We start from the raw sequence: 113,139 nt of genomic DNA on the forward strand, positions 1-113,139 counted from the left end.
CGCACCGGTCCGGCCCGACTCGGCTCGCTCGTGCCGCGGACCTTCCGGCTCCAGCGAGCCGTCCTGGAGCGGCCGATCGACACCGAGCGCGCGTTCGTGCAGTTGTACGGCAACTCCCCGACGGCGTTCTGGCTGGACAGCGAGCATGTCGAACCCGGTGCCGACCGGTTCTCCTTCCTGGGCGACGCGAGCGGTCCCCTGGCCGAGGTGCTGCGCTACCGGGTGGGCGACGGCGAGGTGACCGTGGAGACGTCGGACGGGCATCGGCGTACCGCACCCGGCGGCATCCTCGATTTCCTGGCCGCCGAGTTGCGCGCGCGCCGGCTCGAACTGCCCGATCTTCCCTTCGATTTCGCCGGTGGCTACGTCGGGTATCTCGGCTACGAGGTCAAGGCCGACTGCGGCGGTGACGCGGTCCATCGCGCCCCGACTCCCGACGCCCAGTGGATCTTCGCCGACCGGATGGTGGTGGTCGACCATGTCGGCGGGCGCACGCACCTGCTGGCGTTGAGCGACGACGGGGAGACCGCCCGAGCCGCCGCCGACTGGCTGCGCGACACCCGCGAAACCCTGGACGCCCTGCCGACGTGGACGAACCCGCCGCCGCTCGAGCTGCCGCCGGACGGCGACGCCGTCGCGCCGCTGCTCACCCGGGGCCGGGAGCGCTATCTCGCCGACATCGCGGTCTGCCAGGAGCGCCTGCACGCCGGGGAGTCCTACGAGATCAACCTGACCGACAGCGCCACCATCCCCGCCGCCGCTGCCGACGGCCTGGACTTCTATCGCACTCTGCGCCGGTGCAATCCCGCCCCGTACGCCGCCTACCTGCGCTTCGACGACCTGGACATCGCCTGCTCGTCGCCGGAGCGCTTCCTGAAGGTCGATCGCCGCCGCATCGTGGAGAGCAAGCCGATCAAGGGGACCGCGCCGCGCGGCGCGACGCCGGAAGACGACGAGCGCCTGCGCCAGGAGCTGGCCGACAGCCCGAAGACCAGGGCGGAGAACCTGATGATCGTCGATCTGCTGCGCAACGATCTCGGCCGCGTCTGCGAGATCGGCAGTGTGTACGTCCCGAAGCTGATGGTCACCGAGCAGTACGCGACCGTGCATCAACTGGTGTCGACGGTGCGCGGGAGGCTGCGGCCGGAGGTCGGCGTGGTCGATTGCCTGCGCGCCTGTTTTCCCGGCGGCTCGATGACCGGCGCGCCCAAGTTGCGCACGATGGAGATCATCGATGCGCTGGAAACCGAAGCGCGCGGTGTGTACTCGGGCACGATCGGTTTTCTCGGGCTCGGCGGCACCGCGGACTTGAACATCGTGATCCGCACCGCCGTCCGCTACGGCGGACGCTGGCGGATCGGGGCGGGCGGGGCCATCGTGCTCGATTCGGACCCGGCCGACGAGTATCACGAGGTCCTGCTCAAGGCGGCCGCCACGTTGCGCGCGGCCGCCGACCACGCGCACCGCTGAACGCGCACGCCGTCCCGGATTATCTGCGCCGTCTGGTGGGCTTCCGCTTGACCGGCTCCTCGGCGGGTGGTTCCGGTGCGCTCAGCCCCGTCAGCTTGCCCAGCAGGGCGACGCCGGGCACCTTGGCCAGACGACCGAGCACGTCCTCGCCGAGGGAGATCATCCCCTCCAGCCGGGGCAGCAGGCGGTCGTAGGCCGCGAAGGCCGGATCGGCGAGGGCCAGGGTGCGGTCGAGCCGATCGATGGTGGAGTTGAGCCGCTCGATCGCGGCCGTCAGGTTCTCGATCAGTCCGGGCAGTTGCGCGACCAGCTGAGCGGACGCGGGCGGCAGCCGCACCGCCGTGTCGAACGCCGACGTCGCGGTCAGCTGGGCGGCTTCCAGCGCCTGGCCCGCGGCCGTCTGCGCCGCCTCGACCGCCGCCTGGGCGGCGGCCAGGACGTCGGCGGGGCCGGGCACGCGCCCGCCGGGCAGCTTGGGGGTCGGCGGCTTACGACCCGGGCGTTTCGGGTTCGTCATGGGGAACACTGTGCCGCACGCCCCGCCGAAGGAGGTCCCCTCGCGCGTTCGGCGTGTCGGAGGGTCGTGGCATAGTTCGAGCACCATGAAACTCAGCAAGGGCGCGAACGCAGCGGTACCGACATCCCTTCTAGCCGTGGTTGTTTCATGGCGATCGGAGCACGCTGTGGACGCGCACGCCTTGCTGCTGGACGCCTCCGGCACGGTGCGCTCGGACCGGGACCTGGTGTTCTACAACGCGCCGCGGCATGTCTCGCAAGCGGTCACGCTCGATCAGGAGCCCGCGCCGGGCACCGCGCGGTTGAGCGTCTCGCTGCCGCGGACCGAAGCCGACGTCGAGCGCATCGTCGTCGCGGGCTCGGTGGAGGAAGGCACTTTCGGCGCTGTGCAGGGGTTGACCGTCGCCGTGCACTCGGTCGACGGGGTGCTCGTGACGTTCGAGATCGACGACGCGGACGCCGTCGCGGCGCTGATGTTCGGCGAGTTCTACCGCCGCGACGGGCAGTGGCGCTTCCGCGCTGTCGGCCAAGGCTGGGCCGGCGGACTGGCGGGGTTGGTCACCGAGTTCGGCGTCCAGGTAGAAGACCCCTCGGCGCCCGCCCGCACCAGCCATCCCACCAACCCGTTCCGGGTGCGCCGGTCGACCGGAACCGCGACCGCGCAAGAGCGGCTTCCGGCATCTGGGGCCGGGGCGGAACCGGTTTCCGCCGATCGGCCCGGCGCGCGACGCTTCACACACGGATCGTTCGGGCAGGTTTCCCGGAACGGCGACCTCCGGACCGACCAATCGGACGTCACCGAGGACGTGTCCGCCCACCGCAGCGCCGATCCCGGGCGTACCGCCGAGACCGGAGCACTCACGGGGCGGCCGGACGCCCCCACCTCGCCACGCACCGAAGTGCTCGATCGCGCGGACACCGCTCCCCTGCCGCGTCCGCAGGCCGGCCGTCCGGTCGACCTCGAACGGCACAGCCGGGGAGCCGCACCGCTCGCTCCTCCCCCACATCCCGAATACGCGGACTGGCACCCGGATCCGGACAACCCGCAGGTCATGCGCTGGTGGGACGGCACCGAATGGACCGAGGACCGGTATCTGCGCCCGCCACCCGGCGGCCGCCACTGCGCTCGCTGTGGAAACGCGCTGCGCCGCAAGCTCTTCGGCGGGTTCGCGCCCTGCCAGAGGTGTGCGCAGGAGATCGAGGAGTACCTCACCCACTGGCACTCGCGCGCGTGGCGGGTGCTCACCGGCCACGGTCCGCGCGGCCCCGAGTGGGCGGCGCTGTGGGCGTCGTTGCGCTACCAGCGCGTCGACGCCGAAGCCGGACGCGCCGCGTTGCGCGACGCGGCGCTGAGCTATGTGGAGCGGCTGGTCACCTTCGCCTTCGCCGACGGCGAGGTCAGGGACGCGGAACTCGAATTGTTCGATCAGGCGGTCACCGAGCTCGGGCTCGGCGGGCCGCTGATCGAGGACCTGCGCAGACGAATGCATCGCGGCAACACCCTCTACCGGCTGCGCACGGGCGACCTGCCCGTGGTCCGCACGCCCGGCCTGCACCTGGACCCCGAGGAGCAAGTCCACCTCGACCTGCCCGCGACGCACGTGCGTCAACTCGCGCGCGGCCCGAAGCTCACCGAGGGCAGGCTGATCGGCAGCAACAAGAAGCTGCGTTTCGTCGGCGCCGACACCGGCATCGAGATGCCGTGGTCCCGGGTGGTCTCCGTGCACGCCGAACAGGGGACGGTGGTGGTCGCGGCCACCTCCGCGCGCGGCGGCGCGACCTTCGCCGTCGACGACCCGGACTACGTCTGCGCCGCACTCGAAGGAGCGCTGCGGGTGGCGAAACGGCTCGTCCTCACCCCGGGCCAGCGCGACACCCGCAGCATCCCGCAGGAGGTGAAGGCGCAGGTGTGGCAGCGCGACGGCGGCCGGTGCGTCGAATGCGGCGACGGGCACTACCTGGAGTTCGACCACATCATCCCGCTCAGCCGCGGCGGTGCGACCAGCGCGGCGAACCTGCAGATCCTGTGCCGCGCGTGCAACCGGGCCAAAGGCGCCCGCATATAACCGGTCTCATTCGGCGAGCAGGCCCGCGGTGCGGCCCAGGTCGGCCAGCATCGCGTCGAACAGGATCTCCGGGTTGTCCAACGGGATCGGGTAATTCCCGAACACCTCGAGCGTGACGTGGCCGTAGAGCCGTGCCCAGATCTGGATCATCAGGTAGGTCACCCCGAGATCCAGCTTCTCGGCGGGGAATTTCTGGCTCGACTCCGACAGCGCGGCCAGCAGTTCGGTCTGGAAGTGCACCAGATCGTCGCGCAGCTCCGGCGGGATGACGTCGGTGGGCGGCGTGACGATGTCGTAGTTCGCCAGCAACCTGCCCGCCGCGGCCAGGAACACCCGGCCGAACGGCTCGTCGAAGCGGCGCAGCGCGCGGGCCTGCCCGGCGCCGGGCGAGGCGAACACCAGGGTGAATTCCCTGGTGTGCGTCAGCGCCCAGCGCCGGAAGCCACGGCAGATGGCGAAGAACTGCGCAGCGCCGTCGTCGGGCAGCGTGGCGAGCTCGGCGGTCAGGTCCTCGGCCAGGTCGGCGCAGAAGTCCAGCCGCAGCCGCTCCAGCAGGTCTTCCAGCGAGTCGTAGTACCGGTACAGCGCGGGTGCGGTGACACCGAGTTCCCGCGCGATGGCGCGCAGCGTGACCGCGTCGGGCCCACGCTCCACCAGCAGCGCGCTGGCCACCCGCCGGATGTCGCTGTCGGTCACCACCGGCGCACGGCCCCGTGGTCTGGACTGTTGCACCGATCGATTCAAGCGTATTCGACTTCCCAGCGCTTGATCCCGTTCAGCCAGCCCGACCGCAGCCGCACCGGATCGGACACCTGCCGCAGGTTGGGCATCACGTCGGCGATGGCGTTGAACATCAGATCGATCTGCAGCCGCGCGAGGTTCGCGCCGACGCAATAGTGCGTGCCGGTGCCGCCGAAACCCACGTGCGGGTTCGGATCACGCAGCACGTCGAAGGTGAACGGATTCTCGAACGCTTCCTCGTCGAAATTGGCCGAGCTGTAGAACAATCCGAGCCGCTGACCCTTCTTGATCTCCTGGCCGCCGAGCACGGTGTCCTGGGTCGCCGTGCGCTGGAACGCGGTGACCGGAGTGGCCCACCGGACGATCTCGTCGGGCGCGGTGCGCGGGCGCTGCTGCCGGTAGATCTCCCACTGTTCGGGGTGGTCGACGAACGCCTTCATGCCGTGGGTGATCGAATTGCGGGTGGTCTCGTTGCCCGCGACCGACAACAGGATGACGAAGAACGCGAACTCGTCCGAGCCGAGGTGCTCGCCGTCGATGTCGGCGTTGACCAGCTGGGTGACGATGTCCTCGGCCGGGCAGGCGCGCCGCTGCTCGGCCATGTTCCAGGCGTAGCCCATCACCTCGGCGGTGGCGGCGTGATGGTCGCCCTCGAACTCCGGGTCGTCGTAGGAGATCATCTGGTTGGACCAGTCGAAGATCTTCTTCCGGTCCTCCTGCGGGATGCCGAGCAGCTCGGCGATCGCCTGCAACGGCAGTTCGCAGGCGACCTGTTCGACGAAGTCGCCGCTGCCGGACTTCTTGGCCTCGTGCACGATCCGCGCGGCGCGTTCGGTCAGCGCGGCGCGCAGGCTTTCCACCGCGCGCGGGGTGAAGCCCTTGGAGATGATCCGCCGGGTCTTGGTGTGTTTGGGCGGGTCGAGATTGAGCAGCAGCATGTCGCCGAGCATGTCGATCTGCTCGCGCGTGGTCTCCTCGTTGAACCGGATGATCGCGGTGTTCTCGTGCGAGGAGAACACCTCGGGGTTCTTCGAGATCTCCTTGATGTGCGCGAGCTTGGAGACGACCCAATACCCGCCGTCGTCGAAGCCGCTGGCCCGATCGGGCTGGGCGCACCACCACACCGGGGCGGTGCGGCGCAGCTCGGCGAACTCCTCGATGGGCAGGCGGGTGGCGAGCAGGTCGGGGTCGGTGAAGTCGAATCCCGTCGGGATCGACGGCGTGGTCACGGTCACGGCTGAACTCCTCCGGCGGTCTGGGCGCAGACCCGCCGACGATGTGGCGAACACGGTCAAGGGAGATGCAACCACAGAACACGCCTTCGTGAACAGTGTTTAGTAAAACCCGTTTACTTTGTTGCGCTCCTAGCGCAGCGCGATCAGCGGAGGCGGCTGCCAACGCCGCTGCAGGACCGCCGCTTTGGGCGCGAACAACGCCAGGGTCACCGAGAACGGATCGGATTCCGGGATGGGCAACCAGTTGCCTTCGGGAACGCCGGGACCGGGATCATCGTGCTGAAGCGTCAGGTCCAAGAAGCCGTCCGCATTGAGCACGACGGGGACATGGTGACCTATCGAGTAGATCTCGGCCGGATTGGGCACCAGGTAATCCCCGGCGTCATAGACGGCCAGCGACCAGAACGCGTCGACCGGCGGCAGCTCCCCCGATACGAAGTGCAGCCGGAACGGACCGGAACCCGCCTGGACCGCGGTGAAGAGGTGATGCGCGTCCTCGGGCAAGGGAATGCCGAGCGCGCCGAACGCGGTGACGGCGCGCAGCAGATAGTTCGTGCCGTACCGGCCCGCGCCGAGATCGGACACCCAGCCGTTGTCGTTGGTCGTATTCGCCCCCAGTGTCACCGGGAGCTGTTGCTTCACGGTGTCGGCCGCCGCGGTCAGCTCCGCGTCGGAGATGCCTTCGACCGCGCCGCCGGGACGGATGCCGATCGTCGCGAAGCGCCGCATGGCGGGCTCGTCCTCGGGCGCGGGCGGGTCGACCGCCAGCAGCGCGCACATCCGATCGAAGAATTCGTGCGCGTCCATCCCCATGACCTGATCGACCGGCCGCTGCCCGCCGGAGCGCCCCCCGGGCGGCGCGCTCGTGGACGGCTCTACGCCCGCACTCCACGCGCTCAACGGGACCAGCCGCAACCGCTGCTGCAAGGACCGCACGGCGGGGATGTCTTTCGCTCCGTCGACCTGGACGCGGACGATCAGCCACGCCGTCGGCGTCGGCATCGGCATCGGCGTCAGTCCCTCGGGCAACGCCCCCGACCACGCCGGACCGGTCACCACATAGGTGTGCGGCGGCGCGGCCTGCGGCCGGATGCTGCTCGGATTGTGCACATTGTTCGTCCAGGCATCCAGCAGCTGCGCCAGCCAGAACCGGCCCCCGTCCATGACGGGAACGCTCAGCACCATCGGCTCGTCGGCCAGATCGAGCCACGCGGTCGAATGCAACGTGTCGGGGTCCGGCCGGGCTAAGTTCCGTTGCGCGGCGGTCGGCAACGAGGCCGCGTGTTCGAACCGGCCGACCGGAGTGGACGCCTCCGCCGCGATGCGGGCGAGGTCCATCAGCACCAGCGGAAAGCCGAAGACATAGGCGTCTTTGGCGATCGTTCCCGCCTCGCTGCGCACGGAAGGGTGCGCCGGGCCGCTCTCGTCCGATCCACCGCAGGACGCCGCGCCGAGCGCGGCCATCGACGCCATGCCCAGCAGCGTGCGCCGCGACAGCGCGGATTCACGGTAGGCCCGGTCGTCCATGATCCTGTTCCGCCTCCGATCCGATCGGTTGCCGCGCCAGGTCCGGTCCGGAGTATAACCGCCTTCTCGAGCCGAAGTGGCTGGTCAGCGCACCGGACCACGATTCGGCACTGGATGCGGCAGCGTTGCCTAGCACACCGGTGAACAGGCGGGACCGTTCCGTCGCGCCGCGGCGAGGCGGAGCGCGGATCAGAGCACCGGCAGCAGCGGTGGTGGACGCCAACGCCCCTGGATGGCCTCCGGCTTCGGCGCGTACATGCGCAAGGTCAGCGAGAATTGCCCGGATTCCGGGATCGGCAGCCAGTTTCCGGCTGGTACGGCCGGGCCGGGGTCGGCGTACTGCAACGCGATGTCCACGGAGCCGTCGGGGTTGAGCAGCACCGGATCCGGATGGCCGACCGTGTAGATCTCCGCGGGATTGGGCACCAGGTAGCTGTCGGCGTCATAGGCGGTCAGCGACCAGAAGTTGTCGACGGGCGGCAGCCCGCCCGGCGTGAAGTGCAGCCGGAATCGGCCTGCGCCGTCGCCGGTGGCGGTCGAGGCGAACAGCGTCGGATAGAAGGCGTTCTCGGCCAGGCTGGCGCCGAGAGCCACCCGGGCGATGGCGGCGCGTAGCAGGTAATTGACGCCGTACCGGCCGACGTCCGGGTCGACGAGCCAGCCGTTCTCGTTGACCGTCCGCGCGCCCAGATACACCGGGATCTGCTGCTGAGCGGTGCCCACCGCGGCGGCGAGCTCGTCCTCCGAGAGGCCCTCGACCGCGCCGCCCGGCCGGATCCCGATCGTCGCGAAGCGCCGCATGGCGGGCTCATCCTCGCGCGCGGGCGGGTTCACCGCCAGCACCGCGCACATCCGATCGAAGAACACCTTCGCGTCCATCTCCGCCACCCATTCCGGCGGCGGCTGCACAGCCGCCTGCCAGGGCGGAGCGGCGGGCGCAGGCGGCTCGGCGCCCGCCACCCACGCGCTCAACGGGACCAGTCGCAACCGCTGCTGTATGGCGCGCACGGCCGGCAGATCGGTCTCCCCGTCGACCTGGATTCGCACGATCAGCCATACCGTAGGCGTCGGCATCGGCAAGGGCGTCAATCCCTCGGGCAATGCCCCCGACCACCCCGGGCCGGTCACCACGTAGGTGTACGGCGGCGACGCCGATCGCGCCTGCGGACGACGACCACTGGGGTTGTGCACGTTGTTCGTCCAGGCGTCCAGCACCTGCGCCAGCCAGAACCGTCCACGGTCCATGGCGGGGACGCTCAGCACCATCGGCTCGTTCGCCAGGTCGAGCCACGCGGTCGAACGCAACGTGTCCCGGTCCAGCCGCACCGCTTCGCGCTGCGCCGGAGTGGGCAACTCGGCCGCGTGCTCGAACCGGTTGACCGGCGTGGACGCCTCCGCCGCGATGCGGGTGACGTCCATCAGCACCAGCGGGTAGCCGAATACGTAGGCATCCTTGGCGATGGTGGCGGCGTCATCGGGGACGGAGCTGTCGTCGCCGGAGCGGCCGCACGCCGCCCAGCCGAACGCGGCCACCGATGTCGCCGCGATGCCGAGCGCCCTGCGCCGCGACACCGTGAGCTTGCCCTCGGTCCTCTGGTCCATGATCCTGCTCCGCTTCCGATCCTATCGGGCACGGCGCGATCCGCACCGGAGGATAACCGCCCATCGGGGCAAAACAGCAGGTCATCGGGGCGATTTCAGGACGAGTACCGCGGGCGGTCGCCCGCGACGACCCGGTACGACGGCCGGGATGGCCGAGGCTCGGCGAGCGTTTCGCGGCATGCGCACGGTCGCGGCGACGACGCGCCGGAGGATCATGCCGCGGTCAGAACTCCAGAACGGTGTTCATGATGGTGCCCGCGCTGGTGGCGACCACCCCGCCGAGCATCGCGCCCGCGATCATCTTCGGCGACTGCAAGCCGCCGCCGCTCCACTTCTCCCAGGCGAAGCGGCCGCCCGCGTAGATGATGCTGACGATGCCGGACGCGAGCGCGAACCAGGTGAGATACCGCACGAACTGTAAGAGCTTGTCCGCCAGGGGCGGCGCCTCCGGGGTCGGATTGCCGATCTGCGCCAACGTCGTGAACGAATCGCCGACCGACGCCAGAATGATGCTCACCGTCTACTCCCTCTACGCTCGAATACAACCCTGCCGCCGACCAGCCCTTTTGCGAAAGCTGTTCGACCACCGATGAATTCGGCCACGAACCAGGATACGGGCACGGAGCGCGCCATGGTGGGCGCACTGCGCGGAACCTCCGCCGCCCACGGCGGCACGGGCGGGCGGACCCGGCGTCGGGCTACCCCGGCGAGGACACCGGAAACACGAACTTCCCTGCGCTGCACGGAGGTGACTGCATCGCGGCGAGCGAACGGATACGATCTTCTCAGCGAATCACTTGCCCCTGTCCCGAATCCAGAATGAGCGAACGACGATGATCCTGGCCGCCGCTTACGACACCCTGGCGCAGATCGGCAACCCCACTCCAGAAGCACCGCCGATCTCCGACAAGTTCCTCCAACTGGTCCGCTACCTGACGTGGTTCGTACTCCTGTCGGGCATCTGCGGCATCATCTACGCCGGTGGCCGCTTCGCCTGGGAGAAGTGGACCGGCGGTGGGCTCGAGTCGCCGAAGATGGTGGCGGGAGCCATGATCGGCGGGGTGATCGCCACCAGCGCGGGCACCATCATGAACGCCGTCATCGGCTGATCCGCGGCGATCGCCGTTCGCCATAGCATCTCGCTATGACAGGCCGGGGTTTCTCCGTGGGCAAGGCGGCTTCGCGCGAGCGCCGACACGCGGGTCAGCGCAGGATGCCCGCGTTCCGCGCGGCGCGCAGCCAGTCGGGGAACTCGCCGAGCAATCGGGCGTAGAGCTGCGCGTCGTCGACCTGATCGATGTCGTCGAGGGCGAAGAATCCCGCGTTGTCCACCGCCCGATCCGACAGCTCGTCCAGGGTCCGCAGCAGACCGTAGTTGGCCCGGCCGAGGCCGACGAACTGCCAGAAGGCGGGCAGCAGCGCGGCTTCGCGCATGAGTGCCGCGATCTCCCGTTTCTTGGCGAAGCCGCCGTCGGTGAAGAACAGCACGAGGGTGGGGCGGCCACCAGGGCGCAACGAGTCGATGATGGCGCGCATGATCGGCAGTTCGTCGTTGCGGCCACCGAGCCGGTCGTAGTCGATGCCCCCGTGGGTTCCGCCGAGATGCAGATAGGTCCGGGCCCACGCGTCGCCGTGCTCGACGGTGATGTCGGGCAGCTTGGCGAACGAGACGGCGTAGAGATACGCCTCCAGCGTCCCGTCGTCGTCGAGCTGCGTGGCCACCGGGATCATCCGCTGCACGACGCGGTGCACCACCTGGTCGCGATACTGCCGGTTCATGCTGCCCGTCTTGTCCACGACCAGGACGACGCGCGCGCGGATCCCGAAAGCGTCCTTGTCGATGAGGACTTTCGCGACCTCGCGCTTGCGCAGATCCAGCGTCGCGCGCTTCTCGAAGGAGAGCTTCGCCTCGCCGGGGACGGTGAAGACGTCCGGGACGGCCCGCGCCGACGGGTCCGGCGCGGCTGGTTGCGCGGACGCGACCGCCGGGGACGGCTCCTCGTCCACGCTCACGCCGTGATCGGTGACCAGTGCCGCGAACCCGCCCGCATAGCCTTGCCCGACCGCGCGCACCTTCCAGCCGCCCTGGCGGCGGTACAGCTCCAGCGCGATCACCACGGATTCGCTGCCCAAACCCTCGATGCGGTACTCGTACAGCGGGTTTCCCGCCGCGTCGGCCACCGTGGCGACCGGGGGCGCGACCCGGCCGAAGGTCTCGGCCGGATCGTCGAGCGTGAGCACGACCCGTAATTGCGCGATGTCCGCGGGCAGGTCGGCGAGCGAAACCGACAGTGCGCCCGGCGTTCCCCGTTCCAGCGACACACCGGGCGCGCTGGGCTGGTTGAAGAACACGAAGTCCGCGTCCGATCGCACGCGACCGGCCGCGGTCACCAACAGCGCCGACACGTCGACCGCGGCCTCGGTGCGCACCGACACCAGCACGCGCGCCACGTCCAATGCCGCGTTCTGACCTTTGACCAATGCCGCGCCCACCGAGACTCCCAGCCGTCGTCACACCGAAACCCCCACCGGGATCAGCGTAAGTCGAGCGGCGGGCGGATGCGGAACGTTCGCCGCGCGAGACCGGGCCGAGCTCCGGCGGACTCGCGGTCGCCGTGGCGCAGCGCCGGTGTCCGGACGTCGCCCGCGCCTGCGACCGGACGCGCCGCCGACCAGCGGCATCGATGAGCAACCACACCCGTCGTCAGCGCACACTCGTGCCGGTCAGCGTTGTCATCGGCGGCCGATCGGCCGCGGGCGCCGCGCCCGGCACCGCGCGCCAGCCCGAGCCCTGCGGCAGATACTGCGTCAGCGCGGCGCCCGAGTCGGGAATGCCGAGCCGGTCGAGCAGCGTCGCGATCACTTGCCTGCTCATCTCGGCCAATTCGGGCAGCGGCCGATTGCGGTGCACGCGGGCGCCGAGGTCGACCTGCCCGATCGCTCCGGCTCCGTGCCTGCGCCAGGTGTCGATCAGGATGCCGATCTCGACGCCGTAGCCGGGGGCGAACGGCAACGCGCGCAGCAGTTCCCGGGTCGCCGCGTACTCGCCGCCCAGCGGCTGCCGCAACTCGGCGAGCTCCGGCACGAGCGCGGCGAGCAGCGGCCGGGCCACCAGTTGGGTGACGCGTCCGCCCCCGTCCGCGGCGTCGCCGATCGGCCGGCGGTAGAACCCTTTCACCAACCGCAGGTCGTCGTGCGACAGCAGCGGCGCGAGCAGCGAGGGGACGAACCGCGGGTCGGGCGCGACGAGATCGGCGTCGACGAACACGATGAAGTCACCGGAGGCCACCGCCAGCGACCGCCACAGCACCTCGCCCTTGCCCGGGCACGGCGGCACGGCGGGCAGCGCCTGCTCGCGGGAGTAGACGGTCGCGCCCGCCGCGCGCGCCCGGGCGGCGGTCCGATCGGTGGAGCCGGAGTCGAGCACGATCAGTTCATCGACCAGGGTGCCGACCAGGTCGCGGATCGAGCCGACCACGCCCGCGACGGTGTCCTCCTCGTTCAGGGCGGGAACGACCACCGAGACGGTGCGGTGCCGCTTGCGTTCGAGTAGCTCGTCATACGACCACACTCGGTCGTAGTGGACGACGCCGGGTGCTGTTGGCGTCATGGAGAGCGTCCTTTCCAGGCCCTGGTCCGTCGTGTTGTTCGTTGTGGCCGACCAAAGTCGGACGACGCGGTCGCACGACCGAGCGCCGTCACCGTGCCGCCCCCTTCCGTGGGAGCGCGAGACTGAGCGCGACGAGCGCCAGCGCGGTCGCCGCGACCACCCACAGCACCGTGACGCAGGCGGCGAGAAAGGTGTGCGCGGCGGCGATCTGACCGGCCAGGTCGGCCCCCGCGCCGGGGCAGGTGTGCGCGTCGAGGTGCGGGGTCGGCGAACGCAGCGCCGATTCGGCGCACTCGGTGAAAGTGGTGACGTCGCGGTCACGCTGCGCCGCGGGCGAGTTCGACAGCGATGCCGCCAGAACGGATTTCGCGTGCCCGACACCGAGGTCGGTGTCGGCGTCCACCCGGCGGAAGAACAGCGAGCCGAGCATCGCCACCCCCACCGAACTACCGATCTGCTGCACGGTGGGCACCGTTCCGGACGCCGAGCCGGTCGCCCGTTCGGCGACGCCCGCCATCATGGCCGCGGGCAGCGGCGCGGCGAACAGTCCCATCCCGGCGCCTGCGGCGAAGACCGGGACGGCGAGCCGCCCCAGATCGATCCCGGCGTCGGCGGGGTGGACCGTCACCGCGATGACGGCGATCGCGACGGCGAACATCGACACGCCGAGGGTCAGCGCGCGACTGCCCATCCGTCCCACCAGTACCGGCGAGGTGAGGGCGCCGCACGCGCCGCCGACCGCGAACGGCAACACCAGAATCCCGGTCCGCAACGCCGTGAAGCCCAGCCCGGATTGCGCCGTCACCGAGACGGTGAACAAGAAGGCCGCGAAGATGGCGAAGAACAGCAGCGTCAGCACGGAGCCGACCGCGAAACCCCGGTCCGCGAACAGATCGATCCGCAACAGCGGGCTCTCCCCCGATCGCAGCCGTCCGCGCTGGTGCCAGACGAACACCACCAGCAGCGCCAGCCCGGCGCCGGCCAATCCGAAAAGTTGTGGCGGCCAGCCCTGTTCGCGGCCGGCCGCGAGGGGATACAGCAAGGCGACCAGCCCGCAGGTCGCCAGCGCCGCGCCGACGACATCCAGCCGTTCCGTGGTGGCGGGCCTGCCCACGTGCAGGTGCCGGTGCGCGAGCAGCAAGCCGAGCACGCACAGCGGCACGTTCAGCAGGAAGATGGCACGCCAGCCCAGACCGAACGGATCGGAGGCGATGACCGCGCCGCCGAGCAAGGGGCCCGCGATGGCCGCGAGACCGGCGGCCGCGCCGTACAGCCCAAAGGCCAACGGCTGCCGCTGTTTCGGGAACACGGCGCTGATGATGGCGATGACCTGCGCGGACATCGCCGCGGCGGACAGACCCTGCGCGGCGCGCGCCGCGATCAGCTCACCGGGCAGGTGGGCCAGCCCGCACCACACCGAGGCGACTGTGAAGGCCGCCATCGCGCCGATGAAGACCCGCCGCCGCCCGATCGACTCCCCGATCCGGGCGGCGGTCATCAGGGTGCCCGCGAAGGCCAGGCTGTAGCCCACGACGACGAACACCTGCGCCGAACCGGGCGCCGCCAATTCCCGTGCGATGCTCGGCAGGGCGGTGTTGACGATCGTCATGTCCAGCATCTGCATGAACACGGCCAGCAGGCAGGCGCCCAGCGCTGCCCACGCCGCCGAGCCGGCGATCACCGGCTCCGGGCCGGTGACAATGCGCGCCCGGGTGCTCATGGAAGGGCGCCGGCCCGCACCGCGCGGTCGCCTTTCGCGGCGACATCGGCCACGATCGCCCGCACGGCGGTGACGTAGCGCGCGATCACCTCGTGCGCCCGCGGCGTATCGGGGAACAGCAGGCTCAGCGTGGTGACATCGGTGAATCGGTTGATCCAGATGTACACCTCGCGCGAGCTGCCGCGATTGGCGAACATGCCACCGTCGATCTTGTCGAACATCTCGACGCCCGCCATCTTGCGAATGTCCAGATAGGACAGCATCCGTGCGGACCAGCCGGGCCGGGTGCGGATGCCGAGTTCGGGCGGCGCCAGTTGCAGTGCCCGGTGCAGCGACACGTCGGTCAGCTCCTTGCCCCGGTCGTAGGCCGCCTGGGCCGCGGCGACCACACCCGTGAACGACTGATCGGCGCGCACCGGGAAGGCCACCGGAATCAGATTCGTGTACCACCCGACCGACGCGGCCTCCCCCTCGGTGCGGCGTGTGTTCACCGGTGTCAGGCCGAAATACCAATCGCCACCGGCCAGTTCGATCTCGGCGAGCGCGGCCGCGGCGAACAATCCGCCGGTGAACCGGCCGCCGTTGGCCCGGCAGACCTCTTCGAAACGCAGTGCACCCGGTTCATCGATCAGGTCGGTGGTCACCTGCGCGCCCCGAATGTGCTCGTCGCCGGCGGCCCACAGGTCCACCGGGAAGCCGGGTACATCACCGCCGTTGCGCCGTAGCAGATCCAGCCAGACGGAGATCTGCGGCGATTCGGCGGTCAGCTCCGCACTGAGGCGGCGTTCCCGCTCGCAGTAGGCGATGTGACCGGTCACCGGCGCCGGAGTCAGGGTGCGGCCGGACAATTCGCTGCCATAGAGCGTCAACAGGTCCACACAGGACAACGCCTGCGCGACGCCGTCGGTGTGCAGGTGGTCCACCGCCGCGTACACCGTGAACGACTCCGCGTGCTCGATGATCCCGAAGCTGAAGCAGTCCCACTCCAGCGGACCGGGCGTCTCGGCGAGGACGTGCGCCCGGATGGCGTCGCTGTCGGTGTAGACGCCATGCTCGGTGGGCACGACCCGGATGTCCGCCGGGTCGAGCACACGGCGCTCCACCTCATCCGCCGCGGTGCTGACGAACCAGCTCCAGAACGTGTCGTGCCTGCGCAGGAACGCCTCGATCGCACGGGTCAGCGCCGCCCGATCCGGGACGCCGGGAATCGTGAACGCGATCATGCACACCCGCGAAACGCGGAATCCCGCATCCGCGGTGCGGTGCGCGGTGCGCAGATATTCCTCCTGCTGATGCGACGGTGGCGCCGGATGCGCCGGCGCGCGGCGCGCCGCGGCGAGTGATTCCGGCGCGGCCCGCCAACTGGTGAGCCTTCCCGCCGTGGGCTGCCATTCGTCGATGAAACCGAAATTGACCACAGTGTTCTCGATTCGTGCGGGCGAGAGGAAATTCTCGACTGACCCTCAGGAAAGTTAACGACAGGAAACATCGGACGACCATAGGTGAGACAAAATCTTGTGACCGCCACCAGAGGACCGCGCGAGTGGCTCGTCGAGTTTCCCAAGAATGCGCGCTGGCGCTTGCCGGGCCGCGTGATCGCGTCCTACCTTCGCCACCACGACAGTGCACGAACCAGGTTCGGAGGTCTCACGTGCACGCTCGAACGACAGCCACACCGAGCGCGGTCAGCACCTCGATCGCCATCGCGCTCATGCTCGCCGCCACCCTGATGATTCCCCGTTGGCCTGGGGCGATAGCACAATCGGAAACTGAAATCCTCGATTATCCGGTGTCTTCCGAGGGTTCCAGGGTGCTGGACATCGGCCCGGTCATCGGCCGCCTGACCGACGTGCGGATCTACTCCGCCGCGATGGGCGCCACCGTCCCGGTGAAAGTGATCCGCGCGCCGGACAATTCGAGACCGGCGCCCGTGCTGTATCTGCTCAATGGCGCCAGCGGTGGCACCGGAGGAAGCAACTGGCCGAATCAGACGGATATCGAGGAATTCTTTCGCGACCGTCAAGTGAACGTCGTCGTGCCGATGGGCGGCGAGGGAAGTTATTTCGCGGATTGGCGGACGGACGATCCCGTACTCGGCAGGCAACGCTGGACGACATTTCTCACCAGGGAACTGCCGCCGTTGATCGATGCCGCTTTTTCGGGCAACGGCGCCAACGCCGTCGCCGGCATCTCCATGGCGGCCACCTCGGTATTCCAGCTCGTCCTCGCCGCACCCCGGCTCTACCGGGCCCTCGGCTCCTACAGCGGGTGCGTGCGCACCAGCGATCCCGCGGGACAAGCCATGGTCGCCGCGGTGGTCACCCGCTGGCGCGGCAACACCCTGAACATGTGGGGGCCGCCCACCGACCCGCAGTGGGCGGCCAACGATCCCTACCTGCATGCCGAGCAACTGCGCGGCACCGCCATCTACGTCTCCACCGGCACCGGTATACCGGGCCCGCTCGATACACCCGACGGACCGGGCATCGACGGTAACAGCGAGAAACTGGCCAGCCAGCTCGTCACCGGTGGATTCCTGGAGGCGGTCATCAACCAGTGCGCGCACGACCTGAGCAATCGATTGCGCGAGCTCGACATCCCGGCGACCTTCGACTTCCGGCCCGTCGGCACCCACTCCTGGGGTTACTGGCAGCAGGATCTGCACAACTCCTGGCCGCTGATCGCCACGGCACTGGCGATCTCCCCCACCACCGGATAGCCGAAGCGCAGGCGGCCGGCCCGCGTCAGCGCGCGCGGACCGCTTCCGCGGCGCCGGTGATGTTGCGGGCCATCCCGCCGAAGATAGCGGCGTGGAACGGCGCGATCGACTTCCAGTACAGGTGCCCGGCCAGCCCGTGCGGCTCGAACAACGCGCATTGCCGATAGGTGGCGCCGGGACCATCGGGCTCGACCGCGAGCTCCAGCCAGGCCCGGCCCGGCACCCGCATCTCAGCGCGCAACCGCAGCATCCGAGGCCGCTCCAACCGCTCCACCCGCCACCAATCCAGCGCTTCGCCCTCGTGCAGCCGGTGCGGGTCGCGCCGCCCGCGGCCGAGACCGACGCCGCCCGCCAGCCGGTCTATCCAGCCGCGCAGAGACCAGGCCAGCGGGAACGAATACCAGCCGTGCTCGCCACCGATCGCCTCGATCACCCGCCACAGCGTCGCGGGGTCGGCGTCGGTGTGCCGTTCGCGCACATCCCGGTACAGCGAGCCGCCCGACCATTCCGGGTCGGTGGGCAGCGGATCCGACGGCGCACCCGGCGGATGGGCGTCCGACCACCTGGTCGGCACGTCCAGGTCGCGAATCTTCTGCAGTGCCAGCGTCACCGCCCGGCGGTAACCGGTCGGTCCTCCCGGCGGGTCCGCGATGAGGTCGGCGATCGCGTGGTCATGACAGACCACGTCGTTGATCAGCGATTCCATCAGCGGCACGGCGATCGAGCGTGGCACCGGCGTCACCAGATTCACCCATTGCGCCGACAACCACGGCGTCAGCACCGGCACCGGCACGATCAGCCGGCGCGGCAGCCGCGCCACTTCGGCGTAGCCGCGCATCATCTGCGCGTAGGTCAGCACGTCCGGACCGCCGATATCGAAGGCACCGCCCGCGCCGTCGGGCAGCGAGGCCGCCTCGGTCAGGTAATACAGCACGTCACGCACCGCGATCGGCTGGATCCGGTTGTGCACCCAGCGCGGGGTGACCATCATCGGCAGCCGCTCGGTCAGATAGCGCAGCATCTCGAAACTGGCCGAGCCGGAACCGATGATCACCGCGGCCCGCAGCACCAGCGCGGGCACCGCACCCGCGCCGAGGATGTCGCCGACCTCGGCGCGCGAGGCCAGGTGCCGCGACAGCCGCTGCGCGTCCGGGACGATGCCGCCGAGGTAGACGATTCTGATCAGCCCGGCGTCCGCCGCCTCGGCCGCGACCAGGATGGCGGCTTCCCGGTCCACGGTGTCGAAGTCGGCCCGCGTCAAGGAATGGACCAGGTAGTACAGCACGTCCTGTCCGGCCAGTGCGGCGCGCACGTCGGCGGCGGAGGTCACGTCACCGGCCAGCACCTCGGCGCGATCGCGCCACGGCGCCTCGGCGAGCTTGCCCGGGGTGCGAGCCAGCACGCGGACTGTGTGACCGGCGCGCAGCAGTTCGGGCACCAGTCGTCCGCCGATGTAGCCGGTCGCACCGAACACCACACACCGCACGGCAACCATCCTTCCGATGACGTGCTCAGGTGATGACCCGGGGCCGCGGGGTCAAACAGTGCGCGTTCCCGGCGTGTGCGCGTCCGGGCGGGCAGCGGCGAGCTCTGATCGCTCGGGCGTCCTCGTGCCAGACTGGGCCCGTGAGCGAACGTAGCAAAAGCCACGGACCGGACAAGCCAGCACCGCGGGATCGCGGCGACGTCATCGGTGCGGGCCTGGTCTGGCTGGCCAAGTGGGCGGTGTGCATCGTCGCGATCGCGGCGGGCGCGTGGGTGCTCGGATTCCTGGTCGCCCGGCTGTGGGTGGTGATCCTGCCGGTGGCGCTGGCGATCGTCGTCGCCACCGTGCTGTGGCCGCCCGTGCGCTGGCTCACCGCACGCGGCCTGCCGCCCGCCGCCGCCGCCTCGCTCGCGGTGCTCGGATTCATCGGCGTGCTCGCCGGCATCATCGCGCTGATCGTGCCCTCGGTCGTGGACCAGGCCCCGGAACTGGCCGACAAGTCCAGCGCGGGCGTCAACCAGGTGCGCGACTGGTTGCAGGGCCCGCCGCTGAGAATCCGTGACGAGCAATTGGATTCGGCCGTGGACGCGATCGTCTCCAAGTTGCAGTCCAGTTCGGAGCAGATCGCGACCGGAGTGTTCAGCGGCGTCACCACCGCGACGTCGGTGCTGGTCACCCTGTTCCTGGTGCTCGTGCTGACCTTCTTCTTCGTCAAGGACGGCCCGCGTTTCCTGCCGTGGTTGCACAGCGTCTCCGGCAGCCGCGGCGGCAGGCACCTCGAGGAGGTGCTCAGCCGGGTCTGGGTCGTGCTCGGCGGGTTCATCCGCACCCAGGCGCTGGTCAGCCTCGTCGACGCGGTGTGCATCGGCGCGGGCCTGGTCATCCTCGGGGTCCCGCTGGCGCTGGTCCTCGCGGTGATCACCTTCCTCGGCGGGTTCGTCCCGATGGTCGGCGCGTTCGTCGCCGGTGCGCTCGCCGTGCTGGTCGCCCTGGTGGGCAATGGCTTCGTGACCGCGCTGATCGTGCTCGGCATCGTCATCGCCGTGCAGCAGCTGGAGGGCAACGTGCTGCAGCCGGTGTTGCAGAGCCGCAGCATGCAGCTACACGCGGTCATCGTGCTGCTGGCGGTCACCGCGGGCGGCTCGCTGTACGGGATCGTCGGCGCGTTCCTGGCCGTCCCCGTGGTCGCGATGGCCGCGGTCGTCCTGCGATATGTCGGCGAGCAGATCGACGCGGCCACCGTGCCGCCGCCGGAGCCGGACACCGACCCCGAGCCCGCGGACTGACCGCGTCGCACGAAAAGCCGCGCGCCATCGTTGCACTCAGTCCGAATGTAACTATCGCCGTCGCCCGCCCGGGTTCCTAGCGTCAGTGGACATGACAACTGATGTGGGCACCCCGCTCAACGACATCGCCGACACGACGGCCCGCGCCGTCGCGGACGACCCGGCGAACGCGCTGGTGGTGTTCCGTGCCTCCGGGACCCCGGAGGGGACGGTGGGCAGCGCGATCACCCTCGGCAAGCACACCGTGCGCGTGGACGAGCCGCCCGCGCTCGGCGGCGCGGACACCGCGCCCAACCCGGTAGAGGTGTACCTGGCGTCGCTCATCGCCTGTCAGGTGGTGACCTATCGGTTCTGGGCCCAGCGCCTCGGCATCACCGTCGACGAATTGTCGGTGAGCGCCGAAGGCGATCTCGACGTGCGCGGATTCTTCGGCTTGGATGACAGCGTCCGCGCCGGTTTCCAGGCGGTGCGGGTGACCGTTCGCATCGGCGGACCCGACACCGCACAGCGCTATGCCGAATTGCAGCAGGCCGTCGACGCGCACTGCCCCGTGCTCGATCTCACCACCGGGCGCACTCCGGTCGAGACCACCCTGATCACCGATTAGCCGCCGTCGCAACCCGATCGACCAACCACTGAAGGAGACCACCCCGATGACCGAACCCGACCTGTCCCAGGACTGGAGCTTCGAGACGAAGCAGATCCACGTCGGACAGATTCCGGACGGCACCACCAACGCCCGCGCGCTGCCGATCTACCAGACCACCTCCTACACCTTCCGCGACACCGCGCACGCGGCGGCGCTGTTCGGTCTGGCGGAGCCAGGCAACATCTACACCCGGATCATGAACCCGACCCAGGACGCGGTGGAGCAGCGCATCGCCGCCCTGGAAGGCGGCGTCGCCGCCCTGCTGCTCGCCTCCGGGCAGGCCGCGGAGACCTTCGCGATCCTCAACATCGCGGGCGCGGGCGACCACATCGTCTCCAGCCCCCGGCTCTACGGCGGCACCTACAACCTGTTCCACTACTCGCTGCCCAAGCTCGGCATCGAGGTCTCCTTCGTCGAGGACCCCGACGACCTCGAGCAGTGGAAAGCCACGATCCGCCCGAACACCAAGGCGCTCTATGGTGAAACGGTCTCCAACCCGCAGAACCACATCCTCGACATCCCTGGGATCGCGGGCGTCGCGCACGACCACGGTGTGCCGCTGATCGTGGACAACACCGTCGCCACGCCGTACTTGATCCAGCCGCTGGCCCACGGCGCCGACATCGTCGTGCACTCGGCCACCAAGTACCTCGGCGGACACGGCGCGGCCATCGCGGGCGTGATCGTGGACGGCGGCAAGTTCGAGTGGACCGGCGGCCGGTTCCCGGGCTTCACCGAACCCGACCCGAGCTACCACGGTGTCGTGTACGCCGAACTCGGCGCGCCCGCCTACGCGCTCAAGGCGCGCGTGCAACTGCTGCGCGATCTCGGCTCGGCGGTCTCCCCGTTCAACGCGTTCCTGATCAGCCAGGGCCTGGAGACGCTGAGCCTGCGGATCGAGCGGCATGTGCAGAATGCGCAGGCGGTCGCCGAATTCCTCACCACCCGTTCGGAAGTCACGTCGGTGTCCTACGCGGGCCTGCCGTCCTCGCCGTGGTACGAGCGGGGCCGCGCCCTCGCGCCGAAGGGCACCGGCGCGGTGATCGGCTTCGAGCTGGCCGGTGGCGTGGATGCCGGCAAGCGGTTCGTCGAGGCGCTGCGGCTGCACAGTCATGTCGCCAACATCGGCGACGTGCGCTCGCTGGTGATCCACCCGGCCTCGACCACCCACTCGCAGCTGACACCCGAAGAGCAACTGGCCGCGGGCGTCACGCCCGGTCTGGTCCGGCTCGCGGTCGGCATCGAAGGCATCGACGACATCCTCGCCGATCTGCGCGCGGGTTTCGCGGCGGCTTCCTGACGCATCGCGCCCCGGGGTGGTGTGCCCCGGGGCGTTTTGCCTGTCCGCGATCCGGATCGAGCGCGGCCCGGCAGGGCGAGAACCTGTTTCGAAGCGGTTTTCCATGATTTCCGTCGGCAAATAGGGACGCACCGACAGTGGTCATCGGTTACCCTCCGGCGCACGGTTATTCACCCCCGCGGCGCGGATTCGATTGGCACGCGTGCGGTTCCTCACGTTCGGAAAAGAAATCGAAGTTTCGCGCATCCGTATGGCTTTCTGAACCGAACTAGAAAGGTAGGTATATGTCCTCGTCAGAATGAGGTGGGTAAGTCCATGGACATAGCGGTACCCGAAACTCCAGCGCACCCCTTCTTACGCCGCGCCGCCACTCTGGTCGTCGCGAGCGCCATCCCGTTGTCCGTGGTCGGCGCCGCCACCGCCACCGCCGACCCGCTGCTGCCGGAGATCTCCGTGCAGATCCCGTTCGCCCCGGCCCCCGCAGTCGGCGTCCTCGCTCCGGCGGCCGATCCCGTGGACGACGTCGTTCCGCCCGAAGTCGCGCCGCCCCCGGTCTCCGCCGGCCGCAACGACTCGAGCACCACCCGGCCGATGCCGGACGCGAACGTGCTCGCCCCCATCGTCCCGCAGCGGCTGCATCTGCCCAATCCCGCCGCCCCGGCCCCCGGGGTCGCGCCGATCGAGGCGCCGCCCGGCACGCTGCGCGTGGGTTCGGTGGTGATCGGCAGGCCGGACTTCCTGACGCCCGAGCAGGGCAAGATCTTCAACGACGCGATCGCGGGTCCCGAAGCGAGCATCGCGCAGACCTTGGATTCGGCGGGCTTCGAGCCATCGCGCTCCGACCGGATCGCCGCCGACCTCCTCGGATCCACCGCCATCGGCGCCTCGGTGGGCAGCATGGTGGCCTCGCCGGTCGCCTCCATCGGAGCCGTCATCGGCGCGGTCTGCGGCGCCATCGCGGGCCTGCCGATGTTCCCGACCGGGACGGTGGCCGTCATGGCTCTCGGCGCCGCCATCGGTTACGGGTTCGTCGCGTCTCCTGCCATCGCCGTCGGCGCGGCTGTCGGCGCCGGTGTCGGTGTGCTCCAGGGCCTTCTCACACCGCCCACGGTTCCTGCCTCGTAATCCGCTTTCCGGTGCGTTCCGCGGCGGAAGACACCGCGTGAACTCGTCGTTTTCGATACGCACGAATTTCGCGAAGACCCGGTTCCGGCCGGGTCTTCTGCTTTGTTCGGAAATGCCGGACGTTTGGCCTCCCGATAACGGGCTATCGCGTAGAAGACCGGCTGAAGATGGTCGGCCGGTCTCTTCACAAGGAGGTTGTGACATGAGCACAGTCGACAAGGCGAAGAACAAGGCCGAAAAAGTCGCCGGCCAGGCCAAAGAGAAGTTCGGCGAGGCCGCGGGCGACCGGGGGAAGCGCGACGAAGGCCGCACCGACAAGGTCAAGTCCGACCTGAAGGACGCCGGCGAGAAGGTCAAGGACGCCTTCCGGCACTGACCACCGTCCGACGGGCGCGGTCGGACGTGGTCCGCCCGGAGCCCCGCCACGGCCGTGGATCGCATATCGAGCGGACGCTACCCGACGCAAGCGTCCCCCACGGCCGTAGCGACGGCGGAGTTACGCCTAGCCAGGGCGGATGGCCGCACCGAGCGGTCATCCGCCCGCTTCTCGCGAGCAACTGGTCCAACCAGTTGACCTGTTGACCTCGGTGCGCCACACTCGGTCGCATGGAATTCGCCGCGGTCGCCCGCACCGCCGTCTCCGATGTCGTGTTCGGCCAGATCATCGACGCGATCCTGAGCGGACGGATCGCCCCCGAGGCGACGCTCCCCTCGGAACGGGAACTGGCCGAGATGTTCCAGGTCAACCGCCACGCCGTCCGCGAAGCGCTCAAGCGCGTGCAGCAGAGCGGGCTGGTGCGCGTCACGCCGGGCGGCAAGACCCGGGTGCTCGACTGGCGCTCGCACGCGGGCTTGGACATTCTGACCGCGGTCACTCGTTCGGGCGCGGTACCCGCGCAACGGATCCTGCGCGACATCGCGGTGATGCGGCGGTCCGTCGCCGCCGACGCGGCCCGGCTGTGCGCCGAGCACGCCGACGCCGAGCAACTTGCGGCGGTGCAGGGCGCCGCCGCGGCCTATCCGGACGCCACCGCGCCGTTCGGCGCCGTGGTGGAGGCCGACTTGGCCTTCTGGGTGGCCATCCTCGACGGCTCGGGCAACCTCGCCTACCGGCTGGCATTGAACACCCTGGTCGCGGGCTATTTCGGGATCGGTATGGAGATCGTCGCCGAACTGGGCCTGAACAAGGAATACGTCGACCCCGGCGCGCACCGCGCCCTGGCGGCATGCATCGCCCGCCGCGACGCCGCCGCGGCATACGACACCGCTTACGCCCTGCTCACCCGCCTGGTCGACGCCCAAACCGCACCGAGAGATTGACCCTTTGTTCGACCTGATCGCCCATGCCATACCGGTTTTCGTGCTCTGCCTGGCGCTGGAAGCCGCCTCCTTCCACTTGCTGCCCGACGACGACCAGCTCGGCTACCAGTTCCGTGACGCCCGCACCAGCGTGCTCATGGGGCTGGGCAATGTGGTGGTGAACCTCGGCTGGAAACTCGTCGTCGTCGCGGTGTACGCCGCGGCGTATCTGGCCGCGCCGGTCCACCTCCCGGCCGACCAGCCGCTCACCTGGATCGCGCTGTTCTTCGCCGACGAGATCGCCTATTACTGGTATCACCGCACCCACCACACCGTGCGCGTGTTCTGGGCCAGCCACGTGGTGCACCATTCCAGCGAGTTCTACAACCTCTCCACGGCCCTGCGCCAACCGTGGACCCCGTTCAGCTCACTGCCCTACTGGTTGCCGCTGGCACTGGCCGGCTTCCCGCCCTGGATGATCCTGCTGCAGCAGTCCGTCAGCCTGCTCTACCAGTTCTTCATCCACACCGAGCGGGTGGGGACGCTGTGGCGGCCGGTGGAATTCGTCTTCAACACGCCCTCCCATCACCGGGTGCACCACGGCTCCAACGACCGCTACCTGGACAAGAACTACGGCGGCATCCTGATCGTCTGGGATCGGTTGTTCGGCACGTTCGAGCCGGAGACCGAACGCGTCCGCTACGGGCTGACCAAGAACATCGAGACGTTCAACCCGGCCAAGGTCGCCGCCCACGAGTGGATCTCGATCTGGCGCGACCTGCGCGGCGCATCCTCCTGGCGCGCCAGGGGCGGTTACTTGTTCCGCGGGCCCGGCTGGTCGCCGGCCGACTGATCCGCGTCGGAAGCAGCGCCGTCCTCCTCGATCAGCCGCAGTTGGCTCGGCCACCAGATCCCGCGTCCGATCAGGCTGAACAGCGCCGGGATCACCACCGTGCGTACCACGAACGTGTCGAGCAGGATGCCGAGGCCGACCACGATGCCGACCTGGGTGAGGGTGATCAGCGGAAGCACGCCGAGCACGCAGAACACCGCCGCCAGCACGATGCCCGCGCTGGTGATCACCGCACCGGTCACCGACACCGCCCGCACCATGCCGTGCGTGGTGCCGTGCCGCGGCGTTTCCTCGCGGGCCCTGGTGACGAGGAAGATCGTGTAGTCCACGCCGAGCGCGACGAGGAACAGGAACGCGAACAGCGGCACGCTGATGTCCAGCGCCGGGAAGCCGAAGACGTGCTCGCTCATCCAGCTGCCCAGCCCCAGCGCGGCCAGCGCGCTCAACACCGTGACCGCCACCAGCAGCAGCGCGGCGGGCACCGCGCGCAGCAGCGCGAGCAGCACCACCAGCACGACGACGAGAATGAGCGGGATGACCACCCCGCGGTCCCGGCTCGCGGCGGTCTGGACGTCCAGCGCCTGGGCATCGGCGCCGCCGACCATCGCGTCGGCTCCCGGCACCGGCGCGACCGACGCCCGCAGCGCCTCGATCGTGTCGAAGGCGCGCGCGGAGGACGGCGGCGCGTCGATCACCACCGACCACCGGGTCAGTCCGGTCGGCGAGGTGCCCGTCCGCGAGGTCAGCACCACGCCCTCGGTGCGCCGGAACGACTCCTCGACGCCCGCCGCCGCCTCGCCGCGCGCGAGGACGATCGCGGGATCGGAAGCGCCGGACGGGAAATGCCGTGCCAGAGCATCGAATCCCGCCACCGATTCCGCGCGGACCCGGAACTGCTCGGTCTGCGAAAGCCCTACCCGCGTCGTCAGCAAGCCGGTCGCGCAGACCGCCAGCACCACGAGCGCACTTCCGGCCACCAGGGCGGGCCTGCGCACCACCCGGACGGCGAGCGCGTGCCAGATCCCCTCGTCAGCCGTGTCGCGGTGGTCGGCCTGCGGCACGAAGGGCCAGAACACCTTGCGCCCGCACAACGCGAGCGCGGCGGGCAGCGCCAGCAGGACGAACACCACCGCCACCAGCAAGCCCAGCGCGGCCATCACACCGAGGCTGCGCGTGCTCGGCACCGAGGCGAGCACCAGCACGAGCAGCGCGGCCACCACCGTCACGTTGCTGGCCAGGACCGCGGGCCCGGCGCGCCGCACCGCCTGCCGCAACGCCGCGCGATGGTCCGGTTCCCGGTGCAGTTCGTCGCGATAGCGCGAGACCAGCAGCAGCGCGTAGTTGGTGCCCGCGCCGAACACCAGCACGCTCGTGACACCGGAGGTCGAGCCGTCGAGGGTGAGCTCGGTCACGCGCGCCAGCACGGTTCCCGCGCTGGTGGCCACCCGGTCGGCCGCGCCGACCACCGCCAGCGGCACCAGCCACAGCACCGGGGACCGGTACGTCGCGATCAGCAGTACCGCGACGACCACCGCGGTCACCGCGAGCAGCGTGACGTTCGCGCCGGAGAACGAGTCGGCGATGTCGGCGCCGAAGGCCGGACCACCGGTGACCTGCAGGACGAGCACGGCGGGCAAGCCGTCGCGCGCGGCGGCACGGATGTCATCGATGCGGTCGGTGAGCGCGAATCCGTTCAGGTCGGCGTCCACGGGCACCTGCCCGATCGCCGCCTTCCGGTCCGGCGCCGCGATCAGGTCACTCGGCCCCGGCGCCCGTCCCGACGCACGGGCTACGGCTTCGGCGGTGGCGTTCCGGTCGTCGTCGGTCAGGTCGCCGCCATCGGCGCGCGTGACGACGACGATGGCCGCGGCCGTCCCCGCGTCCGGGAATTCTTCCAGCGCCTGTTCGACCCGCGCCGACTCCGCCGAGGACGGCAGCGCGGTCGGGGCCTGCCCGGCGGACTCGTTCTCGCCCACCGCACCGATCAGCCCTATCGAGGCCGCGGCGAGGACCAGAAGCAGCACCCACGAGGTCCGGGCGGTTACCACCGACGCATAGCGATCCCAAGCGCTCACACCGCAACTCTCTCAGAAATTGAAATATTAAGCAATTGAGACACCGGCTGAACTACGCTGATCCCCCGTGTGGAAAAGGATGCGCCGTTGACCGAGGAGCCGAACGCCGACGGGCCGGACCGTGACGGACTGGAAACCGGCATCGCCGCCGACATCCGCGCCCTCACCGCGATCTCCGAGCAGATCGGGCAGGTCTTCGCGCGCAGCAACGACCTGCGCGCCAACGACTTCCGCGCACTGATGCACGTCGCGACGGCCGAGCTCGAGGGTGCGCCGCTGACCGCGGGCGGCCTCGGCAAACTGATGGGGATCTCGTCGTCCGCGGTGACCTATCTGGTCGAGCGCATGATCGAATCAGGGCACCTGCGCCGCGCCGCCGATCCGGCCGATCGCAGGCGGGTCATCCTGCACTACGACGAGCACGGCATGGACGTGGCGCGCGGCTTCTTCACACCGCTCGGGCGACGGACCCGCGCCGCGATGGCCGACCTGGCCGACGCGGACCTGCGCGGCGCGCACCGCGTGCTGGTCGCGGTGATCCAGGCGATGCGTGAGTACCACGACGAGCTGACCGGCGAGTGAACCCCGCCGCCGGTCAGTCCCGCAGGGCCTGCTCGCGCAGCGATTTCAAGGTCTTCGACAGAATCCGCGAGACCTGCATCTGCGAACAGCCGATCCGCTGGGCGATCTGCTCCTGGGACATCGAATCGAAGAAGCGCATCACCAGCACCTGCTTCTCGCGTTCGGGCAACGCGGCCAGCAGCGGCTTCACCGCCAGATAGTTCTCTACCGTGCTGAAATCGGGGTCCTCGGCGCCGAGCGAGTCCAGCAGCGAGGGACCGCCGGATTCCGCGTCGTCGGTGTCGGAGGCGGCGTCGATCGACGAGGTCTGGTATGCGTTGCGGGCGATGAGCGCCTGGGTCACCTCGTTGAGGTCCGCACCCAGTTCCTCGGCGATCTCCCGCGCCCGCGGCATCCGGCCCAGCCGTTGCGACAGGATCTCCACCGTCGGACCGATGGTGGACTGGATCTCCTTGAGCCGCCGCGGCACTCGCACCGACCACGCGTAGTCGCGGAAATGCCTGCGCACTTCGCCCATGATCGTCGGCACGGCGAACGAGAGGAAGGTCGCGCCGTGTCCCGGATCGAAGCGGTCGACGGCGGCGAGCATGCCCACCCGGGCGATCTGCAGCAGGTCCTCGAAACTCTCGCCACGCCCGCTGAACTTGCGGGCGATGTGTTCGGCCAGCGGGAGACAGCGCTCGATCAATTCGGCGCGCACGGCTTCGCGGCGCGGATCGTCCGGGGCCAGCGCGGCCAGTTCGGCAAAGAGCGGCTCGATATTGTCGTAGCTGTCGCCCCGCGATTTGCGCTTGGAATCGACCTGATTCGGCTCGCTACTCATTATTCGAGCCGCCGCGCACCCAACGGAAGTCGACGACAGTCGGGTAACCGCCCGCGGCGGAGTCGTGCGCGCCGCGCGACGCCGAGACCGAATCCGTCAGCGTGGCCACGATGTGCCAGCCGAAGCCGGACTCGTCCGGGCTGGTGTCCGATACCGTGACGGTGCAGACGCGCACGTCCACCGCGTCGTCCTCGAAGCCGAACGCGCACTCCAGTTCCGCCCCGTCCACCGCGTCCAGCACCAGCGCACTGGCCACCTCGTCGAGCGCCAGCCGGATGTCGGTCACCTCATCGATGCCGAAATCGGCCATGAGCATGACCGTCTCGGCCAAGGCACGCAGCATCGCCAGCTGTTCGGATACCGCGGGCACCCGCACACTGATCGTGCCGGTCCGCGTCGTCGCGGGAGGAGTCCCCTCACCCTTGCTCATGCACAGCTCCCAGAAGTCGCGCCGTCCGTCGGAGCGCCAAGCCTACGCCCTCTCGTCCACGGGCTTCGATCGGCCACGGCACAACACGCGCGTCGCCGCCCGACGATCATCATTCCGCCCCCGATGTCCGTTTCGCCGGAAGACGACGACGGCCGTCCTCGACCGCACGCACCAGATCCGTGTACGCGATCTCCAGCTCGGCCAGCCGGGTCCAGGCCGCATGCATGCGCTCGCCGCCCGGGTCGTCGTTCATCAGCAGATAGAACGCTTCTTCCGCGACCGCCGCCATCCCATCGATCACCTCACCCAGGCTGGCGTCGTGCAGCCGGACCCCCGGCGCGGCGCGCGGCAGGTGCAACGTCGCCCACGTGTCGATCCGGTCGACCAACTCGGCTCGGCGCCGCCGGATCACGACCTCGTCGCGCGCGTCGTCGCGGCACTGCCGGTGTAGTTCGGTCAACTCGCGCGCCCACCGGCTGACCGGGCCCTGCACGTGCTGCCCGCCCAGCGCGCACAGCAGAGCGCTCGGGCTGGGCAACGCCGCGTTCTCGGACAGCTTTCGCGGTCGAGCACGCTGGACCAGCATCGGCCTACCTCCCCGGCACGACCGCACCGATCGCGCGGCCGGTCGTCCAAGCCTTCATCAGGACAGCGTTCATTCCGGATCCGGCATGCCCGCTGTGGGCGCGCGCAAACTCACAGGGGCGCAGTCAGTTCGAGATGGATGCCGTCGGGGTCGGAGAACGACAGGATCGCGATCCCGAAATCGGCCATTTCGGTGATCTCGCCGTGTTCGATGCCGGCCTCGGACAGGCGAGCGGCCGCGGCCACCAGATCGTCCCGCGTGGGAACGGTGAAGCTGAGATGGTCAAGGCCCACCCGTTCCGAATCGAATCGGTCGGTCGGGGCGGCCACCGGCCGCAGGCCCAGCAGCATGCCGTTGGCCTGGAACACCACGCCACCGAACAGCCGCATCGGATCGGACCGCACCGCCGGATCGTCCGGGCTGCCAGGCGACTCGGCGGCGATCGGGAAACCGAGCACGTCTCGGTAGAAGGCACGGGACCGAGCGATGTCGGTCACCGTCAACCGGATGTGGTGGGTTCCGGTCGTTTCGATCAAGGTCACATGAACTCCCAGCAGACAAGGTACGGCGGGCTCGATCGGCTCGCCGGGCGGTGCTGCCGGTGGCGAGCCGTCTGGCGATGACGGTAGGACACAATCGCGCCGGAACCGAGTGTCGTGAACGACATCTTCGGTACCGTTTCCGACATGGACGTCGTCGTCTTCGTCGTGGACGGCGTGGCCGACTTCGGTTACGCCGCCCTGCTCGAGACCTTCAACACCGCCAATGCCGTGCGCGCCGAACTCCCCGGCTCACCGGAGCCGTGGCGGGTGCGCAGCGCGTCGTTCGGCGCCACGGTGCGGTCGGGCCACGGCAACACCGTGCCGACCATCCCGCTCGACGAGCTCGGCGACGACTTCGAGCTGATGATCGTGCCCGCGGTGAACGTCCTGGAGGCCGCGGCGCTGGTCGACCTCGTCTCCGCCCCGGCCAGCCGTCCCGTCCTCGACCGGCTGATCGCGGCCCGCGATCGGGGAGCTCATCTCGCCGGCGCGTGCACCGGAACGTTCTTCCTGGCCGAGGCGGGCGTGCTGGACGGTTCCCCCGCGACCACGAGCTGGTGGCTGGGCCCCAGTTTCCGGCGCCGTTATCCCCGTGTCGACCTCGACGAGGGCCGGACACTGTGCCGCGGCCGTGGCGTCAGCACCGCGGGCGCGGCGCTGTCGCACATGGACCTGGCCCTGTCACTGATCGCGGCCAAGAGCCCGGCGCTGGCCGAGCGCGCCATGCGCTACCTCGCGGTCGGCGCGGGACGACCGCAACGCGAGTTCATCGTTCCCGAGATCATCGCCCGCGGCGATTCCGTGACCGCCGCCTTCGAACGCTGGGTCCGCGCGCACCTCGGCGAGAATTTCCGGATCGCCCACGCCGCCCGCGCCATCGGCGTCACCGAACGCAGCCTGCAGCGGGCCACACACGCCGAACTGGGCATGTCCCCCACCGAATTCGTGCACGACATCCGCCTGGAACGCGCCGTGCACCTGCTGCGCACCACGTCGCTCACGGTGGACGCGGTGGCCGCCAAGGTGGGCTATCTCAACGCCGGAACCCTGCGCGGTCTGTTCCGCCGCCGACGCGGCATGTCCATCTCCGAAATCCGCATGACGCGCCTGTCGTACTGAGTCCCCGATCGCCCTCGCGGCACCCGGGGCCGAGGCGCCGTACGCCGTCATGGGCCGTTTCGGGCGCTGGTCGATCACCGCGCCTAGCCGGTCCTGCTCTTCCCGGCGGCGCATCCTGCGGCGACGGCGACAGCTCTCGCCGAACGTCGCTGAGGGCGACAGCGGATCAACGCCATACCTCCTTTTCGAGTAGTTCGCTACTCGTGTGCGGACGACTCCGTGGCCCGACGATGGCGAAAGCAGGTGCGACGACGACGTCCACCCCAGCGAACCTCGAACACGGAGTCACCCATGCCTGCGAAAAAGAACTCACCCGCCCGCCGGACGCACGCCCGGAAAGACGATCTTCGCACCGCACTGCGCAAATTCATCCGCACCAAGGGCGAGAATTTCCTCGAAGATCCCAATATCTCCTCGATCGGCGTCGGCTACAAGCAAGTCGACGGAAAGCCGACCGGTGAGATCGCGGTGCAGTTCACCGTGAACGAGAAGGTGTCCGAACCGGAGGAACTCGAAGCACTTGGCACATCGACGATTCCGGAGACCGTCACCGTCGACGGGATCGAGGTGCCGACCGATGTCCTGCAGCGCAAATTCGAGCCGGCCTTCCGGCTGGTCGCCGAAGCGGTGGCGCCGGAGCGAAAGACGCGCCTGGATCCGATCGTTCCCGGAATCAGCGTCGCCCACCCTGCCAGCACAGCCGGAACGATCGGTTGCGTGGTCTACGACCGGGATGACGGGACGCCGTACGTATTGAGCAATTGGCACGTCCTGCACACCTCGGCGGGCAGGCTCGGCGACGACGTCGTGCAGCCGGGGCCGCGCGACGACAATCGCATCGACCGCAATCGGCTCGGCAAACTCGTCCGGTCCCATCTCGGCACGGCGGGCGACTGCGCCGTCGCCGTCATCGAGAACCGGCAATTCAGCGGCGAAGTCAGCGGGCTCGGCGTCGTCCCGGAACGCCTCGGGGACCCCGAACTGGGTGACACAGTGATCAAGAGCGGCCGGACCACGGCGGTCACCCACGGCATCGTGCGGCGCGTCGACGTGGTCGCCAAGATCGACTACCGCGGGGTGGGCAGCAAGAGCATCGGCGGCTTCGAGATCGGACCGGACCCCGGCCATCCGCCGTCCGACGGCGAGATCAGCAGCGGCGGCGATTCCGGATCGGCGTGGTTGTTCACGCTACCCGACGGCGCCACGAGCACCGTCCTGGCCGGACTGCATTTCGCCGGGGAAACGGGCTCGGACACCGACGAGCACGCGCTGGCCTGCCTGCCGCAATCGGTGTTCGAGAAGCTCGGCATCACGTTGACCCCGCCCGCCCCGGAAGAGGTCGCGGTCGTCGCCGGATACGATCCGCATTTCCTCGCGTCGCCGATTCCGCTGCCCGAGGTGGACGCCGAGGTCCGCCCCGACGTGGCGACCGCGCTCGACGGCGCGGACGTCCTGCACTACACGCACTTCTCCCTCGCGATGCGCCGCTCGCGCCGCTTCGCCATCTGGGTGGCCTGGAACATCGACGGAGCCTCGATGAAGAAGCTCTCGCGGAAGAAGATCGACTTCGTCAAGGATCCGCGGCTCGACGCGGACGTCCAGGTCGGCAACGAGCTGTATCGCGACAACCGGCTCGATCGCGGCCACCTCGCGCGCCGGGCGGATCTGCTCTGGGGCAGCATGCCCGAAGCGGCGAATGCCAACCGGGACTCGTTCTTCTACACCAACATCACCCCGCAGATGGACGACTTCAACCAGAGCATGCGCGACGGGCTCTGGGGACGGCTCGAGGATGCCGTCTTCGCCGACGCCACCGTCGACGACCTCAAGGTCAGCGCGTTCGGCGGCCCGGTCTTCACCGCGGACGACCGGGAATTCCGGCAGGTCCGGATCCCGCGCGAGTTCTGGAAGGTCATCGCGTTCGAGGACAACGGCGAACTGAAAGCCCGCGGCTTCCTGCTGAGCCAGAACCTGGATCAGCTGGAGGCCCTCGATCTCGACGAGTTCCGCGTCTTCCAGGTCCCGTTGACCGAGATCGAGCAGCGCGCCCGCTTCCATTTTCCGCAAGCACTGCGAGACGCGGATCTGCAATTGGCGCCGGAAGAAGTCGCCGCCCCGTTGAACACGGTCGCGGACATCCAGTGGTGAGCCCGGACCGGTTCGATCCGTGACCGCTATACCGCGCGGGATTGCGGTGGCGCGGTGAATCCTTCGGCGAATTCGATGAAGTTCTGCACGACGGTTTCGCTCTCGCGGCGGACACTGCGCTTGAGGAGAAGTCCCGGCAACAGCAGGGAGGAGTGCAGTTCGGTGTGATACCAGACCTGCGATCCCGCGCGATCGGCGGACACTTCGAACCACCCGCCGCCGCCGAGGCCGACACAGCTGTCCATGACCTGCCAGGACACTCGGTCATCGACCCAGTCGTATTCGAGCACTTGCAGGTCCGACCGGCCCAGCAGCGTCTCGGCGGTCACGTAAACCCGTTGCGGACGCCCGGATTCGTCTCGGGTGGCCACGCGCGCATCCGAATACGTCGACCATTCGGGGAGCATTTCGATCGCGGCGACCGCATCGAAGACCTGGGCGGGATCGACGGCGACGGTGAAATGTATATCCGTTTTAACGCGCATAACTCCTCCACCCCCGGTTCCGACCCGGCCGATTCTGCCCGGGACGCTTCGCATCCGTCAACCCACTCTTACGCCGCAATCATCGGCTATGCGCGAATGCCGATGTCAGAAGCTCCCCAGAGTTGAAAATAGGTAGTCAGCTACCCGCAGGCTATTGGTAGGCAGAATAGTTACCGGCGAGTATCAAAGTAGGATCACAGACTTTCGCCGCCGCCATCGCGGCAGCGATATGCCGATCACCGCGACGGCCGTTCGGCGATAGCCGGGAATACGCCGCGGGAGTGCCGAGCGGGCAGGTCCGGCAAGGTCTCCCTGCCGATTCGCCGGCTCACAACCCACTCGGCACCTGCCCGGCGACATCGGGCAAAGCTTTTACCCGCCCGATTCCGTCCAGGTGACCGGCAATTCGTGGACGCCATAGATATTCATGTCGGTCCTGAGCCGCACCTCGCCGGCGGGGATGGCGAGCTCGAGGGACGGGAAGCGGCGCAGCAGTCCGGCGAAACCGGCGCGCATCTCGATGCGGGCCAGTTGCTGGCCGAGGCACTGGTGGACGCCGTGGCCGAAGGACAGGTGACCGCGGGCCTTGCGATGGACGTCCAGGGTGTCGGGGTTGTCGAAGCGCTGGGGGTCGCGGTTGGCGGCCAGCAACGAGACGACGACGGTCGACCCCTTGCCGATCGTTTCACCGCCGAGTTCGATGTCGTCCGTGGCGTAGCGGTAGAAGATGTCGGCCACGGACAGGTAGCGCATGAGTTCCTCGACGGCGTCGGGGATCAGCTCCGGGTCGGCGCGCAGTTCGGCCAGCTGCTCGGGATGCTCCAGGAGCGCGAAGGTGGCCAGCGCGAGCATGTTGGCGGTGGTCTCGTGGCCCGCGAGCAGCAGCAGGAAGGCGATGCCGGTCAGCTCCTCGATGGTGAGGTCGTCGTGCCGAGCCAGGTCGGAGAGGATGTCCTCGCCGGGTTCGGCGCGTTTGGCCGTGACCAGTTGCGCCAAGTACGTGGTCATCGCGCCGTACGCGGCCATCTTCTCGTCGAGCGACTGGTCCTTGACCAAGAACTTGGCGGTGTTGACCTGGAAGGTGGCCCGGTCCGCGTAGGGAACCCCGAGCAGTTCGCAGATCACCAACGAGGGCACCGGCAGCGCGAACGCCTCGACCAGGTCGACCGGCGGGGCCAGGCGCCCCATCTCGTCCAGTTGCCGCTCGGTGATCTCGATGATGTGCTCTTCGAGCTGCTTCATGCGCTTGACGGTGAAGGCGCCGGTGAGCTTGCGCCGCAGCCGGGTGTGGTCGGGCGGGTCCATGGCGATGAACAAGCCGGGCGTCTGCGGGGACGGTTCGGTGGCGACGGGCATGCCGGGGGTCTCGTACGGCACGTGGACGATGCCGATGTCCTGGCGGGAGCTGAACCGGGTGTCGGCCATGAGCCTGCGGACCGCGTCGTAGCCGGTGACCAGCCAGCCCTCGTGACCGTCGGGGAAGAGCATGGGACTGACCGGGCGAACCTCGCGCAGCCGGGTGATCTCGCGGGGCGGGTCGAACGGACCCGCGTCGCGCTCCAGGGGGAGGCCGTGCGGGATCGGAACTGCCTGACTCATCGGTTTTCCTCTCGTGGCGATTGTTCGACGATGGTGATCGCGCCGGACGGGCACACCTCGGCGGCCGCACGGACCGCAGGCTCCCGCTCGGGCGCGGGTGCGGGGTCCAGCGGCACCACCCGGCCGTCCTCGGAGTCCTGGTCGAATACTCCGGGGGCGGTCAGTACGCACATACCGGCGCCGACGCAGCGCTCCCGGTCCACCCTGAGTTCCACCGGTTACCCCTCCGCCCAGATGATCGGGAGGGAACGCGCGTCGCAGCCGAATGTGTCCGTGTGCAGCGCGCTGCCGTCGAGGATCGTCCTGTCCCCGTAGGTCTTTCGCCGCCCAGAAGCGATTGCTGAACTATTCACACGAACACTGTCGCCAGCCGGGCTGATACCGGCCTGACACCGACCTGACACGTGCCCGTCGGAGCGGTCGCCATCCGGGGGACGGGTGGCGCCGCTGACCGCCGATCGTGCACGGCAGAATGGGTCCGGTGCAGATCGGGATGCTTGGACCGCTCGAGATCCGGCTAGATGACGGCGGATCGATCGAGGTGCCAGGCGCTCGGTTGCGGGCGCTGTTGATCGCCCTCGCGCTCGAGCCCGGTCGCGCGGTCCCGAAAACGACGCTGGTCGATTGGATTTGGGGCGAGCAGCCACCCTCCGACACGGCGAACGCCCTGCAGGCACTGGTCTCCCGCCTGCGCAGGGTGCTGCCGGAGGGGTCGCTCGACGGACAGGCGGGCGGATACCGGCTGGCGGTGCAACCCCGCGCCGTCGACGCCGTGCGCTTCCAGCAGCTTCTCGACCAGGCCCGCGGCGGCGGCGACGCGCATCGCGCCCAGCTGCTGCGCGAAGCGCTCGACCTGTGGCGCGGTGCGCCGATGCAGGACGTCGGTATGTCCGACAGCGCAGCGTTCGACGCGGTGGTCACCCGGCTCGACGGGCTGCGCCTGGCCGCCATGGAAGATCTGTACGAGGCGGAGATCCGCCTCGGCCGGGGCACGGAGCTGGTCGCCGAGCTGACCGAACTGGTGGCCCGGCATCCGCTGCGGGAACGGCTCGTCGCCGCGCTGATGCGTGCGCTCGCCGCCGCAGGTCGTGGCGCCGAAGCGCTGGTCGCGTACCAGCGCGCGCGGGAGGCACTCGCCGACACGCTGGGCGTGGATCCCTCCCCGGAACTCTCCGCTCTGCACGTCGCGCTGCTGCGCGGCGAAGTGCGAGCGGAGAACACCGACCCGAAGACGAACCTGCGGGCCGAGTTGACCAGATACGTCGGCAAATACGCCGACATCGCCGCCGTGCGCGAACTCATCGCGAACCATCGGCTCACCACGCTGACCGGGCCCGGTGGCTCGGGGAAGACCAGGCTGGCCCTGGAAACTGCGCGCACCATGCTCGACGACCTCCCGGACGGGGCCTGGCTGGTGGAACTGGCGTCGGTCGGCGCGAGTGGCGACGTGGCGCAATCGGCGCTCGCCGCGCTCGGCCTCCGCGACGCGCTGCTCGGCGGCGCGCCGAACGCCGAACCGATGGACCGGCTCGTCGCGGCGATCCGCGAGCGCGAAACCCTGCTGGTCCTGGACAACTGCGAGCACGTGATCGAGTCCGCCGCGGCGTTCGCCCACCGGGTGCTCGGGGAATGTCGGCGGCTGCGGATCCTCGCGACGAGCAGGGAACCGCTCGGCATCACTGGTGAGGCGTTATGGCAGGTCGAGCCACTGGCGTTGCCCGCCGAGGACGCGGACCCCGGTGCCATCGAGTCCTCTCCGGCGGTGCAGCTGTTGCGGGACCGGGCCGGCGCGGTGCGCAAGGATCTCGCGGCCGATGCCCGCACGCTGTCGACCATGGCGCGCGTCTGCCGGGCGCTCGACGGGATCCCGCTGGCGATCGAGCTGGCCGCGGCCAGGCTGCGCACCATGTCCCTCGATCAGCTCGCCAACCGCCTCGACGATCGATTCCGCTTGCTGACCGGCGGCAGCCGTACCGCGATCCCGCAGCACCGGACGTTGCGGGCGGTCGTCGACTGGAGCTGGGAGCTGCTCACCGATGCCGAACGGATGGTCCTGCGCAGGCTCGCGGTGTTCTCCGGCGGCGCGAGCCTGGACGCGGCCGAGCGGGTCTGCGCGGGGAGCGGACCCGAAGGGGACGGAAAGAACGCGGCGGTAGAGCAGTGGGAGGTGCTCGAGCTGCTGACCGCGCTGACCGAGAAATCGCTGCTGCTCACCGCAGGGGACAGCGGGCCGCGCTTCCGGATGCTCGACACGATCAAGCAGTACGCCCTGGACCGGCTCGTGGAAGCGGGGGAATCCGAGCACGCGCGCCGCGCGCATCTCGCGTACTTCACCGAACTCGCCGACGCCGCGGAACCGCGCCTGCGCCGCGCCGACCAGCTGGAGTGGCTCGCCACGCTCGAGGCCGAGCACGACAACATCGCTGTCGCGATGCGTGGCGCCCTCGCGGCCGGCGACGCGACCGGGGCGACGCGGCTGGCGGCGGCCGCGGGCTGGTACTGGTGGCTCAGCGGGCACAAGGCCGAGGGCATGGAACTGATCACCGCGGCCGCCGACCTGCCCGGCGAGGTGGACGACGAGATCCGGGCCAGGGTGTATGGGCTGGTCGTGCATTTCCTGGTCTCAGGGCCGAACGACGAACAGCAAGTAGCGGAATGGATCCACAAGGCGTACCGCGTGAGCCGGCGCAGTGAAAGCCGGTACCCCCTGCTGGGCTTCGTAGTCGCGATGGAACGCATGCTGGAGGGTCCCGAGGCGTTGCTGCCCGCCTTCGAGCCGCTACTCGGCGACGACGACCCTTGGGTGCGGGCGCTGGCCCGGCTCCAACTGGGCAAGGCGCGGATCGCGCTCGGCCAAGAGGGACGGGAGGCGGACGAGTATCTCGAGACGGCGCTCGCCGAGTTCCGGGCGATCGGCGAGCGCTGGGGGATTTCGTTCGCGCTCACCGAAGTGGCGAATCGAATCGCCATGCGCGGTGCGTTCGCCGGCGCGTGCGAGCATCTCGACCAGGCGATCGGGGTGGTCACGGAGGTCGGCGCGATCGAGGACGTCTTCCTGATCCGGGCGCGGCAGGCCCAGCTGTACTGGCTGCTCGGTGATGCCGAAGCGAGCGCGGCCGCCATGGCCGAGGCGCAGCGGTACGCGGATCGGTCCGCCTGGCCGAACGCACTGGCCACCCTCGCCCTGACCAAAGCGGAGCTGGCCCGGTGGAGCGGCGACACCGAGCAGGCGTACCGGCAGATCGACCTCGCGACAACCCTGCTCGGCGGTGATGCGGAGCAAAGTTACATTCAGGCGGTAACCCACGACCTGCTCGGCTACCTCGCGGACGATCTCGATGATGCCCGCGAACAACGGGCCGCGGCCTTCCGGGCGGCATCCGCCACGGGGTACTCGCCCCTGGTCGCCCAGGTGCTCATCGGGGTCGCGGACCTGGCGCTGCGCGACGACCAGGACGAGCAGGCCGCGCGCCTGCTCGCGGCGAGTGCCCGAGTGCGCGGACTGCCCGATCGATCCCAGCCGGATGTGGGCCGGATCGAGCAGACAGCACGACGTCGCCTCGGTGAAGCGAGATTCACCGAGGCGACGAGGGAAGGTGCGCAGGCGAGCTGGCGTGAACTGGTCGAGACCACACTCCGTTCTTGATCGTGGCGGAAACCGGCCACACTCTGGTATAGGGCGCCGACCTGGTGTCGCGCCGCCGTAGGGCGTGTGGAGCGGCTGGGTGGGCTAGGCGGCGGTGGCGTGCCGAATGATGATGTTGCCGTAGGAGTTTCGCGCGTAGACCCGCACGACGTCCTCGGTGTCCGCCGATCGTCCGACCGGTTGCATCTCGTTCTGCACGGTGCCGTGCTGGGCGTTGGTCTCCAGCCATGCCGCGCTGCCCTGGCTGATTCCGACCCGCAGTTCGCCCATGGATGTCTCCAGCCGGAGCACGCCGCGTGACGCTTCGCCGATGTGGATGTCGCCTTTGGCGGTTTTCGCGGTCACCGAGCCGCGCGGGCGCTCCACGGCGATGTCCCCGGCGGACATCTGCAGATCGCACTCGCCGAGTTCGCCCGCGCCCAGCAACCGGCCCACGGCGGCGGTGCCCTTCAGCCGCGAGCCGGTGGGCACCTCGATGGTCACCTCGATCGACGGGTTGCCGCCGAACGGGGTGTAGGTGCGCCAGTCCTTCGGCGTTTTCACGGTCAGCGCGCCCGCGCCGAAATCGACCTGGGTTTGCTCGGCGGCGCGCACGTCGCCCTTCTTGGACGCATCGGCCGGCCGGACCTCGACGACGGTGTCGCTACGGTCCGAGGCGATCACGGTGACGCTGCCGGAGAGCACGTCGACGGTGACGGCGATCGGGTCCGGTGTCTCGAACGTGGGCATGGCTGTCTCCTTCGGAAATGGTTTCGATACGGGGTGATCGCGTAACTACACGCGCTTGTCGAAGGTGGCTCTCGACCACAGGTATCCGACCAGGGCGAATCCGGCGCACCAGGCGAGCGCGGCGGCCGTGTAGCCGCCGGACGGGTGGCCACCGAGAAACCCACGCAAGGCTTCGATGATCGGCGTGAAGGGCTGATACTGCGCGAATTGCCGGATGCCCGGACCCATCTGGTCGGCGGGCACGATCGCACTGCTCACGAACGGCAGCATGATCAGCGGCACCACGGTCATACCCGCGGATTCCGGGGTCTTCGCGGCCATGCCCAGCGCGACCGTGAGCCAGGCGGCCGCGAACGAGGTCGCCGCTATGACGCCGATCGCGCCGAGCCAGTCGAGCGCGGTCGCGGGCGACCGGAACCCCAGCGCGAAGGCCACACCGAGCACGGCCGCGACGGCCACCACGTTGGTCAGTACGGTGGCCGCGACGTGGCCGGTCAGTACCGCGCCCCGGGAGACGCTCATGACCTTGAACCGGTTGATGACGCCCTTCGCCATGTCGGAGCTCACCGATACCGCGGTGCCCGACAACCCGTAGCTGATGGCCAGCAGGATCATGCCCGGCGTGGCGTAATCGATGTACCGCTCGCCCACATCGAACGCGTTGCCGAAGACGTACACGAAGATCAGCATCATCACGACCGGCATCAGCGCCGCGTTGAAGATCGTGACCGGCGTCCGGGCGATGTGCTTGAAGTTGCGCCGCAGCATGATCGACGAATCGGCCAGCGGTGCGGAAATGGTGCTCATGATGCGACAGCCTCCGTGGTGGCGTGACCGGTCAGGGCGAAGAAGACATCGTCGAGGTCAGGTGTGTGGACGGACACCTCGTCGGCGTCCACCGAGTGCTCGGCGAGCCGATTCAGCAGGTCCCGCAGCGATTTCGTCCCGCCGTCGCCCGGGACCCGCAAGGTCAGGGCCTCGTCGTCGCGGGTGGCGGCGGGCAGAATGCGCGCCGCCGCGTCCAGTTCCGTGACGGTGACGAACCGGAGCCGGATGTGGCTGCCGGGCACTCGGCGCTTGAGGTCGTCGGGAGCGCCTTCGCCCACGATGCGGCCCTGGTCGAGCACCGCGATCCGGTCGGCCAGCTGGTCGGCTTCCTCGAGGTACTGGGTGGTGAGGAAGATCGTCACCCCGCCGGCCGTCAGTTCCCGGACGATTTCCCACATGGTGCGGCGGCTGCGCGGATCCAGTCCGGTGGTCGGCTCGTCCAGGAAAACGATCTCCGGTTTGGTGACCAGTGTCATCGCCAGGTCCAATTTCCGGCGCATGCCCCCGGAATAGGACGACGCCTGCTTCCGCGCCGAGTCGACCAGATCGAACCGTTCCAGCAATTCGGCGATCACCCGCTTGCTCTCGTCGGCCCGCAGATGATGCAGATCCGCCATCAGCCTCAGGTTCTCTTCCCCCGTCAGCAGGTCGTCCACCGCCGCGAACTGACCGGTGACCCCGATCGCCGCGCGTACCGCGTCGGCTTCGGTCGCGATATCGTGCCCCGCGACACGTGCCGTGCCGCCATCCACCTTCAGCAGCGTGGTCAGCACGTTCACCGTCGTCGTCTTACCCGCCCCATTCGGACCGAGCAAAGCGAAAATCGTCCCGGCACCGATATTCAAATCAATGCCATCGAGGATCGTCTTGTCCCCGTATGCCTTCCGCAGCCCGGAAGCTGCAATTGCTGTGTTGTTCACACGAGCACTGTCGCCAACCCGGCTGATACCGGCCTGACACCGGCCTGACACGTCCACTGACACGGTGTCCGCCCGACGAACCGGCTGTCCCGAGTCAGGATCTCGGCAGAATCCGGCTTGGTCACATGGTTGATGCCACGCCTGGCGAGATCACCTGAGAGCGCCCGCATGCCGATCACGTGGCGTTGGGGCAGGTGCGATTGGTCTGCTACGCGTTGCCACCGAAGGCTCGGAGGAATGTCGCGACCGCGTTCCGGGTGACTTCGCGCAGCTCGGATTCGGATATTCTTCGTGTCCCCATGCGTGTGCGGGCTTCGAGCGGCGCGGCGAGCAGAGCGGCGAGGTGTTCGGCAGCGATGGCAGGGTCTCCGACGATGTTCAGCTTGCCGGCGAGGGCGAGTTTGGCCAGTCGCGCGGACAATGCGTCGTCGACTCGATCGGAGGCTGTGTCTTTGACGATATCGAGCAGGTCCGGCATGTTCGGCATGTTCGCGTGCAGCAGTCGTCGCAGCGCCACGGAGCGTTCGTCGCAGTAGCACTCGGCGAGCCTGAGCCCGCTCTCGGTCAGCAGCGTGGCGAGATCGCCGCTTCGGTCCAAGATTTCGACCGCGGCGAGGTTGCGGGTCAGTGCTTGCTCGGACAGGTCGGCGATCACTGCGCGGAACAGGGTCTCCTTGTCTCCGAAGTGGTTGTAGATCGTGTGCTTGGCGACCCGGGCCTGCACGGCGATGGTATCGACGCCTGCCTGGTGGTAGCCGTCTCTGGAGAAGAGGGTGAATGCGGCGTCCAGGATCGCCTGCCGCTTGTCGATCCGCCCGGTCGGGCGCTCCGGCTTCGGTGGGGGCACGAGACAACCCTAGCGATGCACTCATCAGTGCTTTAATATGCACTCACTAGTGCAATATGGAGGGTGCGATGATTATCAATCTGCTGCGGTTCAGCTTCAAGCCCGGCGTCACAGAGCAGGAGCAGGAACAGGTGCTCGCCGCCATGCGACGCACCGCGTCGGTCGAGTCGGCGGTGTTCTCGACCGTCGGGCCGGACCTCGGAGATCGGGCGGAGGGATTCACCCATGCGTATCTGACGGCGATTCCCGATCTGGACGCGCTGGAACGTTATATGCACGATCCGGTGCATATCGGGGGTGACGAGTACATCCTGCCGCGTTTGGCCAAGCAGTACGCGGTGCGATTCTCCGACGACCCGAATCCCGAACTGGCCCAGAAGATCTACGCGATCTACAAGCGCAAGGTCGAGATGTACCCGGAGTGGGGCAGCGAGGTGGAGGCATTGTTCGCCGCCGCGGGGACCACGCCTGCTCCGTCGAGCACGCCTCCAGGCGAGGACGCCTGACAGGGTCCCACGGGCCACGGTCCGCAGGGGTCGCCCCCACGGAGCCGGGCCAGCCATCGCCGGTATAGGTGCGTTCTGGGATGCCGTGGCTCGATGCGCCCGGAGCATAAACCGAGCAACCCTGCCGAGAAGTTCGACTCGCCAGACGACGCCTGCATCGAAAATATGTTCGACTCGAGGTAGGGTGCCGGAGCATGCCGGAACTCGAGCCCACCCAGTTCGCTCAGCTGCAGATCAACGCCGTTCGCAGGCAGCTGCTCGACGCCGCCGCCTTCGGAAAGCACCTGCGCCCCGAGCAACTGGAGAGCATGGCCGGCAGACTGGCCGAAGGGTTGCGTGCCTACACGGAAGCCATCCCACCCACCACCCCACCCACCGACGGCCGCGCCTGCCTCGACTACCGACGCCGCCACCCCTGACCGCCGATCCGGCATCGTGGGCGAGGTGTCATCGCGGCGAGCGGCGCAACGAACGCGACGCCAGCCGATCAGCCCGGCGGAGCCCGAGAGCGTCCGCCAGGCGGAACCGGCCCGATCACTCCGACGTGCCGGGCAGGCACAGCCATCCGGCACGATCGAGATCTCGCCCCGAGCACCGCGCCAGAGTGCGCGTTCCCGGGGTCAGGCGCAGACGCGATTGAGCTCGTCGGTGTAGGGGTTGAGGTCGGCAACGTTGTCATCCACCAGCGCGGCGGCGTAAGCGGTGATGGCATCCCGCTCCGCGCCCTGGGCCAGATCGGCCAGGCCGCTCAGCCTGTCGGACAGCGCTGTCGCCGTCGCCTCGTCCAGGGTGCCGCCGCTCGTGTCGATCGCGACGTTGATCAGCTCGATGGCCCTGGCGCATTGGAGGGACTGGGCGTGCGCGGGCGCGGCCGGCAGGAAGAGCAGAGCGGCAGCGGCCGCGGACAGCACAGCGGCGAAGGACGTCGACTTGATCATCATTTCCTCTCAGAGCGTCGGTGTGATCGTAGCGCCGCGGGTGGGCGAACCCGAAACCCCGAACCCCCGTGGAACGCCAGAAACCCCGTTCAGCGTCGAATCTGAGGGGGTTCCCGGTGTCCGATCCATTCACATGCCCATGCGTTCCAACGCCCAGTCTATTGCGGCGTCCTCATGGTCAGCGGGATGGACCGCGTGAAGCGCGGCGGCGGAGTTACCCACCTGTATCGGCGCCCGCCACGCGAAGGCCGGACAGTCCAGCCGCCATGCTCCCGCCGCACTGGGTAGCCGACCCCGATGTCCCCACGCGGACGAGGAGGCGGCAGCAACCTGAGCAGCAGGCGCCGGCAGCTGGCTGCCAGACAGCTGACACGGCACGCTGGGCGTGGTCAAAGAGCATCGGCAAGTCAGGAGGTGTCCGCAGGACGACACTGGCGGAATCGGTTCTCGCCCTGAACCTCCCGTTCTGCGCGGCCGCCGGAGTCGGAAGCGTCGCGTCTATGTGTTCGTGGTGGTCGTCCCGCAGCCGCCCGCGGCGGTGAACGGGTGGATCAGCTGGCGGGCGTAGTCAACCGGGTAATCGGGTGCGGCCGCCATGCCGAGCTGTTCGGAGGTGAAGCGCCGGGCGGGATCGTAGGAGTAGGTGCGGTAGAGGTGGTCCCAGAGCAGGGTGAAAAGCCCGAAGTTCACGTCGCCGATACCGGCCCACTTGAGGTGATGGAAGCGGTGGCCCGCGTTGAGCGCGAGGACGTATTCGGCGGGACCGACGCGGTAGTCGGCATTGGAGTGCTGTAGCAGCAGCTGGATCGCGACGGCGAGGGCGAGGACGGAGGCCACGCCGACGGGCAGGCCGAGCAGGATCAGCGGCGCGACGCCGGCGGCCATCTCGACGGTCTGGTGGACGGGATGTTTCATCAGGCCGTTGAGTCCGTAGAACCGGGTGACGCTGTGGTGCACGGCGTGGAATCGCCACAGCAGCCCGATCTTGTGACTGGCCAGATGCACCGTGGTGATGCCGAAGTCGGCGATCAGTACGGCAAGGAGGACCTGTCCGGCGAAGGGCAGCTCACCGGGCCAGATCCGCGCGCTCGGGACGATCGCGGCCAGCAGCGGAATGGCGGCCACGCTGATCAGGATCAGGGTTTCGTTGACCATCGCGTGGATGCGGTCGCGGCGACTGTCGCCGAGGTCGTGGTTCCAGCCCTGCTCGTACGGGATGATCCGTTCGGCCAGGAACGAGGCTGCGATCGCCGAGGCCAGGATCGCGAGAAGCCAGTATTTCGGGGCGCCCGCAGCCGAGAGGGCGATACCGAGCCCGTTGAGCCCGAGCAGCATGAACGGTACATAGGCATACCGCGTGATCCGTTGTGCCGCCAACAGTATGGTCGTGTGCATACGTTGAGCGTGCTGGCTCGACACCGCATCCGGCTTGAACGATTCGGCTATCGCGAATCGTTGTGCCAGGACATGTTCCGGCTCAGCGCCGAGGGCGGCAGGCCGAAGGTCTCCCGGCAGGTACGAGTCAGGTGGGCGCTGTCGGCGAACCCGGCGGCGTGCGCGGCGGTGGTGAGGTCCGCGCCGCCGGCCACCGCGTCCCGTGCGATCATCAGCCGCAACCAGAGCACATAGCGGCGCAGCGGCAGCCCGACCTGAGCGGTGAAAAGATGTGTCAGTCTGCTCGCCGAAATGCCGACGCGAGCGGCGAGATCGGCGGTGCGAATGGTCCCGGAGGCGACGACGACCGGCAGGCAGTGCAGCGCGGAGGCCACCGCCGGGTGGCGGACGGCGTGGGAGACGGCCGTGCTGTGCGGTGCCAAGATTGCCATCAGTTCGGTGACGGCCCCGGCCAGCGGCGCATCCTGATCGGGCGGGGACAGCGCCGGCCCGCCGGACCAGCCGGCGGTGTGGGCGCAGTGCGTGGCGGCACGGCCGGCGCCGCTGTCCGGATCGAGGAACACCGCGATACCTGCGGGGGCGCCGCGCAGAACGCGATGCGATGCATCGGCGGGGATGATCATGTGGGTACCGGTGCACTCGGCGTGGTCGCCGGCAACGGTGATCGGGCCGGCCCCGACTATCACCTGGACGGCGTGGTGGGCGTGGGTGTCGGTCGGGCCGATCGATCCGCTGAAGGCGAGCACGCCGGGACGCAGCAGGACCTCGCCGCGCCAGGGCTGCGGGCCGGTGCGCTCGTCAATGGTGGCGTCGGGAGCCTGCGTCCCGCATGCCGCCGAACGGAGTGGTGACACCGTCGTAGCGTACGTGCAGCATCATCCCCTGATGTGCGTGCGGCAGGTTGTGGCAGTGATTCATCCAGATGCCCGGATTCGATGCTCGAAACACGACTTCCCAGACTTCTCCGGGGCGAACATCGAAGGTGTCGACCCACAGCGGGCTGCCCGTCGCGGGCTGTCTGTCTCTCGACAGGATCAGCACCGCATGGCCGTGCAGATGCCAGGGGTGGGTTTCGCGGCTCCGGTTCACCACGGTGAGACCGACGATGTCGCCCTCGGCGACGAGTTGATCCGGAATCGAGGGATGTCCGCGCCCGTTGACGGTGTGCGCATAGGTCGGCACTCCATCGACCATGGCGACCCCACGGTCGAGAACCAGGGTGAAGTGCCGGTCGGTGGCAGCGCCGCGCAACGGAACCGGCACCGGGGTCCCGTAGGTCAGCAGATCGAGTTCGGGCCATTTCTCGATTCCGGCGATGACGGGCACGCGGTCGTGCCGATCGCTGGTGGGCCGCAACCACAGAGGGTGGGCGCGGTCGGCGTCCAGCACCAGTGCCACAGCTGCGTCCGGCATGACGAATACGAGGTCGTAGCGCCCACCCGCGGGTGCGCGCAACCCGATACGGCTGATCTCGCCGGGCTGCGTCAGGTCGCGGCCGTCGACGGCGGCAACACGGAACGAGGTGCCCGCCAACGCGAAGCGATGCGGATCGGAACTGGCGTTGATCAGCCGCAATCGGACCGCGGTGCCCGGCGACGCGAAGTGCTCGTGCCCACCCGCGATCGTGGCGGCTCCATCCACTGTGTGCACGGTCAGCGTGAGATCCAGCTGCCCGGGATCGGATCGCACGCGAGGTTGCACGATCATCGGGCCGAAGAGTCCCCGGCGGACACCGATGTGTGATGCGTAATGGGTGTGATACCAGTATGTTCCGGCCTGATCGGCGCGGAACCGATAGACGAAGTCCGCACCCGGCGCCACCGGGTCCTGGGTGACACCGGCCGCTCCGTCCTCCCCGCAGGCGATGTCGTAGCCGTGCCAGTGCAGAGTGACCCCGCCGGCGATGTCGTGATTGATCAGTTCGACCTCGATCAGATCACCCTCCACGGCCGTGATGGGCGGGCCGGGCACCGTGCCGTTGAAAGTCCACGCGTCGACATCGCGTCCGGCTGCTGAGCGTACAGCGGCTTTACGTGCGACCAGCACGTATTCGCGCCGCACGCCACCGGGCGCGGGTGTGGTCGCGCCCCGCAACTCGGTCACCGACACAGCTGCGCGGGGAACCGGACCGCGACCACCTCCAGTGGTCATCGGCTCGGGGGTCCGCAGCGACAGACCAACCCCGGCACCGGCCGCCACCACGCCGCCGGCGGCGCTTAGGAAGCGGCGGCGCGAGCCACCTCGCCGATCCGGATCGGCCGCCGCTGCCGTGACCGGATCGGCGACGAGCACTCGAGTGGTCAGCAGTGCCGCGGCGAGCACCAAGGCGATCGCGATCAGCACGATGCCGGGGGTGAGTGGGTATCCGATGAGGAAGGTCACCGCGAAACCCGCCGACGCGGCATACGCGGCCGTGAGCAGTGTGACAATACCTGCGGTATCGACGGTTTCGTGCCGCCGGGCGCCGGCGGCCTGTGCCAGCAACCGTGGTCCCGCGACAATCGCGGCGACCAGTCCGGCCAGCAGAAGCAGCGGCAGCCCGAACAGTACCTTCTCCTGGACGAACCACCACCCCCGGCTGGCCAGCACCGCCACGGAGGCAATCTCGAGCACCAACACCAGCAGGGCCGCCGTGAGCATCGCAAGCCCGAGCCCGGCCCGCCGCGCCGCCATGGCGGCGCCGGCCGCGAACCAGGTGATGACACCCAGCAGCGCAGCGGCGTGCTCCACGTTGATCCAGGTGGCCGTGGTCATGACGAGGACCGGGCGGGCGCTGCCGACGTTGCGGGAGTCATCCTCGAAATCCGGTGTGATTCCCGCGCGATCATCGCGATCACGCCCATGATCAGCAGCCCATTGATCGCGTGCAGCCCGAAGACGACCGGGCCGGTACTCGATTCGGTTCCGAACGCCCGGGCGATTTCCCGGATCACCGACTGCCCGATAACCTGCCCGGTGACCAGGCCCGCCAGCCCGATCAGCCGCCCCGGCATCCGGGCCACGGCCATGGCGACGGTGAGAACGAGCGCCAGGAGTAAGATCAGGTTTGCGAGGGTGCGATGCGGCCGGAACGATTCCTCGGCGGACGCGGCGTCGAACGCGCCGACGGCCGCCAGATAGAACTGTCCGATAACGGCGAGCAGCAGCAGTGCCGCCAGACCGGTGCAGACTTTTCTCATGCCGCCCATCGTCGCGCCCGCCGGGCCGGTGCCGCTTCCGGCGACGGGAGGCATCGAATACGTCAGCGTGCGTCCGGAATTCGCGGTCGGGTACGCCGATCGGCGTAGCCGGTCGAGCCGCTGCGCGGGGAGGCACCGGCCCGCGGGTCTCCCAAACCGGGATGACCCAGCCCTAGTAGCTGCGGCAGCCCGCGGCTGCGATCGCATTCGTCCGGCACAGCCGCCACGCGGCTCGGTCCTCGTCGACGTCCGCGCGGCTACGACCTCCCACGCAGACGTTTGCGATCTGCGTACGCGGATCGACGTAGACAGTGCCGACCGCTGACGGACGCGGGACGTGCCCACCGAATCGAGAATCGATGGCGTGAGAGGCAAAGTTCCACTGCGAGTTCGCATTCTGTCCGCGCTGACCACCGAGCCGGACTGGGATCCGATCACCCCCGAACAGATCATCGAGGTACGTGAGGCTCAGGCCCACAAGCGCCGCTCGGCACTGGGCAGACTGGTCACCGGCAAGCCTGATCAGCGCGCACGCATCACCACGCACACACTCGATCTCCCACAACGACGCGTGGACGTGCGGGTCTACCGGCCCGAACGGGAAGACTCGGCGCTGCCTTTGATCATCGCGTTCCACGGCGGCGGATTCCTCGGCGGTGCACCGGAACAGGACGATTGGCTGCTCGGGCACTTGGCGGCAAACCTTCCGGCCGTGGTCACCTCCGTCGACTACCGGCTGGCCCCCGAACATCGGATCGGCGCATTCGTCGAAGACGCCCACGACGCCGCGGCCCAGCTGGCCGAATCAGCCCCGGTGTTCTGCGCGGACCCCGCCCGAATCGCCCTGCTGGGCGCCAGCGCGGGAGCCACGCTCGCGGCGCTTACTGCGATCCACGCCCGCGAGCTCGGGCTGGCGGTGCGGGCGCAGGTGCTGATAAATCCGCAACTCGATTGGACCGACCGTATATTCGGCTATCCCTCGTTCACCGAGAACGCGGACGCACCGAGCCCGACGCCGGCCTTCTGCCGTGCCATGCTGCGTTTCGCGATTCCCGAGCCGTTCGATCGCACGACGATCACCCCCTTGCTGCGTGACGACCTCGCGGGGGCGGCCCCGGCGCTCATCCAAGCCGCCGGGCTGGACCCGCTGGCGGACCAGGCCCCGGCCTACGCCGACCGCTTGCGGCAGGCGGGCGTCGACGCGACGCTAACGCACTATCCGGAGGCGGTGCACGCCTTCCTTTCCATGCCCGGACTGGTTCCCGTGGCCCGGCCGGCCCGCGCCGAGATCCTCGGTTACCTCCATACCCACCTGCTGGCACGGCCCGGCGAGCAGACGTGCCCCCTCAGTCGCCGAACCCGTCGGCGATTTGGCGGGCTAACGGCGGTTCGTGAAACGGCACCGTTCCCGTTCGGGCGAGCGGGCCGACGTGCGTAGTCGCTCATGCCCGCGAGTGCGGTGTGCCGACACCGGCCGCCGGTTGAGGGCCATACGGCCGGTCGGCGACGCGGCCATACCCGGCACCGTCCTTTCGTTCAACCCATTACCTGAGAGGCGTTCTATGCGAAATACGACAACCGGTCCAGGCGTGCGGATCGCCCTGCGACGCGCGATTTCGGCGCTGCTGGTCGCCGGATGCGCGGTACCGGTCGCAGGAGTGGCAGCGGCGGACCCGGTAGCTTCGAGCGGCCCCGGAACCATCGTGTCGTCCCGGTCGCTGGCAGCGACCGAACTCATTCCCGCAGCGGGCGAGGGGTATCGGCTCGTCTATCGAACCACCGGCCGCGACGGCGAGCCGGCAATCAGCGGCGGAAACGTCTACCTGCCCGCCGGGGCCGCACCGCCGGGCGGGTGGCGGGTGGTGTCCTGGGCGCACGGCACGAGCGGGATGGCACAGGGGTGTGCACCCAATCTCCTCGGCGGGATCGCGGATACACACGACGAAACACCGCAGCTGACCGACCTGCTAGCCCAGGGGTACGCCGTAGTGGCCACCGACTACATCGGGCTCGGGGCGCCCGGGCGCTACGAGTATCTTTCCGGGCGCGCGGAAGGACACGCGGTGCTCGATATCGTCCGCGCCGGCCGCCTGATCGAGCCGGACCTATCGGATTCCTATGCGCTGGCCGGACATTCGATCGGCGGGCATGCGGTGTTGCACGCGGCACAGTTGTCTTCGAGCTACGCACCGGAACTCGATCTGCGCGGCACCGCCGCATTCGCTCCGACGAGCAACTACGAGCAGTTGATCTCCGCACTCTCCGGACCGGACCTGGCTGTGCCGTTCCCCGCGGGACTGCAGCTCAGGGTCTTGATGATCCTGGCCGGCCTCGACCACGCGCATCCAGAGCTGGGCGTCGCCGACCACCTGAGCGAACGAGGCAAACATGTGGTGGCCATCGCGGAGTCCGGGGAAGACTGCCTGAGGTCAGCGGAACAAGCCCTCACCGGTCGTCCCTTCAGTCAGCTGTTCGCCAAACCCCTGTCCGATCCGGCCCTGACCGCCGCACTCCGCGAGTACATGGCCGCGCCCACGACCGGCTACGACCGGCCGCTGCTGCTTCTGCAGGGCGGAGCCGACACTGTGCAACCGATCCCGACCACCGCCCTGCTCCAGCAACAACTCGAACGAAGCGGCACCGACAGCCGCCTGCTTGTCTACCCCGCGGCCGACCACTTCACACTCTTGCCGCACGCCCGCCACGATACAGCCGCATTTCTCGCCCACATACTGCCGAGCCGCTGACCCACCGGGAGACCGTCCGTAGGGCCTGCGCGGACTGAACCCTAACACCCCGTGGAACGCCAGAAACCTCCTTCAGCGTCCAATCTGAGGGGGCTTCCGCTGTCCGATCGATTCACATGCCCATGCGTTCCAATGCCCAGTCTATTGCGGCGTCCTCATGGTCAGCGGGATGGACCGCGTGAAGTGTAGCGGCGGAGTTACCCACCTGCATCGGCGCCAGCCGCGAAGGCCGGACAGTCCAGCCGCCAAGCTCCCGCCGCACTGGGTAGCTGACACCGATGTCCCCACGCGGACGAGGAGGCGGCAGCAATCTGAGCAGCAGGCGCCGGAACCGGTGCCAGTCCGATGTCCACACCGTGTCAGCGCTCTTCGAAAATCCGGCCACCGGCGCTCTTTGAAAATCGGCCACCCATCCACGATCGGAAGGGTGATCTCAGTGCAGGAATGGGCGCAGATCAGGTATCTCCATGCGAGTGAGGGCCTGTCGATGCGGGCGATCGCGTCCCGGTTGGGCATCTCGCGGGACACGGTGTCGAGGGCGATTGCCTCGGAGTCGCCGCCGCGATACCAGCGGGTGTCGGGTCCCTCGGCGTTCGACGAGTTCGAGCCGCTGGTGCGGGAGCTGCTGGCGCAGTTCCCGGCGATGCCGGCGTCGGTGATCGCCGAGCGGGTGGGCTGGGCGGGGTCACCGTCGTGGTTCCGTAAGAAAGTCGCGGCCCTGCGGCCGCAGTACGCACCGAAGGATCCGGCGGACCGGCTGGAGTATCGGCCCGGGGATCAGGCGCAGTGCGATCTGTGGTTCCCACCGACACCGATCCCGTTGGGCGCCGGGCAGGTCGGGACACCCCCGGTGCTGGTGATGGTGGCTTCGTTCTCGAGGTTCATCACTGCGATGATGATTCCGACCCGGACCACCGCGGATCTGCTGGCCGGGATGTGGTCGCTGCTGTCGGGGCAGTTGGGGAAAGTCCCGCGCAGGCTGTTGTGGGACAACGAATCAGGGATCGGCAAGGGCGGACACCTGGCCGTTGGGGTGGTGGCGTTCACCGGGATGCTGGCCACCCGCATCGTCCAGTGCAAGCCGTTCGACCCGGAGTCCAAGGGCATCGTCGAACGCGTGAACGGCTATCTCGAGACCTCGTTCCTGCCCGGCCGGTCGTTCAGTTCACCAGGAGATTTCAACACCCAGCTCGCCGAGTGGCTGCCGATCGCCAACGCTCGACACGTCCGGCGCATCGCGGGTTCCCCAGCGGAGCTGGTCGGCATCGACCGGGCCGCGATGACGACACTGCCGCCGATCGCCCCGGCGGTCGGGTTCACCAGCCGCGCGAGGCTGCCGCGTGACTACTACCTGCGTGTCTTGGGCAACGACTACTCGATCGACCCGACGGTGATCGGACGGTTTATCGACATTCGTGCCGATCTGGATACCGTCACCGCCCGCTGCGACGGGCTGCTGGTGGCCACCCACCGCAGAGCCTGGTCGAAAGCGGTCACCATCACCGACCCCACCCATGTCCACACCGCTGCGCAATTGCGGGAAGCATTCGGACACAAACAATCTCGGACCGTCAGCGTCGATGACGGCGGGTTGGTGCGTAACCTCGCGGACTACGACACCTGTTTCGGCGTCGACTTCGGCGGCGAGGGTGTCGCGTGATGGCCGCACCCGCCGATACCGCCAAGCAGATCGAGTACTACGCCAACGCGTTGAAGGCCCCCCGCATCCGCGACAGCGCCGCCCGCCTGGCCGACCAAGCCCGCGACGCCGGCTGGACGCATGAGGAATACCTCGCCGCGGTCCTGTCCCGCGAAGTGGCATCCCGAGAGTCCTCCGGCGCCGAAATCCGGATCCGCGCAGCAGGATTCCCCGCCCGCAAAGCGATCGAGGAATTCAACTTCGACCACCAGCCCGCCCTCAAGCGCGACACCATCGCACATCTGGGCACCGGCCAGTTCATCACCAAAGCCCAGAACGTGGTGCTACTCGGGCCACCGGGAACCGGCAAAACCCACCTGTCGATCGGGCTGGGTATCGCCGCCGCCCACCACGGCCACCGCGTCCTGTTCGCCACCGCCGTCGAATGGGTCACCCGCCTACAAACCGCCCACCAGCACGGCCGCCTCGCCGCCGAACTGGCCAAACTCCGCCGCTACGGACTACTGATCGTCGACGAGGTCGGATACATCCCCTTCGAACAAGACGCAGCGAACCTGTTCTTCCAACTGGTCTCCAGCCGCTACGAACACGCCTCGCTGATCCTGACCTCGAACCTGCCGTTCTCCCGCTGGGGCGACGTGTTCTCCGACCACGTCGTTGCCGCGGCGATGATCGACCGAATCGTCCACCACGCCGACGTCCTGACCTTGAAAGGAAACAGCTACCGACTCCGCAACACCGAAATCGACACACTCCCGTCCATGCGGACAGACAACACGGCAGACTAAACAACCACCAAGTGGCCGATCTTCAACGAGCGCCACCGGCCTACATTTCGAAGAGCGTCGACACACCGGAAGCCGCTCATATACCGCCATCGGGTCTCGACGAACTCTCATGTCTGTCCTCACTCAGCAACTGAGAATGTGTGCCTGAGTCTTGACGGTGAACTGACGCGGTTCGCGCGGTACTCCTTCAACCTGACCCCTAGCAACAACCCGCCACGCACCGGACTCACATGGAGCCCACGCCGCAATATTCAACCGTGGGTTCGGAATCTGCTCATCACTCTCCGCCCCGCGAACCTCCCAGTCGCTACCAGCCTTCTTGAACTCCAAGGTCAAGTCCACGCGGAACCACTCCGGTGCGGGCACACAATCCGCGTAACCACCACCGATGACAGCAGGTTCGCCGCGTCCAGTCTGAACCCATGGTCGGCGCTCGTGGATAGCGAAGGTGCGCGACCGAGACCCTTCCGGATCAGCGGCAGTCATGGGCGCTCGCATGGCAACTCCGGCGCTGACCACAGCCAACGCGGCAAGTCCCGTGGTTGCGATGTGGCGAATCTACATGGTGTTCTCCTTCTTCTCGATTCAGAAAAAGGGAGTGGCCCAGAGCGGACGCACGCCATGAAATGAAGCCGATCGAAGGGCACGCGGAACCACAGCCAGCTCAAAAGTTTGTGGTCCCCCATCTCGTGAGCCGCGCCGAACCGGCAGCCGTTGCCGCCGTGAAATTCTCGCTCGGCCTCGGCTTGGCGGGCCGTCGATTCGGGCCACGCGATCGCCCAGGCCAGCACGGCCAGCGGCAGGCCGACCGCGACCACGAACCCGAGCACGATCAACGCCCGGCCCGCACTGCCGACCAGCGCGCGAACGACAAGCGGGGTAGCACCGTTTCCACGTCGGCCACGTCCATTACCCGGTTCAACTCCAGCGGGCCGAGGTGTTCCGGGCCGGGCACCACGACGGCGTCCACGTCGGCCGCGCGTACCTGGTCGAACAGCGGCAATACCGATGCCACGTCGGGCCAGATCACCAGACCACGATGCCGCGGCGCTCGGTGCCGATCGGACCAAGTTTTCCGACCTACTTTCCCGCAGCCGTGGCGGATGGATGCAGCGGGACACACAAGGTCCATCGGCACCGCTCGGCCGCTACGGGTACAGGGTCATGGACTCCATAGTGCCTGTACAGCCTTTACTGATGGTGTCGAATGCAGACAGCTGATGCGTTCGCCGTCCGGGTTTCACTACAGCTTGTCTCCCAGTCGCGCCCGCCGATGCGCCGACTTCGCACGGCTGTCGGCCACCGCGGCACCGTATGGTGCAAGTATCTGAAGCGATCGCCATCCGGCGAGCATCATGAGGTCTTGCTCCTGGCCGCCGCTGTCGAGCCAGGTATGTGCGAAGAAGTGGCGGAGCTGATGAGGATGGAGACGTTCGATGCCGGCCGCGTCGCATCGACGCTCGAGCATCTGGCGGATGCCGGAGTCGGTCATCACTCCGCGGTAACCGAGCCACAGAGCTGGATTGTCGTTCTTGGCGCCGAGATGCTTCGCACGCACTCGGAGGTATCTCCGCAACGCCGTTCGGGTCTTGTCGCCGAACGGACACGTGCGCGTTCGGCCGCCCTTGCCGATCACCAGCACGGTGTTCTCGTTGAAGTCGAGCGCGTCCACCTCGAGCGGGGCGAGTTCGCCGCACCGAATCCCGGTATCGGCGAACAACCGGATGATGGCGTTATCACGTCGGTCGGCAGAATCGCGCCATCGCACTCTGCGAGAAGAGCTTTCACCGCGTCCATGCTCGGCACGGGCACCTGCTGATCGGGGACCGTGGGCGGACTCATCTTGTCGAACGGATTCGTGTCGATGATCTCTTCAGCCGTGAGGTACTTGAAGAACTGTTGCAGCGAGCGGTACTGACCGCGTGCGTACTCCGGCGACAACGGCTCACCGGTGCGCCGATTGGGCCGCGTGAGCAGGTCCTCGATGTAACCGCCGATGTGGGCGCGGGTGATGTCCGGCGCCGTGGTCGGCAGCTCACGTTCCGCGAAGTACCGAATTCGGGTGAGGTAACCATCGATGGTCTGCTTGCTCCGGTCCTTACGACGCAGCCCCGTCGCGAAGTCCTCCGCAAGCTCTCGGATGTCGTCCAGATCCAGCCCCGTGTCCGGATTCAGCGGCGAAATACATTGCTGTCGGAGCGCTGTTCTGAACCAACTCGGCTGTCGTGTTCAGCGTTTCCGCTGGTCAAAGGCTATTTGTGGGGCGGGCGGGGCTCGAACCCGCGACCAATGGATTATGAGTCCACGGCTCTAACCGACTGAGCTACCGCCCCGTGCCGCGGGAACCGCAGGCGTTGGGGATGCTACCGGGTCCGACGGGTCGGGGACCAGTCGGAGTGGATGGCCTAGGGTGGGTGGGTCGGAAACTTACTGGAGGGTCAGGTATGGCCGGTCTGTTCACGAAGGTGCTGAAGGCGCATCAGTGGGTGTACGAGAACAGCGGTGGGCTGGTGGGGCATCGGCTGCTGCTGGGGAATCCGACGCTGCTGCTGCGGACGGTGGGGCGCAAGTCCGGCAAGGAGCGGACTTCGGCGCTGACCTACGCGCGCGACGGCGAGAACTATCTGGTCACGGCGTCCAACGGCGGGTCGCCGCGGCCGCCGGGGTGGCTGGCGAACCTGAAGGCACGACCGGAGTGCGAGATCCAGGTCGGGCGGCGGAAACTGACGGTGCGGGCCCGGGCGACGCTGCCGGACGATCCCGAATACGCCCGGCGGTGGGCGCTCGTCGACAAGGTGAACAAGGGTCGCTACAGCGCCTATCAGAAGCTGACCAAGCGGCCCATCGCGGTCGTGGTGCTGACCCCGGCGGAGCAGGGTCAGCCCTCGCGATAGTCCTCGTCCCAGTCGTCGTAGTCCTCGGCCTCGTCATGGTCGTCCCATGGCTCGGCTTCCTTCGGTGGGCGGCTGGCGAACTGCACGACAGCGACCACGAAGCCGAGGACCACGATGACGATAACGACGACGAGCAGAGTTTCCACCCCGGCACCCTAGCGCCGTCGCCGGGACCGCGCACTACGTCAATTGTCCAGTTCGCCGCTTTATTCACACTGTTAACAAAGTGCGCCCTAACGCTGCCCGCGACTCGATGGCGGCATGCGCCCGATCGGCTTCGTGGAGCGGGAAGGTCTGGCCGACGACGACCTCCAAGCGCCCGGCGGCGACCTCCTCCTGAGCGCGCCGGGCCAGCGCCTGCCAATCGACGTCCGCGCCGGTGATGTCGAACAGCCCGTAGACGGTGACACCGCGCGCCGCCGCGGCCTCCCGGTCCAGGGCGGCGAATTCGCCTGCGGCAGCGCCGTATCCGAGGAAACGCCCACCATCCGCGACGACCGTGAGCGCGGCCTCTCCGAGCGCTCCGCCCGCGCCGTCGAGCACCACGTGCGCGCCCGCTCCCCCGGTCGCCGCCCGCGCCTTCTCCGCCCAGTCGGGCGCGGAGTAGTCGACCACCGCGGTCGCGCCGAGCCGCTCGGCCAGTTCCAGCTTCTGGGCGCCGCGCGCGGCCGCGACGACGTTCGCGCCGGCCGCACGGGCCAGCTGGATCAGCAGGACGCCCAGCCCACCGGCCGCGGCGGTGATCAAGACCCACTCCCCCGGCTGGACGGCGGCGCGGTCGAACACGGCCAGCGCGGTCCTGCCGTCGTGGGTGAGCGCGACGGCCTGCGTCGCGGTCAGCCCGTCGGGCAAGGCCACCAGCGTGTCCGCCTTGGCCAGCGCCTTCTCGGCGTATCCGCCGATCGGCAAGCCCCCGCCGATGCCGCTGGCGGCGGTGGGCGTCGACACTCGCTTGCCCACCCAGGCGGGATCGACGTCGGGCCCGACCGACGCCACCACCCCGGCGACCGCGCCGCCGGGCACGTAGGGCAGCTCGATCGCGAAGAAATCGGTTCCCCAGCCCGACCGCAGCCGAGTGTCCAGGAACATCACGTCCGCGGCGGCCACATCGATGACCACCTCCCCCGGTCCGGCCACCGGATCCGGTAGCTCGCGCACCGCGAGCACTTCCGGTCCGCCGAACTCACTGGCTTGCACAGCCCGCATGACACATCCTTCGTCGTTTCTTGCCGTATCGGACGAAGATCAGCATGAAACCTCAAGTCGTGTTGAGGTCAAATCCTGGGTCAGGAACCGCCGCCGCAACTGGAACTGCTGCCCCCGCCACAGCTGGAACTGCTGCCCCCGCCGCAACTGGAACTGCTTCCGCCACCACAGCTGGAACTGCTTCCGCCACCGCAACTGCTGCCGCTTCCGCCGCCGCAGCTACTGCCGTGGTGATGATGGTCGTGATGGTGGTGGTGATGCCCGCCGCCACCGCCGTGCGGCTGGTCGAATCCGCCGAACAAACCGGCGCCGCCGGCCGCCCAGAACGGATCTGTGGAACCCCCCTCGTTGGATCCCCCGCTTCGGTAGCCGCCCCACCCCCCATAGGGTGGCGGCGGCATGAACCGGTTTCGCTGCGAGCGGATGATCACGACCACGACGATGATCGGGACCGCTACGAGGAGCAGCACCATCAAGAGGATGAACAGAAGGATGAGTGCGCTCATGTCAGAACGGTAGCGGCACATCGGCGCGCACGTACAGTGAACTGTGGTGAACTTCAGGTTCCGTCGACCCCCGCCGCGCGAGATCGACCTGACGGCCGTCCGCACCGCCGTCGACGCGTTGGAACTGCCAGAAGCCGTCTACAAGACCTGTCCGTGGCAGCCACGGGAATTGGTGGACACGGGTTTGCGGCAGTGGTTGCTGTGCTGCGGCGCCGCCATGCGTGACGATCGGGTGATCGGCATGCCGTCGCACGCGGTGGACGAGGCATGGCACGGGTTCATCCTCTGCACCAAGCGCTACGCCGATTTCTGCGCCACCGCCTACGGCCGCTTCCTGCACCACTTTCCGGAAGGGGACGGGCCGCCGAACCCGGCGCACGGGACCATGGCCGAGCAACTCGGCCGCACCGTGGTGGCGTGGTCGTTCGTGGCCGTGCCGGGCGAGGAATGCGTGCTGTGGGATCTGGATCGCCGGGTGGGCGTCGAGCACCCGTGGGGCATCGAGCGCGAGCGAGTCGAGGCCGTCGAGGCCGAACTCGCCCGCACCCTCGCCTCCTGATCAGGTCAGTTTCACCCGCGCCGCCAGGAATCGGACGACGCCCGGCGCGAGCCGCCCGAAGTGATACTGCACGTGGGCCTCCGGTGTCACCGGCACGATGCTGCGATTGCCCTCGACGGCCCGCACGATCCGCTCGGCCACCTTCTCCGGGCCGTAGCGCCGCATCCGGTAGAGGTTGTCGTAGCGCTCCTGCTTGCGTTTCTCCTCCTCCGCGCTGACACCGGAGAACCGGGTGCGGCGCACGATATCGGTGTGCACGATGCCGGGGCAGATGGTGTGCACCGAGATCCCGCGACCGGCCACTTCGGCTCGCAGACAATCGGAGAACATGAACACCGCCGACTTGCTGGTGGAATAGGCGCTGAACCCCTGCTGCGGGCTGTAGGCCGCCATGCTGGAGAGATTCACGATGTGCCCGCCGAGGCCGCGTTCGGCCATGGCCGGGCCGAACGCGCGACAGCCGTTCACCACGCCGCCGAGGTTGATCCGCAGCACCCGGTCGAATTCCTCCGCCGAGGTCTCGAAGAATCCACCGGCCTGACCGATCCCGGCGTTGTTGATCAGGATGTCCGGCACGCCGTGGGTTCGCAGCACCGTCGCGGCGTGCGCCCGCATCGAGCCTTCGTCGGCGACATCGAGCGAATAGGCGTGCGCGACACCGCATTCGGCGACGATCAGCTCGGCGGTCTGCTTCGCCGCCGCGACATCGATGTCGGAGACGACGACCTCGGCGCCACGACGGGCCAGCGCGAGCGCGGTCGCACGGCCGATTCCGCTGCCCGCGCCGGTGATGACCACCAGCTGGTCTTCGAACGGCCGCGCGGTGCGGCCCACTTCGGCGCGACGCAGGGTCCGTGGCGCCGCCGCGCCGCCGAGTGTGTCGATCAGTTCGGTGGTCGCGGTGGCCAGCAGTTCCGGATGCGAGAACGGCATCCAGTGCCCGGCGGCCACGTCCCGCCGCCACAACCGCTCGGTCCACTTGTGTTCGTCGTCGAATCCCGCGGGTCGCACGGCGACGTCGCGTCCGGCGACGATCAGCTGCACCGGCACTTCGGTGCGCCGCTCGCGCGGAGCGAGCATGCGTTGCACGATGTTCGCGCGGTAGATCAGCAGTCCGTCGACGATGTCGGCGCGGAAGGTCGGACCGAGGCGCACGTTCGACGGCGCGGTCTCGTTCATGATGGAGACGACGCGCCGCCAGAAGCGTTCGGTCCCGACCAGGCCGAAGGTGGCGCGCGGCAGCCCGGGGGTCATGAAGAAGAAGGTGTAGGCCGACGAGAGCAACTGGGTGAACGGCTGCCACACGTTGCGCGGTGTAGGGCGGGCCAGCCGGTTGCGAAACCACTTGCCGATGTGGTCCAGGTTCGGCCCGGAGACGGAGGTGAACGACGCGATCCGGTCGGCCGCGCGAGGCTCGCACACCGCTTCCCATACCTGCACCGAACCCCAGTCGTGGGCGAGCACGTGCACCGGCCGGTCGGGGCTCACCGCCTCGGCGACGGCGTAGAAGTCCGCGGCCAAGCGATCGAGCCGGAAATCGGCGGTGCGCCGGGTGCGGGTGGAGCGCCCGTGCCCGCGGGTGTCGTAGGCGACGACGTGGAAGCGCTGGGCCAGCTTCGGCACCACCGCGTCCCAGAGGTGGTGGGTGTCGGGCCAGCCGTGCACCAGCACCACGGTTTCCGCGGCCGGGTCGCCGTATTCGTAGACGGCGAGGTCGAATTCGCCGCTGCGCACAGTTCGTTCGACCGCCGGGAGTTCGGCGATTTCGGTAGTGGTCATCATTCTCCTCGACCGGCTCGGAAGCCGGATCACAGATCGAGCACGAGGCGGCCGCCGTCGGCGCGCGAGACGCAGACGAGCATCGCGCCCGCCTCGCGTTCGGCATCGGTGAGGACGCTGTCGCGGTGGTCGGGTTCGCCGGCCAGCACCCGGACCTTGCACGTGCGGCAGAAACCCTGCCTGCACGAGTACGGACGGTCGGGCCGGGAGGCGAGGACGGCGTCGAGCGCGGTGCGATCCGCACCGACCTCGACGACCTCCCCGGTGGAGGCGAATTGGATCTCGAACGGCTTGCCGTTCACGATCGGCGGTGGTGAGAACCGCTCCGAATGCAGTTCCACGTACGGCATGTCGCGTACGGCGTCGGCGATCACGGTGATCATCGGCACCGGACCGCAGCAATAGACCGCCGTGTCGGGCCCGACGCCGGGCAGCAGGGCGCTCGCGTCGGGGAGCCCGTGCTCGTCGTCGGTGCGCACGGCGACGCGGTCGCCGAACGCCGTGAGCTCCGCGAGGAACGGCAGCGTGTCCCGGCCGCGCCCGGTGTACACCATCGACCATTCGATGCCGAGTCGGTGCGCCAGCCTGGCCATCGGCAGAATCGGCGTGATGCCGATGCCGCCCGCGACGAAATGCAGGCGCGCGGCAGGCGATCCGTGACCGGGCACGGCGAACGGGAAGGCGTTGCGCGGGCCGCGCGCCACGATCGGCGACCCCACCGGGAGCGCGTCGTGCACCTCCACGGAACCGCCGCCGCCGTCCGGGATCCGGCGCACCGCCACCCGGTAGGCGCGCACATCGGCCGGGTCGCCACACAGCGAGTACTGCCGCAGGCGGCCGGACGGCAGTTCCAGGTCGAGGTGGGCGCCGGGGCGCCAAGGCGGCAGCGCGCGCCCGTCGGGGGCGGCCAGCCGCAGGCTGACGACGTCCTGGTCGTGCGCCTCGATCCGCCGGTCGGTGACCACGAGCGCCAGCCGCCGGTCGTCCACCCGAGCACGCGGCTCGCGCCGGTTGACCAGCGTGGTCCAGCGCAATCGCGCCGAGGCCACCGCGTCGAGCACCCGCACGGTGCGGTCGACGTCGCGCCTGCCGAACAGATCCGCGGGCAAGCGCTCGGGAACGGGCGACTTCACGAGGCCCGCGCCTGCGCCGCCGGGGATTTCGCCAGATAGGCCACCGCCTGCGCGGTGGAACCCACCGCCTCGGGGTTGTAGCCGGGTTTGAAGGTGCTCAGCGCACTCCGCAACAGGGAGGGAACGCCCGGCAACGCGCCGCGCCACATCGCGCCGGAGACTTTCGCGAGCAGCCGGGGATAGCCGAGGTCGGGCAGGTCCCGGTCCTGGTGGACGAGGAATTTGGTGCCGCGCACCACCAAGGTCAGGAAGATCGGGAACACCAGCAGCATCAGTCCGGCGCGCCGCACATATCCGGCGCCGAAGTAGACGGCCACATCGTGTGCGACGTGCCGGTGCTCGACTTCCTCCGCCCCGTGCCAGCGGAACAGGTCCGCCATGCGGGGATCGGCGCCGAACCGCTCCAGATCGGCGTTGAGCACCCAATCGCCCAGGTAGGCGAAGAAGTGTTCCAGGCAGGCGATGAAAGCCAGCCGCTCGACCAGCACCTGTCGTTCGGCCACGCCCGCGCCGTCCCTCGGCCCGAGCGTGCGGCGGAACAGGTACTCGGCTTGACGCAGGTAGGGCCCGGGATCGATGCCGTGCACGGCGAGCACGTCGTGCAGCACCTTGTCGTGCGTCTCGGCGTGCATCGATTCCTGACCGATGAATCCCAGCATCGCCTCGCGCAGCTTCTCGTCCCGTACATACGGCAGCGCCTCCGCGTACGCCGCGCAGAACATGCGTTCGCCTTCGGGCAGCAGCAGATTCAGCGAATTGATCAGGTGCGAGGCGATGGGCTCGGCGGGCATCCAGCGCAGCGGCGTGTCCGACCAGTCGAAGCGCACGTTGCGGGCGTGCAGCGCCACGGCACCCGGGTCGGTGTCGGGCCGCCGCCCGGCCCTGCGAAGTAGCTTCATCGATACTCCTCGATCGGCACGCGCCCGCAACCGTCGCGCGATTCCTACATATCCGTAGCAAGGATCATACACATATATAGAACTTCGGGTAACACACAAAATGCACGACGGCGCTGTACGGTGACACGACTTCGCGACAGTCGTCACACCGGCCGCATCCGGCCCAAAATTAGAACGTGTTCTAGTAGGCTTTTGCTATGGAACGATTGACCGGATTGGATGCCAGCTTTCTCTATTTGGAAACCGGGACCCAGCATCTGCACGTCTGCGCGCTGCTGATCCTCGACCCGTCGCCGGGTGACTATTCGTTCGAGGGATTCAAAGCCGAACTGGCCCGGCGGATTCCGCTGATCCCGCAGATGCGCCGCCGGGTGTACGAGGTGCCGTTGAATCTCGACCATCCCGTCTGGGTGGAGGACGCCGACTTCGACCTCGACTACCACGTGCGCCGGATCGCCATCGCGGCGCCGGCCGGGCGTCGCGAGCTCGCCGAACTCCTCGGGGACATCGCCAGCCGTCCGATGGATCGCGATCGCCCGCTGTGGGAGATGTCCGTCGTGGAGGGCCTCGACGACGGGAAGGTCGCGGTGATCTGCAAATACCACCACGCCGCCGTGGACGGCATCACCGGCGCCAACCTCATGATGCACCTGTGCGATCCGGAGCCCGGCGTCACCAAAGAGGTGCCCGAGCAGCAGTGGCGCCCCGAGCCGAAACCGAACGACTGGCAGTTGCTGGCCGAAGCGGTGGTGAAGTTCCCGGCCCGGGCCGGCATCGTCGGCATGCTGCCGAAGACCGTCGGCGTGGTCGCCGGCTTCGCGCAGCGCCGTCGCGAGAACAAGACGGGCATGGCCGTCCCGTTCTCCGCTCCCCGCACGCCCTTCAATCTCGCCATCACCCCGCACCGCGCGGTCGCGTTCACCCAGGTCGAACTCGACGCCATCAAAGAGATCCGCTCCGCGTTCGGCGTCAAGGTGAACGACGTGGTGCTGACCGTCGTCGCCGGTGCGCTGCGCGACTATCTGGCGGGGCGCGACGAACTGCCGGACCGTTCGCTCATCGCGTCCGTGCCCGTCTCGGTGCACGAGTCGACGCGGCACACCGCGGGCATCAACAAGGTCTCCGCGCTGTTCGCGCGACTCGGCACCGACATCGCCGACCCGGTGGAGCGCTTGCGCGAGGTGGCCGAGGCCAATCGCGGGGCCAAGGAAGAGCACGAAGTGATCGGCGCGGACTTCCTGCAGGACTGGTCGAAGTACGCTCCGCCGAACGCCTTCCGGCTCGCGGCGCGGATGTACTCGTCGCTCAAGCTGGCGGAGATGCACCCGGTGGTGCACAACCTGGTGGTCTCCAACGTGCCCGGGCCGCCGATGCCGCTGTACTTCCTCGGTATTCGGGTGGACGGGATGTACCCGTTCGGGCCGGTGTTCCACGGCGCGGGCCTTTCGGTGACCGTGCTGTCGAACAACGACAAGCTGAACTTCGGCTTCATCGCCTGCAAGGAACTGGTGCCCGACATCGCGACGCTCGCCGACGCCGTTCCCGGTGTGGTCACCGAATTGTTGTCCGCGGCACGGAAATCGGGCTGAGCGCTGGTTCCCTGTCCGCCACTGTCGCCGGACAGGGCGCCGATTCAGATCCGCGCGGCGACGGCCTCGCAGGCTTCGAGCAACACCGGCACGAAACGGTCGGCCTCGAGCACGCAGCACGCGTGCCCGGCCGCCACACGGTGCATACTCGCCCCCGGGATCATGGTCGCCATCTCCACCTGCCGATAGACCGGAATCGCCCGGTCCCGCGTGGTGACGACCACGGCCGTCGGCATCGTCAGGCTGGGCAGCCACGCGGTCGCGTCGAACTGCCCGACCACGGCCAGAATCTGGGTGAGCGCCCACCCGCTGGTGCTGCGGAACTCGCCGAACGCCCACCGATCCAGCCGCCCCGGCGCCCAGGTGACCACCGGAAGCTCGGGCAGGCGGCCCGCCAGCTTCTCGGCACGGCGATAGGAATACGGCCCCACCGCGGCGGCGAAGGCGCCGAACGTTCGATGGAAAGCTTGCTCGCGCCATTTCTCCCGGAACCGGTAGGGCGTCGCGCACAGCACCAGCCCGCTCACCCGATCCGGATGGCGGCGCCCGGCCAGCAGACTCACGATTCCGCCGAGGGAGAACCCGGCGCAGATGGCGCGGTCGATGCTCAGCGCGTCGAGCACGGCCGCCACGTCGTCGGCGCAGTCCTCCAGAGCGAACCGCTCGGAGCGGATGCCGCGCCCGTGCCAGCGCTGGTCGAACAGGACCACCCGGTATCGCCGCGCCAGCGCCGCCAGCGAGGGGAACCAGGTGAGGTACGCGGTGCAGGCGGTGGCATGCAGGAGCACCAGCGTGGGTGCGTCCTTCGGCCCCGGGATGTCGACGACGTAGGTGCGGCCCCGGCCCGCCAGATCGACCAGACGGCCACCGGGCACCTCGGCGATGTCCGGCACCCGGAAGCGTCCACCCAACCGCGTCACGCTTCGGCCGGAGTTCGTCATGAGGCACCTCCCTGGATCGCACCGCAAGACGTTTTAGAACGTGTTCTATACGATCATGGCACACCTTCGCGCCCGGGCTGCCGGGTTCCTCGGCGACACACGAGGGCTGCCCCGCGTCTGCGCGCCCCACCGTGCGGTGATCCCGTGCGCCGCGCAACCTACGGGGAAACAGCGCAGCCCATGCGACGACACACCCGGACACCCGGACACCGACCGCCTCCGAGCGTCCACCTGGGTTACTGTCGCGAGACGCGCCCCACCGGGCAATTTTCTGTAACGTGTTGCAGACTAGTTCTGGAGACGGAGGTACCCGGATGGGGCGGTTGACCGGCAAGGTGGCGTTGATCAGCGGCGGAGCGCGCGGAATGGGCGCGGCACACGCCAGGGCCTTGGTCGCCGAGGACGCACGCGTGGTGCTGGGCGACGTGCTCGACGACGAGGGCGTCGCGGTCGCCGCCGAGCTCGGCGACAACGCCGCCTACGTGCACCTCGACGTGCGCGAGCCGGAGGACTGGCGCAAAGCCGTCGATGCGGCGGTGCAGCGGTTCGGCTCGCTGAACGTCCTGGTGAACAACGCGGGCATCGTGAACGGCAACCTGCTCGTCGCGTTCGAACTGGCCGAATGGCAGCGGATCATCGATATCAACCTCACCGGCACCTTCCTCGGCATGCAGGCGGCCACGCCCGCGATGATCGAGGCGGGCGGCGGCTCGATCATCAACATCTCCTCCGTCGAGGGCATGCGCGGCAGCCCGGGACTGCACGGCTACACGGCCACCAAGTTCGCCGTGCGCGGACTCACCAAATCCACCGCGCTGGAACTGGCGCAGTACAAGATCCGGGTGAATTCCGTGCATCCCGGCCTGATCCGCACCCCGATGACGGAGAACATCCCCGAGGACTTCCTGCAGATCCCGCTCGGTCGCGCCGCCGACCCGGCCGAGGTTTCCGCCCTGGTGACCTTCCTGGCCGGCGACGAATCGTCGTACACCACCGGAGCCGAGTTCGTCATCGACGGCGGTCTGACCGTGGGCGTGCCGCACAAGAGCTTCGGCTGACTCAGCCGCGGGTGGCCAGCAGAGCCAGCGGCGGCAGCGCCACCAGCGCGACGCCCACCACGATATTGGTCCATTTGTAGGCCACCAGCAGCGCGGCGAATTCGCGCAGGAACGCGCTCGGCAGGTAGTAGAAGGCGGTCTTGGCGCCCGTCACCTCGGCGTCGAGGTGGAGGCGGCGCGCCAGGATCGCCGTGCGCAGCGCGTGGAAATTGCTCGTCACCAGCACCATGCGCGTGGCCGGGCCGCGCTCGCCGAGCAGGCGCTTGGTGAAGAGCAGATTCTCCTCGGTGGATCCCGACCGGTCTTCCAGCACCACACGGTTTTCCGGCACACCGCGGCGGACGAGGTAATCGGCCATCGCCGACGCCTCGGAGACCTCCTCGTCGGATCCCTTACCGCCACTGGCGATCAGCAACGGAGCGCGCCCCTCGGCCGTCTCGTCGTGGTAGACCTCGATCGCCCGATCCAGGCGCGCGGCCAGCAGCGGCGGCACCTCCCCGTCGACCAGTCCGGCTCCGTGCACGACGATCGCGTCCATCCCTGGCCGGTAGGGCAACAGGCCGTAGCAGAGCGAATACAGCAGGAACGCGGTGAACAAGAAGCCGACATAACTGATCGCCATCGTCAGCGATGCCAAAAGGACTACGATCCACAGATTTTCAGTGCAGACAGCCAGGCCGAGCACCACATACGGCACCAGCAGCGCGATGCCGAGCCCCAGCGGCAGCAGATTCGGGACATGCCACCCCTCGCGGCGCACCAGCTGCGCGCCGTTGGCGATCGACAACCCGGCGAGCACCAGCACCAGCAACGGCGACAGCAGTACCACCAGCGGCGTGAGCAGCACCGACAGATCGCCCTCGACGATCCGGCCGACCGCCCACGCGCCGACGAACCCCGTCCCGAGAAGTAGCCACACCCCGTGGCCGAGCCGCCTGCGGTCCCTGCCGAATCGCACCGCGAACACACCGAGCAGGACGACGCCGACGACCAGCAGTAGCACCGGGCCACGGTAACCGACCGGTGAGCGCCGCGCCCGGCCGTCCCCGAGCGGCGCGGCTACCTCGGCTTTTTCCGATCGTCCCCTACAGTGTGCAGGTCCGGGCATCGGTCGCCTGCGACCGGCATCCGGGATGCATTCGACTTCAGCACACCAGCTTTACGCACCAGCACGTCGTGAGGAATGGGAGTCGACGAAGGACATGCTTCGATTGGTCATCGCCACCGCAGCGGCCGCGCTTTGTGTGATCACACCGCAAGCCGCGGCGCAGCCCATCTATCCCGCGCCGGATCCGGATCCGTTCTACGCCACTCCGGCCGATCTGGACCGCGCCGCACCCGGCGACGTCCTCGCCGTACGGCCGATGCCGGCGCTGCCGACGTTCCCCGGCTCGACGGTGACGATGATCAAGTTCCGTTCGACCAACTCCGCGGGTGAGCCGATCGCGGCCACCACCACCGTGCTGACCCCGCCCGATCCCGCCCCTGGTGGGCCACTGCTGTCCTACCAGCACATCATCAACGCCCTCGGCACCCAGTGCGCGGTCTCCCGCGTGCTCTACACCAGCGACCCCAATCTCGCAGTGCGCGAAGCGCCTGCGCTCAACGCCCTGCTGCTGCGCGGCTGGTCGGTCGCGCTGCCCGACCACCTGGGGCCGACCAGCGCCTACGGGGCCGCGAAACTCGGCGGCATGATCACGCTGGACGGACTCCGCGCGGCCCGGCGGGTCGCGGAACTGGGCCTGGCGGACAGCCCGATCGCCATGCTCGGCTACTCCGGCGGAGGGATGGCGAGCGCATGGGCGGCCGCGCTCGCGCCGACCTACGCGCCGGAACTGCCGCTCGTCGGCGTCGCCGCGGGCGGGGTGCCGATGAATCTGGTCAAAATGATCGAGGGCCTGGGCTATGCGCCGCACGCGGCCTTCGGTCTCGCCTTCGCCGCCGCTCTCGGGCTGGAGCGGGAATACCCGGCGCGGCTGCCGGTGAGTGAACAGCTGAACTCGGAAGGGTTGTCGGTCCGCAACCGGATCGCCGACAGTTGCACCAACGAGATCCTGCTGGCCGGCGCGGGCCGGGGAATCGTGGACGTCGCGGCCTCGAACTCGCTGGCCGACGACAAGCGCGCACGGGGCGTGCTCGAGGAAAACAGCCTGGAATACTACGAAGGCGTCCCGGCCGTTCCGGTCTACCAATGGCGCGCCGAGATCGACGCCCTCATTCCGGTGGAGTCGATCGATGCCACGCTCCGGCGGTACTGCGATGCGGGCGCACGAGTGCTCTACGAGAAACTCCTCAGCCCCGACCACTTGTCCACCGCGCTGCTCGGCATACCGTCCGCCATCGATTGGCTGGACGCACGCTTCCGCGGTGTGCCCGCACCGACCAACTGCTGAGGGCGGCCCGGGCGGCGGTAGTTCACCCGCCGCCCGGGAGCGGATCGTTCCGCTGTACCGCCGCATCGGATCTCGCGCCGAGGACTAGACGTCCTTGCCGCTCTCGTACGCGTTCTGGCGCGCCTCGTCGAGATCCGCTTCAGCACGGGCCTTTTCGGCTTCGGCTTCCTTCTGTGCCGCGTCCCGCTGGGATTCGGCCTTGTCCTGCTGTGCGCGACCCTCTTTCTTCAGGTCCTCGTCACCGGTGACGACGCCAGCGGCTTCCTTCGCCTTCCCCTTGATGTCCTCGACGACACCCTCGACAGCTTCCCGGGGTCCACTCTGATGCTCCGGCATCACATACCTCCCAATTCCTAGTCGGCTGACATCCGCCGCATACCCGACTCCGGCGACGTCAATCGCCCTGTGACGCCGACCACCTGCCGTCGGCCTCTGCAGCCGATACCGAGGGCAGCGCCAACTACGGCCCCGATGGCAAATTTCCGGTGCGATGTGGCGTAAATGCCTCTGGGAAGGGCTGGCTCGCATCGATAAATTCGGTTCGAGAAGGGGTCCGACCGCAAGGAGTTCAACCGATCATGAATTATGTCGCGCCGGTGCTGATCGGTGTTCTGTACGCGGTGGTGATGTCGGCGATCCCGGAGCCCCATCGTCGCCGCTTCAATGCCGTCATGGTCGCCGGTGCGGGGGCGGCATATCTCAGCGGCGGTGGAGCAGGCGGCTGGGAATTCGTATTCACGGCCGTCGTCACCTACTGCGCCTATCGTGGCCTGGAGTCCTGGACCTTCATCGGCATCGCCTGGCTCCTGCACACCGCATGGGACCTGTTGCACCACTTCAAAGGCAATCCCATCATCCCGTTCGCGCACGACTCATCCCTGGGATGCGCGATCTGCGACCCGGTCATCGCCGTGTGGTGCCTGTACGGCGGCCCCTCACTCTTCGGCCTCCGCCGCAAAGCCGCCGTCTCCTGAACCGTCGTCCGGGCAAGCCATTCGGCTGCGGTGATTCCCACCCGCCCTGCGGTCAGAGATCATCGATATCGATGAGCGCGTCCTGCAATGCGCGGGCCACCAGCGCGGCTTTCGTCGGTGCCGGGCGGCCGACCGCGGCGTATTTGTCCCTGATTCGTGCCAGGTGGGTGTTGACGGTCCCCAGCGAGATGTACAGACGCCGCCCGACTTCCACCTTCGAGTCCGACGCGATCCATGCCAGGAGCACTTCGACCTCCCGGCTGCTCAGCGCCGGACGCTCCCGCTCCAGCGCGGCGGGCAGCTGGTCGTTATGGTCGAACGCGATACTCATGAACTAATCCTTTGCAATCCTTCGATATTTCGAGTTGTCGGAAGACCAGGTGCCGATAGCGCTCAGCGCGGCGGGGCGGTCCCGGCGGACACTCCTGGCGGACGATTTATCCGCACAGCGCTGCGTGGACGTACAGCGGGAGGGAAAGACGTGAATGGAACCGACCAGTTCGCCCCCCTCGAGTACATCCGTGCCGGATGTCTCGCGATCACAAATCTGTCCTCGACCGAAACACCACGGTTTTGCAAAGAACAGTCTGCACTCGCCCGAGCTGCGCGGGACTTGAACAGCAAACGTTCGGTCATATACCCGACCGCGCGCATCCGACAACCCGGCCGTGGAAGATTCTGGTTGGTTTATTTCCCCCACATAGTCGAGGTTTCGCCACCAACCAGAGCCGCGAGTGCGCAGCGATCGAGCTGACGCTGAACCGCGGATCGATGATTTGGTATCGGTCGGCGTATTCCTCCCCTCGTTGCCGCAAACGCCGGCGTTGTGAGATCTTCGGCCACGAACTACGGCTCCAGCATCGGCTGAGCACTCCGCAGGGAACAGGGGTTGCCTGTTGCCGCTCCAGATGGCAACGGGCAACCCGCCGGGACACGGCGAAGCCCCTGGCCGTCGATGCGGACAGGGGCTTCGCCGTGGTGAGAGTTGTTCAGTGCTTGGTCAATTGGGGCATCGCAGCCTCGGACTCGACCGCTTGTTCCGGAGCCGCCGCCCGGCTCGGCAAGAGCACCGCCATGACGATCACGACCAACGCCAGCGCCGCCGAGACGAGGAAGGCCAGGCGCATCCCGTCGAGATGCGCGGTGACGAGGTCGGTGCCCTCAGCGGCGAGAGAGGTGGCGCGGGCCGACATCACCGTCACCACCAAGGCGGTGCCGAACGCCGCGGCGACCTGCTGCAAGGTGCCCAGCATGGAGCTGCCGTGCGAGTACAGATGCTGCGGCAGCGCGCCCAGACCGAGCGTGAACACCGGGGTGAAGGCCGCCGCCAGCGACACCATCAGCAGGATGTGCAGGCCCAGCAGCTGCCAGTACGGCATGGTCATCGAGATCTGAGTGAACCCGGCCAGCGACGCGGCGATGCCGATCGACCCCGGAATCACCAGCGAGCGTCCACCGAACCGGTCGAACAGGCGACCGACGGTCGGGCCGAGCAGGCCCATCGCCAGCCCACCCGGCATCACCAGCAAGCCGGTGGCCAAGGGGCTCAGGCCACGCAGATTCTGCAGGTACAGCGGCAGCAGGATCATCGACCCGAGCATCGCCATGAACGCCACCGACATCAGGATCAGCGCCTTGGTGTAGGTGCCCGACAGCAGGACCCGCAGATCCAGCAGCGGAGTGCCGGTGCGCTGCAGGCGCAACTGACGCCACACGAACCCGGCGATCAGCGCGGAGCCCCCGGCCACGATCAGCGCCGGACCGGCGAGGTTGCCGCTCTCGAAGCGGCTGAGCCCGAACACCAGTCCGCCGAAACCGAGCGCGGCCAGTGCCACGCTGGCCGTGTCGATCTGTCCCGCTTGCGGTTCACCCACGTTCTCCAGCTGGCGCAGCCCCAGCCAGGCGATCACACCGGCGATCGGCAGCACCAGCACGAAAAGCCAGCGCCAGGAGCCGATTTGCAGCACAGCTCCGGAGATCACCGGCCCCATCGCGGGCGCCACCGAGATCGCCAGGGTGACATTGCCCATCACCCGGCCACGGTCGTGCTCGGCCACCACCGTCATCAGTGTGGTCATCAGCAGCGGCATCATCACCGCGGTGCCGAATGCCTGGACGATCCGGCCGAGCAGCAGCACCGCGAACGACGGCGCGACCGCCGACAGCGCGGTCCCCGCCAGGAAGACGGCCATCGCCGCGGCATACGCCTGCCGGGTCGACACGCGCTGCAGGAACCAGCCGGTGGTCGGGATGACCGCCGCCATCGTCAGCATGAACGCCGTCGACACCCATTGCGCGGCCCGGTCGGTGATCGCGAGATCCTCCATCAACCGCGGAATCGCGTTGATCATGATGGTCTCGTTCAGGATCACCACGAAAGTGGCGAGCACCAGCACCCGGATGACGGTCGGTGTCCGCCCTACCGAGGCGGGAGCGGATGAGTCGACGGACATCGGATACCTCCGGAGCAAAGGGACGTTGACAGGAACATGTGGCCCGTTGCCGAGTCACCGGATCGCGTCCCGGCGCCACAGCTGTAGAGACGGCGTCGATGGCACGAACTCATCGGGCGCGGGTCAGTATTCCGGTCGGCACCGACACAAATCACCTTCTTTTCCGGTCGATCCTCCCGTCCTCGGGCCGGAAACCACTGTTCAACAGGCCCTCGCCCGGGCACCGCGAGGTAATCGTGAGCCTGATCACCATCTGCCGATCCCGAGGGTCAATGGCCGCGGCTGCTGCTACGCCGACGAACTAGGCAGCCGCGGTGTCGCCCGAATCGAGCATCGCCACCGCCTCGCCCCGGCCGCTCGGATCCAGCCGCTGGTAGGTATTCATCGTCCAGTCCTTCCGTCGGCGTCAGCTCGTTCACGATGGGTCTCGTCGCCCGGATTCGCCGGTGCGCTGCTGATCAAGGCACTGACCCAGCGGGTGGCGGGGTCGATGTCGAGCAGTACCGCTTTGAGCAGCAGGGTGAGCGGGATGGCGAGCAGTGCGCCGAGTGCGCCCAGCACCCAGGTCCAGAAGACCAGCGCCAAGAAGGTCACGGTCACGCTGAGGCCGACCGCGTCCCCGACGTACTTGGGCTGGATCAACGACTGGATGACGAAGTTGATCACGCTGTACACCACGATCACCCAGATCACCAGCGTCGGACCGCCTTCGAGCAGCGCCAGCAGCGCGGGCGGAACCAGACCGACGACGAAACCGATGTTGGGGATGAAGTTGGTGATGAACGACAGCACCGCCCACAGCAGTGGCAGCGGGACACCCAGCCACCACAGCGCAAGCCCGTCGAATACCGCGACGATGAATCCGAACACCGTGGACACGATCAGGTAGCGGCGAGTTCCCGAGGCGAAGGTCTCGAACGCGAACGCGATATCGGGGCGCACTTCGGTGACGATCTCGACCCGCCGTCCCATCGATGTGGCGTCGAAGGCCATGAACAGCAGCAGCACGATGACGAAGACGAGGTCGGACAGCACGCCGGCCAGTCCGGTGAGGGCGGATTGCAGCACCGTGGTCAGCCGGCGTAGGTCGACGCCGCTGAGCAGGTCGCGGATCTGGTCGCCGCCCACACCGGCGTCGGCGAGCGATGCGCGCACCCCGCCGAGCAGATCATCGAATTCCTCGGCGTAACCGGGCAATTCCGTGGCCAGTTGCGCGACCGACACCACCAGCACGCCCAGCAGCCCCACCACGATGGCGTAGACCGCCGCCAGCGCCAGCGCCATGCCCACCCAGGCCGGCAGTCCGCGCCGCCGCGCCCAGGCGTGGATCGGTTGCACCGCGACGGTGAGCATGAGAGCGAGGAAGACCGGACCGACTATGCCCGCGAACACCTTGATCCCGGCGATCGACACCACCGCCCCGGCGGCGGCCATCAGCACGATCAATCCGCGCGGGATGGACCACCCGTCGCGCTGCCCGACGGGGGTCGCGTCATCCATCTCCGATGCCACCGGCGACTCCCATCGCACGTTGCTGCTCGTCAGGACCTGCTGGAGGATCGTATGCCCGCGCGGGCCCACCTTCCCTCATTCACAGGGGGTGCGGCGCGACAAAGACTGCCGCTCGGCAGGAATCTCCCCCGTCCGGTGACCACATCTGTCGAACCGACTCGACCCCGAAGGTGTCCCGGCAATGGGAGATAATCCCGGCGCCACAGTCAAGAAGGTAGGGTAATGAATTCTGGCGACTTCATCACTCGATTGAAGCGGTACGGAGACCTGGAGTGGTACCGCCATGCGGGCGGCACCGGCGACGACGGTACTCCCACTCCACCACTTGTTGTCTGGCGCTTTCCCGAACCTCAGCCGGCTCGCCTCGCTGAACTCTTGCACGAGGCCGCCTCCGCCGAGAATCGAGAGATCGACTGGCTGTTCGACACCACCCGACGAAACTGGGTACTCGTACCTTCACGAGTGATGGCAGAGAAAGAACGCCACGGACTGGCCACCGAAGCACAAGCTGTGGACCTACTGGTGCGGACAGACCCAGATTTCTGCCACCGGTCGGTACGTGATCTCGAGAGAATCACCGCGGTATTGGACCGATATTCCGGCAGCTGACGCGTCAAATTCACGCCACCAAAGACCGTAAGCAGCCTAATGGCGTACGTGTCATCCTGAAACAGGCTGACCTCTCGCCTAGTCATTGGCGACTCTGGCGGTAACCCCGCAACCATGCATCCCGGCGCAGCCTGGCCTGCCAGACCTCGCAATTTCCACAACCGCCGGCGCCACACGCCCCCGGTCCGCAAGACCGTCGCATCCCCCATCGCCGACCAATACGGCCCCCAAGCCGCCGCCCAGCAACTCGGCCACGCCAACGACTCCGTCACCAAACGCCACTACATCGATCAACCGACCGAAGCACCCGACTTCACCGCAGCCCTGGGACGCCTCGCGGGATGAAGACGTGTCGTTTCCGTGTCGTTCGACCCCCGAAACGGACAAAACCAGGGTCGAACTGATACGTTCGCCCTGGTCACAGCTCCCCCATCTGGACTCGAACCAGAAACCTGCCGATTAACAGTCGGCTGCTCTGCCAATTGAGCTATAGGGGATTGCCCTCGACTCGCTCGGTTCGCACCGGGCGGGCCGAGGAGAAACTTTAGCGTATCGCTGGGCGGGAGCCCAAATCGTGTCGCTACCTGCTGACTTGTCCGCGCGGGCGGGGGCCGGGCTATCGGGTGTCCGGATCGACAGGCATGTGGGGCGTCGGGCAGGATGGAGCGGCGAACTGGCAACTGGGAGGAGCACATCGAGATGCTGCGGTTGATCATCGGCGTGGCGGCCGGCTATGTACTCGGCAGCAAGGCCGGGCGGGCTCGCTACGAACAGATCAGCGCCGCGACCCGCGCGCTGACCGGGAGCCCGGTGACCCGCAAGCTCGTGCTCGTCGGCAGGCAGAAACTGTCGGACAAACTCAGCACCCGCCCGCGCCTGGAGCCGATGGAGCCGCTCGACGAGCGGACCACCGTCCTGGTGCCGCACGACCAGCTGCGCCGCTGACCTGCTGCTCGACACCGGACGTACCAGCGGAGGTCAGGCCCCGGTGGCGAAGTCCCCGTGGTTGCCCATCGCCTGGGTGAGCAGGCTCTTGCGGTACTGCTCCAAGGCGACGAGGTCGCCGAAGAGGGCGTAGTAGGCCTCCGGCTGTTCGGTCGACGAGACCCGCTGGAGTTTGGACTTGAGCTCGGCGATCTGCCTGCCGACCCAAGCCTCCTGGGTGCGCGCCAGGACCCCGGCGACGAAGCGGGGGATGTCGGTCTCGGATTTCACCGGTAGCGGCTCGTTGGCCAGCTCCGACAGCAGGGCGCGCACGGTCAGGTCGTCGGTGCGGTCGGCGACGGCGTTGACCCACTCGGCGCCACCGAGCCCCGCCGCGGTACCGCCCGCCTCGGCGATCAGGGTGCGCAGCACCGCGTAGGCGGGGTGGGTGAACGCCTCGGCCTCGAGCGCGTCGAAACCCGCACCGGCCATCGCCGGGTACTGCAGTGCGGCGGCCAGCACCTGACGTTGCGGCAGGAGCGTGGGATCGTTCGGATTCGGTCGTGCCGCCGGATGTTCGGCGACCACTTCGCGCGGCGCGGGCGCGCGCACCGCCCCGGCGCCGCCTCCGCCGTTGCGTTTGCGCTTGGCTTCCTCGCCGACGCGGCGCACGACGGTCTGGATGTCGTCCCAGCCGACCCAGCCCGCGAGTTTGGTGGCATAGGCCTTGCGCAGGGCGTTGTCCTTGATCTGCGCGACCACCGGCACCGCGCGGCGCAGCGCCTCCACCTGGCCCTCGGCGGTGTCCAGATTGTGGTCGGCGAGCAGGCCGCGGATCACGAACTCGTACAGCGGCGTTCGCCGGGCGACCAGATCGCGCACGGCCGCGTCGCCGGAACGCTGCCGCAGCTCGCACGGATCCTGCCCGTCCGGCGCGATGGCGATGTAGGTCTGACCGGCCAGTTTCTGATCGCCGGAGAAAGCTTTGAGGGCCGCCGCTTGCCCCGCGGCGTCGCCGTCGAAGGTGTAGATGATCTCGCCGCGCCAGAAGTTGTCGTCCATCATCAGGCGGCGTAACAGGGCGAGATGTTCGTCGCCGAAGGCGGTGCCGCACGAGGCGACCGCGGTCTTGACCCCGGCCAGGTGCATCGCCATGACGTCGGTGTAGCCCTCGACCACGACCGCCTGGTGGCCCTTGGCGATCTCGCGCTTGGCGTGGTCCAGGCCGAACAGCACCTGAGACTTCTTGTACAGCAAAGTCTCCGGCGTGTTGATGTACTTGCCGGGCATGGTGTCGTCGTCGAAGAGTTTGCGGGCGCCGAAGCCGATCACGTCGCCGGACAGGTTCCGGATCGGCCACAGCAGCCGCCGGTGGAAGCGGTCGATCGGGCCGCGCTGACCCTGCCGGGACAGCCCGGCGGCCTCCAGCTCTTTGAAGTCGAAACCCTTGCGAAGCAGGTGTTTGGTGAGCGTGTCCCACCCCGCCGGGGCGTACCCGCAACCGAAAGTGTGCGCGGCGGCGGCGTCGAAGTTGCGATCGGTGAGATATTTGCGGGCGGCTTCGGCCTCCGGCTCGCGCAGTTGCGCGACGTAGAACTCGTGCGCTGCCGCGTTCGCCGCGACCAGCCTGGACCGGGTGCCCCGGTCGCGCTGCACCGAGGTGCCGCCACCTTCGTAGTTGATCTGGTAACCGATCCGGTCGGCCAGCTGCTCGACCGACTCGACGAACCCGACGTGCTCGATCTTCTGCAAGAAGGCGAACACGTCGCCGCCCTCGCCGCACCCGAAGCAATGGAACAGCCCGTGATTGGGGCGCACGTGGAACGACGGCGACTTCTCGTCGTGGAACGGGCACAGACCCTTCATCGAGTCGGCTCCGGCGCGCTTGAGCGCGACGTACTCGCCCACCACGTCTTCGATCCGGACGCGCTCGCGTATCGCCGCGATATCGCGATCAGGAAGTCGTCCGGCCACGGCAGAGAGTCTAGGCGAACGCGGGGCCGACGCGCCCGGGCGGCTCCGCACAGCGAGTTCCGGCCGAACCGGCCGGACGGGTGGCTCGGCCTTCGCGAGCCGTCGCCGAGCCGGCCATCCGCTCGCCCGAGGGATCAGGAGCGATCCAGCTCCGCGCGAATCGCCGCGACGGTACCGGCCAGCCGTGCCTGGTGGGAGCCCTGCCAGTAGACCCGGCCGCACTCGCGGCACTGCCGGAAGGTGTCGTAGTAACGGCGGGTGAGCGGTTCGAGCCGGTCCTCGACCTCGGCTTTGGCGACCTCGGCGACGACGCCGCCGCAGCGCAGGCAGCGGGTGAACGGCGCCAGGCGCGCGCCGAGATCGAGCCGCCGGATCACCTCGACGACCTGGTCGACCGGCTGGTCCGCCCGGATGTAGACGCCGTGGGTGACGTTGCGGCGCTTCAACAGCCCCCGATCGCGGGTGAGCAGGATCCGGTGCTCGGCCGCCGACACCTCGGCGAGCTCGGCGTCCTCGGCGTCCCACCGGCAGTGCACGTCCAGGCCCAGTAGTCGCATCAGCTTGGCGAGGCCGCCGAGATTCACGTCCGCGAGGAACCGGGGCGCACGCAAGGGATGGGGACGCACCCTGGTCACCCGGCCGATATCGAGTGTCTCGAAGACGGGATACGCGGTGATCCGCCCGCCGGGGCGCGGACGGTGGTCGAAGTCGACCGGTTGTCCGTCGACCAGGACCAGGTCGACCTCGGTGTGCGGGACGCCGGCGGCCTCGATGACATCCTTCACGGTCTGGTGCGGGCGATAGGGTCGCCGCAGCGCGGTGTACCGCTCGCCGGGCCGCAGGAAGTCGTTCAGCTCGGCATAGACGCGCAGGTCGACGTTCATTCGACGAACAGCGCCATCGACGCCGTGAACCCGTGCAGCGCGTTGCGTCCGGCGATGGGTCCGATCTCGCCCGCGGCGAAGAAGCCCGCCAGCGGAATGCCGTCGAGCAAGTCCTCGATCGTCGTGGCGTCGTGATCCGCGACCCCGAACATCCGGCGGCCACGTCCGTTGCAGGTGAACAGCAACGCACCCGCCGGACGCCCGGCCAGATCGGTGCGCGCCCGCGCGAGGGCCGCGCGCAGGTCCCGGTCCGCGCCGATCGCGTCGCGCACCTGGAACTGAACCGTGGTGCCGACCTCCACGACCTCGCCCACCTCGATCGCGCCGCTGGACGGGTCGGCGCCGAGCAGGCCGCGGATGAGGAAGTCGCCCTGTCCGGGCTCGGCCAGATGCTCGTCGACGACGAAGCCGATCTGCAACCCGCGCGCCATCTGTTCCTGCTGATCGGGTGGCAGCACGGCGACGATCTCACGCAACCGCTCGATAGGGGGCAGGCCGCCGAGTCCGGTGATCACCGTGCCGTCCGCGCCGGTGACGGTGTAGGGGTAGCCGATCGGCCGGCAGCCTTGGGACACGATCGGCACGCCGTGCAGACCCGGCAGGCGCACGCCGACCGCGCCCGAGGTGACCACGGCGTGGTCGCGGAACAGGCGGCTGCCTTCGGGGCCCCGGCCGCCGCTCACCAATCCGCCCATCACGATGGTGCCGGGCAGATCCGTGTTCACGTACTCCAGCAGGAGGTCGGCCGGGAAGGAGTAGGGGTCGGGCAGCAGCAGGTGGAAGTCGCGTGCGGCCTTGTCGAAGCGATAACCGGCGAGCAATCCGCCACTGGCCGTGCGGAGGAAGTCCAACTGGAAGGTCTCGGCGGCGGGCAGTCCGGTGGCCAGCCACACCGCGACCGCGGGCTCGTCCTCGATCTCGCGGCGACCGGCCACGACCGCCTGGGCCACGCAGCCGACCAGGGCGGGCACCCGGACCGTCCGGTGGACACCGGACAGCACTTCCACGGCGTCGTCGGTGTGCGCGCGGGACGCGAGCAGCACAGCGAGGGACGGCGCCTCGCCCGCGAGCTGGTCGCGGGCGAACGCTGCGGCCTCCATGCCCGCTCGCCGCGCTTCGGGCGCGGTGGAGAGCCCTACTCCGATCCGCACCCCTCCATGGTAGCCAACCGGAAGCTGGAGCGAATACCGTTGCGGCGCTGTATTTTTCATCGCCTCTATGCAGAAGGGTCCCGTTCGCGGGCGAGGTGCCGAGGTCGCGGCCCGGTTTGCCGGTGCCACGGCCGATACGACGAAGCGGCGGGCAGGTTGCGATTCGGTAGCTGTTCGGCGGCGCACGAGCTGTCAAACCGTGTTCCCAGCCGGGAGAGGTCCGGCCGGGCTGAGCGACAATGGCCGAACCACAGTTTGCTTTCGGTCACGCGAGATCAAAGAGTCGGCGCAGGCCAGCGCACCGCGACACGACCTGATGAGGACAGGCGGGAGACATCGTGAGTCAGCCGTCGCGGATCGACACGGGTGAACTGCGCGTGCTCGTGTCGACACTGGAGCGGCTCATCGTGGACGCCTCCCGGACAGTCGGCGAATTGAAGGCAGCCATCGCCTCCGCCGAGGCGCTCGTCGGCGATGGGCTCGACCGTGCCGAGGTGGCCTTCACTCCGGCGGCGGTGGAAATACCGGCTGCGGAGGTTGCGCCCGAAGCGGCGGACGCACCCGAGCGCAAGGCGATGCCCACTCCCTGGGCCCGGAAGACCTCGGCGACCCCGTGGTCGAGGCGCGTCGTCCGCCCGTGCCCGACGGTGCCGAGCGCACCGGTCCGAGCATCCGCGCCCCCGGAGGTAGCCGCGGTCGAACTGTCCGCGCCCCTGAGGCCGTCGGCGGCTCGCTCTTCGAAGTACGAATCCGCTGCTCGTCGCACCGACGCCTTGGACAATCCGGCGTCCGTCCGGCGCACGGATGCGGCTGACGGCTCCGCCCCACCGGGCGCCATCACCGTCGATTCGGCGCTGATCCAGCGGCCGGGCCGCGCGGACCGCTCCGCACCCGCCGATCGAACCGACGACGCCGATGTGCGCCGGACGGATCTTCCCGAAGCCTTCGCACCGATGCATCGCACCGACGTTGCCCGCCACCGGATCGATGCGCCCGGCCACCCCACACCCAACCGACGCACCGACGCCGGATCACGCCAGACGGCCCTTCCCGACGACGCGTCATCTCTCCGGCGCGCCGACGCCACATCCCACCGCCGGACCGATCTCCCCGAGCACTCCGCACCAATTCATCGCACCGACACCGCGTCCCACCGCCGGCCGGGTCCTCCGGACACGTCCGGACCGATCGAACCGACCGGCCTATCCACCCCGCCGGTCGAGACCGCGGGCTTCCAGTCCAGGAACCGGGCCGACGGCGGGCCGCGACGCCCACGGATCGACGCTGCCGAGAGAGCCGCGTTCGTGCCGGAGATAGACGTGGTGCTCCGCTTACCGCGAGCGAACGGAGCCGACACCGGCACGCCGCACCGACACACCGACGACCAGAGACCGAAGGACTATCCCGCCGAGGCCGAACCGAGCCCCGAAAGCAATTCGGCGCCGATCCGTCAGACCCACCTCGCCGACGAGTCGACCTCAGCCCCTACTAGCAACTCTTCGTCGGCCCCCACGAGCACTCCGGCTTCCGACCGCTTCGCACCGCACCAACACACCGACACCGCCGACGACCGAAGGCCGGAGAACCGCCCAGAGAACGCCCGACCGGATCCCGAAAGCGACAACGGGCGGATCCGCGGGACCCGCCTCGCCGACGAGTCGACCTCAGCCCCCACTGGCAACTCTTCGTCGGCCCCCACGAGCACTCCGGCTTCCGACCGCTTCGCACCGCACCAACACCCCCACACCGCCGACGACCGAAGGCCGGAGGACCGCCCAGCGGACGCCGAACCGGGCCCCGGAAACAACTCCAAGCCGATCCGCCAGACCCGACGCGCCGACGACTCGCCCTCCGCCCGTCCCGGCGGCCCTGAGTTCGACAGCGCGCCCCTGCCCGAGCCGACGCGGCAGACCGGCGACCGCCACGACATCGACCGTCCGGGCGGCGGTACCGACAGCGGTGAAGCGGTGCGCACCGTGGAGACAAGCGCGCCTCAGCGAGATACCGCTCCGAGCACCGAGACTCGTTCCACGATCGACACCGCGAACGGGGTCGCGCCCTCGGAGAAGACCGAGCTTCCCCATCGTCCGGAAGCCACCCGGCACAGCGACATCAAGCCGGACTCCACAGCCACCCCAGCCGACGGTGCAGCGGACGACGCCGCGCCGAAGATCCGGACCCCACCCCTTCCAGCCCAGGTCGGCATCGTGGGGGGCTCCGGAGGTCGCCGGATGGCAGGCGAGCCCGACTCCACATCGTCGGACAGCACGTCCGTTCTCCGGACCGATCTCCCGGACGGCTCCGCGACAACTCCGATGCTCGGCGGCTCCGCGGCAACTCCGACGATCGGCGGCTCCACGGCAACTCCGATGCTCGGTGCATCCGTCCCGCCAACGATCGGTGCGCCTGTCCCGCCGATCGAGCCAGCGGATTCCCCCGCCGTCCCGCAGCCGGCGATCAACCCTGACGACTCGGTACCCACCCCGCGAAAGGACGTCGCGGAAAGGCCGACTTCCGCGCCGGAGGCCCATGCCACTTCGCATCCCGACCACATCGCCCACTCCCGCGCCGCGAACCACCCGGCGGCCAGGCCGGCAGACGCTACGTTCCCCCACGCCACCGACGAACCAGTATCGCGGCGACGCACCGACACCGGCTCCACCGCCACTCAGTTGATCGACGCACTGCGCTTTTCCTGGATCGACGCTTCCCCCGACCCACGGGTCGGCTCACCGGGCGCTGCAACGACGGACCCCACCTCGCAAACTGAGTCCGACCCGCAGACCGGCAAGACAGACAGCTGGCGTCAGCCCTCGGGCAGCACACAGGCCTGCGAAGTCAGCGGAAGGACCGGCAACACGGCTCCTCCCGCACCTGGCCCACAGGGCGAATCCGCGCTCATCCCCCAGCCCGGCCGCACTGACGCTGCCGCGCTCGGCCGAAGACCTGACGCCCCTCACCAGCCCACGCCGATCGATGACACCACTAGCGCACACCGGCCCGTACCTCCGCCGCGGAGCGTCCCCGCTGACGGCTCCGACCGTCCCGGCCCGGCGCAGCATTCGACACGCGCGCCGCGAACAGACGACGCGCGCCCTCGTCAGGCCGTCCCTCGGATCACAGGCTCCGCGAACTCGGCGCCCGGGAGCGCTTCCGCCCCGCAGCACACCGACAGCACACGCGACGCATCCACCCGAACCAACTCGGCTCCCGCTCGGAACAAGGGCCGCGCGCCCCTCGAACGGACCGGCACAGCGCACCGCGCCGCAGCCCCGGAGCCGACCGGCCCCGACCCTTCCGAAGCGCTTCGCATCGCGCGGGAGATGTCGGCGCGGCATGGCTTGGAAGTCGTCGGGTTCGATGCCGCGACCGTGGATGTCCAGGTGATCCGTGAGATCGCTTCCGCCCTCGATGAGCTGCTTACGAAATACCCGATTCCGCTGCGTGGGGTCGAACTCACCGACGATGCGGAATCTCGCCCGAGGCCGGCTCGCGGGCCCGCCGAGCAGTCCGCCGAGTCCGCGATCTGGATCGTTTTGGACCGGGCCGCCTTGAATCCGCCTGCTCCTGTGGAGACGCGCAGGATCTTCCGTCGGCGCGGCCCGGCCGAACGCCCGGTGTACACGGCGGTCGCTCGCGAGTTCGCGGGGGCGCTGGACGCCGCCGGTGGGTTCCGGGCCCGGCAAGAAGCATTGCGGACGTTGATCAACGAGTCGCTGCGTGGCGGCGGTGGCGGACTCGGACTGCTCGATCCCGGCCGGGCCTTGATCGATGGCTTCACCGAGGTGGTGCTCCGGGGCGAGCGAGCAGGGGCGTCGGCCAAGGAATTGCATGGCGCACTGGTGAAAATGGCCCGAGCGGAGTCCTCCGACGGCCTGACGGCGTGAAGCCGACGCCGGGCTAGACGTTCAACTCGACCGCGACCCGCTCCAGACGGCTCTCGGTGTAGGAGGCGATCTGGTCCACCACGACCCGCACGCGAGCCGTGTCGTCGGTGGCGGCGTTCCAGAACGGCAGCAGCACCGGATCGAGGGAGCGCGGTGCGGTGGCCAGCAAGCGGTCGGCGACGGCGAGGATGCGTTCGCGCTGGGCGGCCTGGCGTAACCGGTGCGCCGGGTCGGACATGACATACCGCAACGCGACGGTCTTGAGCAACGCCACCTCGGCGGCGACGATGCGCGGCACTTCCAGGTCCGCGGCGTACCGGGACAACGGTTCCGGCCCGGCTACCTCCCTCGTCGCCATGATCGCGGCGGTGGCGAAGCGGCCGACGAGTTCGCTGGTCAGGCGTTTCAGCGCGACCGAGGCGGTGAACGTGCCGTCGTATCCGGACACCGCCGCGACCACCGGCAGTTCCGACAACCGCTGCGCGGCGGCGATCAGCTCGTCGGCGGCCAGCGAGTGCTGGAACTGGCCGAGCGCCGCCAACGCGTCCTGTTCGGCGGGGTCGGCCAGCGCGCGCAGATCGATCCGGCCCGCGATGACGCCGTCCTCGACGTCGTGCACCGAGTACGCGACGTCGTCGGACCAGTCCATGATCTGGCATTCGAGGCTGCGCCGCCGGTCCGGCGCGCCCTTGCGGATCCACTCCAGGCGCTCGGCGTCGACCTCGTAGGCGCCGAACTTGGTGCCCGGACCCGTTCGGCCCCAGGGATATTTGAGCGCCGCGTCGAGAGCGGCCCGGGTGAGGTTGAGGCCCGCGCTGGTGGCATCGGATTCGAGCACCTTGGGTTCGAGGCGGGTGAGGATCCGGAGGTTCTGCGCGTTGCCTTCGAACCCACCGAAGGCGTCGGCGAAGGTGTCGAGGGCTTTCTCGCCGTTGTGGCCGTAGGGCGGGTGGCCGATGTCATGGGCCAGCCCGGCCAGGTCGACCAGGTCCGGATCACAGCCGAGGCCGTCGGCGATGCTGCGGCCGATCTGGGCGACTTCCAGGGAATGGGTGAGCCGTGTACGCGGCGTGTCGGCCTCGCGCGGGCCCATGACCTGCGTTTTGTCGGCCAGCCTGCGCAGCGCCGCGGAGTGCAGCACCCGGGCCCGGTCGCGCGCGAACTCGGTTCGGTGGCCGGTCTCGAACTCACTGCGCGGCGGGCCGAGCCCCGCGGTCTTGGCGCCCTCGACGACGAGGCGTTCGGTGTCGTGATCGGTGTACCGGGCGCTCATCGAACCTCACTGTCCCGCCGTGTAGGTGAAGTCCGCCGAGAAGTGGGTGAGCTGGTACCACAGCAAGGCGCCGGTCTCCCGGGCGATGCCGTGCGCCTGGGATTCGCGGGTGTAGACGGCGGGGCCGGTTCTGGTGGGGGCGGTCCACGCCGCCAGCCCTTCGTCCCTGGCCATGGTGCGCGTGCGCAGCGAGTGCCACGGATCGCTGACCAGCACCGCCGACGACATGTCCCGTGCCCGCATCGCCGTCGCCACGGCTTCGACGCTGCGTAAGGTGTCCGAACCGGTTTCGACGGCGAGGATCTTGTCGCCCGGCACGCCGCGCGCCTGCAGATAGTTCTTGCCCGAGGCGGCCTCGGTGAACAGATCGCCCTCCTGCTTGCCGCCCACCGTGATGACCCGCGGCGCGACACCGGCCCGGAACAGCTTGTACGCCTGGTCGAGTCGCGCTTCGAAGACCGAGGACGGCGTGCCGGAGTACTGCGCGGCGCCGAGCACGACGATCGCGTCGGCCTTCGTGTAGTCATCGATGCGCGCGACCTGCCACACGCGGAAGGCGGTTCCGCCGACCAGCACCGCGCCCATCACCACCGAACCGACGACCAGCCGCCGCGTCCAGCGCAGCAACCCGGCGCCGAAGCCGTGCGGCCGGGCGGGGTCGGGAGCCGGGAGAGCCCGGGTGCGCATCGTCGGCAAATCCACACCCCAAGTCTGCCAGTAGCGGCGCCGTGCCTCGTCCGGTAACCGCCAGGGGGTTACCAGCCGCGCTCCTGCCAGGCCGGAAGGTCGGCGCGCTCCGCGCCGAGGGTGGTGTCGTCGCCGTGGCCGGGGTAGACGACGGCGTCGTCCGGGTAGCGATCGAAGAGTTTGGCCGAGACGTCGGTGAACAGCGAGGTGAAGTCCGCCGGGGAGGTGGTGCGGCCGACACCGCCGGGGAACAGCGAGTCACCGGTGAACAGGTGGACGCGGCCCGCTCCGTCGGTGAGCGCGAGGGTGATCGAGCCCGGCGTATGGCCGCGCAGGTGGATGACCTCGAAGACCAGCTCGCCGATGGTGACGGTGTCGCCCTCGGCGAGCAGCCGGTCGGGGCGGACCGGGAGCGGGTCGGCGTCGAGCGGGTGCGCCGCGGTCGGGGCGCCCGTGGCGGCGGCGGTCTCCCGCAGAGCCATCCAGTGGTCGCGATGCTGATGGGTGGTGACGATCAGCTGGACCTGCCCGGGCGTCTCCTGCTCGACGAGTTCCGCGATGCGCGATGCCTCGTTGGCAGCATCGATGAGCAGGGCGGCGCCGGTGGCGGTGCACTGCACCAGGTAACAGTTGTTGTCCATGCCGCCGACCGACATCTTGAGGATGCGGGCGCCGGGGACATCGCGCTGCTGCGGGTTGGCACCCGGTGACACGTGGCCGCTGTACGGGCGCTCGATGGTGATCACGGAAACGATGCTAGCGAGCTAGATTCGTGCCATGTCACTGCCGCAGCGGATCGGCCTCGTTCGCCTGCTCGTGATCAGCGTCCTGCTGGCCGCGTTCGCCCTGGCCGGGGCTCCGGCGGCCGGGGCGGAACCACCACTTCGGATGGACACCTATGTGGAGGACCCGGCCGGCGCGCTCGACCAGGGTCAGCGCGCCCAGGTGCGCGATGCGGTGAACCAGCTCTACGCCGACCAGCGGATCCGGTTGTGGGTCGTGTACGTGCGCGACTTCGACGGACGCACACCGCAGGACTGGTCCGCGCGCACGGCATCGATGTCCGGCTTCGGCGAACGGGATCTGCTGCTCGCGGTGGCCACCGACGACCGCGCGTACTGGCTGGAGGGCGAACTGCCCGGCGGCGTCAGCGATTCCGAGCTCGACGACATCGTGCTCGGGAAGGTCGAACCGGCCCTGCGCGACGGACGGTGGGCCGACGCGGGGGTCGCGACGGCCGACGGGCTGGACGCGGCGCTGCGCGGCGGCGGGGTGAACGCGCGCGCGCTGCTCGTGATCGGTCTGCTCGTCGTCCTGGTGGCGGGCGGCCTCGTCTGGTACGCGCGCAGACGGCGTCGCGCCCGGACCGAGGCGGAGCTGGCGGCGGCGCGGCAACTGGATCCGGAGAACGCCGCGGCGCTGTCCGCGTTGCCGTTGGAGGCGCTGCACACGCGCTCCCGCGAGGTGCTGGTGGAGATCGACAACGCGATCCGCACCAGCGGCGAGGAACTCGACCTGGCCACCGGCGAGTTCGGCGCCACCGCCACCACGCCCTTCCGCACCGCCCTCGACCAGGCGAAGGCCGCCGCCGCCGAGGCGTTCGCCATCCGGCAGCGCCTCGACGACGCGATCCCGGAGACGCCCGACGAACAGCGCTCGCTGCTGGTTCACCTGATCGGCACCGTCGGACGCGCCGACCGCGCACTGGACGCGCAGGTCACCGAGTTCGACGCCATGCGCGATCTGCTGCTCGACGCCGCGAACCGGCTGGACGCGCTCACCAGGGACGTCATCGACGTCACCGCCCGGATTCCCGATTCGGAGGCCGAGCTGAGCCGGCTCACCGCCACCCATCCGGCGAGCGTTCTCGCACCGATCCAGGACAACGTGCGGATGGCGCGGGAGCGCATCGCTTTCGCGGAGCAGAGCATCGACGCGGGACGGTCCGCGCTCACCGAGCCGGTGGGCGAGCAGGGCGGCGCGGTCGCCGCGATTCGCTCCGCCGAGGCCGCGATCGGGCAGGCGCGCGCCTTGCTCGACGCGGTGGACAACGCGGCAGCCGCGATCCAGCAGGCCCGCGACGGCCTTCCCGGTGTGCTGGACGAGCTGCGCCGCGACCTCGCCACCGCCGCCGAGCTCTCCGGCTACGGCGGCCAGCAGCTGGCGGACGCTCGCACCGCGGCGCAGTCCGCGCTGGCGAAGGCGACATCCACGGCGGACGCCGATCCGCTGAGCGCCTTCCACGACGCGGTCACCGCCGACGCCGATCTCGACCGCGCCGTCGCGGCCGCCACCGACCGCAAACTCGCCGCCGAGGACCTGCGACGCAGGCTCGATCGGGCCCTCACCGACGCGCGCGCCCGGATCGGCGCGGCCGCCGACTACGTCACCACGCGGCGCGGCGGCATCGACGCCGAAGCGCGCACCCGCCTGTCGGAAGCACAGCGCAACCTCGACGAGGCGCAACGGCTGAGCGCGAGCGACCCCGCCGACGCACTGCGGCGCGCGCAGACGGCGGCGGATCTGGCCGGGCGCGCGCTGCAGGCGGCGCAGGCCAGCGTCCGGGCCTGGGAGGCGTCGCGGGCGCCGTCGGCAGGCGCGCAGACGGGAGCGGTACTCGGCGGCATCCTGCTCGAAGGGCTCCTGCGCGGCGCGGCGAGCGGCGCCCGGCACTCCGGCGGCGGCTGGAGCCCCGGCTCGTACGGTGGTTCGTCCGGCTCCCGGCGGATCGGTCGCGGCGGACGATTCTGACCACGGCTCGATCCCGTACCGGATCAGTGACCGCCCGCCGCCGCGAGCGCGGTCAGCTCGGCCCGCACCGCCTCGAGCAGACCGTCGGTGTGCGCGCCGCCGCCGAGTACGCCGACCGCCAGCTCGTGGGCGAAGGTGTAGACGAGAAACGTGACCGCGGCCGACGCGCCCGCGGAGGGGCGAGGATGCGCCGAGACGTAGACGATCTCGTAATCGGTGAACTCGATACCGGGGGGCGTGCGGAAGACCGGGACGACTCCGGTGTTGGTCACCGCGATATGCCCGGCCAGGGAATGAATCCTCTTCGGGCCGTAGAGGTCCGGGAAGTGCAGGACGGACTGCTGCACAACGCCTTCGGACAGGTCGCGCGTCAGACGGGCCGAAATCCGCTGTGCCAGTTCGAGCGGGTTGGCCGCCGGGTCCACACTCGCCGCGAAGGAAGCGAGTCCGGCCATATTGGTGCCCGCCGCCGCTGCGACCGGCGGCTCCAGCCGGGCGCGCAGGTCTACCGGATACAGGCAGCCCAATGATGTCGCGCCGCCTGCGGTCTCCCGCGCGTACGCGCGCAGCAGCGCGGCGGTCAGCAGGCCGTTCATCGTCACGCCGGTGCTGCGCGCGAGGTCGGTGATCCGGGCGGTGGCCTCCCGGTTCAGCCGCACGCGCACCGGACGGGTGAGCGTGCTCGGCGCGGCCTGTGCGCTGCCGGGCGGCAGGTCGCGAGCCTCCGGTGGAAGCGGCTTGATCACGTCCTCGAAGCCGGACGTCGCGGTCCTGGTGATGCCGCGCTCCGCGACATACCACTCCAACGAATGCGGAATATTTTGTGGCACAAGGTTTACCGGCTGTTGTTCGACGATGCCGGTATAGCACTCCCACAGTCGCGACAGCAGCTCGACGCAGTAGCCCGCGTCGGCGACGCTGTGGTGAGCGAACAATGTGACCCGCCATTGGTTGGCGCCCGAACCGACGACATCCAGGTAGGCCAGCTGCACCGCCGGATCCATCGCTGGGATGCCGATCACCGCCACGTCACCCTCGCGCACGGAAACCGGAGTCCATGCCGTCTCGTCCGCGGCCAGCAGATATCCCTGTCCCGCAACGTCTTCGGCGATCCGGCAACCGATCACCGGATACGCTCGCCGTAACGCCGCGAAGGCTTCCCGCAGCGCCGTCACGTCCAGCGCTCCCCGTACCGACACCGACCGGCCCGTGTAGGTGCCATGCCGCACGAACCGCTGCTCCGACGGCGCCAGCGCACGAATCGGAGCGTCCTCATCCCTCAACACACCGCAAGGGTGCGGCACCACCGGCACGGGCGCAAACCGACCGGGCGGACGGATGCGGAAGACTGCCGGTATGAGTCTCGCGGCGCACTTGGAGAAGATCGGCCTGCCCTCGGTGGAGGAACAGCTCGCCCATCCCACCGTGGCGGGCATCGCGGCGGGCACCCTGCCCGAACCGGTGTTCCGGTCCTGGTTGGAGCAGGACTATCTGTTCCTGCTCGACTACGTCCGGGTGTTCGCGCGCCTCGCCTGGCAGGCTCCGGCCGCCCATCTCGGCGACCTCGTCGACCTCGCGCACGCCACCTATCACGAGGAACTGTCGCTGCACCGCTCGCTGGCCGCCGAGTTCGGCGCCGACCTCGAGGGCGCAGTCAAAGGCGGTCCGTGCGCGGCGTATACGGCGTTTCTGCTGGACTCCGCCGCGTCCTATGGTGAAGGGCTCGCCGCCTTGTATCCGTGCATGTGGGGGTACGCCACGCTCGGCGCGCGACTGGCGCAGCGGCCGCCCGCCGAGCCGCGTTACCGCCGCTGGGTCGACACCTACGCCGATCCAGGCTTCGCGGTCTTGACCCGCCGCTGCGCGCAGATGATCGACGAGTCCGGCGCGGACCCGGCACGCGCGGAAAAGCTGTTCCGCGAAGGACTGCGGCACGAGCTGGCGTTCTGGGACGTTCCGCTCTGACGTTGACGGCCGGGTGACCTACGCTCACATCGTGAGTCAGGACCACGTGCGGGCGTCCGACGCCGATCGGGAGAAGATCATCGACCAGCTGCGCCTCGCGATGAACGAAGGCAGGCTGTCGCTGGCCGAATTCGACGATCGGCTGCAACAGGTGTACGCCGCCAAGACCTATGGCGAGCTGACGCCGTTGCTGTCCGACCTTCCCGCGCAACGGGAAGCGCGGCCGGCGCGCGCAAAGGGCATCCCCCAGTGGATCACGATCATGTGGACGCCCTGGGTGTTCGTCAACGTGCTGTGCGTGGCGATCTATCTGGCCACCGGCGCGGGCTACTTCTGGCCGTTCTGGGTCGCGGTGCCGTGGGGTGCGGCGCTGCTCATCCCGACCACGATCGGCATCATCACCCGCAAGAAGATCGGCTGAACGACAGCGCCCCGTGGCCGAAGACGACCACGGGGCGCGGCGGCGGAACTCAGGCGCCGATCAGGTGCTGGGCCAGGTAGCCCTCCACCTTGTCCAGTGCGATGCGCTCCTGGGTCATCGTGTCGCGCTCGCGGATGGTCACCGCCTGGTCGTCGAGCGTCTCGAAGTCGACGGTGATGCAGAACGGGGTGCCGATCTCGTCCTGGCGGCGGTAGCGGCGGCCGATCGCCCCCGCGTCGTCGAACTCGACGTTCCAGTTCTTGCGCAGCTGCGCGGCCAGGTCTTTCGCCTTCGGCGTGAGATCGGCGTTGCGCGAGAGCGGCAGCACCGCGGCCTTCACCGGCGCGAGGCGGCGATCCAGGCGCAGCACCGTGCGGGTGTCCACGCCGCCCTTGGCGTTGGGCGCCTCGTCCTCGGCGTACGCGTCGACCAGGAAGGCCATCAGCGAGCGGGTGAGGCCCGCCGCGGGCTCGATGACGTACGGGATGTAGCGCTCGTTGGTGTTCTGGTCGAAGAAGCTCAGCTCGGTGCCGGAGTGCTCGGAGTGCGTCTTCAGGTCGAAGTCGGTGCGGTTGGCGATGCCCTCGAGCTCACCCCACTCGTTGCCCTGGAAGCCGAAGCGGTACTCGATGTCGGTGGTGCCCGCCGAGTAGTGCGAGAGCTTGTCCTTCGGGTGCACGAACAGCCGCAGATTGTCCGCGGCGATGCCGAGATCGGTGTACCAGGAGAACCGCGTCTCGATCCAGTACTTGTACCACTCCTCGTCCTCGCCCGGCTTGACGAAGTACTCCATCTCCATCTGCTCGAACTCGCGGGTGCGGAAGATGAAGTTGCCCGGGGTGATCTCGTTGCGGAAGCTCTTGCCGATCTGCGCGATGCCGAACGGCGGCTTCTTGCGCGCGGTCGTCATCACGTTGGCGAAGTTCACGAAGATGCCCTGCGCGGTCTCCGGGCGCAGGTAGTGCAGACCCTCCTCGGACTCGATCGGGCCGAGGTAGGTCTTGAGCATCATGTTGAAGTCGCGCGGCTCGGTCCAGCGGCCGACGGTGCCGCAGTTCGGGCACGCCACCAGCTCCATCGAGACCGTGTCCGGGTCGTCGATCTTGTTCTTCAGCGCGTACGCCTCCTGCAGGTGGTCCTGCCGGAAGCGGTGATGGCAGTGCAGGCACTCGACCAGCGGGTCGTTGAACACACCCACGTGGCCGGAGGCGACCCAGACCTGGCGGGGCAGGATCACCGAGGAGTCCAGACCGACGACGTCCTCGCGGCCGGTGACCATGGCGCGCCACCACTGCTTCTTGATGTTCTCTTTGAGCTCGACGCCCAGCGGCCCGTAATCCCACGCCGACTTGGTGCCTCCGTAGATCTCACCGCACGGGTACACCAGACCCCGGCGCTTGGCGAGGTTGGCAACGGTGTCCACCTTCGACTTGGGTGCCACGCGAGAATTCTCCATCCACTGCGAGTCGGATCGTGTGAGTTGAATCTATTCACGTGAATAGATCATCAACAGGTCGGCTATAGCCTATAGACCCTGACCAACCTGGTTTCCACCGCACAGCCAACCCGATGAACGGCGCGCCCGTTTGACATGCGCACCTGTGCATATGCAAACTGGTAATGCTTTCCATTAAGGAGTTGGTGACATGACCGCCGAGACCGCCGCCGCACCGCCGCACAACCCGTATCGGTCGCCCGGACCGGCGCCGGTACCCCCGCGAACCGTGCTGGAGGATGCGGGTGAGTTGTTGCGGGCACTGGCCGCCCCGGTCCGGATTGCTATCGTGCTGCAGTTGCGCGAGTCACCGCGGTGTGTGCACGAACTGGTCGACGCGCTGGGTGTCACGCAACCATTGGTCAGTCAGCATCTGCGTATCCTCAAGGCCGCCGGTGTCGTGCACGGTGAGCGTTCGGGTCGCGAGGTGCTCTACGAACTCGTCGACGACCACCTGGCGCACATCGTCGTCGACGCCGTCGCGCACGCCGAGGAAGGGTGATTCGTGCCAGACAACACGACCGTTCCACAGAAACCGGTCGGCATCCGCAGCACCAGGCAGCGCAGCGCCATCGCCGCGCTGCTCGGTGACATCGACGAGTTCCGCTCCGCCCAGGACCTACACGACGAACTGCGCAAGCGCGGCGAGGGCATCGGCCTGACCACCGTCTACCGGACGCTGCAGTCCCTGGCCGACGCGGGCATGGTCGACGTGCTGCGCACCGACTCCGGCGAGTCGGTCTACCGCCAGTGCTCCACCGGCCACCACCATCACCTGGTGTGCCGGCATTGCGGCCGCACCGTGGAGGTGGAGGGTCCCACGGTGGAGTCGTGGGCCGAGGCGATCGCGAGCGAGCACGGCTTCACCGAGATCAGCCACACCCTCGAGGTGTTCGGCACCTGCACGACATGCGGGACGGCACGCCGAGGCAACTGCTGATCAGCTCGCTTCCCGGCGTGTCCGGTTAACGCGCCCGCGAACAGCGGAGATCGACCGGTGAGATCCTCGCGAACCCGGACCGATCCGGATTCGGCACGAAGGATCCGCCATCTGCTGGGGAGGCAGCGTGTCAACGACCAACGACTCATTCATACGCCCGGTGCGCCGCCGGGCCGTCACCGTCGCCGGGGCCACGCTCGTCGTGGCCTCGGCGCTGTTGCTCTCGGCGTGCCAGGGCGAGGACGGCACGCCGGTGGCGGTCCCGTCGGCCACCGCCACCGGAGTCGCCGCGGCGCCGGGCGGGACGAGCGGGCAGTCGACCGTCCGCACCGTCGGCAAGACCGGCTGGTACGACGGGTTCGACATCACGGTGGACAAGGCGACCGTCGTGCCGGACGAATACGGCGGCGCGAAAGTGCGCATCGATATCACCTACAAGAACACCACGCCGGACCACCGCACGTTGAGCAGCACGCCGTCGCTGCTGGTCGGCAAAGAGGTGGACGGCGGGGCGATCTTCGACAGTCCCACGGTGCCCGGCAACGGCTCCGCCACCGGCACTGCCACGACGCCCGTCGCGTCCGCGAAGGACGCCGAGCACCTCCTCGACACCATGACCGTCGTGTACGGCCAAGGCGCGGACAACCAGACCAGGATCCCGCTCGCCGCGGCGGGCGAGGTGGACAGCGTCCAACCGAAGGCGGTGAAAGTCACCGGCACCGTGGTACAGGACCAGACGACCATCCAGGTCACTGGCGGCCGCATCAGCCCGAGCTACACGAAGAACGAGAACGGCAAATCCGACCTGGCGTTGCGCATAAAGCTCATCGGCGGGCCCGGCATCGCCGCGGGCGGAACGAATATCTACTACGACTACTTCACCATCCGTACCCCCGACGGGCAGACCGTGCCCGCCGACATCCGCGGCCCGATCAACGAGTTGCTCAACGCGAACGAGACCATCGACAACCCGAAGAACTACGTGATCTTCGTGGTCCCCTCCCCCGGCACCGGCCCGTACACGGTGACCTACAACGCCCAGCGGCAAGAGGGCGCGGCCACCGCACCCACGCTGTCGTTCACCATCGACTGATCCGGGCCCGCAGCCATTCCCGCCGGAACTCTCATCCGACGAGAATGGCTGCGGCGACGACCGAATTCGAGCCCGTTCCGGGTTTGCGCTACCTGCCCGGGTGGCTCGACGACGCCTAGCAAGCCGCGCTGCTCGACGCGATCGATGCCCCCCGTGGTCGGCCGAACTACGCCGCAGGGTGCAGCATTACGGCCATCGCTACGACTACGGCCGCCGTGCCGTCACGAGCCCGCAGAAGCGACCCGGCGCCGCACGGCCGGGTCGCTCGGGGACGTCGGGTGTCGGTCACCTTCGTACCGTCCTGCACTGAGCGAGATGATCTCGATCAGCCGACCGGGACCGCATCCCGAGCCGGTGCCCGCGTCTCGGCCGGACGGCCGCGCAGCGCGGCCACGCCGAGCAGCGCGAGCGCGACCGCGGCCCAGACCAGCAGCACCACCAGCGGTCCGGTCGCGGCGGCGCCGTCGAAGAACGCGATCGAGCGCAGCAGCGACGCGGCCGCCCCGGGCGGCAGCCACTGTCCGATGGCGCCCCACGGCTGCGGCAGCAGCTCCGGCGCGGACGTGGCCGCCGAGAACGGGTTGCCGATCAGCAGCATGGTGAGCGCGGCGATGCCGATACCGGCCCGCCCGATTACAGCGGCGAGCCCGACGACCGCGCCGGCCACCGCGAACGACACCAGCCCGGCGACCGCCGCGAGTGCCGGGTACGACCCGGGCACCACCGACATCCAGCCCTGGATGATCGCCATGCCGAGCAGCCCGCCCGCGACACCGAAGGTCGCCAGTCCGATCAGTCGGCCGCCGATCGCCGGGATCAGCAGTGCCAGGAGCACACCGGCCGCGATGCCGGACATCACCAGCGGCAGCACCATCGCGCCGAACGCGGTGCCACGCGGATCGTCCGAGTCGGCGGCCACCACGTCCTCGACTCGGGCGGCGGGCGCACCGGAGAGCTGCTGACCGATCTGGGTGAGTTGCTGCGCGACAGCGGGACTCGCACCGGAGGCGACCAGCACGCGCGGCGGCCCGTCGCCGGTGACGATCGCGCCGTACACCTCCCGGTCCTGGATCGCGGCGCGGGCGGCGGCCTCGTCCGCGGGCGTGGTGATCTCGAAGGCGCCCGGACTGTGCTCGGCGAGCTTGCCGGTGACCATCGCGGCCTGCGGGCCGGTGACGGCCAGCGGCAGGTCACGAGGCGCGATGTTCGCGGCGGGCCAGGCGAACGCGATCAGCATCAGCGCCTGGAGCAGGGCGGCGCCGAGACCGAGAGCGAACGCCCGCGGCATGGTGATCATGGCCATCTCCTAAAAATCGAATGCTCGTTCTTTTTAGTTGGGCCTACCGTCGCACGGGGCCTGGAAGTTGTCAAGAACGAATATTCGTTTTACTTTGGGCCCATGCCCCGAGTCAGCGAAGCGCACCTCGAACGCCGCAGGCAGCAGATCCTGGACGCCGCGCGGCGCTGCTTCGCGCGCAAGGGGTTCTACGAGACCTCCATGCAGGACGTGTTCGCGGAATCCGGGCTCTCGGCCGGTGCGGTCTACCGCTACTTCAAGAGCAAGGACGAACTGGTCACGGCCCTCGCCACCGAGACGACGGTGTCGCTGCGCATCGCCATGGACCAGGCGATCGGCCGCGATCCGCTGCCCACGCCCGCCGAGCTGTTCACCATGATCGCCGAGGAGGTGGTGCGGCGCAGCGGGCCCGACGGCCCGGTACGACTGGCGCCGCAGGCATGGGCGCTGGCCTTGGTCCATCCCGAAGCGGCGGTGATGGTCCGCGAGACGATGATCGCGATGCGCGCGCTCTGGGTGAACTACGCCGAACGCATGCGCGACAAAGGCTGGCTACCCGAAGACGCCGACATCGATGCCGTGGCCAAAGCGATCATCGGACTGCTGCCGGGATTCATCCTCCAGCACCTCATCCTCGGCGACCTCGACCCGGAGACACTGGCGCGTGGCGTGCGCACCCTCCTGCCCTACGGCGAGCCCGCCCCTCGGACCGTCGGCTGACCTGGCAAGCCGAGACCTTCGGCCCCGTCTCAGGGCAGCAGGCCCTGCCTGGCTCGGCTCGCGTTGGACAGCACGAGCAGCAGCATGGTGGTGAGGGCCTGATCGTCGAGGCCCGCGGCGGGGAAGGTGTAGCGCAGGATGACATCGGCGAGCCCGCCGCGGGCGATCACCGTGAGCGAACCGAATTGCAGCGAGTTGTTGCGCTCGGCGACGCGCTTGTGCAGCTGCGCCTTCAGCGGCCGGTCCCAGGCCAGCACACAGGTGAGGCTCAGCACGTCCAGACCGGGCGCCAGGTTCACCGCGCGCAGCGAGGAGAGCGCGCCCTCGTACTCGAAGCCCAGGGACCCGTCGGCGTCGACGCGCACCTCGATGCCGTAGCTCGACAGGCAGGCTCCGGCCCGCGCCTGGAGTTCCTGGTCGGGAGTCACCGCTGCGTCCATGTTCGAGCCGCCGTTCACTTGGTGCCGCCGAAACGGCGGTCCCGCGAAGCGTACTGGAGGCAGGCCTCCCACAGGTTGCGCCGATCGAAGTCGGGGAAAAGCGTGTCCTGATAGACGAATTCGGCGTAGGCCGACTGCCAGATGAGGAAGTTCGAGCTGCGAAACTCGCCCGAAGGGCGCAGGAACAGGTCCACGTCCGGCATGTCGGGCTCGTCGAGGTATTTCGCCACCGTCGCCTCGGTGACCTTCTCCGGATCGATCTCGCCCGCCGCCACCCGGCGCGCGATCTCCCTTGCCGCGTCGGCGATCTCGGCGCGACCCCCGTAGTTGACGCACATGGTCAGCGTCATCACGGTGTTGTCCTTGGTGAGTTCCTCGGCGATCTCCAATTCCTTGATCACGCTGCGCCACAAGCGCGGCCGCCGCCCGGCCCAGCGCACCCGGACGCCCATCTCGTGCATCTCGTCCCGGCGCCTGCGGATGACGTCGCGGTTGAAGCCCATGAGGAAGCGCACCTCCTCGGGGCTGCGCCGCCAGTTCTCGGTGGAGAACGCGTACGCCGACAGCCACTTCACGCCGATCTCGATACAGCCCTCGACGGTGTCCATCAGCACCGCCTCGCCGCGCTCGTGCCCGGCGGTGCGCGGCAACCCGCGCTCCTGGGCCCAGCGCCCGTTGCCGTCCATGACCAGCGCGACATGGTTGGGCACCAGTTCCGGCGGCAGCTGCGGCGGCCGAGCTCCCGACGGATGCGGCGCGGGCGGGCGGACGCCCACGCGCTCGGGCGCGGTCGCGGTAGCGGAGTCTCGGCGGAGGATCACGGCATCTATCCTGCCTGATCGCTTCCATCGGCCCACCGCCGTGTTCCTTCCTGAGGCATTCCACGGTCCCCACCGACGCCGGTGACTTATTCTTTTCCCTATCGTGATACTGGGGAGGGGTTTCTCGGACGTGACCGATTTACCAGGCACCGCGACTGCCGCGGGTTTCCGGGCCACTCGTGAACTACTCGGACTTCCGGTGCCGTGGTGCGCGCGGTTCTTCGCGGTCGCGGAGCGCACCGTCGAGCGGTGGGAGAAGGGTGCCTTCCAGATCCCCGACACCGTGGCCCGCGAACTCGCCGCCATCGCGGACGAGACCGAACAGGTGGTCGAGGCCATGGTCGACGCCATCGACGCCGGGGAGATCTCGCCCCGCCTGCACACCTATCGGACCAACGACGACTACTGCAAGCACGAGCCGGACACCCGCTATCCGGCCACCTGGCACCGTGCCGTGTGCGCGCGCGTCATGAACGAGCTGCCCCAGGTAGAGCTTCAATTCGTGGAGTAGGCGACGGCCCGGCCTGCCCTGCGCCCGGCGCGGATCGAGGACGGATCGACGCGACCGCAGGTGGAGTGCGTCCGGCGGTGTCCTTGGATCGCTCGACCAACGGCAGGGTGCGCAGCTGACGTTCCAGATGCCACTGCAGGTGCGCCGCGACCAACCCGCTGGCCTGCCTGCGTACCGCTTCGGGCGTCGTCTCGACCTGCTCCCACTCCCCGCGCAACAACGCGACCAGCAGGTCGAGCACCCCGGGGGCCGGCGTCGCCGCACCCGGCGGACGGCAATGCACACACACCGCGCCGCCTGCCGCGACGTGGAAGGCTCGGTGCGGACCCGGTGTCGCGCACTTGGCGCACTCCTCCAGCGCGGGAGCCCAGCCCGCGAAACCCATGGCGCGCAACAAGAACGCGTCCAGGACCAGTTCGTGCGGCCGCTGTTTGGCCGCGATGGCGCGCAGGGCGCTCGCGGTGAGCGCGTGCAGCCGGGGCGCGGGCGCGCGCTCCTCACCGGCCAGACGTTCGGCGGTCTCCAGAACGGCGCACGCGGTGGTGTAGCGCCCGTAGTCGTCGATGATGTCGGCGGCGAACGCCTCCATCGTGTGCACCTGCGTGACGGTGTCCAACGTGCGCCCGGGATGCAACTGCACGTCGATGTAGGAGAACGGCTCCAACCGGGCCCCGAACCTCGACTTGGTCCGCCGCACCCCCTTGGCGACCGCGCGAACCAGTCCGTGCTGGCGCGTGAGCAGCGTGACGATGCGGTCCGCCTCGCCCAGCTTGTGCTGGCGCACCACAACCGCCTCGTCCCGATACAAACGCACGGGTTGGAGTCTAATGCTGTGTTTGTTTTCCAGCGCCTGCGGCGCTGGGTGTTCGCGGCCCGGCCTGTCCCGAGTTCGGGTCAGCGCTGCCAGTTGGTGTCGGGCGTGTTGGGGGCGGGCGGTTGCTGCCAGTGGGTGTTGGGCGCGCCGAGAGCGGGCTGCTGGGGCCACTGCGCATTCGGGCCGGGTGCACCCGGCTGCTGGTACTGGGCTGGGCCCATGGTCTCGGCGTTGGCGCGGGCGATGAGGTCGGGGAGCTGCGGGGCGGCGACCGGTGACGAAGCGCCGCACCAGGTGCACTCCAGGTGGTGTTTGGTGCTGAGCGGGAAGAGCGGGATGAAGAAGAGCGTGAACTTGGTGACGAGTTTGCGCAGCGCGTGTGCGGCGGGATTGCCGCAGCGGCCGCAGATCAAGGTGATCATGGCGAGCGTGTGGATACGCTTCTGCCAGCCCCAGATCAGCATGTGAAACCCCCGAAGATAGAGAATCCGATGTCGGTCACAGTAGTAGATCGCTCGAGCGGCGTGCGGGCTTCACCTGGCCAGGAAATGCCAGCCGAGCCATGCCCATACGAGTACGGCGAGGATTCTCGTCGTTCGGGTTGCGGTCAGGTAGGCGATCGTCTCCCCCGCAGAAGCGACCAGATCGCGGCGCACCCACGTCACCACGACCGCGACGAGCGCGGCCGCCAGGATCAGGGCGAACCCCAGGAGGACGACGGCTCGATCGCTCATCTCGACACCAGCCACCACCCGGCGGCCAGCCACACCAGCCATCCGGCGAACCGCAGCGGCCACTGTTCGAGCGCCGGATCCAGCAGTGTGGACAAGGTCGGGTGCTCGTGGCTCGGCTGATTCAGGGCGGGCTGGCGCAGGAGCGCGTAGACCTCCCATGCCGACGCCGCGACCAGCAGCGCCGACCACACGGCCAGGCCGCGCCCGAGCCGGGCGCTGCGCGGAAGCCGCTCGAATCTCCCGCGGAACGCCAGCACCGTCGCGCCCAGCGCCGCCACCGCCACCAGCGCGGTCGCGGGCCAGCTGAACGGCCGGGTCGCGGCACCGCCCGCCGCGAGCACCAAGCCCACGGTCAGCGGTGTCACACGCGACCGGAGTCGACGCGCCGGTTGCTCTGTCACATGCGCAGGATAAGACCAGAGGACGTCGTATCGAGGCAGGCAGCGGCCATCTACGGATGCGTCGAGCGAGGCCGAGAGTTCCCGATCGTTGCGGCGCGGCCCGCTCGTCTCAGCCGTCGGCGCGCATGAGCCCCGAGATGAGCAGCAGGACCGATTGCTGGGTCTGCGCGCGGGCGAGATCGGAGTCCTCGGCGTGCGCGACGATCAAGGCGGCCTCACTGATCACGCTGACGACGAGCTGGGCCAGCACGGGAACGGGGGCGTCGGCGATCAACCCGGCGTCGCGGGCGCGCTCGAGTTGCGTGGTGATCAAGCCGAGCCCGTGCGCGGATTCGAATTCGCGCCAGGCCTGCCAGCCGAGCACGGCGGGGGCGTCGGTGAGGGCGATCCGCAGCATCGCGGGGCGCTGGCAGATCTCCAGGAACAGCCCGAGCCCCGCTGCCATTCCGGCCATCACGTCCGCGGAATCGACTGCGGCGATGGCGTTTTCGATCTCCTCGGTGATCTCGACCTCGATCTGCTCCAGCACCGCGAGGAAAAGTCCGCGTTTATCGCCGTAATGGTGATGCAGCGCGCCCCGGGTGACGCCCGCCTCGGTCACCAGTTCCTCGGCGGAAGTCCCCGCGAAGCCGCGCTCGGTGAACAACCGGCGTCCCGCCTGTTCGAGCGCGGCCTTGGTTGCGCGAGAGCGGTCTTCCTGGCTACGGCGTGGCATGCAGGCGAGTGAACTCCAGGATCGATGCGGCGAGCAACTCGGGCTGGTCCTCCGGCACGAAGGTGTAGGAGTCGTCGATGAGCGTCAGCTGCGCGTTCGGCAGGTCGTGGGCCAGGCGTTCGGCGAACGACAGCGGGAACAGCCGGTCCTCTCGCGCCCAGGCCAGCAGTACCGGGATGTCGACACCCGCGAAGTGGCGGGCGGCTTCCAGGGTGTAGCGGCGATGCGCCGACTTCAGGAAGCGCCGCAGATCTTTCCGGATCGCGGCGGAGTTTCGGCTCGGCAGCAGGTAGGAGTCCACGATTTCGGGCGGGACGGGCCGTTTGGTGACCCAGCCGAAAGCCAGCGGAAGGCGGTGCAGCGCCCGGATCCGCAGCGCCTCGGTGAGGGGGCGCAACGACCCCGGGATCTTCGCCAGCAGCGGCAGCGCGGTGAACGGCTGCGGCAGGAAGCTTTCGTAGCTGTCCACCGAGACGAGGACGACGCGGCCGACACGGGACCGGTCGCGAGTCAGCAACACCTGGGTGATCGCTCCGCCGGTGTCGTTGGCCACCAAGGTGACGTCGGTGAGGTCGAGACGCTCGAGGAACGCGGCGATGAGATCGGCGATCCCGACGGGTGTCAGTTCCGCGTCCGGGACCGGGATCTCATGCGAGCCGAGCGGCCAGTCCGGGGCGAGGCAGCGGTATCCGGCCGCGGCGATCGTGGGCACCACCTTGCGCCAGATGTCCGCGTTGACGAGCAGGCCGTGCACGAACACGACCGGAGCGCCCTCCCCCGTCTCGTGATAGCGAATGCGGCCGCCGGGCAGTTCCACTTCGTGGGTGCGGCCGAGTGCAGTGCTGGTTGCCATGAGTCCTCCCGGAGATCGGCGGTGCTGGAACCACTGTTACATACATACCGTATGTATGTCTAGCGCGGACGAGCACCGCCTCGACCGCGCCTCCACACCCGCCGGTCGACCGCATCTCATGCCGGTCCCGCGCCGACCGACGCGCGGGCCAGAGCGGCGTACCCCGCGCGGTAGGCCGTTCGGAACATTCGGCCAGTTCCGATCACGCATGGCGGCTCCGGCGGAAGTCCCGATCGGTGACCCGCTCGAGCGGACACCGTGGCGTCTCCGACCGCCCCAACGGTTCCATGCTCGCGCGCACCGACATGGACGATTGACCAACTTCGCGCTACCGTCTGGTACACCACGACGAGACGGAGCTCACATGACGGTGTCCGATCCTGCCCGCGTCCCCGGCACCCGGGAGCTGGGGCTGGCCGAACTCGCGGCTGCCATCGCCGGCGGCTCGATCGCCTCGACCACGGCGGTCGGCGGCGCACTGGATCGGATCGACGCGACGCAGAGCACGCTCAACGCTTTCCGTATCGTGCGCCGGGAGCGGGCGCTCGCCGAGGCCGCCGAAGCCGACCGGCGGCTGGCCGCGGGCGAACGACTGCCGCTGCTGGGCGTGCCCGTCGCGGTGAAGGACGACACGGACGTCGCGGGCGAGCCGACCGCGTTCGGCTGCGGCGGCGACTTCGCGCCCAAGACCGAGGACGCGGAATCGGTGCGGCGCCTGCGTGCCGCGGGCGCGGTGATCGTCGGCAAGACCAATACCTGCGAGCTCGGACAGTGGCCGTTCACCAGCGCCGCGTCGTTCGGCCACACCCGCAATCCCTGGGACCGCACCCGGACGCCGGGCGGCTCCTCCGGCGGAGCTTCGGCGGCCGTCGCGGCCGGATTGGTCCCGGCCGCCCTCGGTTCCGACGGCGCAGGCTCGATCCGCATTCCCGCCGCGTGGACGAACCTGGTCGGCATCAAACCGCAGCGCGGACGGATCTCCACCTGGCCGGAGCCCGAAGCGTTTTACGGGCTCACCGTGAACGGGCCGCTGGCGCGCACCGTCGCGGACGCGGCGCTGCTGCTGGACGCCGCGGCCGGTCCGCATCGAGACGACCTGCACACGCCGGAACCGATCACCGCGTCGGACGCCGTCGGCCGGGACCCGGGAAAACTGCGGATCGCCCTGTCGCTGCGAATTCCCTTCACCGCGACCAGAACAGCGCTGGACCCCGAGGTCGAGCGAGCGGTGCGCCGCACCGCCGATACGCTGCGCGCGCTCGGGCACACCGTGACCGTGGCCGACCTGCATTACGGCATCCTGGTCGGCGCCTCCTTCCTGCCGCGTTCGCTCGCAGGCATCCGGCGGGTCCACAATCGGATGCCCGGACTGAAGGTCGATCCGCGCACCACCGCCAATGCCCGGATCGGGCGCGTGCTCGACGGTCCCGCGCTCTACGCGGCGCGTCACGTGGAACCGTTGCTGCACAATCGGATCGGCCGCTTCTTCCGCGACTACGATGTCGTCCTCGCCCCCACCACCGCCACGCCGCCGCCGCGCGCCGAAGAAATCGACGGCATCGGCGTCAACGCCACCAACAACCTCATCACCGCCGCCTGCCCCTACACCTGGCCCTGGAACGTTCTCGGCTGGCCGAGCATCAACGTCCCCGCAGGCTTCACCGAGACCGGCCTCCCGGTCGGCGCCCAACTGATGGGCACGGCGCATTCCGAACCGCTCTTGATCTCCCTGGCCGCCCAACTCGAATCCGAACTCCAGTGGCACCGCCACCGCCCCGACCCGTGGTGGTGACCTGAACCCAATCCCGCTCGAGCCGAGTCGATTCCGTCTCCGGCGGGTATCGCACGAACCGTGCCGGAACATGCTCGGCATCCATCCGCGCGATGTACCTTGTGGATGCGCCGAGTCCCCGCATGTGCCGGTACGGCCGCCGCGGAATCCTCGCGGTTCGAATGCGCCGATGCCGTTCCCTCTCGGCCGACCGTGGAACGCGAGGAGTGCCCGATGGCCGACTGTCACCTGGTGGACGTAGATATCTTGCTCGTGCGCAACGACATCCAGGGCAGTCGCTGGTCATACGGTCACACGGGCGTCGGCGGTGTCGGGAGAAGATGAGGAAGCTGCGGCGATCAGGCCGAAGGCGTTGTCTTGCTGATCAGATCCGAATTGGTCGCACGGGCATATGCCCGATTCGCCCAGCACTTGAGCAACGAAATCAGGAGGCTGGCGACAGCTGATGCCGAACACGGCGTCAGGCCCTTCGCTCGGGAAAGCTCGGGGGCGGCCGCAGTATTTTCCGATGCCGACAGAGGGCTTCGGCACGCTTTCGATACCGGCGACCCGTCGTTCCCGGGTCCGCTGTCGGAATCCGGATCCACCTCGCCGGATCGTTTCTATAACGGAGCACGCCTGTGGCAAGTCGATCAAGTGTTCCCCAGAGCTTTTCGCAGAGACGAAGCCGCAGCCGAGGACGGATATATCCGCACAGCGTCACACAGCACCGCCGGAGATGTCGTATACCTGACCGACGGCACCGACATCGCCGGCGTGTACGGAACGATCACGAGCTGGACCGATGTCCGCGACGGCACGATGCGATTCCACCCCGCGGGCATGGTCCTGGGAATCGACGCCAACCGTATCCGGGTGAATCCGATGCTCGAAGAGGGGCATTCCGCGGCCAACTTCATCGAAGGTGTCAGCGACCGCGTATTCACCACTCCGGGCCGGGTCGACACTTCCAAGATCGTCAGCGTGGAATTCCAGACCTACGACGACATCATCACCAACCCCGACGTAACCCTCGTCGCCGACGGTTTCCCCGGCTTCGACGGCCTTCGGCAAGAATCGCTACGCGACCCCGCGATAGTCGCCGATCGCCTCACCGGCATCGCCGAAGCCGTGCGCAGAAACTACCCGGCGATCGATGTCACCGTCGGCGCCAACCGTCTCACCACCGACGAAGCCATCAGAACGTTCCTGGCCACATGAGCAGGCCCGGTCGTGTCGTGTACGCCCTACTTCGGTGGCTGGAAGCCGCCGATTTGCTGTTCGAGCAGTTCGGCGAGCCGCAGTGGGGTGCGGTCCTCGAACATCGGGCCGATGAGTTGCACTCCGACCGGCAGACCTTCGGAAGATCGCCCCGCGGGTACAGCTGTCACGGGAAGGCCGGGCATGGTGGCCAGGCCGGCCCAGACGAGCTGGTCGAAGTACGGGTACTCGACCCCGTCGATGTCGAGCCGACGCTCCAGCAGATCAGGGTTGTGGTCATGCGGGAACGCGGGCGTCGGCGTGCTGGGACACACCACGGCATCGAACTCGCCGAACAGCTGCCGCCAGCCGTGGCGATGGATCTCGCGACGGTTGTACACCTCGATCCAATCGCGGTGACTCAACACCATGCCGCGCAGCCGCGCCGCGTCGAGGCTCTGGTCGTCTGCGCTCAGGCCGGCTGCCCGGGTCCGCAGCTGCTCGTAGCTGTCGACGGGAAATCGTGCCACGGAGCCAGAGAACAGCAGTTGCGTGTAGAGAATCGCGGCTTCGGCCAGATCGGGCAGCAGTGGGCTGTGCCGTTCGACGCGGGCACCACTGGTGACAAGCGCGTCGGCCACCCGGTTCACGCCCGCTCGAACCGCGGCCCCGGTCGCGATGAACGGATGCTGATCGAGGACCAAGACCCGGAAGTCGCCGAGTCTCTCGTGGCGCGCGGGCGGCAGCGTCACCGAATGTGCCACGCCGAGCGTCAACGGGTCCGGTCCGGCCATCACGTCGAGCAGGAGTGTGAGGTCACGGGCAGTGCGCGCCATCGGACCGACAACGGCGAGGTCGGCCTCGATCGGCAAGGCCGGCGCGGGCGGCGGGGTCATACCGCGCATCGCCGCCAGCCCCAGTGTCGGCTTGTGCGCGTAGACGCCACAGAAATGCGCGGGGGTGCGCAACGAACCGGCGAGGTCGGAGCCGATGGACAGCGCACCGAAGCCGGATGCCAGTGCCGCGGCCGATCCGCCGGAGGATCCGCCCGACGTGCGGCCGTGATCCCACGGGTTGTTGGTGGTGCCGTAGATCTCGTTGAAGCTCTGCAGATCTTGCAACCCCAACGGCACATTGGTCTTACCGAGCACCACCGCGCCCGCGGCTTTCAGCCGCGCCACCTGTACCGCGTCCTCGGCCGGCACGAAGTTCCGGTACTGCGGCATACCCCAGGTCGTGGGCATCCCGACCATGTTGTAGGACTCCTTGACGGTCACCGGAATACCCAGCAGCGGCCGATCCGCACCCCGGCCGCGCGCCTGGTCGGCATGCCGCGCCGCCGCCCGCGCACGATCGAAATCAGGCACACAGATCGCGTTGATCACCCTGTCATCCCGCTCGATCCCAGCGATCGCCGCGTCGGTCAATTCCACCGAGGACACTTCCCCAGCACGTAACGCAGCCGAAAGCTCGCCGGCCGACCGAAAATTCCATTCCATGAATTCGACGCTAGCGGGCCTCCACAACGGCCATAAAATTTCGCTTCCCGCAACGGAAATACGTGGAAACCTTCCCCGGCGAGGGCACATCGAAGTGCCAATTGCAACAAGCATCGCGATGGCACCAGTGCCCCCGTTGACGCCGTCGGAACGATCTGCGGCGGCGAGATCCGTCAACAATGTCGTGCTGGGCGTGCGCGAGGTCGATCAGTGTCACCAGGCAAGAGGGCACGCGGAGGCGGGGTGTCGCGCATCATCGCTCGACATACAGCCGCTCATATGGCCACCGAGGCAGCCGATCATTTGCGTCGCTGGCGATGGATACGGCGTCGGTGCAATGGTGGCACTTTCGTCTTGCACGAATACACGGCCGCAGTCAAGCACGCCGTGTAGGGGTTGTCACGGCTCGAGGTACAGACGTTCGTTCGGCAGACGCGGTAATCCGGTTGGGTCGCCGGGGACGACGGTCACCGCGTCCGGGTAGTGGTAGGCGCGCCAGTCCTCGATGAAGCGCGACGCCGCGGTTGCGCAGGCGGCGAATTCCAGGCGGAGGTCGTGGACAGCAATCACGGCCCGGTCGCGTGGTGCCGAGATCGTTGATGCCGTATGGTCTCGGCCGACCGTGGAACGCGAGGAGATGCCGATGGCTGATCGTCACCTGGTAGATGTTCATATCCTGCTCGTGCGCGACGACAAGCTACTGCTGACTCAGCGTCGGGGAGATATGTTCGAAGGCCGGTGGCATCTACCATCGGGCAAACTGGACGCGGGCGAGCCGATTACGACCGCCGCCGCCCGAGAAGCCCATGAGGAAGTCGGTGTGCTCATCGACCCGACCGACCTCAGATTCGTTCATGCGGTGCACGCCGCCGGTTCAGGCCCGGAACCACGGCTGGGGCTGTTCCTGCAAGCACGGCGGTGGGTCGGGGAGCCGGTGAATCGGGAGCCGCAGAAGTGCGCTGCGGTGCATTGGTTCCCGATCGACCAGCTACCCGATGACTTGATCGAATATCCCGCCGTCGGGATCCGCGCGTTCCTCGACGGTACAGCGCCGTTCAGCGAGCACGGCTGGAACACACCAGCCGCAGTCGCCGACGTCTAACAAGCAGACGCCCGCTCGTGCTGAGCATGCGCGAGGTCGATCAGCTTGGCGCGGATGTAGCTGGTCGGCGCTTGGGCCAACTGGAGGTTGACCGAGAAATTGAACTCGTCACGGGCGAGCATCGACTCGTCGACACCTCCACCGGTCAAGTCCACCGGCGAGTAGTTCAGAAGCTGTTCCGCTTGGTAGCGGCCGGTCGCCAGGAGCCGATGCCATTCGGGTGTTCCGGGATAGGGACGGAACTCGAACACCGATGCGCGAAAGCGGCCGGGCAGCCGGTCGGTGGCCTCCCAGAGTAGGTGGATCAACTGCTCGGTGGCATCGATCTCTTGGCGGGTCTCGTCGGGAAATCCGAGGATGAAGTATCCCTTCACGCCTATGCCGCGTTCAGCCAAACGCGTCACAACGCTGACCGCCATTTCAGGCGTTATCCGTTTGTCTATGTACTCGAGCATGCGGGCGCTGCCGGACTCGATGCCGAGAGCCACTTCACGTAATCCATTGGACGCGAGGGTTGTCAGCATCTCGTCGTCAGCTCGATGCAGCACGTTGATACGGCCGGTGGCATCCCAGCACGCCCAATCGCCGACCTGTTCGGTGGTGAACGCGCCCATCATCGTATCGATCACACGCCGCGCTCCCAGAAATAGATCATCAACGAACCGGAACGCGGTCACGCTGCACTGCTCCCGAAGCCGCACCATTTCGTCGATGATGTTGTACGGGTCCCGGATGCGGATGGTGATATCAGGGTTTGCGGTGACCGCCGCTCCGCAAAAAGAGCAGTTGTATGGACAACCCCGGGCACCGACCATGTTCGCTTCCCATCGGGCCTGCTCGTAGTGCGGGTCTTGGCACAGATAGGCCCGGTCGACGAAGGGCAAGCCGTCGATGTCGGGTGCGAGATGGTGGGATGACCCTGGTACACCCCCGGTGACCGGTGTCCGCACGACCGGGTCCAGCCACATCACGCCCGGTAACCGGCGTCGGTTGCGATGATCATCGAGTAGTTCGGACACGCGGGTCTCGGCTTCGCCGACTACCAGCGCGGCGCAGCGCGTCATGCGTGGATCGGTGAGGATCTGGTTCGGCATGGCTTTGGCCTGATGTCCGCCGAGCATCACCTTGATGTCGGGGTCGAGACCGGCGGCGATGCGGGCGCTGATTTCATAGGTAGGTGCGAGCAGGTTGAACCCCGCCCACCGTGGCCGGGTTGTGTTGACGATGTCGACCGTCTGATCGATGCCCAACCCATGGGCCTCGGCATCGAGGACACCGACATTGAACCCCTGCTGAGCGGCGTAGGTGGCGATATAGGCCATACCCAGCACGGGGAGTGTGAAGTCGTTGACTCTGGGACGCAGACTGTAGTCCCGTAGCGGCGCATTGACGAACAGCGCATCCAGTGGGTGGTTTGCGGCGGCTCCGGCGATCAAGTCACGACGGGGCCGTTCTAGTGAGTTCTGCGTTGGATACCCCCCATGCGAGAGTGAGTAATGTCCACGCGGACAATTGATTTCCCGCCAGCTCTTGCCATTGTGCCGCGAATCCGGGCTCGTCGTCATCCCACATGCGCTCGGGCGAAAGTCTCCTTGCCCAGGTGCGGACAGCCAGATCGGCGTACGGATACACGGAGAAGTCGTTGGTGAAGTCGGCCACCGCGGCGCCGGCGGTCCACGGCCCGATCCGGGGCACCACCTGTAAGGCGTCGATCAGTGCGAGGCGGTCAGAGGGAGAAGTCGCCATCGCGGTCCAGGCTTCGCCGTGTTCGAGGTAAGCCCTCGCAGCGGCCTGAAGAGCTGGTCGTTTGAACGCGACGCCGAGCTCGGAGAACGCGTGATCGGGCAATGCGAGGATCTTCTGTGGTTCCGGAAACAGCCATGCCGTGGTGCCGCCGTGGTCGATCGGCTGCCCATATGCGCGGCTGAACAGGAGATACAGCTTGCGGGCCTGGCCGGCTCGAATCACCTGCCGAACAATCGCGGTAGCCAAGGCGTCCCACAAGCTCGGATTCGCCACCCTTGTTACTACGCCGGCGGCCTTCAATCCGACCAACATGTCATCGGCACCGGCGAGCGCGGCTGGATCGAACTCCCCCACCCGTAACCACACCTCGGCAACTCTGGTGTCTGTGACGATCGTGGTGTGGTGGCCGTCGGTGACGGCGCGGTGGACCACGCCGTCACCGGCCTGCACCCAGCCTGGGTGGTCGAGCATCATCCGGCCGAAGACCATTACTGCCCCTTCACTGTTCGGATTGGGTCATCATCGTCCCTTCCTTGCTATTCGGTGACAGGACCGCCCTGGTCGCTGCGAGGGTGCGCGCGGAGGTGCGACACGATGAGGTTGCCGATCGCACGGGCGTTTGCGAGCGGCTGCCGATGCGTGCAGTCGAACTCGGCCACCGTCCACCCGCGGTCAGCGAGCTCGTCGGCGACTTCGTGGAATCGATGCGATTGGGTCCGACTGCTGTCGCCGGCTCGTTCGAATCGGTCATGCGCACCTCGCGTTGTGAGCCGCGCGGCCAGTGCACGGACGTCTGCGTGCAGCATCACCGCCAAATCCGGAGCCGGTACGCCGTGATTGAGCTGCCACACCATCTGCGGGTCGACACCATCGAGTGTTTGCAGAACAAGCGAGGACGGTAGATAGCGGTCGCAAATTACGATCATGCCCGCCTTGATCGCAGGAACTATTTCACTGGCGAGTTGATGATGTCGGTCGCCGGCGACCAAACATGCCAACGCGATTCCGCGATAGGTGTCAGCCTGCGCACGGATGAGATCGCCGAGCGCGGTGGGGCTGGGTTGCGCCGTGGCGTGCACACGGGCCCCTTGTTTGCGCAGGTATCCGACCAGCTCGTGAGCGATACTGGACTTGCCGACTCCTCCTGGTCCGTCGAGGGTGACCAGCATGCCCGTGCCGCTCATCTCATCCGCGCGTCCCGGTCGTGTCAGGTGACTCATCGATCTTCTCCGTTTCATCACCCACCTGGCCTTCACCGGTGGTCGTCGCTCGAATATCAGGGTCGTCATCGCTCGAGGTAAAGACGTTCGTTCGGCAGACGCGGTAATCCGGTTGGGTCGCCGGGGACGACGGTCACCGCGTCCGGGTAGTGGTAGGCGCGCCAGTCCTCGATGAAGCGCGACGCCGCGGTTGCGCAGGCGGCGAATTCCAGGCGGAGGTCGTGGAATTGGATCGACAAGTGCACGTCGTCTTCTTCGGGGCGTGGGGACAGCTGTGCATCCATGGCCTCACCGCCTGCGCTGCGGATGGCAAGCGCGGATGGACTCGATGACGGCCATGCCGGACGGGCGGAAGGCGTCGCGGGGCGGCGTCACCCATACCCGAAATCCCGCCTGCCGAGCGGCAGGTGACGGCAACGCAATCTGCGCGCCGTGCCGGGACACCGACACGTTGAGCCGGAACAACTCGGCGAACAACCTGTTCTCGTCCGGCACGTCCGGCACGATCAGGAAGGTCCATCGCTTGGAGCGCGGATGCGAGACGATCGGGCCGAGTCGCATACCCAGGTTCTGCATCCGGCCCTCCACCGCAGCCCCGAGCTGATGGGGCATGGTGACCGCGCCGACGCTGCCCGCAGGCACGATGATGCTTCCGATTTCGGGTTGGACTCTCGCGGGTAGCCCGCAGATCTCACGATAGAAGCGACACCGCGTCAACGGCGTGTCGGCCTGCACCGACGGCAACACCTGCGTGTCCTCCAACCCCATCCCCGCATCTCCCTGCTCGTGGTGTGCTGAGCACCCGGCGCCGAGGAGCATGCGCCACCGATCGGCCGCTCACAGCTGATCGGTGTGCCGTCGGGCGCGACGGCATCGACCCGGCACCGGATGCAGGACCAGCATCCGGTGGTGAAGAGCCGGAATACAGGTACGCAGCAGGCACTTTGGTCCTACTCTTCCGGTATTCGACACGTCGAGGTGAGGGTGGGGCCAGCGATGATCGACAAGTGGACCGGCGCTGAGGTGCTGGCGCTGCGGACAGCGATGCGGCTGACGCAGGAGGAGTTCGCGGCGGTCTGCGGACGTGCGGTGCGCACAGTCGGCAAGTGGGAGCAGCAGGGCGGTCGAGCCGCGCTGAGCCCGCGTTCCTCGGATGCGATGGACACGGTGCTGGAAGGTCTCAGCCCCGAGCAGGCGTACCGGTTCTACAACGACGGCGCATCGCTCACGGCTGCGATCGCCACCTCGTCACCGCAACCCCGCCTACACTCGTCTCTGGATGCCGAACTGAGGACGTGGGTCGAAATGAACCGACGCGAATTGCTTCGCCTGTTCGGCGGCGTTTCCGGTGGATTGCCTGCGGTCGCCGCGATTTTGTCGGGCCTGGACCCGGACGAACAACGACGAGTCGGTGACGTACTCGTCCAGCCCGGCCGTGTCGACAGCGCCACCATCGGCCATATCGAAACTGCGATGAAGACTGCGCTGTTCCAGGAGGACCTCTACGGTCCATACGTCGTACTTCCAATGGCCTCCGCTCAACTGGCCATCGCGTCCGCTCTGCTGCGGGAAGCACCTACCCACTTGCGGGCTCGACTGCTGACCGTCCACAGCCAGCTCGCGGAGATGGTGGGATGGATGCGGTTCGATATGCGCCAATTCGATTCCGCGAACTCGAGTTATGAACAGGCGCGCGAATCTGCGCACGCGGCAGGCAACGACGCGCTGGTGACTCTAGTTCTGTGCAATATGAGCTACCTCGCCATCTGGCGCGGCTCCCCGCGCACGGGAATCGATCACGCGGTCGCTGCCCAGAATTGGGCACGCTCGGTGGATGATGGTCTGCTTCGCTCATATGCCGATGTCATCGCGGCATTCGCCTACGCCGGTACCGGCCGCCATGACGCATGTGTCGCAGCGCTCGATGCCGCAGACACCCTCCTGGACAATGCGCCGCCAGCGGAGAATTCCATCGCCTACTTCCATGGGCAAGGGCTGTCGCTGTCGTTCCGAAGCGACTGTATGTACCGGCTCGGACGTGCGGCCGCGGCTCAGGAAGCTGCCGAATCGTCGCTCGCGCTCATCGGTGACGACTTCACTCGCAATCGTGCGGTAGCCTACGTCGACTTGGCACACGCCCACGTCGTGGCGGGGGAGATCGATGAAGCCGCACAGGTGATCGGCAAGGCGGCGGCACTGGCCATGTCGTGTCGTTCCGACCGGCTCGTCGGCATGATCTCGGATGCGCGATCGGACATTGCCCCGTGGTCTGATGCGCTGTGTGTACGTGAACTGGACGACCTTCTAGCGGATTACGGACTCCTCAACTCTCGGATGTAGACGTCGAACTCCGGTGATACGGAAGCCGGTGTGTCTTGCCGCCCTACCAGATGCCATCCACCGATCGCCCGGTAGAACGCATGTGTGTCTTCCGCCTGCGGCTGGACCGCCAGGGTTGCCCGCTGTTCGGATCGGCTGTCGAGCAGGGTGTCCAGCAGTCGGCGGCCGATGCCGAGCCGACGCGCCGACTTCTGCACAGCGAGATCGATCACCGCGAAGGTCCTTCCCGGCCATTCGCGCGTGACATCCGGAGATACCGGCTGCTGGAACCCGTCCCACCAACTGGTGGCGGTGGTCAGAGTGGTTCCGTACACAAAACCTACAAGAGTGTCACGACATTCCGCGAGAGCGATACCGAAGCCTGGCTCGGTGATCATCTCGCTGAGCATCTCTCGATGACGCTGCGACTCGATGTCCGGCCAAACGAACGGGGGCACCGAGAACGCTTCGTCATACAGCTCACAGATCGCATCGAAGTGGTGCCGTGCGTCGTCCGCGGTTCCGAGCCGGACCGCTGTCGCATCGTTCATGGACCAACCATAGATACGAACGGAGAATGACTTCATGGCCGAGGACTACACGGCGGATCACTGGTGGTGGCGTCCGGGATGGAAGCAGGGCAAGTCGTTCTACACCTGGCACATCACCTTTGACGACGATTCCCCAGCTGGGCAGCTGGCCCAGGTCTTCGCGCCGACTCTTTCGCAAATATCCACTATGGATCCCGTTGCGCGCGAGGGACTGCACATCACAATCCAGGGCATCGGATTCACCGAATCAGGTGACACCGGCGGATATACGGCGGATCAGCGAGGCCGCCGAGAACTACCTGTCCCGGCGTGAGCCATTCGACGCCCTGATCGGACCACCACGCGTCGACCGGGAAACCATCGGTATGCCGATTGCGAACCCTGAGTGCTTCATCGACATCCGCGACGATCTGCAACGCGCCATCGCCGATGTCTGGGGCAGCGATCAGGTGCCCGAGCGCGGCGACCGCTTCCATCCCCACCTGTCGCTCGCCTACTCCACTGGCGTGGCGTCGATACCCGACCTTCGCGACCTGCTCACGCGAAATGAACTCGATGACATACAAGTCTCCCAGGCGGTGACGGCGGTATCGCTCATCGCGCTGAACCGGGACAACGAGCGGTACGAATGGCGCGAGATCACCAAGATCCCGGTGGGACGCGGTGATTCCGGCGCATGACATGGCAGAACACTGCGCC

The 113,139-nt window shown here is 68.4% G+C and carries 110 protein-coding genes and 2 tRNA genes (1 of these 112 only partly in view); 43 read left to right on the forward strand and 69 right to left on the reverse strand.

The features are described 5' to 3' along the window. Window positions 1–1,470 carry the 3' portion of an aminodeoxychorismate synthase component I gene (pabB, locus tag QMG86_RS23030; protein WP_281874755.1) on the forward strand. It extends 762 nt beyond the left edge of the window, so only the last 1,470 of its 2,232 coding nucleotides appear in the window; its start codon lies beyond the left edge, outside the window; its stop codon occupies window positions 1,468–1,470. A gap of 19 nt (window positions 1,471–1,489) precedes the next feature. Here pabB and QMG86_RS23035 read toward each other — a convergent pair whose 3' ends face one another. Next, entirely contained in the window at window positions 1,490–1,987 is a 498-nt protein-coding gene (locus QMG86_RS23035) for a hypothetical protein (RefSeq protein WP_281874757.1), read from the reverse strand. 85 nt (window positions 1,988–2,072) lie between these two features. On the opposite strand from QMG86_RS23035, the gene QMG86_RS23040 reads away from it, so the two are divergent. Beyond that, window positions 2,073–4,052, forward strand: coding sequence for a TerD family protein (locus QMG86_RS23040; RefSeq protein ID WP_281874758.1), 1,980 nt, complete (start codon window positions 2,073–2,075; stop codon window positions 4,050–4,052). 6 nt (window positions 4,053–4,058) lie between these two features. Here QMG86_RS23040 and QMG86_RS23045 read toward each other — a convergent pair whose 3' ends face one another. The 5 genes from QMG86_RS23045 to QMG86_RS23065 all read right to left on the reverse strand — a co-directional run bounded on the left by QMG86_RS23045 (window position 4,059) and on the right by QMG86_RS23065 (window position 9,674). Beyond that, entirely contained in the window at window positions 4,059–4,784 is a 726-nt protein-coding gene (locus QMG86_RS23045) for a TetR/AcrR family transcriptional regulator (RefSeq protein ID WP_281874760.1), read from the reverse strand. 8 nt (window positions 4,785–4,792) lie between these two features. Next, on the reverse strand, window positions 4,793–6,022 hold the full coding sequence (locus QMG86_RS23050) for a cytochrome P450 (protein ID WP_281881091.1): 1,230 nt from the start codon (window positions 6,020–6,022) through the stop codon (window positions 4,793–4,795). A gap of 135 nt (window positions 6,023–6,157) precedes the next feature. Beyond that, window positions 6,158–7,555, reverse strand: a complete 1,398-nt coding sequence (locus tag QMG86_RS23055) for a DUF1254 domain-containing protein (protein ID WP_281874761.1) — start codon at window positions 7,553–7,555, stop codon at window positions 6,158–6,160. Between the two features lie 189 nt (window positions 7,556–7,744). Continuing rightward, window positions 7,745–9,157 (reverse strand): DUF1254 domain-containing protein, encoded by a 1,413-nt coding sequence (locus tag QMG86_RS23060; RefSeq protein WP_281874762.1) that lies wholly within the window; start codon window positions 9,155–9,157, stop codon window positions 7,745–7,747. Window positions 9,158–9,380: 223 nt separating this feature from the next. Continuing rightward, the gene (locus QMG86_RS23065; RefSeq protein ID WP_040865713.1) at window positions 9,381–9,674 is read right to left on the reverse strand and encodes a hypothetical protein; all 294 of its coding nucleotides are present in this window, start codon (window positions 9,672–9,674) and stop codon (window positions 9,381–9,383) included. A 316-nt stretch (window positions 9,675–9,990) separates the two neighbouring features. Here QMG86_RS23065 and QMG86_RS23070 point away from each other — a divergent pair, with 316 nt between their 5' ends. Continuing rightward, entirely contained in the window at window positions 9,991–10,266 is a 276-nt protein-coding gene (locus QMG86_RS23070; RefSeq protein WP_039796837.1) for a hypothetical protein, read from the forward strand. A gap of 94 nt (window positions 10,267–10,360) precedes the next feature. On the opposite strand, the gene QMG86_RS23075 is transcribed toward QMG86_RS23070, so the two are convergent. From QMG86_RS23075 to QMG86_RS23090, 4 genes are all read right to left on the reverse strand, one after another. Beyond that, window positions 10,361–11,650 carry a vWA domain-containing protein gene (locus QMG86_RS23075; protein WP_281874763.1) on the reverse strand — a complete coding sequence of 430 codons (1,290 nt, stop codon included), beginning with the start codon at window positions 11,648–11,650 and terminating at the stop codon, window positions 10,361–10,363. Window positions 11,651–11,861: 211 nt separating this feature from the next. Continuing rightward, window positions 11,862–12,767, reverse strand: a complete 906-nt coding sequence (locus QMG86_RS23080; RefSeq protein ID WP_281874764.1) for a glucosyl-3-phosphoglycerate synthase — start codon at window positions 12,765–12,767, stop codon at window positions 11,862–11,864. A gap of 88 nt (window positions 12,768–12,855) precedes the next feature. Continuing rightward, complete coding sequence (locus QMG86_RS23085; RefSeq protein WP_281874765.1) at window positions 12,856–14,487, reverse strand: MFS transporter; 1,632 nt, start codon at window positions 14,485–14,487, stop codon at window positions 12,856–12,858. Next, a complete protein-coding gene (locus tag QMG86_RS23090; protein WP_281874766.1) occupies window positions 14,484–15,905 on the reverse strand; it encodes a condensation domain-containing protein in 1,422 nt (473 codons plus the stop codon). Before QMG86_RS23090 ends, QMG86_RS23085 begins: the two co-directional genes overlap by 4 nt. A gap of 293 nt (window positions 15,906–16,198) precedes the next feature. Between QMG86_RS23090 and QMG86_RS23095 the strand changes: the two genes are divergently transcribed. Beyond that, entirely contained in the window at window positions 16,199–17,206 is a 1,008-nt protein-coding gene (locus QMG86_RS23095) for an alpha/beta hydrolase (RefSeq protein WP_434086212.1), read from the forward strand. A gap of 25 nt (window positions 17,207–17,231) precedes the next feature. On the opposite strand, the gene QMG86_RS23100 is transcribed toward QMG86_RS23095, so the two are convergent. Continuing rightward, complete coding sequence (locus tag QMG86_RS23100; RefSeq protein ID WP_281874767.1) at window positions 17,232–18,701, reverse strand: SDR family oxidoreductase; 1,470 nt, start codon at window positions 18,699–18,701, stop codon at window positions 17,232–17,234. A gap of 131 nt (window positions 18,702–18,832) precedes the next feature. Between QMG86_RS23100 and QMG86_RS23105 the strand changes: the two genes are divergently transcribed. The 7 genes from QMG86_RS23105 to QMG86_RS23135 all read left to right on the forward strand — a co-directional run bounded on the left by QMG86_RS23105 (window position 18,833) and on the right by QMG86_RS23135 (window position 25,204). Beyond that, the gene (locus tag QMG86_RS23105; RefSeq protein ID WP_281874768.1) at window positions 18,833–19,978 is read left to right on the forward strand and encodes an AI-2E family transporter; all 1,146 of its coding nucleotides are present in this window, start codon (window positions 18,833–18,835) and stop codon (window positions 19,976–19,978) included. 91 nt (window positions 19,979–20,069) lie between these two features. Continuing rightward, window positions 20,070–20,585: an OsmC family protein gene (locus tag QMG86_RS23110; RefSeq protein ID WP_281874769.1), complete on the forward strand. Its 516-nt coding sequence runs from the start codon at window positions 20,070–20,072 to the stop codon at window positions 20,583–20,585. A 46-nt stretch (window positions 20,586–20,631) separates the two neighbouring features. Beyond that, window positions 20,632–21,927 carry a bifunctional o-acetylhomoserine/o-acetylserine sulfhydrylase gene (locus QMG86_RS23115; RefSeq protein ID WP_281874770.1) on the forward strand — a complete coding sequence of 432 codons (1,296 nt, stop codon included), beginning with the start codon at window positions 20,632–20,634 and terminating at the stop codon, window positions 21,925–21,927. 315 nt (window positions 21,928–22,242) lie between these two features. Next, window positions 22,243–23,052, forward strand: coding sequence for a hypothetical protein (locus QMG86_RS23120; protein ID WP_281874771.1), 810 nt, complete (start codon window positions 22,243–22,245; stop codon window positions 23,050–23,052). A 202-nt stretch (window positions 23,053–23,254) separates the two neighbouring features. Continuing rightward, window positions 23,255–23,428 (forward strand): CsbD family protein, encoded by a 174-nt coding sequence (locus QMG86_RS23125; RefSeq protein ID WP_159840107.1) that lies wholly within the window; start codon window positions 23,255–23,257, stop codon window positions 23,426–23,428. Window positions 23,429–23,658: 230 nt separating this feature from the next. After that, a complete protein-coding gene (locus QMG86_RS23130; protein WP_281874772.1) occupies window positions 23,659–24,372 on the forward strand; it encodes a FadR/GntR family transcriptional regulator in 714 nt (237 codons plus the stop codon). A gap of 4 nt (window positions 24,373–24,376) precedes the next feature. Beyond that, window positions 24,377–25,204: a sterol desaturase family protein gene (locus QMG86_RS23135; RefSeq protein ID WP_281874773.1), complete on the forward strand. Its 828-nt coding sequence runs from the start codon at window positions 24,377–24,379 to the stop codon at window positions 25,202–25,204. Here the strand turns inward: QMG86_RS23135 and QMG86_RS23140 are convergent. Then, a complete protein-coding gene (locus QMG86_RS23140; protein ID WP_281874774.1) occupies window positions 25,165–27,279 on the reverse strand; it encodes an MMPL family transporter in 2,115 nt (704 codons plus the stop codon). The genes QMG86_RS23135 and QMG86_RS23140 overlap by 40 nt on opposite strands. Window positions 27,280–27,366: 87 nt before the next feature. On the opposite strand from QMG86_RS23140, the gene QMG86_RS23145 reads away from it, so the two are divergent. After that, a complete protein-coding gene (locus tag QMG86_RS23145) occupies window positions 27,367–27,861 on the forward strand; it encodes a MarR family winged helix-turn-helix transcriptional regulator (RefSeq protein ID WP_281874775.1) in 495 nt (164 codons plus the stop codon). A gap of 13 nt (window positions 27,862–27,874) precedes the next feature. On the opposite strand, the gene QMG86_RS23150 is transcribed toward QMG86_RS23145, so the two are convergent. From QMG86_RS23150 to QMG86_RS23165, 4 genes are all read right to left on the reverse strand, one after another. Next, the gene (locus QMG86_RS23150; protein WP_281874776.1) at window positions 27,875–28,684 is read right to left on the reverse strand and encodes an RNA polymerase sigma factor SigF; all 810 of its coding nucleotides are present in this window, start codon (window positions 28,682–28,684) and stop codon (window positions 27,875–27,877) included. Further along, entirely contained in the window at window positions 28,677–29,114 is a 438-nt protein-coding gene (locus QMG86_RS23155) for an ATP-binding protein (protein ID WP_281874777.1), read from the reverse strand. The genes QMG86_RS23150 and QMG86_RS23155 overlap by 8 nt, the downstream gene beginning before the upstream one ends. Before the next feature lie 109 nt (window positions 29,115–29,223). Next, window positions 29,224–29,700, reverse strand: a complete 477-nt coding sequence (locus QMG86_RS23160) for a hypothetical protein (protein ID WP_281874778.1) — start codon at window positions 29,698–29,700, stop codon at window positions 29,224–29,226. 110 nt (window positions 29,701–29,810) lie between these two features. Beyond that, window positions 29,811–30,242 carry a VOC family protein gene (locus QMG86_RS23165; protein WP_281874779.1) on the reverse strand — a complete coding sequence of 144 codons (432 nt, stop codon included), beginning with the start codon at window positions 30,240–30,242 and terminating at the stop codon, window positions 29,811–29,813. A gap of 144 nt (window positions 30,243–30,386) precedes the next feature. Here QMG86_RS23165 and QMG86_RS23170 point away from each other — a divergent pair, with 144 nt between their 5' ends. Together QMG86_RS23170 and QMG86_RS23175 are read left to right on the forward strand one after the other, a co-directional pair. Continuing rightward, a complete protein-coding gene (locus tag QMG86_RS23170; RefSeq protein WP_281874780.1) occupies window positions 30,387–31,361 on the forward strand; it encodes a GlxA family transcriptional regulator in 975 nt (324 codons plus the stop codon). A gap of 291 nt (window positions 31,362–31,652) precedes the next feature. Then, entirely contained in the window at window positions 31,653–33,509 is a 1,857-nt protein-coding gene (locus tag QMG86_RS23175) for a DNA/RNA non-specific endonuclease (protein WP_281874781.1), read from the forward strand. A 26-nt stretch (window positions 33,510–33,535) separates the two neighbouring features. Here the strand turns inward: QMG86_RS23175 and QMG86_RS23180 are convergent, their stop codons facing one another. The 3 genes from QMG86_RS23180 to QMG86_RS23190 all read right to left on the reverse strand — a co-directional run bounded on the left by QMG86_RS23180 (window position 33,536) and on the right by QMG86_RS23190 (window position 35,808). Continuing rightward, window positions 33,536–33,994 carry an SRPBCC family protein gene (locus QMG86_RS23180; RefSeq protein ID WP_281874782.1) on the reverse strand — a complete coding sequence of 153 codons (459 nt, stop codon included), beginning with the start codon at window positions 33,992–33,994 and terminating at the stop codon, window positions 33,536–33,538. Between the two features lie 372 nt (window positions 33,995–34,366). Then, window positions 34,367–35,593 (reverse strand): cytochrome P450, encoded by a 1,227-nt coding sequence (locus QMG86_RS23185; protein ID WP_281874783.1) that lies wholly within the window; start codon window positions 35,591–35,593, stop codon window positions 34,367–34,369. Continuing rightward, window positions 35,590–35,808 carry a ferredoxin gene (locus QMG86_RS23190; RefSeq protein WP_281874784.1) on the reverse strand — a complete coding sequence of 73 codons (219 nt, stop codon included), beginning with the start codon at window positions 35,806–35,808 and terminating at the stop codon, window positions 35,590–35,592. Before QMG86_RS23190 ends, QMG86_RS23185 begins: the two co-directional genes overlap by 4 nt. Window positions 35,809–36,086: 278 nt before the next feature. Here QMG86_RS23190 and QMG86_RS23195 point away from each other — a divergent pair, with 278 nt between their 5' ends. After that, window positions 36,087–39,239, forward strand: coding sequence for an AfsR/SARP family transcriptional regulator (locus QMG86_RS23195; protein ID WP_281874785.1), 3,153 nt, complete (start codon window positions 36,087–36,089; stop codon window positions 39,237–39,239). An 84-nt stretch (window positions 39,240–39,323) separates the two neighbouring features. Here QMG86_RS23195 and QMG86_RS23200 read toward each other — a convergent pair whose 3' ends face one another. The 4 genes from QMG86_RS23200 to QMG86_RS23215 all read right to left on the reverse strand — a co-directional run bounded on the left by QMG86_RS23200 (window position 39,324) and on the right by QMG86_RS23215 (window position 42,563). Beyond that, window positions 39,324–39,968 carry a DUF4097 family beta strand repeat-containing protein gene (locus QMG86_RS23200; RefSeq protein WP_281874786.1) on the reverse strand — a complete coding sequence of 215 codons (645 nt, stop codon included), beginning with the start codon at window positions 39,966–39,968 and terminating at the stop codon, window positions 39,324–39,326. Window positions 39,969–40,013: 45 nt separating this feature from the next. Further along, window positions 40,014–40,775: an ABC transporter permease gene (locus QMG86_RS23205; protein ID WP_281874788.1), complete on the reverse strand. Its 762-nt coding sequence runs from the start codon at window positions 40,773–40,775 to the stop codon at window positions 40,014–40,016. Next, window positions 40,772–41,716: an ATP-binding cassette domain-containing protein gene (locus QMG86_RS23210; protein ID WP_281874789.1), complete on the reverse strand. Its 945-nt coding sequence runs from the start codon at window positions 41,714–41,716 to the stop codon at window positions 40,772–40,774. The genes QMG86_RS23205 and QMG86_RS23210 overlap by 4 nt, the downstream gene beginning before the upstream one ends. A gap of 208 nt (window positions 41,717–41,924) precedes the next feature. Next, on the reverse strand, window positions 41,925–42,563 hold the full coding sequence (locus QMG86_RS23215) for a TetR/AcrR family transcriptional regulator (RefSeq protein WP_281874790.1): 639 nt from the start codon (window positions 42,561–42,563) through the stop codon (window positions 41,925–41,927). Window positions 42,564–42,631: 68 nt separating this feature from the next. Between QMG86_RS23215 and QMG86_RS23220 the strand changes: the two genes are divergently transcribed. Further along, window positions 42,632–43,069 carry a Dabb family protein gene (locus tag QMG86_RS23220; RefSeq protein WP_281874791.1) on the forward strand — a complete coding sequence of 146 codons (438 nt, stop codon included), beginning with the start codon at window positions 42,632–42,634 and terminating at the stop codon, window positions 43,067–43,069. A 194-nt stretch (window positions 43,070–43,263) separates the two neighbouring features. Then, window positions 43,264–43,488, forward strand: a complete 225-nt coding sequence (locus QMG86_RS23225) for a DUF6374 family protein (RefSeq protein ID WP_281874792.1) — start codon at window positions 43,264–43,266, stop codon at window positions 43,486–43,488. A gap of 201 nt (window positions 43,489–43,689) precedes the next feature. Here the strand turns inward: QMG86_RS23225 and QMG86_RS23230 are convergent, their stop codons facing one another. The 5 genes from QMG86_RS23230 to QMG86_RS23250 all read right to left on the reverse strand — a co-directional run bounded on the left by QMG86_RS23230 (window position 43,690) and on the right by QMG86_RS23250 (window position 48,581). Beyond that, entirely contained in the window at window positions 43,690–44,007 is a 318-nt protein-coding gene (locus QMG86_RS23230) for a hypothetical protein (RefSeq protein ID WP_281874793.1), read from the reverse strand. 498 nt (window positions 44,008–44,505) lie between these two features. Further along, complete coding sequence (locus QMG86_RS23235) at window positions 44,506–45,402, reverse strand: sterol desaturase family protein (RefSeq protein ID WP_281874795.1); 897 nt, start codon at window positions 45,400–45,402, stop codon at window positions 44,506–44,508. A gap of 47 nt (window positions 45,403–45,449) precedes the next feature. Beyond that, on the reverse strand, window positions 45,450–46,256 hold the full coding sequence (locus QMG86_RS23240; RefSeq protein WP_281874796.1) for an AraC family transcriptional regulator: 807 nt from the start codon (window positions 46,254–46,256) through the stop codon (window positions 45,450–45,452). Continuing rightward, window positions 46,201–48,156, reverse strand: a complete 1,956-nt coding sequence (locus QMG86_RS23245) for a multicopper oxidase family protein (RefSeq protein WP_281874797.1) — start codon at window positions 48,154–48,156, stop codon at window positions 46,201–46,203. Before QMG86_RS23245 ends, QMG86_RS23240 begins: the two co-directional genes overlap by 56 nt. Beyond that, window positions 48,153–48,581 (reverse strand): DUF6220 domain-containing protein, encoded by a 429-nt coding sequence (locus tag QMG86_RS23250; protein ID WP_281874798.1) that lies wholly within the window; start codon window positions 48,579–48,581, stop codon window positions 48,153–48,155. The genes QMG86_RS23245 and QMG86_RS23250 overlap by 4 nt, the downstream gene beginning before the upstream one ends. Before the next feature lie 364 nt (window positions 48,582–48,945). Here QMG86_RS23250 and QMG86_RS23255 point away from each other — a divergent pair, with 364 nt between their 5' ends. The 4 genes from QMG86_RS23255 (at window position 48,946) to istB (ending at window position 53,776) form a co-directional block, all read left to right on the forward strand. After that, entirely contained in the window at window positions 48,946–50,019 is a 1,074-nt protein-coding gene (locus QMG86_RS23255; protein ID WP_281874799.1) for an alpha/beta hydrolase, read from the forward strand. A 124-nt stretch (window positions 50,020–50,143) separates the two neighbouring features. Continuing rightward, a complete protein-coding gene (locus QMG86_RS23260) occupies window positions 50,144–51,328 on the forward strand; it encodes an alpha/beta fold hydrolase (RefSeq protein WP_281874800.1) in 1,185 nt (394 codons plus the stop codon). 436 nt (window positions 51,329–51,764) lie between these two features. After that, window positions 51,765–52,988 (forward strand): IS21 family transposase, encoded by a 1,224-nt coding sequence (gene istA / locus QMG86_RS23265; RefSeq protein ID WP_434086196.1) that lies wholly within the window; start codon window positions 51,765–51,767, stop codon window positions 52,986–52,988. Beyond that, entirely contained in the window at window positions 52,988–53,776 is a 789-nt protein-coding gene (gene istB, locus QMG86_RS23270; RefSeq protein ID WP_281873984.1) for an IS21-like element helper ATPase IstB, read from the forward strand. The genes istA and istB overlap by 1 nt, the downstream gene beginning before the upstream one ends. Before the next feature lie 832 nt (window positions 53,777–54,608). On the opposite strand, the gene QMG86_RS23275 is transcribed toward istB, so the two are convergent. From QMG86_RS23275 to QMG86_RS23285, 3 genes are all read right to left on the reverse strand, one after another. Next, window positions 54,609–54,806: a hypothetical protein gene (locus QMG86_RS23275; protein WP_281874801.1), complete on the reverse strand. Its 198-nt coding sequence runs from the start codon at window positions 54,804–54,806 to the stop codon at window positions 54,609–54,611. 213 nt (window positions 54,807–55,019) lie between these two features. Next, a complete protein-coding gene (locus QMG86_RS23280) occupies window positions 55,020–55,544 on the reverse strand; it encodes a tyrosine-type recombinase/integrase (protein ID WP_281874802.1) in 525 nt (174 codons plus the stop codon). Between the two features lie 491 nt (window positions 55,545–56,035). After that, a tRNA-Ile gene (locus QMG86_RS23285) sits at window positions 56,036–56,109 on the reverse strand. A 111-nt stretch (window positions 56,110–56,220) separates the two neighbouring features. Between QMG86_RS23285 and QMG86_RS23290 the strand changes: the two genes are divergently transcribed. After that, entirely contained in the window at window positions 56,221–56,670 is a 450-nt protein-coding gene (locus QMG86_RS23290; protein ID WP_281874803.1) for a nitroreductase/quinone reductase family protein, read from the forward strand. Here QMG86_RS23290 and QMG86_RS23295 read toward each other — a convergent pair. The 3 genes from QMG86_RS23295 to QMG86_RS23305 form a co-directional block, all read right to left on the reverse strand. Further along, complete coding sequence (locus QMG86_RS23295; RefSeq protein WP_281874804.1) at window positions 56,655–56,816, reverse strand: hypothetical protein; 162 nt, start codon at window positions 56,814–56,816, stop codon at window positions 56,655–56,657. The genes QMG86_RS23290 and QMG86_RS23295 overlap by 16 nt on opposite strands. A 64-nt stretch (window positions 56,817–56,880) precedes the next feature. Next, entirely contained in the window at window positions 56,881–57,876 is a 996-nt protein-coding gene (locus QMG86_RS23300) for a zinc-binding dehydrogenase (protein WP_281874805.1), read from the reverse strand. 80 nt (window positions 57,877–57,956) lie between these two features. Then, window positions 57,957–58,382, reverse strand: coding sequence for a hypothetical protein (locus tag QMG86_RS23305; RefSeq protein ID WP_281874806.1), 426 nt, complete (start codon window positions 58,380–58,382; stop codon window positions 57,957–57,959). 46 nt (window positions 58,383–58,428) lie between these two features. Here QMG86_RS23305 and QMG86_RS23310 point away from each other — a divergent pair, with 46 nt between their 5' ends. After that, on the forward strand, window positions 58,429–58,941 hold the full coding sequence (locus QMG86_RS23310; protein ID WP_281874807.1) for a UCP032817 domain-containing protein: 513 nt from the start codon (window positions 58,429–58,431) through the stop codon (window positions 58,939–58,941). Here the strand turns inward: QMG86_RS23310 and QMG86_RS23315 are convergent, their stop codons facing one another. Genes QMG86_RS23315 through QMG86_RS23325 form a run of 3 tightly spaced genes read right to left on the reverse strand, consistent with a single transcriptional unit; the run spans window position 58,942 to window position 62,752 of the window. After that, window positions 58,942–60,723, reverse strand: coding sequence for an SDR family oxidoreductase (locus QMG86_RS23315; RefSeq protein WP_434086121.1), 1,782 nt, complete (start codon window positions 60,721–60,723; stop codon window positions 58,942–58,944). Window positions 60,724–60,749: 26 nt separating this feature from the next. After that, on the reverse strand, window positions 60,750–61,829 hold the full coding sequence (locus QMG86_RS23320) for a PDR/VanB family oxidoreductase (protein WP_434086213.1): 1,080 nt from the start codon (window positions 61,827–61,829) through the stop codon (window positions 60,750–60,752). Between the two features lie 20 nt (window positions 61,830–61,849). Next, complete coding sequence (locus tag QMG86_RS23325; protein ID WP_281874809.1) at window positions 61,850–62,752, reverse strand: metal-dependent hydrolase; 903 nt, start codon at window positions 62,750–62,752, stop codon at window positions 61,850–61,852. Between the two features lie 197 nt (window positions 62,753–62,949). Between QMG86_RS23325 and QMG86_RS23330 the strand changes: the two genes are divergently transcribed. Continuing rightward, entirely contained in the window at window positions 62,950–64,341 is a 1,392-nt protein-coding gene (locus QMG86_RS23330; protein WP_281874811.1) for a WS/DGAT/MGAT family O-acyltransferase, read from the forward strand. A gap of 44 nt (window positions 64,342–64,385) precedes the next feature. Here QMG86_RS23330 and QMG86_RS23335 read toward each other — a convergent pair whose 3' ends face one another. Then, complete coding sequence (locus QMG86_RS23335) at window positions 64,386–65,282, reverse strand: alpha/beta fold hydrolase (RefSeq protein ID WP_281874812.1); 897 nt, start codon at window positions 65,280–65,282, stop codon at window positions 64,386–64,388. 314 nt (window positions 65,283–65,596) lie between these two features. Here QMG86_RS23335 and QMG86_RS23340 point away from each other — a divergent pair, with 314 nt between their 5' ends. Then, the gene (locus QMG86_RS23340) at window positions 65,597–66,340 is read left to right on the forward strand and encodes a glucose 1-dehydrogenase (RefSeq protein ID WP_281874813.1); all 744 of its coding nucleotides are present in this window, start codon (window positions 65,597–65,599) and stop codon (window positions 66,338–66,340) included. A gap of 1 nt (window position 66,341) precedes the next feature. Here the strand turns inward: QMG86_RS23340 and QMG86_RS23345 are convergent, their stop codons facing one another. Beyond that, window positions 66,342–67,343 (reverse strand): YdcF family protein, encoded by a 1,002-nt coding sequence (locus tag QMG86_RS23345; protein WP_281874814.1) that lies wholly within the window; start codon window positions 67,341–67,343, stop codon window positions 66,342–66,344. Window positions 67,344–67,542: 199 nt separating this feature from the next. Between QMG86_RS23345 and QMG86_RS23350 the strand changes: the two genes are divergently transcribed. Continuing rightward, on the forward strand, window positions 67,543–68,733 hold the full coding sequence (locus QMG86_RS23350) for a lipase family protein (protein ID WP_281874815.1): 1,191 nt from the start codon (window positions 67,543–67,545) through the stop codon (window positions 68,731–68,733). 84 nt (window positions 68,734–68,817) lie between these two features. Here the strand turns inward: QMG86_RS23350 and mbp1 are convergent, their stop codons facing one another. Continuing rightward, window positions 68,818–69,069 carry a microaggregate-binding protein 1 gene (gene mbp1, locus QMG86_RS23355; RefSeq protein WP_195086934.1) on the reverse strand — a complete coding sequence of 84 codons (252 nt, stop codon included), beginning with the start codon at window positions 69,067–69,069 and terminating at the stop codon, window positions 68,818–68,820. Between the two features lie 242 nt (window positions 69,070–69,311). Here mbp1 and QMG86_RS23360 point away from each other — a divergent pair, with 242 nt between their 5' ends. Next, entirely contained in the window at window positions 69,312–69,707 is a 396-nt protein-coding gene (locus QMG86_RS23360; protein ID WP_281874816.1) for a DUF6010 family protein, read from the forward strand. 52 nt (window positions 69,708–69,759) lie between these two features. Here QMG86_RS23360 and QMG86_RS23365 read toward each other — a convergent pair whose 3' ends face one another. From QMG86_RS23365 to QMG86_RS23375, 3 genes are all read right to left on the reverse strand, one after another. Beyond that, a complete protein-coding gene (locus QMG86_RS23365) occupies window positions 69,760–70,038 on the reverse strand; it encodes a helix-turn-helix transcriptional regulator (RefSeq protein WP_281874817.1) in 279 nt (92 codons plus the stop codon). 658 nt (window positions 70,039–70,696) lie between these two features. Beyond that, on the reverse strand, window positions 70,697–72,160 hold the full coding sequence (locus tag QMG86_RS23370) for an MDR family MFS transporter (protein ID WP_281874818.1): 1,464 nt from the start codon (window positions 72,158–72,160) through the stop codon (window positions 70,697–70,699). Between the two features lie 381 nt (window positions 72,161–72,541). After that, window positions 72,542–73,660 carry an AI-2E family transporter gene (locus QMG86_RS23375; protein WP_281881095.1) on the reverse strand — a complete coding sequence of 373 codons (1,119 nt, stop codon included), beginning with the start codon at window positions 73,658–73,660 and terminating at the stop codon, window positions 72,542–72,544. Window positions 73,661–73,894: 234 nt separating this feature from the next. On the opposite strand from QMG86_RS23375, the gene QMG86_RS23380 reads away from it, so the two are divergent. Next, on the forward strand, window positions 73,895–74,281 hold the full coding sequence (locus QMG86_RS23380) for a hypothetical protein (RefSeq protein WP_281874819.1): 387 nt from the start codon (window positions 73,895–73,897) through the stop codon (window positions 74,279–74,281). Window positions 74,282–74,705: 424 nt separating this feature from the next. Here the strand turns inward: QMG86_RS23380 and QMG86_RS23385 are convergent. Continuing rightward, window positions 74,706–74,778: transfer RNA gene (locus tag QMG86_RS23385), tRNA-Asn, on the reverse strand. 202 nt (window positions 74,779–74,980) lie between these two features. On the opposite strand from QMG86_RS23385, the gene QMG86_RS23390 reads away from it, so the two are divergent. Further along, entirely contained in the window at window positions 74,981–75,226 is a 246-nt protein-coding gene (locus QMG86_RS23390) for a hypothetical protein (protein ID WP_159845410.1), read from the forward strand. A gap of 33 nt (window positions 75,227–75,259) precedes the next feature. On the opposite strand, the gene dnaG is transcribed toward QMG86_RS23390, so the two are convergent. From dnaG to QMG86_RS23405, 3 genes are all read right to left on the reverse strand, one after another. Next, window positions 75,260–77,179: a DNA primase gene (dnaG, locus tag QMG86_RS23395; protein WP_281874820.1), complete on the reverse strand. Its 1,920-nt coding sequence runs from the start codon at window positions 77,177–77,179 to the stop codon at window positions 75,260–75,262. A gap of 134 nt (window positions 77,180–77,313) precedes the next feature. Beyond that, the gene (locus QMG86_RS23400; protein ID WP_281874821.1) at window positions 77,314–78,063 is read right to left on the reverse strand and encodes a Mut7-C RNAse domain-containing protein; all 750 of its coding nucleotides are present in this window, start codon (window positions 78,061–78,063) and stop codon (window positions 77,314–77,316) included. After that, window positions 78,060–79,214, reverse strand: coding sequence for an FIST signal transduction protein (locus tag QMG86_RS23405; protein WP_281874822.1), 1,155 nt, complete (start codon window positions 79,212–79,214; stop codon window positions 78,060–78,062). Before QMG86_RS23405 ends, QMG86_RS23400 begins: the two co-directional genes overlap by 4 nt. Window positions 79,215–79,552: 338 nt before the next feature. Here QMG86_RS23405 and QMG86_RS23410 point away from each other — a divergent pair, with 338 nt between their 5' ends. Beyond that, complete coding sequence (locus QMG86_RS23410) at window positions 79,553–83,101, forward strand: hypothetical protein (protein ID WP_281874824.1); 3,549 nt, start codon at window positions 79,553–79,555, stop codon at window positions 83,099–83,101. A 13-nt stretch (window positions 83,102–83,114) separates the two neighbouring features. On the opposite strand, the gene QMG86_RS23415 is transcribed toward QMG86_RS23410, so the two are convergent. The 3 genes from QMG86_RS23415 to QMG86_RS23425 all read right to left on the reverse strand — a co-directional run bounded on the left by QMG86_RS23415 (window position 83,115) and on the right by QMG86_RS23425 (window position 85,807). Continuing rightward, window positions 83,115–84,374: a deoxyguanosinetriphosphate triphosphohydrolase gene (locus QMG86_RS23415; protein ID WP_281874825.1), complete on the reverse strand. Its 1,260-nt coding sequence runs from the start codon at window positions 84,372–84,374 to the stop codon at window positions 83,115–83,117. A gap of 6 nt (window positions 84,375–84,380) precedes the next feature. Next, window positions 84,381–85,061: a YdcF family protein gene (locus QMG86_RS23420; RefSeq protein WP_281881098.1), complete on the reverse strand. Its 681-nt coding sequence runs from the start codon at window positions 85,059–85,061 to the stop codon at window positions 84,381–84,383. Window positions 85,062–85,129: 68 nt separating this feature from the next. Further along, window positions 85,130–85,807, reverse strand: coding sequence for an MBL fold metallo-hydrolase (locus tag QMG86_RS23425; RefSeq protein ID WP_281874826.1), 678 nt, complete (start codon window positions 85,805–85,807; stop codon window positions 85,130–85,132). 31 nt (window positions 85,808–85,838) lie between these two features. Here QMG86_RS23425 and QMG86_RS23430 point away from each other — a divergent pair, with 31 nt between their 5' ends. Beyond that, entirely contained in the window at window positions 85,839–87,812 is a 1,974-nt protein-coding gene (locus QMG86_RS23430) for a TPM domain-containing protein (RefSeq protein ID WP_281874827.1), read from the forward strand. A 23-nt stretch (window positions 87,813–87,835) separates the two neighbouring features. Here the strand turns inward: QMG86_RS23430 and QMG86_RS23435 are convergent, their stop codons facing one another. Continuing rightward, window positions 87,836–89,098, reverse strand: coding sequence for a phthiocerol/phthiodiolone dimycocerosyl transferase family protein (locus tag QMG86_RS23435; protein ID WP_281874828.1), 1,263 nt, complete (start codon window positions 89,096–89,098; stop codon window positions 87,836–87,838). A 70-nt stretch (window positions 89,099–89,168) separates the two neighbouring features. Between QMG86_RS23435 and QMG86_RS23440 the strand changes: the two genes are divergently transcribed. Both QMG86_RS23440 and QMG86_RS23445 read left to right on the forward strand, forming a co-directional pair. Further along, window positions 89,169–89,777, forward strand: coding sequence for a TenA family protein (locus QMG86_RS23440; protein WP_281874829.1), 609 nt, complete (start codon window positions 89,169–89,171; stop codon window positions 89,775–89,777). Between the two features lie 31 nt (window positions 89,778–89,808). Further along, window positions 89,809–90,198: a DUF1707 domain-containing protein gene (locus tag QMG86_RS23445; RefSeq protein ID WP_281874830.1), complete on the forward strand. Its 390-nt coding sequence runs from the start codon at window positions 89,809–89,811 to the stop codon at window positions 90,196–90,198. A gap of 49 nt (window positions 90,199–90,247) precedes the next feature. Here the strand turns inward: QMG86_RS23445 and QMG86_RS23450 are convergent, their stop codons facing one another. Continuing rightward, window positions 90,248–91,639 carry a glycine--tRNA ligase gene (locus tag QMG86_RS23450; protein WP_063020497.1) on the reverse strand — a complete coding sequence of 464 codons (1,392 nt, stop codon included), beginning with the start codon at window positions 91,637–91,639 and terminating at the stop codon, window positions 90,248–90,250. 205 nt (window positions 91,640–91,844) lie between these two features. Here QMG86_RS23450 and QMG86_RS23455 point away from each other — a divergent pair, with 205 nt between their 5' ends. The 3 genes from QMG86_RS23455 to QMG86_RS23465 all read left to right on the forward strand — a co-directional run bounded on the left by QMG86_RS23455 (window position 91,845) and on the right by QMG86_RS23465 (window position 93,726). After that, window positions 91,845–92,195 (forward strand): ArsR/SmtB family transcription factor, encoded by a 351-nt coding sequence (locus QMG86_RS23455; protein WP_039796803.1) that lies wholly within the window; start codon window positions 91,845–91,847, stop codon window positions 92,193–92,195. A gap of 3 nt (window positions 92,196–92,198) precedes the next feature. Next, window positions 92,199–92,633, forward strand: coding sequence for a Fur family transcriptional regulator (locus QMG86_RS23460; RefSeq protein WP_281874831.1), 435 nt, complete (start codon window positions 92,199–92,201; stop codon window positions 92,631–92,633). 127 nt (window positions 92,634–92,760) lie between these two features. Next, window positions 92,761–93,726: a hypothetical protein gene (locus QMG86_RS23465; RefSeq protein ID WP_281874832.1), complete on the forward strand. Its 966-nt coding sequence runs from the start codon at window positions 92,761–92,763 to the stop codon at window positions 93,724–93,726. A gap of 325 nt (window positions 93,727–94,051) precedes the next feature. Here the strand turns inward: QMG86_RS23465 and QMG86_RS23470 are convergent, their stop codons facing one another. Continuing rightward, a complete protein-coding gene (locus QMG86_RS23470) occupies window positions 94,052–95,023 on the reverse strand; it encodes a V-type ATP synthase subunit I domain-containing protein (RefSeq protein WP_281874833.1) in 972 nt (323 codons plus the stop codon). 102 nt (window positions 95,024–95,125) lie between these two features. Here QMG86_RS23470 and QMG86_RS23475 point away from each other — a divergent pair, with 102 nt between their 5' ends. Continuing rightward, window positions 95,126–95,743, forward strand: a complete 618-nt coding sequence (locus tag QMG86_RS23475) for a TetR/AcrR family transcriptional regulator (protein ID WP_281874834.1) — start codon at window positions 95,126–95,128, stop codon at window positions 95,741–95,743. 29 nt (window positions 95,744–95,772) lie between these two features. On the opposite strand, the gene QMG86_RS23480 is transcribed toward QMG86_RS23475, so the two are convergent. Together QMG86_RS23480 and QMG86_RS23485 are read right to left on the reverse strand one after the other, a co-directional pair. Beyond that, window positions 95,773–96,183 (reverse strand): YbjN domain-containing protein, encoded by a 411-nt coding sequence (locus QMG86_RS23480; protein ID WP_281874836.1) that lies wholly within the window; start codon window positions 96,181–96,183, stop codon window positions 95,773–95,775. Between the two features lie 14 nt (window positions 96,184–96,197). Beyond that, window positions 96,198–97,013, reverse strand: a complete 816-nt coding sequence (locus tag QMG86_RS23485; RefSeq protein WP_159845425.1) for an isoprenyl transferase — start codon at window positions 97,011–97,013, stop codon at window positions 96,198–96,200. Window positions 97,014–97,134: 121 nt separating this feature from the next. On the opposite strand from QMG86_RS23485, the gene QMG86_RS23490 reads away from it, so the two are divergent. Next, window positions 97,135–97,515, forward strand: coding sequence for an Aca2/YdiL-like domain-containing protein (locus QMG86_RS23490; RefSeq protein WP_159845045.1), 381 nt, complete (start codon window positions 97,135–97,137; stop codon window positions 97,513–97,515). Here QMG86_RS23490 and recO read toward each other — a convergent pair. From recO to QMG86_RS23520, 6 genes are all read right to left on the reverse strand, one after another. Then, a complete protein-coding gene (recO, locus tag QMG86_RS23495) occupies window positions 97,472–98,329 on the reverse strand; it encodes a DNA repair protein RecO (RefSeq protein WP_281874837.1) in 858 nt (285 codons plus the stop codon). The genes QMG86_RS23490 and recO overlap by 44 nt on opposite strands. Before the next feature lie 80 nt (window positions 98,330–98,409). After that, a complete protein-coding gene (locus QMG86_RS23500) occupies window positions 98,410–98,793 on the reverse strand; it encodes a zinc ribbon domain-containing protein (RefSeq protein WP_281874838.1) in 384 nt (127 codons plus the stop codon). Between the two features lie 69 nt (window positions 98,794–98,862). Next, on the reverse strand, window positions 98,863–99,063 hold the full coding sequence (locus QMG86_RS23505) for a DUF6186 family protein (RefSeq protein ID WP_281874839.1): 201 nt from the start codon (window positions 99,061–99,063) through the stop codon (window positions 98,863–98,865). Further along, window positions 99,060–99,464: a hypothetical protein gene (locus QMG86_RS23510; protein WP_281874840.1), complete on the reverse strand. Its 405-nt coding sequence runs from the start codon at window positions 99,462–99,464 to the stop codon at window positions 99,060–99,062. Before QMG86_RS23510 ends, QMG86_RS23505 begins: the two co-directional genes overlap by 4 nt. A 109-nt stretch (window positions 99,465–99,573) precedes the next feature. Continuing rightward, window positions 99,574–100,179 carry a TetR/AcrR family transcriptional regulator gene (locus tag QMG86_RS23515; protein WP_281874841.1) on the reverse strand — a complete coding sequence of 202 codons (606 nt, stop codon included), beginning with the start codon at window positions 100,177–100,179 and terminating at the stop codon, window positions 99,574–99,576. Further along, on the reverse strand, window positions 100,166–101,032 hold the full coding sequence (locus QMG86_RS23520; RefSeq protein WP_281874842.1) for an alpha/beta fold hydrolase: 867 nt from the start codon (window positions 101,030–101,032) through the stop codon (window positions 100,166–100,168). The genes QMG86_RS23515 and QMG86_RS23520 overlap by 14 nt, the downstream gene beginning before the upstream one ends. A gap of 364 nt (window positions 101,033–101,396) precedes the next feature. Here QMG86_RS23520 and QMG86_RS23525 point away from each other — a divergent pair, with 364 nt between their 5' ends. Next, window positions 101,397–102,824, forward strand: a complete 1,428-nt coding sequence (locus QMG86_RS23525; protein WP_281874843.1) for an amidase — start codon at window positions 101,397–101,399, stop codon at window positions 102,822–102,824. A 756-nt stretch (window positions 102,825–103,580) separates the two neighbouring features. Continuing rightward, window positions 103,581–104,024 (forward strand): hypothetical protein, encoded by a 444-nt coding sequence (locus tag QMG86_RS23530; RefSeq protein WP_281874844.1) that lies wholly within the window; start codon window positions 103,581–103,583, stop codon window positions 104,022–104,024. A 26-nt stretch (window positions 104,025–104,050) separates the two neighbouring features. Here QMG86_RS23530 and QMG86_RS23535 read toward each other — a convergent pair whose 3' ends face one another. Then, window positions 104,051–105,502, reverse strand: a complete 1,452-nt coding sequence (locus QMG86_RS23535) for an amidase (protein WP_281874845.1) — start codon at window positions 105,500–105,502, stop codon at window positions 104,051–104,053. Between the two features lie 399 nt (window positions 105,503–105,901). Then, complete coding sequence (locus QMG86_RS23540; protein ID WP_281874846.1) at window positions 105,902–106,072, reverse strand: hypothetical protein; 171 nt, start codon at window positions 106,070–106,072, stop codon at window positions 105,902–105,904. A gap of 52 nt (window positions 106,073–106,124) precedes the next feature. Here QMG86_RS23540 and QMG86_RS23545 point away from each other — a divergent pair, with 52 nt between their 5' ends. Continuing rightward, entirely contained in the window at window positions 106,125–106,604 is a 480-nt protein-coding gene (locus QMG86_RS23545; RefSeq protein WP_281874847.1) for an NUDIX hydrolase, read from the forward strand. Here QMG86_RS23545 and QMG86_RS23550 read toward each other — a convergent pair. The 5 genes from QMG86_RS23550 to QMG86_RS23570 form a co-directional block, all read right to left on the reverse strand. Then, window positions 106,601–108,040 (reverse strand): B12-binding domain-containing radical SAM protein, encoded by a 1,440-nt coding sequence (locus QMG86_RS23550; protein WP_281874848.1) that lies wholly within the window; start codon window positions 108,038–108,040, stop codon window positions 106,601–106,603. The two genes, QMG86_RS23545 and QMG86_RS23550, sit on opposite strands and share 4 nt — an antisense overlap. A gap of 1 nt (window position 108,041) precedes the next feature. Further along, the gene (locus QMG86_RS23555; protein WP_281874849.1) at window positions 108,042–108,839 is read right to left on the reverse strand and encodes a DNA glycosylase family protein; all 798 of its coding nucleotides are present in this window, start codon (window positions 108,837–108,839) and stop codon (window positions 108,042–108,044) included. Between the two features lie 47 nt (window positions 108,840–108,886). Continuing rightward, window positions 108,887–109,570 carry a dTMP kinase gene (gene tmk / locus QMG86_RS23560; protein WP_281874850.1) on the reverse strand — a complete coding sequence of 228 codons (684 nt, stop codon included), beginning with the start codon at window positions 109,568–109,570 and terminating at the stop codon, window positions 108,887–108,889. A gap of 65 nt (window positions 109,571–109,635) precedes the next feature. Then, complete coding sequence (locus tag QMG86_RS23565) at window positions 109,636–109,854, reverse strand: hypothetical protein (protein ID WP_281874851.1); 219 nt, start codon at window positions 109,852–109,854, stop codon at window positions 109,636–109,638. A gap of 4 nt (window positions 109,855–109,858) precedes the next feature. Beyond that, window positions 109,859–110,338 (reverse strand): DNA-directed RNA polymerase subunit beta, encoded by a 480-nt coding sequence (locus QMG86_RS23570; protein WP_281874852.1) that lies wholly within the window; start codon window positions 110,336–110,338, stop codon window positions 109,859–109,861. Window positions 110,339–110,458: 120 nt separating this feature from the next. Here QMG86_RS23570 and QMG86_RS23575 point away from each other — a divergent pair, with 120 nt between their 5' ends. After that, complete coding sequence (locus QMG86_RS23575; RefSeq protein WP_281874853.1) at window positions 110,459–111,910, forward strand: helix-turn-helix domain-containing protein; 1,452 nt, start codon at window positions 110,459–110,461, stop codon at window positions 111,908–111,910. On the opposite strand, the gene QMG86_RS23580 is transcribed toward QMG86_RS23575, so the two are convergent. Beyond that, window positions 111,883–112,476: a GNAT family N-acetyltransferase gene (locus QMG86_RS23580; RefSeq protein ID WP_281874854.1), complete on the reverse strand. Its 594-nt coding sequence runs from the start codon at window positions 112,474–112,476 to the stop codon at window positions 111,883–111,885. The two genes, QMG86_RS23575 and QMG86_RS23580, sit on opposite strands and share 28 nt — an antisense overlap. 161 nt (window positions 112,477–112,637) lie before the next feature. On the opposite strand from QMG86_RS23580, the gene QMG86_RS23585 reads away from it, so the two are divergent. Next, entirely contained in the window at window positions 112,638–113,120 is a 483-nt protein-coding gene (locus QMG86_RS23585) for a 2'-5' RNA ligase family protein (protein WP_281874855.1), read from the forward strand. Window positions 113,121–113,139: the final 19 nt, after the last annotated feature.

The organism is Nocardia sputorum (assembly GCF_027924405.1).
Taxonomy (GTDB): domain Bacteria; phylum Actinomycetota; class Actinomycetes; order Mycobacteriales; family Mycobacteriaceae; genus Nocardia; species Nocardia sputorum.

What these genes read in the sequence shown, in the direction of transcription:
- QMG86_RS23300 (WP_281874805.1), bottom strand. Translation starts at nt 57,876, where the DNA reads ATGCGGGCTGTGCAAGCCAGTGAGTTCGGCGGACCGGAAGTGCTCGCG.
- QMG86_RS23220 (WP_281874791.1), top strand. Translation starts at nt 42,632, where the DNA reads ATGATTATCAATCTGCTGCGGTTCAGCTTCAAGCCCGGCGTCACAGAG.
- QMG86_RS23375 (WP_281881095.1), bottom strand. Translation starts at nt 73,660, where the DNA reads ATGGATGACGCGACCCCCGTCGGGCAGCGCGACGGGTGGTCCATCCCG.
- QMG86_RS23440 (WP_281874829.1), top strand. Translation starts at nt 89,169, where the DNA reads ATGAGTCTCGCGGCGCACTTGGAGAAGATCGGCCTGCCCTCGGTGGAG.
- QMG86_RS23055 (WP_281874761.1), bottom strand. Translation starts at nt 7,555, where the DNA reads ATGGACGACCGGGCCTACCGTGAATCCGCGCTGTCGCGGCGCACGCTG.
- QMG86_RS23125 (WP_159840107.1), top strand. Translation starts at nt 23,255, where the DNA reads ATGAGCACAGTCGACAAGGCGAAGAACAAGGCCGAAAAAGTCGCCGGC.
- QMG86_RS23330 (WP_281874811.1), top strand. Translation starts at nt 62,950, where the DNA reads ATGGAACGATTGACCGGATTGGATGCCAGCTTTCTCTATTTGGAAACC.
- QMG86_RS23505 (WP_281874839.1), bottom strand. Translation starts at nt 99,063, where the DNA reads ATGAGCGATCGAGCCGTCGTCCTCCTGGGGTTCGCCCTGATCCTGGCG.
- QMG86_RS23380 (WP_281874819.1), top strand. Translation starts at nt 73,895, where the DNA reads ATGAATTCTGGCGACTTCATCACTCGATTGAAGCGGTACGGAGACCTG.
- QMG86_RS23035 (WP_281874757.1), bottom strand. Translation starts at nt 1,987, where the DNA reads ATGACGAACCCGAAACGCCCGGGTCGTAAGCCGCCGACCCCCAAGCTG.
- QMG86_RS23570 (WP_281874852.1), bottom strand. Translation starts at nt 110,338, where the DNA reads ATGGGGTTGGAGGACACGCAGGTGTTGCCGTCGGTGCAGGCCGACACG.
- QMG86_RS23415 (WP_281874825.1), bottom strand. Translation starts at nt 84,374, where the DNA reads ATGAGCGCCCGGTACACCGATCACGACACCGAACGCCTCGTCGTCGAG.
- QMG86_RS23040 (WP_281874758.1), top strand. Translation starts at nt 2,073, where the DNA reads ATGAAACTCAGCAAGGGCGCGAACGCAGCGGTACCGACATCCCTTCTA.
- QMG86_RS23470 (WP_281874833.1), bottom strand. Translation starts at nt 95,023, where the DNA reads ATGATCACCATGCCGCGGGCGTTCGCTCTCGGTCTCGGCGCCGCCCTG.
- QMG86_RS23180 (WP_281874782.1), bottom strand. Translation starts at nt 33,994, where the DNA reads ATGCGCGTTAAAACGGATATACATTTCACCGTCGCCGTCGATCCCGCC.
- QMG86_RS23525 (WP_281874843.1), top strand. Translation starts at nt 101,397, where the DNA reads ATGACGGTGTCCGATCCTGCCCGCGTCCCCGGCACCCGGGAGCTGGGG.
- QMG86_RS23160 (WP_281874778.1), bottom strand. Translation starts at nt 29,700, where the DNA reads ATGCTGGTCCAGCGTGCTCGACCGCGAAAGCTGTCCGAGAACGCGGCG.
- istB (WP_281873984.1), top strand. Translation starts at nt 52,988, where the DNA reads ATGGCCGCACCCGCCGATACCGCCAAGCAGATCGAGTACTACGCCAAC.
- QMG86_RS23430 (WP_281874827.1), top strand. Translation starts at nt 85,839, where the DNA reads ATGTCACTGCCGCAGCGGATCGGCCTCGTTCGCCTGCTCGTGATCAGC.
- QMG86_RS23420 (WP_281881098.1), bottom strand. Translation starts at nt 85,061, where the DNA reads ATGCGCACCCGGGCTCTCCCGGCTCCCGACCCCGCCCGGCCGCACGGC.
- QMG86_RS23400 (WP_281874821.1), bottom strand. Translation starts at nt 78,063, where the DNA reads ATGAACGTCGACCTGCGCGTCTATGCCGAGCTGAACGACTTCCTGCGG.
- QMG86_RS23480 (WP_281874836.1), bottom strand. Translation starts at nt 96,183, where the DNA reads ATGGACGCAGCGGTGACTCCCGACCAGGAACTCCAGGCGCGGGCCGGA.
- QMG86_RS23325 (WP_281874809.1), bottom strand. Translation starts at nt 62,752, where the DNA reads ATGAAGCTACTTCGCAGGGCCGGGCGGCGGCCCGACACCGACCCGGGT.
- QMG86_RS23340 (WP_281874813.1), top strand. Translation starts at nt 65,597, where the DNA reads ATGGGGCGGTTGACCGGCAAGGTGGCGTTGATCAGCGGCGGAGCGCGC.
- QMG86_RS23475 (WP_281874834.1), top strand. Translation starts at nt 95,126, where the DNA reads ATGCCCCGAGTCAGCGAAGCGCACCTCGAACGCCGCAGGCAGCAGATC.
- QMG86_RS23195 (WP_281874785.1), top strand. Translation starts at nt 36,087, where the DNA reads ATGCTTGGACCGCTCGAGATCCGGCTAGATGACGGCGGATCGATCGAG.
- QMG86_RS23100 (WP_281874767.1), bottom strand. Translation starts at nt 18,701, where the DNA reads ATGGTTGCCGTGCGGTGTGTGGTGTTCGGTGCGACCGGCTACATCGGC.
- QMG86_RS23170 (WP_281874780.1), top strand. Translation starts at nt 30,387, where the DNA reads ATGGACGTCGTCGTCTTCGTCGTGGACGGCGTGGCCGACTTCGGTTAC.
- QMG86_RS23085 (WP_281874765.1), bottom strand. Translation starts at nt 14,487, where the DNA reads ATGAGCACCCGGGCGCGCATTGTCACCGGCCCGGAGCCGGTGATCGCC.
- QMG86_RS23110 (WP_281874769.1), top strand. Translation starts at nt 20,070, where the DNA reads ATGACAACTGATGTGGGCACCCCGCTCAACGACATCGCCGACACGACG.
- QMG86_RS23390 (WP_159845410.1), top strand. Translation starts at nt 74,981, where the DNA reads ATGCTGCGGTTGATCATCGGCGTGGCGGCCGGCTATGTACTCGGCAGC.
- QMG86_RS23290 (WP_281874803.1), top strand. Translation starts at nt 56,221, where the DNA reads ATGGCCGGTCTGTTCACGAAGGTGCTGAAGGCGCATCAGTGGGTGTAC.
- QMG86_RS23150 (WP_281874776.1), bottom strand. Translation starts at nt 28,684, where the DNA reads ATGAGTAGCGAGCCGAATCAGGTCGATTCCAAGCGCAAATCGCGGGGC.
- QMG86_RS23350 (WP_281874815.1), top strand. Translation starts at nt 67,543, where the DNA reads ATGCTTCGATTGGTCATCGCCACCGCAGCGGCCGCGCTTTGTGTGATC.
- QMG86_RS23230 (WP_281874793.1), bottom strand. Translation starts at nt 44,007, where the DNA reads ATGATCAAGTCGACGTCCTTCGCCGCTGTGCTGTCCGCGGCCGCTGCC.
- QMG86_RS23225 (WP_281874792.1), top strand. Translation starts at nt 43,264, where the DNA reads ATGCCGGAACTCGAGCCCACCCAGTTCGCTCAGCTGCAGATCAACGCC.
- mbp1 (WP_195086934.1), bottom strand. Translation starts at nt 69,069, where the DNA reads ATGCCGGAGCATCAGAGTGGACCCCGGGAAGCTGTCGAGGGTGTCGTC.
- QMG86_RS23120 (WP_281874771.1), top strand. Translation starts at nt 22,243, where the DNA reads ATGGACATAGCGGTACCCGAAACTCCAGCGCACCCCTTCTTACGCCGC.
- QMG86_RS23185 (WP_281874783.1), bottom strand. Translation starts at nt 35,593, where the DNA reads ATGAGTCAGGCAGTTCCGATCCCGCACGGCCTCCCCCTGGAGCGCGAC.
- QMG86_RS23565 (WP_281874851.1), bottom strand. Translation starts at nt 109,854, where the DNA reads ATGGATGCACAGCTGTCCCCACGCCCCGAAGAAGACGACGTGCACTTG.
- QMG86_RS23235 (WP_281874795.1), bottom strand. Translation starts at nt 45,402, where the DNA reads ATGCACACGACCATACTGTTGGCGGCACAACGGATCACGCGGTATGCC.
- QMG86_RS23580 (WP_281874854.1), bottom strand. Translation starts at nt 112,476, where the DNA reads ATGAAGTCATTCTCCGTTCGTATCTATGGTTGGTCCATGAACGATGCG.
- QMG86_RS23555 (WP_281874849.1), bottom strand. Translation starts at nt 108,839, where the DNA reads ATGGTCTTCGGCCGGATGATGCTCGACCACCCAGGCTGGGTGCAGGCC.
- QMG86_RS23175 (WP_281874781.1), top strand. Translation starts at nt 31,653, where the DNA reads ATGCCTGCGAAAAAGAACTCACCCGCCCGCCGGACGCACGCCCGGAAA.
- QMG86_RS23060 (WP_281874762.1), bottom strand. Translation starts at nt 9,157, where the DNA reads ATGGACCAGAGGACCGAGGGCAAGCTCACGGTGTCGCGGCGCAGGGCG.
- QMG86_RS23500 (WP_281874838.1), bottom strand. Translation starts at nt 98,793, where the DNA reads ATGCTGATCTGGGGCTGGCAGAAGCGTATCCACACGCTCGCCATGATC.
- QMG86_RS23365 (WP_281874817.1), bottom strand. Translation starts at nt 70,038, where the DNA reads ATGAGTATCGCGTTCGACCATAACGACCAGCTGCCCGCCGCGCTGGAG.
- QMG86_RS23335 (WP_281874812.1), bottom strand. Translation starts at nt 65,282, where the DNA reads ATGACGAACTCCGGCCGAAGCGTGACGCGGTTGGGTGGACGCTTCCGG.
- QMG86_RS23370 (WP_281874818.1), bottom strand. Translation starts at nt 72,160, where the DNA reads ATGTCCGTCGACTCATCCGCTCCCGCCTCGGTAGGGCGGACACCGACC.
- QMG86_RS23115 (WP_281874770.1), top strand. Translation starts at nt 20,632, where the DNA reads ATGACCGAACCCGACCTGTCCCAGGACTGGAGCTTCGAGACGAAGCAG.
- QMG86_RS23315 (WP_434086121.1), bottom strand. Translation starts at nt 60,723, where the DNA reads ATGATGACCACTACCGAAATCGCCGAACTCCCGGCGGTCGAACGAACT.
- tmk (WP_281874850.1), bottom strand. Translation starts at nt 109,570, where the DNA reads ATGAGTCACCTGACACGACCGGGACGCGCGGATGAGATGAGCGGCACG.
- QMG86_RS23095 (WP_434086212.1), top strand. Translation starts at nt 16,199, where the DNA reads ATGCTCGCCGCCACCCTGATGATTCCCCGTTGGCCTGGGGCGATAGCA.
- QMG86_RS23155 (WP_281874777.1), bottom strand. Translation starts at nt 29,114, where the DNA reads ATGAGCAAGGGTGAGGGGACTCCTCCCGCGACGACGCGGACCGGCACG.
- QMG86_RS23575 (WP_281874853.1), top strand. Translation starts at nt 110,459, where the DNA reads ATGCAGGACCAGCATCCGGTGGTGAAGAGCCGGAATACAGGTACGCAG.
- QMG86_RS23130 (WP_281874772.1), top strand. Translation starts at nt 23,659, where the DNA reads ATGGAATTCGCCGCGGTCGCCCGCACCGCCGTCTCCGATGTCGTGTTC.
- QMG86_RS23250 (WP_281874798.1), bottom strand. Translation starts at nt 48,581, where the DNA reads ATGAGAAAAGTCTGCACCGGTCTGGCGGCACTGCTGCTGCTCGCCGTT.
- QMG86_RS23070 (WP_039796837.1), top strand. Translation starts at nt 9,991, where the DNA reads ATGATCCTGGCCGCCGCTTACGACACCCTGGCGCAGATCGGCAACCCC.
- QMG86_RS23515 (WP_281874841.1), bottom strand. Translation starts at nt 100,179, where the DNA reads ATGCCACGCCGTAGCCAGGAAGACCGCTCTCGCGCAACCAAGGCCGCG.
- QMG86_RS23360 (WP_281874816.1), top strand. Translation starts at nt 69,312, where the DNA reads ATGAATTATGTCGCGCCGGTGCTGATCGGTGTTCTGTACGCGGTGGTG.
- QMG86_RS23520 (WP_281874842.1), bottom strand. Translation starts at nt 101,032, where the DNA reads ATGGCAACCAGCACTGCACTCGGCCGCACCCACGAAGTGGAACTGCCC.
- QMG86_RS23535 (WP_281874845.1), bottom strand. Translation starts at nt 105,502, where the DNA reads ATGGAATGGAATTTTCGGTCGGCCGGCGAGCTTTCGGCTGCGTTACGT.
- QMG86_RS23455 (WP_039796803.1), top strand. Translation starts at nt 91,845, where the DNA reads ATGACCGCCGAGACCGCCGCCGCACCGCCGCACAACCCGTATCGGTCG.
- QMG86_RS23245 (WP_281874797.1), bottom strand. Translation starts at nt 48,156, where the DNA reads ATGACCACGGCCACCTGGATCAACGTGGAGCACGCCGCTGCGCTGCTG.
- QMG86_RS23200 (WP_281874786.1), bottom strand. Translation starts at nt 39,968, where the DNA reads ATGCCCACGTTCGAGACACCGGACCCGATCGCCGTCACCGTCGACGTG.
- QMG86_RS23205 (WP_281874788.1), bottom strand. Translation starts at nt 40,775, where the DNA reads ATGAGCACCATTTCCGCACCGCTGGCCGATTCGTCGATCATGCTGCGG.
- QMG86_RS23305 (WP_281874806.1), bottom strand. Translation starts at nt 58,382, where the DNA reads ATGAGCGCACTCATCCTTCTGTTCATCCTCTTGATGGTGCTGCTCCTC.
- QMG86_RS23080 (WP_281874764.1), bottom strand. Translation starts at nt 12,767, where the DNA reads ATGACGCCAACAGCACCCGGCGTCGTCCACTACGACCGAGTGTGGTCG.
- QMG86_RS23260 (WP_281874800.1), top strand. Translation starts at nt 50,144, where the DNA reads ATGCGAAATACGACAACCGGTCCAGGCGTGCGGATCGCCCTGCGACGC.